Source organism: Finegoldia dalianensis (assembly GCF_046255015.1).
Taxonomy (GTDB): Bacteria; Bacillota; Clostridia; order Tissierellales; family Peptoniphilaceae; genus Finegoldia; species Finegoldia magna.
On record NZ_JBDLBQ010000002.1, the window covers coordinates 172579 to 267521 of the forward strand.

89 protein-coding genes and 1 pseudogene (1 of these 90 running past the window's edge) are annotated in these 94943 nt (G+C 34.7%); 51 read left to right on the forward strand and 39 right to left on the reverse strand.

The features are described 5' to 3' along the window. Window positions 1-18, reverse strand: partial view of a UxaA family hydrolase gene (locus ABDJ34_RS03330; protein ID WP_094207851.1) — the start only. 279 nt of this gene lie to the left of the window's left edge; 18 of the gene's 297 nt are visible here — the first part of the coding sequence; it begins with the start codon at window positions 16-18; its stop codon lies off the left edge, out of view. Then, complete coding sequence (locus tag ABDJ34_RS03335; RefSeq protein ID WP_412701361.1) at window positions 11-910, reverse strand: dihydrodipicolinate synthase family protein; 900 nt, start codon at window positions 908-910, stop codon at window positions 11-13. Before ABDJ34_RS03335 ends, ABDJ34_RS03330 begins: the two co-directional genes overlap by 8 nt. Window positions 911-1099: 189 nt before the next feature. On the opposite strand from ABDJ34_RS03335, the gene ABDJ34_RS03340 reads away from it, so the two are divergent. The 3 genes from ABDJ34_RS03340 to mnmH all read left to right on the forward strand — a co-directional run bounded on the left by ABDJ34_RS03340 (window position 1100) and on the right by mnmH (window position 4203). After that, window positions 1100-1840, forward strand: coding sequence for an IclR family transcriptional regulator (locus ABDJ34_RS03340; RefSeq protein ID WP_412701362.1), 741 nt, complete (start codon window positions 1100-1102; stop codon window positions 1838-1840). Between the two features lie 102 nt (window positions 1841-1942). Next, complete coding sequence (locus ABDJ34_RS03345) at window positions 1943-2674, forward strand: TraX family protein (protein ID WP_412701363.1); 732 nt, start codon at window positions 1943-1945, stop codon at window positions 2672-2674. Window positions 2675-3183: 509 nt separating this feature from the next. Continuing rightward, window positions 3184-4203: a tRNA 2-selenouridine(34) synthase MnmH gene (gene mnmH, locus ABDJ34_RS03350; RefSeq protein ID WP_412701364.1), complete on the forward strand. Its 1020-nt coding sequence runs from the start codon at window positions 3184-3186 to the stop codon at window positions 4201-4203. A gap of 64 nt (window positions 4204-4267) precedes the next feature. Here mnmH and ABDJ34_RS03355 read toward each other — a convergent pair whose 3' ends face one another. The 18 genes from ABDJ34_RS03355 to rpmH form a co-directional block, all read right to left on the reverse strand. Next, the gene (locus tag ABDJ34_RS03355; RefSeq protein WP_412701365.1) at window positions 4268-5176 is read right to left on the reverse strand and encodes a putative ABC transporter permease; all 909 of its coding nucleotides are present in this window, start codon (window positions 5174-5176) and stop codon (window positions 4268-4270) included. A 33-nt stretch (window positions 5177-5209) separates the two neighbouring features. After that, a complete protein-coding gene (locus ABDJ34_RS03360; RefSeq protein ID WP_316057233.1) occupies window positions 5210-5566 on the reverse strand; it encodes a hypothetical protein in 357 nt (118 codons plus the stop codon). Window position 5567: 1 nt separating this feature from the next. Then, a complete protein-coding gene (gene pta, locus ABDJ34_RS03365; RefSeq protein WP_412701366.1) occupies window positions 5568-6539 on the reverse strand; it encodes a phosphate acetyltransferase in 972 nt (323 codons plus the stop codon). A gap of 24 nt (window positions 6540-6563) precedes the next feature. Next, window positions 6564-7052, reverse strand: coding sequence for a DUF4446 family protein (locus tag ABDJ34_RS03370; RefSeq protein ID WP_094204537.1), 489 nt, complete (start codon window positions 7050-7052; stop codon window positions 6564-6566). Then, entirely contained in the window at window positions 7039-8196 is a 1158-nt protein-coding gene (locus tag ABDJ34_RS03375) for an aminotransferase class V-fold PLP-dependent enzyme (protein WP_412701367.1), read from the reverse strand. Before ABDJ34_RS03375 ends, ABDJ34_RS03370 begins: the two co-directional genes overlap by 14 nt. After that, window positions 8196-8822 carry a cyclodeaminase/cyclohydrolase family protein gene (locus ABDJ34_RS03380; RefSeq protein WP_316447785.1) on the reverse strand — a complete coding sequence of 209 codons (627 nt, stop codon included), beginning with the start codon at window positions 8820-8822 and terminating at the stop codon, window positions 8196-8198. The genes ABDJ34_RS03375 and ABDJ34_RS03380 overlap by 1 nt, the downstream gene beginning before the upstream one ends. A gap of 5 nt (window positions 8823-8827) precedes the next feature. Further along, on the reverse strand, window positions 8828-9637 hold the full coding sequence (locus ABDJ34_RS03385; RefSeq protein ID WP_412701368.1) for a ParB/RepB/Spo0J family partition protein: 810 nt from the start codon (window positions 9635-9637) through the stop codon (window positions 8828-8830). Then, the gene (locus tag ABDJ34_RS03390; protein ID WP_094206567.1) at window positions 9637-10383 is read right to left on the reverse strand and encodes a ParA family protein; all 747 of its coding nucleotides are present in this window, start codon (window positions 10381-10383) and stop codon (window positions 9637-9639) included. The genes ABDJ34_RS03385 and ABDJ34_RS03390 overlap by 1 nt, the downstream gene beginning before the upstream one ends. 52 nt (window positions 10384-10435) lie before the next feature. Beyond that, window positions 10436-11668, reverse strand: a complete 1233-nt coding sequence (locus ABDJ34_RS03395) for a competence/damage-inducible protein A (protein WP_412701369.1) — start codon at window positions 11666-11668, stop codon at window positions 10436-10438. 916 nt (window positions 11669-12584) lie between these two features. Then, window positions 12585-13277 (reverse strand): 16S rRNA (guanine(527)-N(7))-methyltransferase RsmG, encoded by a 693-nt coding sequence (gene rsmG, locus ABDJ34_RS03400; protein WP_412701370.1) that lies wholly within the window; start codon window positions 13275-13277, stop codon window positions 12585-12587. Then, window positions 13277-15160: a tRNA uridine-5-carboxymethylaminomethyl(34) synthesis enzyme MnmG gene (gene mnmG / locus ABDJ34_RS03405; RefSeq protein WP_412701371.1), complete on the reverse strand. Its 1884-nt coding sequence runs from the start codon at window positions 15158-15160 to the stop codon at window positions 13277-13279. Before mnmG ends, rsmG begins: the two co-directional genes overlap by 1 nt. 1 nt (window position 15161) lies before the next feature. Next, window positions 15162-16520, reverse strand: a complete 1359-nt coding sequence (gene mnmE / locus ABDJ34_RS03410) for a tRNA uridine-5-carboxymethylaminomethyl(34) synthesis GTPase MnmE (RefSeq protein WP_412701372.1) — start codon at window positions 16518-16520, stop codon at window positions 15162-15164. A gap of 112 nt (window positions 16521-16632) precedes the next feature. Beyond that, a complete protein-coding gene (locus ABDJ34_RS03415) occupies window positions 16633-18171 on the reverse strand; it encodes an ATP-binding cassette domain-containing protein (RefSeq protein WP_412701373.1) in 1539 nt (512 codons plus the stop codon). 259 nt (window positions 18172-18430) lie between these two features. Continuing rightward, on the reverse strand, window positions 18431-19360 hold the full coding sequence (gene jag, locus ABDJ34_RS03420; protein ID WP_412701374.1) for an RNA-binding cell elongation regulator Jag/EloR: 930 nt from the start codon (window positions 19358-19360) through the stop codon (window positions 18431-18433). Continuing rightward, window positions 19357-20088, reverse strand: coding sequence for a YidC/Oxa1 family membrane protein insertase (locus ABDJ34_RS03425; protein ID WP_412701375.1), 732 nt, complete (start codon window positions 20086-20088; stop codon window positions 19357-19359). The genes jag and ABDJ34_RS03425 overlap by 4 nt, the downstream gene beginning before the upstream one ends. Window positions 20089-20103: 15 nt before the next feature. Next, window positions 20104-20316, reverse strand: a complete 213-nt coding sequence (yidD, locus tag ABDJ34_RS03430) for a membrane protein insertion efficiency factor YidD (protein WP_094206476.1) — start codon at window positions 20314-20316, stop codon at window positions 20104-20106. Next, window positions 20304-20645, reverse strand: coding sequence for a ribonuclease P protein component (gene rnpA, locus ABDJ34_RS03435; protein ID WP_002835949.1), 342 nt, complete (start codon window positions 20643-20645; stop codon window positions 20304-20306). The genes yidD and rnpA overlap by 13 nt, the downstream gene beginning before the upstream one ends. A 29-nt stretch (window positions 20646-20674) precedes the next feature. After that, a complete protein-coding gene (gene rpmH / locus ABDJ34_RS03440) occupies window positions 20675-20809 on the reverse strand; it encodes a 50S ribosomal protein L34 (protein ID WP_094204583.1) in 135 nt (44 codons plus the stop codon). Between the two features lie 600 nt (window positions 20810-21409). Between rpmH and dnaA the strand changes: the two genes are divergently transcribed. The 15 genes from dnaA to ABDJ34_RS03515 all read left to right on the forward strand — a co-directional run bounded on the left by dnaA (window position 21410) and on the right by ABDJ34_RS03515 (window position 35453). Beyond that, complete coding sequence (gene dnaA / locus ABDJ34_RS03445) at window positions 21410-22855, forward strand: chromosomal replication initiator protein DnaA (protein ID WP_002835943.1); 1446 nt, start codon at window positions 21410-21412, stop codon at window positions 22853-22855. A 287-nt stretch (window positions 22856-23142) separates the two neighbouring features. Further along, a complete protein-coding gene (gene dnaN / locus ABDJ34_RS03450) occupies window positions 23143-24246 on the forward strand; it encodes a DNA polymerase III subunit beta (RefSeq protein WP_002835942.1) in 1104 nt (367 codons plus the stop codon). Further along, entirely contained in the window at window positions 24239-24445 is a 207-nt protein-coding gene (gene yaaA, locus ABDJ34_RS03455) for a S4 domain-containing protein YaaA (RefSeq protein ID WP_002835941.1), read from the forward strand. The genes dnaN and yaaA overlap by 8 nt, the downstream gene beginning before the upstream one ends. After that, a complete protein-coding gene (gene recF, locus ABDJ34_RS03460) occupies window positions 24445-25512 on the forward strand; it encodes a DNA replication/repair protein RecF (protein WP_094224020.1) in 1068 nt (355 codons plus the stop codon). Before yaaA ends, recF begins: the two co-directional genes overlap by 1 nt. Window position 25513: 1 nt before the next feature. Beyond that, window positions 25514-25756 (forward strand): DUF370 domain-containing protein, encoded by a 243-nt coding sequence (locus ABDJ34_RS03465; protein ID WP_094206578.1) that lies wholly within the window; start codon window positions 25514-25516, stop codon window positions 25754-25756. Continuing rightward, a complete protein-coding gene (gene gyrB / locus ABDJ34_RS03470; RefSeq protein WP_412701376.1) occupies window positions 25756-27672 on the forward strand; it encodes a DNA topoisomerase (ATP-hydrolyzing) subunit B in 1917 nt (638 codons plus the stop codon). Before ABDJ34_RS03465 ends, gyrB begins: the two co-directional genes overlap by 1 nt. Window positions 27673-27681: 9 nt before the next feature. Further along, a complete protein-coding gene (gyrA, locus tag ABDJ34_RS03475; protein ID WP_412701377.1) occupies window positions 27682-30102 on the forward strand; it encodes a DNA gyrase subunit A in 2421 nt (806 codons plus the stop codon). 10 nt (window positions 30103-30112) lie between these two features. Next, window positions 30113-30424 carry an STAS domain-containing protein gene (locus ABDJ34_RS03480; RefSeq protein WP_412701378.1) on the forward strand — a complete coding sequence of 104 codons (312 nt, stop codon included), beginning with the start codon at window positions 30113-30115 and terminating at the stop codon, window positions 30422-30424. Continuing rightward, the gene (locus tag ABDJ34_RS03485) at window positions 30424-30768 is read left to right on the forward strand and encodes an ATP-binding protein (protein ID WP_412701379.1); all 345 of its coding nucleotides are present in this window, start codon (window positions 30424-30426) and stop codon (window positions 30766-30768) included. Before ABDJ34_RS03480 ends, ABDJ34_RS03485 begins: the two co-directional genes overlap by 1 nt. A 4-nt stretch (window positions 30769-30772) precedes the next feature. Continuing rightward, window positions 30773-31549 carry a SigB/SigF/SigG family RNA polymerase sigma factor gene (locus tag ABDJ34_RS03490; RefSeq protein WP_412701380.1) on the forward strand — a complete coding sequence of 259 codons (777 nt, stop codon included), beginning with the start codon at window positions 30773-30775 and terminating at the stop codon, window positions 31547-31549. Then, a complete protein-coding gene (locus ABDJ34_RS03495; RefSeq protein ID WP_412701381.1) occupies window positions 31550-32161 on the forward strand; it encodes an ABC transporter ATP-binding protein in 612 nt (203 codons plus the stop codon). A gap of 1 nt (window position 32162) precedes the next feature. Further along, window positions 32163-32936: an ABC transporter permease gene (locus ABDJ34_RS03500; RefSeq protein ID WP_412701382.1), complete on the forward strand. Its 774-nt coding sequence runs from the start codon at window positions 32163-32165 to the stop codon at window positions 32934-32936. Between the two features lie 12 nt (window positions 32937-32948). Then, window positions 32949-34307, forward strand: a complete 1359-nt coding sequence (gene fumC / locus ABDJ34_RS03505) for a class II fumarate hydratase (RefSeq protein WP_412701383.1) — start codon at window positions 32949-32951, stop codon at window positions 34305-34307. A gap of 73 nt (window positions 34308-34380) precedes the next feature. After that, window positions 34381-34605, forward strand: coding sequence for an LPXTG cell wall anchor domain-containing protein (locus ABDJ34_RS03510; protein ID WP_412701384.1), 225 nt, complete (start codon window positions 34381-34383; stop codon window positions 34603-34605). Window positions 34606-35141: 536 nt separating this feature from the next. Next, window positions 35142-35453, forward strand: a complete 312-nt coding sequence (locus tag ABDJ34_RS03515; RefSeq protein WP_154273436.1) for a hypothetical protein — start codon at window positions 35142-35144, stop codon at window positions 35451-35453. A 268-nt stretch (window positions 35454-35721) separates the two neighbouring features. On the opposite strand, the gene ABDJ34_RS03520 is transcribed toward ABDJ34_RS03515, so the two are convergent. After that, on the reverse strand, window positions 35722-36366 hold the full coding sequence (locus tag ABDJ34_RS03520; protein ID WP_412701385.1) for a DUF3841 domain-containing protein: 645 nt from the start codon (window positions 36364-36366) through the stop codon (window positions 35722-35724). After that, a complete protein-coding gene (locus ABDJ34_RS03525; RefSeq protein WP_412701386.1) occupies window positions 36366-37022 on the reverse strand; it encodes a YoaK family protein in 657 nt (218 codons plus the stop codon). The genes ABDJ34_RS03520 and ABDJ34_RS03525 overlap by 1 nt, the downstream gene beginning before the upstream one ends. Window positions 37023-37141: 119 nt before the next feature. Between ABDJ34_RS03525 and ABDJ34_RS03530 the strand changes: the two genes are divergently transcribed. Continuing rightward, entirely contained in the window at window positions 37142-38248 is a 1107-nt protein-coding gene (locus ABDJ34_RS03530) for a sulfurtransferase (protein WP_412701387.1), read from the forward strand. Further along, window positions 38249-38638 (forward strand): hypothetical protein, encoded by a 390-nt coding sequence (locus tag ABDJ34_RS03535; protein WP_412701388.1) that lies wholly within the window; start codon window positions 38249-38251, stop codon window positions 38636-38638. It abuts the gene before it with no gap. A 23-nt stretch (window positions 38639-38661) separates the two neighbouring features. On the opposite strand, the gene ABDJ34_RS03540 is transcribed toward ABDJ34_RS03535, so the two are convergent. Together ABDJ34_RS03540 and ABDJ34_RS03545 are read right to left on the reverse strand one after the other, a co-directional pair. Beyond that, window positions 38662-39096 carry a DUF3139 domain-containing protein gene (locus ABDJ34_RS03540; RefSeq protein WP_225560149.1) on the reverse strand — a complete coding sequence of 145 codons (435 nt, stop codon included), beginning with the start codon at window positions 39094-39096 and terminating at the stop codon, window positions 38662-38664. Between the two features lie 9 nt (window positions 39097-39105). Further along, window positions 39106-39504, reverse strand: a complete 399-nt coding sequence (locus ABDJ34_RS03545) for a DUF3139 domain-containing protein (RefSeq protein ID WP_412701389.1) — start codon at window positions 39502-39504, stop codon at window positions 39106-39108. Between the two features lie 107 nt (window positions 39505-39611). On the opposite strand from ABDJ34_RS03545, the gene ABDJ34_RS03550 reads away from it, so the two are divergent. The 3 genes from ABDJ34_RS03550 to ABDJ34_RS03560 are packed head-to-tail and all read left to right on the forward strand — an operon-like array spanning window position 39612 to window position 40183. Beyond that, on the forward strand, window positions 39612-39797 hold the full coding sequence (locus ABDJ34_RS03550; RefSeq protein ID WP_094206588.1) for a DUF1659 domain-containing protein: 186 nt from the start codon (window positions 39612-39614) through the stop codon (window positions 39795-39797). A gap of 11 nt (window positions 39798-39808) precedes the next feature. Continuing rightward, window positions 39809-40027, forward strand: a complete 219-nt coding sequence (locus tag ABDJ34_RS03555; RefSeq protein ID WP_412701390.1) for a DUF2922 family protein — start codon at window positions 39809-39811, stop codon at window positions 40025-40027. A gap of 9 nt (window positions 40028-40036) precedes the next feature. Further along, a complete protein-coding gene (locus tag ABDJ34_RS03560) occupies window positions 40037-40183 on the forward strand; it encodes a YvrJ family protein (RefSeq protein WP_002835918.1) in 147 nt (48 codons plus the stop codon). A gap of 133 nt (window positions 40184-40316) precedes the next feature. On the opposite strand, the gene ABDJ34_RS03565 is transcribed toward ABDJ34_RS03560, so the two are convergent. Together ABDJ34_RS03565 and ABDJ34_RS03570 are read right to left on the reverse strand one after the other, a co-directional pair. Beyond that, window positions 40317-41438, reverse strand: coding sequence for a transglutaminase-like domain-containing protein (locus ABDJ34_RS03565; protein WP_412701391.1), 1122 nt, complete (start codon window positions 41436-41438; stop codon window positions 40317-40319). Between the two features lie 70 nt (window positions 41439-41508). Then, window positions 41509-42048 carry a rhodanese-like domain-containing protein gene (locus ABDJ34_RS03570; RefSeq protein ID WP_154254654.1) on the reverse strand — a complete coding sequence of 180 codons (540 nt, stop codon included), beginning with the start codon at window positions 42046-42048 and terminating at the stop codon, window positions 41509-41511. A 241-nt stretch (window positions 42049-42289) separates the two neighbouring features. Here ABDJ34_RS03570 and ABDJ34_RS03575 point away from each other — a divergent pair, with 241 nt between their 5' ends. The 3 genes from ABDJ34_RS03575 (at window position 42290) to ABDJ34_RS03585 (ending at window position 45777) form a co-directional block, all read left to right on the forward strand. Further along, window positions 42290-43879, forward strand: a complete 1590-nt coding sequence (locus tag ABDJ34_RS03575; RefSeq protein WP_412701392.1) for a potassium/proton antiporter — start codon at window positions 42290-42292, stop codon at window positions 43877-43879. A gap of 76 nt (window positions 43880-43955) precedes the next feature. Then, complete coding sequence (locus tag ABDJ34_RS03580) at window positions 43956-45137, forward strand: cation diffusion facilitator family transporter (protein WP_412701393.1); 1182 nt, start codon at window positions 43956-43958, stop codon at window positions 45135-45137. A gap of 1 nt (window position 45138) precedes the next feature. Further along, entirely contained in the window at window positions 45139-45777 is a 639-nt protein-coding gene (locus ABDJ34_RS03585) for a phosphatase PAP2 family protein (RefSeq protein ID WP_412701394.1), read from the forward strand. 33 nt (window positions 45778-45810) lie between these two features. Here the strand turns inward: ABDJ34_RS03585 and ABDJ34_RS03590 are convergent, their stop codons facing one another. Continuing rightward, window positions 45811-46068 (reverse strand): hypothetical protein, encoded by a 258-nt coding sequence (locus ABDJ34_RS03590; protein ID WP_412701395.1) that lies wholly within the window; start codon window positions 46066-46068, stop codon window positions 45811-45813. A 10-nt stretch (window positions 46069-46078) separates the two neighbouring features. Beyond that, complete coding sequence (locus ABDJ34_RS03595) at window positions 46079-46579, reverse strand: ECF transporter S component (RefSeq protein WP_412701396.1); 501 nt, start codon at window positions 46577-46579, stop codon at window positions 46079-46081. Between the two features lie 397 nt (window positions 46580-46976). On the opposite strand from ABDJ34_RS03595, the gene ABDJ34_RS03600 reads away from it, so the two are divergent. Then, the gene (locus ABDJ34_RS03600) at window positions 46977-52820 is read left to right on the forward strand and encodes a cell wall-binding repeat-containing protein (RefSeq protein ID WP_412701397.1); all 5844 of its coding nucleotides are present in this window, start codon (window positions 46977-46979) and stop codon (window positions 52818-52820) included. Between the two features lie 97 nt (window positions 52821-52917). After that, a complete protein-coding gene (locus ABDJ34_RS03605) occupies window positions 52918-54099 on the forward strand; it encodes an MSCRAMM family protein (RefSeq protein WP_412701398.1) in 1182 nt (393 codons plus the stop codon). A gap of 39 nt (window positions 54100-54138) precedes the next feature. On the opposite strand, the gene ABDJ34_RS03610 is transcribed toward ABDJ34_RS03605, so the two are convergent. Both ABDJ34_RS03610 and ABDJ34_RS03615 read right to left on the reverse strand, forming a co-directional pair. Then, complete coding sequence (locus tag ABDJ34_RS03610; RefSeq protein WP_412701399.1) at window positions 54139-54591, reverse strand: COG2426 family protein; 453 nt, start codon at window positions 54589-54591, stop codon at window positions 54139-54141. An 8-nt stretch (window positions 54592-54599) separates the two neighbouring features. Beyond that, window positions 54600-55250: an HAD family hydrolase gene (locus ABDJ34_RS03615; RefSeq protein ID WP_412701400.1), complete on the reverse strand. Its 651-nt coding sequence runs from the start codon at window positions 55248-55250 to the stop codon at window positions 54600-54602. Between the two features lie 161 nt (window positions 55251-55411). Between ABDJ34_RS03615 and ABDJ34_RS03620 the strand changes: the two genes are divergently transcribed. The 14 genes and pseudogenes from ABDJ34_RS03620 (at window position 55412) to ABDJ34_RS03685 (ending at window position 77550) form a co-directional block, all read left to right on the forward strand. After that, entirely contained in the window at window positions 55412-56644 is a 1233-nt protein-coding gene (locus ABDJ34_RS03620; RefSeq protein ID WP_412701401.1) for an aminopeptidase, read from the forward strand. After that, a complete protein-coding gene (pepF, locus tag ABDJ34_RS03625) occupies window positions 56644-58440 on the forward strand; it encodes an oligoendopeptidase F (protein WP_412701402.1) in 1797 nt (598 codons plus the stop codon). Before ABDJ34_RS03620 ends, pepF begins: the two co-directional genes overlap by 1 nt. An 89-nt stretch (window positions 58441-58529) precedes the next feature. After that, window positions 58530-59372, forward strand: a pseudogene (locus ABDJ34_RS03630) (ABC transporter ATP-binding protein); the annotation flags it as partial. Next, window positions 59365-60117: an antibiotic ABC transporter permease gene (locus ABDJ34_RS03635; protein ID WP_412701403.1), complete on the forward strand. Its 753-nt coding sequence runs from the start codon at window positions 59365-59367 to the stop codon at window positions 60115-60117. The pseudogene ABDJ34_RS03630 and the gene ABDJ34_RS03635, both read left to right, overlap by 8 nt. Next, entirely contained in the window at window positions 60107-60778 is a 672-nt protein-coding gene (locus ABDJ34_RS03640) for an antibiotic ABC transporter permease (RefSeq protein WP_412701404.1), read from the forward strand. The genes ABDJ34_RS03635 and ABDJ34_RS03640 overlap by 11 nt, the downstream gene beginning before the upstream one ends. Then, entirely contained in the window at window positions 60778-62079 is a 1302-nt protein-coding gene (locus tag ABDJ34_RS03645) for an MFS transporter (RefSeq protein ID WP_412701405.1), read from the forward strand. Before ABDJ34_RS03640 ends, ABDJ34_RS03645 begins: the two co-directional genes overlap by 1 nt. A gap of 56 nt (window positions 62080-62135) precedes the next feature. Beyond that, window positions 62136-62495: a desulfoferrodoxin family protein gene (locus tag ABDJ34_RS03650; protein WP_412701406.1), complete on the forward strand. Its 360-nt coding sequence runs from the start codon at window positions 62136-62138 to the stop codon at window positions 62493-62495. A 424-nt stretch (window positions 62496-62919) separates the two neighbouring features. Next, window positions 62920-72906: a cell wall-binding repeat-containing protein gene (locus ABDJ34_RS03655; protein ID WP_412701407.1), complete on the forward strand. Its 9987-nt coding sequence runs from the start codon at window positions 62920-62922 to the stop codon at window positions 72904-72906. Window positions 72907-73027: 121 nt separating this feature from the next. Continuing rightward, complete coding sequence (locus ABDJ34_RS03660; protein WP_412701408.1) at window positions 73028-73936, forward strand: radical SAM protein; 909 nt, start codon at window positions 73028-73030, stop codon at window positions 73934-73936. Next, the gene (locus tag ABDJ34_RS03665) at window positions 73936-74664 is read left to right on the forward strand and encodes a biotin--[acetyl-CoA-carboxylase] ligase (protein WP_412701409.1); all 729 of its coding nucleotides are present in this window, start codon (window positions 73936-73938) and stop codon (window positions 74662-74664) included. Before ABDJ34_RS03660 ends, ABDJ34_RS03665 begins: the two co-directional genes overlap by 1 nt. Before the next feature lie 56 nt (window positions 74665-74720). Continuing rightward, window positions 74721-75122, forward strand: coding sequence for an ArsR/SmtB family transcription factor (locus tag ABDJ34_RS03670; RefSeq protein ID WP_412701410.1), 402 nt, complete (start codon window positions 74721-74723; stop codon window positions 75120-75122). Window positions 75123-75165: 43 nt separating this feature from the next. Next, entirely contained in the window at window positions 75166-75381 is a 216-nt protein-coding gene (locus ABDJ34_RS03675) for a cation transporter (protein ID WP_154271779.1), read from the forward strand. Further along, a complete protein-coding gene (locus ABDJ34_RS03680; RefSeq protein ID WP_412701411.1) occupies window positions 75381-77192 on the forward strand; it encodes a heavy metal translocating P-type ATPase in 1812 nt (603 codons plus the stop codon). The genes ABDJ34_RS03675 and ABDJ34_RS03680 overlap by 1 nt, the downstream gene beginning before the upstream one ends. A gap of 46 nt (window positions 77193-77238) precedes the next feature. Continuing rightward, window positions 77239-77550 (forward strand): hypothetical protein, encoded by a 312-nt coding sequence (locus ABDJ34_RS03685; protein WP_110058627.1) that lies wholly within the window; start codon window positions 77239-77241, stop codon window positions 77548-77550. 48 nt (window positions 77551-77598) lie between these two features. Here the strand turns inward: ABDJ34_RS03685 and ABDJ34_RS03690 are convergent, their stop codons facing one another. The 3 genes from ABDJ34_RS03690 to ABDJ34_RS03700 form a co-directional block, all read right to left on the reverse strand. Beyond that, a complete protein-coding gene (locus tag ABDJ34_RS03690) occupies window positions 77599-77865 on the reverse strand; it encodes a type II toxin-antitoxin system RelE/ParE family toxin (RefSeq protein ID WP_094207915.1) in 267 nt (88 codons plus the stop codon). Continuing rightward, window positions 77865-78122, reverse strand: coding sequence for an AbrB/MazE/SpoVT family DNA-binding domain-containing protein (locus tag ABDJ34_RS03695; protein WP_094203134.1), 258 nt, complete (start codon window positions 78120-78122; stop codon window positions 77865-77867). Before ABDJ34_RS03695 ends, ABDJ34_RS03690 begins: the two co-directional genes overlap by 1 nt. A 104-nt stretch (window positions 78123-78226) precedes the next feature. Beyond that, the gene (locus ABDJ34_RS03700) at window positions 78227-78802 is read right to left on the reverse strand and encodes an ECF transporter S component (protein WP_412701412.1); all 576 of its coding nucleotides are present in this window, start codon (window positions 78800-78802) and stop codon (window positions 78227-78229) included. Window positions 78803-78982: 180 nt separating this feature from the next. Here ABDJ34_RS03700 and ABDJ34_RS03705 point away from each other — a divergent pair, with 180 nt between their 5' ends. Continuing rightward, window positions 78983-80014, forward strand: coding sequence for a PDDEXK nuclease domain-containing protein (locus ABDJ34_RS03705; protein ID WP_412701413.1), 1032 nt, complete (start codon window positions 78983-78985; stop codon window positions 80012-80014). Between the two features lie 133 nt (window positions 80015-80147). On the opposite strand, the gene thiH is transcribed toward ABDJ34_RS03705, so the two are convergent. Genes thiH through thiS form a run of 4 tightly spaced genes read right to left on the reverse strand, consistent with a single transcriptional unit; the run spans window position 80148 to window position 82859 of the window. After that, complete coding sequence (gene thiH / locus ABDJ34_RS03710) at window positions 80148-81302, reverse strand: 2-iminoacetate synthase ThiH (protein ID WP_412701414.1); 1155 nt, start codon at window positions 81300-81302, stop codon at window positions 80148-80150. A gap of 7 nt (window positions 81303-81309) precedes the next feature. Further along, complete coding sequence (locus ABDJ34_RS03715; RefSeq protein WP_002837839.1) at window positions 81310-82074, reverse strand: thiazole synthase; 765 nt, start codon at window positions 82072-82074, stop codon at window positions 81310-81312. Further along, a complete protein-coding gene (gene thiF / locus ABDJ34_RS03720; RefSeq protein ID WP_412701415.1) occupies window positions 82064-82660 on the reverse strand; it encodes a sulfur carrier protein ThiS adenylyltransferase ThiF in 597 nt (198 codons plus the stop codon). The genes ABDJ34_RS03715 and thiF overlap by 11 nt, the downstream gene beginning before the upstream one ends. Before the next feature lies 1 nt (window position 82661). Further along, a complete protein-coding gene (gene thiS, locus ABDJ34_RS03725; protein WP_412701416.1) occupies window positions 82662-82859 on the reverse strand; it encodes a sulfur carrier protein ThiS in 198 nt (65 codons plus the stop codon). A gap of 220 nt (window positions 82860-83079) precedes the next feature. On the opposite strand from thiS, the gene ABDJ34_RS03730 reads away from it, so the two are divergent. The 4 genes from ABDJ34_RS03730 (at window position 83080) to ABDJ34_RS03745 (ending at window position 86587) form a co-directional block, all read left to right on the forward strand. Next, complete coding sequence (locus tag ABDJ34_RS03730; protein WP_412701417.1) at window positions 83080-83691, forward strand: glutathione S-transferase family protein; 612 nt, start codon at window positions 83080-83082, stop codon at window positions 83689-83691. A 96-nt stretch (window positions 83692-83787) separates the two neighbouring features. Next, window positions 83788-84489, forward strand: a complete 702-nt coding sequence (locus tag ABDJ34_RS03735) for a DUF5714 domain-containing protein (RefSeq protein WP_412701418.1) — start codon at window positions 83788-83790, stop codon at window positions 84487-84489. A 16-nt stretch (window positions 84490-84505) separates the two neighbouring features. Continuing rightward, window positions 84506-86026 carry a YifB family Mg chelatase-like AAA ATPase gene (locus ABDJ34_RS03740; protein ID WP_412701419.1) on the forward strand — a complete coding sequence of 507 codons (1521 nt, stop codon included), beginning with the start codon at window positions 84506-84508 and terminating at the stop codon, window positions 86024-86026. Window positions 86027-86047: 21 nt separating this feature from the next. Further along, window positions 86048-86587 (forward strand): GNAT family N-acetyltransferase, encoded by a 540-nt coding sequence (locus tag ABDJ34_RS03745; protein WP_412701420.1) that lies wholly within the window; start codon window positions 86048-86050, stop codon window positions 86585-86587. An 88-nt stretch (window positions 86588-86675) separates the two neighbouring features. Here ABDJ34_RS03745 and ABDJ34_RS03750 read toward each other — a convergent pair whose 3' ends face one another. Then, window positions 86676-87641, reverse strand: a complete 966-nt coding sequence (locus ABDJ34_RS03750) for a 3-hydroxyacyl-CoA dehydrogenase family protein (RefSeq protein WP_412701421.1) — start codon at window positions 87639-87641, stop codon at window positions 86676-86678. Window positions 87642-87751: 110 nt separating this feature from the next. Beyond that, the gene (locus tag ABDJ34_RS03755; protein WP_412701427.1) at window positions 87752-87889 is read right to left on the reverse strand and encodes a DUF2871 family protein; all 138 of its coding nucleotides are present in this window, start codon (window positions 87887-87889) and stop codon (window positions 87752-87754) included. A 270-nt stretch (window positions 87890-88159) separates the two neighbouring features. Between ABDJ34_RS03755 and ABDJ34_RS03760 the strand changes: the two genes are divergently transcribed. The 4 genes from ABDJ34_RS03760 to ABDJ34_RS03775 all read left to right on the forward strand — a co-directional run. Further along, window positions 88160-90277, forward strand: a complete 2118-nt coding sequence (locus ABDJ34_RS03760; protein WP_412701422.1) for a type I restriction-modification system subunit M — start codon at window positions 88160-88162, stop codon at window positions 90275-90277. Then, on the forward strand, window positions 90270-91616 hold the full coding sequence (locus ABDJ34_RS03765; protein ID WP_412701423.1) for a restriction endonuclease subunit S: 1347 nt from the start codon (window positions 90270-90272) through the stop codon (window positions 91614-91616). Before ABDJ34_RS03760 ends, ABDJ34_RS03765 begins: the two co-directional genes overlap by 8 nt. Next, window positions 91600-94593 carry a type I restriction endonuclease subunit R gene (locus tag ABDJ34_RS03770; RefSeq protein ID WP_412701424.1) on the forward strand — a complete coding sequence of 998 codons (2994 nt, stop codon included), beginning with the start codon at window positions 91600-91602 and terminating at the stop codon, window positions 94591-94593. The genes ABDJ34_RS03765 and ABDJ34_RS03770 overlap by 17 nt, the downstream gene beginning before the upstream one ends. Before the next feature lie 136 nt (window positions 94594-94729). Beyond that, window positions 94730-94943, forward strand: a 214-nt coding sequence (locus ABDJ34_RS03775; RefSeq protein ID WP_242430447.1) for a GTP-binding protein, incomplete at its 3' end; no start/stop codon positions are given.

Genomic DNA, 94943 nt, shown 5'->3' on the forward strand with positions numbered 1-94943 from the left:
TAATAATGCCTTAACCATTAATCTTCTCCGAATCTTTTAAAATTTCAAAAGCCCTATCGATTTCATCTTCTGTGATTTTATCGTAAGGTAGCATACATTTCGTATTAATCTTCATACCTTCTCTTTTCAAAACATTCTTACACACATTTGAGAAGTTTGTTTGAATAGCGTAGATGTCCATCATTCTGTTGATGATTTTTTGGTATTTGTGAATTTCATCAAGATTGCCATCGTTTGCAGCCTTTACCCAGTCTGCCCACAATTTTGGTCTTATATTTGAAAATCCTGATATACAACCACTTCCACCAGCGGCAATATTTGCGCTAAATTGATTATCAAATCCAGAATAAACTCTGAAATCATCTCTTATTAATCTAGCTTTTGAAATCAACTCTTGAGTGTGCCCTGTTTCTGCTATAGTATCCTTCAATCCTACGATGTTTGGATATTTTTCGATTAATTTCAACACAACATCAATCGAAATATTGTATCCAGTTCTTGCTGGATAATTGTAAATGTAGATGTCGCCGTCGATATTTTCTGCCATATATGAGAAATATTCGTAAGCTTCTTCATCGTTCAATCCAAAATAAAATTGAGGAAGAATAACCACACCATCAGCTCCACATTTTAAAACTTCATTTGATAAATCAACAGTTTCTTGTGGTACTAATGAAGTTGTTCCAGCCAAAACTTTAATTCTTTTGTCAACTTTTTTAATAATTTCCGTAAGGAATTTTCTTTTTTGTTCAAAAGTGAATGCTGTAAATTCCCCTGCACTACCAAGTGGTAGGATTCCGTCAACTCCACCATCTATAACGTATTCAACAAGATTCAAAGTACCGTCAATATCGATATCTCCGTCATCTTGAATACTGGTTAATAGTGGAGTTATTATTTCGTATTTCATAATAAACTCCTAACTTTTTTAATTTTCAAACTTCGTATATACGAATCACGTTTGTATTTACAATTCTTTAATTACATACTAACACTTGCTTTTAAGTCTGTCAACATTTTAATTTATCAAAAATGTGGTATACTTGTTTATATTAATTTAGACCAAAATTAAAATACAAATATTAGAAAGAGTATTAAAATGCATAAACCAACACAAAGAGTTATTGATATACTTAATTTTTTAGAGACAAAACCGAAAGGTGCCACCCAAACGGAAATTTCGAATGAAACATCTATTCCAAAATCAACTCTATTTCCAATTCTTAAAACATTAGAAGAAAACAGATTTTTGATATGCGAAGATGGCTATTACAAAATAGGAATAATGATGTGGTGTATTGGGCAAAACTTCTCAAAAAGTTCAGTTATATTGGAATTAATCAAAGAAAAAATGCAGGAAATAGTGAAAGAAGTCAATGAGATTTGCCAATTAAGCATTCTGACAGGCCAGTACACAACCTACATCGAAAAAGTAAATCCAAAACAACCAGTACAGTTGATTTCTTCTGTAGGAAAGATGATCCCCGCATATGCAACATCACTTGGAAAATCTCTACTTTCCAACCTAACCTACGACGAATTGAAGAAAATCTATCCAAACGGCCTGACAGCTTTAACCGAAAATACAATTACTGATATTGATGTATTGTACAATCAAATTCAAGATATCAGAAAATACGGTTATTCTTACGAAGTAGAAGAATCTATGCGCGACATAATCTGTTTTGCAGTACCTTTGAGCCATGGTGATGAAGTGGAGTATGCCATTAGCGTCTCCATTCCAAAATATAGGGCTACAAAATCTAAAAAAGAAAAAATCATTAAATGTTTATTAAATAAAAAAGAAGAAATCAATGAAATAATCAATAAATTTGAGTAGTTCAAAGTGAAATTTGCTTTGAACTATTTTTTTAAGTGAAAATATTGCAAATTTGTTCAAATTATTGTATCATACAGTATACTCAAAATTTAAGGAGAACAAATGGATATAAATAAAAGATTTGAACACGATAAATTAAAGAAGTTTCAGATATTTAACGCGGCTCAGCTAAAATACATTGCATTCATATCGATGCTGATAGATCATGTTAATAATTCTGTTGTAACGCATTTTTTAAATGGAAAAGGAGCATTGTTGTATATCTCGAACTTTCTATCGATATTAGGAAGAATTGCATTTCCAATATTTATATTTTTCATAGTTGAAGGATTTTTCAAGACACACGACAGGGCGAAATATCTTCGAAACTTGTTGGTTTTTGCGGTGATTTCAGAAGTTCCATTCGATATTTTCACATCAAAAGTATTATTCGATCCGTATTGGAACAATATGATGTTCACGTTGGCTTTGTGCTTGGTAACTGTGTGGATAATTGATTATATTAAAGATAAGTTTAAAAACAGGATACTTTGGTATGTTTCCTCTATAATAATCGTCGCTGTTTTCGGATTCTTGGCGATGTATTTAAGCTTGGACTACGATTATCACGCGATAATTCTAGCTTACTTGTTCTACATTTTCTACGACAAGCCAGTAATTTCCGCGGGTCTTGGATATTTGTCGATTATCAAAGAAGTTTATTCCTTCTTGGGATTCGCCTTTACTGTGACATACAACGGAGAACGTGGAAAACAAAACAAATTGGTAAATTATCTATTCTATCCAGTTCATATATTGATACTTGGACTTATTAGAATGTATTTTAATTTTTAATTGAGAACTTGTGATTAGCAAGTTCTTTTTTCATGAAAATACCCTCATTACTGGTTAGTCCAATAAAGAGGGTACATTTTTTTACATCTATCAACAAATTTTAATATTCATCTTCTGATATCTACGCTCTATTCTCATATCCTATAGAGAAAAATAGAATTGATATAGCTACTAATACAATTGATAAAGGTAGCGCTTTGGCTGCTATGTATTCTGGGATATACAAACTAAATATACATATTTTTATTACATATAAAGTGATTAATGCAAAACACACTCCCAAGCACCATTTACAAATATACGCAATATTTTTCATAGTCACACATCTCCTTTTGATTAATTTAATTTTATCATAATATTTTCTATTTATCACTAGTTTTAGTTAGATTTTTGTATTATTGAACATCCTATTACCTATATAATCAGCCAAAAAATTTCCACTAATTTGTGTTTCCAACACCTTTTACAAACGCAATAAAAGGTGTATAATTATTACCTTGGAGGCCAAAATGTTCGTAGCAAATACTTATGAAGAACTTATAAATATGGAAAATATAATATTTGTCGATGTTAGAAGCGAATATGAATTTGAGAAAGAAACAATCCCCGGTGCTATCAACATGCCAATACTAAACAACGACGAAAGAGTGGAAATATCAACGATTTATGATGCAGGAGATCACGAATGTGCAAAGAAATTGGCGATAAGATATGCATCTGTAAAACTTGAAGACATTTATGTGAAGTTATTGGATTTGAGTGAAAATCGCAACGTCTGCTTGTTTTGTTACAGAGGATCAATGAGAAGTACGGTGCTTTTTAATATAATGAAATCCATGGGGCTTGACATTTACAGGCTAAAAGGAGGATACAAAGCGTATCGTAAACATATTATTGAAAACTTAGATAAGCTTATTAATTCACACGAATACGTAAATATCAAAGGCTACACTGGTGTTGGAAAGACAGAAATTCTGAATATTTTAGAAAATTCTCACAAAAACGTCCTCAACTTGGAACAACTTGCAAACCACAGAGGATCAATTCTCGGAAATGCCGGATTGAAAAATCAACCATCGCAAAAAATGTTTGAAAGTTTGTTGTTTGATAAGCTCAAAAGTTTCGACAACTCTCCTGTTTTTGTGGAATGTGAAAGTAGCAAAATAGGAAGAATTAATGTTCCCAAATCTTTGAGACAAAAATACAACGGTTCACATCATCAAGTTATGATAAATTCAAGCCTTCAAGATAGAATAGATAGAATAAAAACAGATTATTTGAAAAATCCTCATGCTTTGGAGGATATAAAAAAAGGGATAAATCATTTGTCCAAATACATTGGCAAGAATAACTCCTCCATTTTGATTGATAAACTAGAGAACGAAGACTACGATAGTGTTGTAGAAAGTTTAATTACGAAATACTACGACATCAATTACGCAGTCAAAGCAAAAGATTTTGAATTGGAAATAAATAATGAAAATAGCGAAAAGTGTGCTGAAGAAATAATGAAATTTTATGCAAAATAATTCTGTATAAATATGTGTTTTGAATGCAACAAAAGCAGATGCCGTATAAGACATCTGCTTATTTTTATTTTTTGTAAGTTATATCGTTTCTCTTTGCAACTCTTTGTATGTTTTTTTGGTGAGTTTGTAATCTTTTAAGCCTTTTATCGTAAACTTTGTCGATTCTATCGTGGATTAGTTCGACTTTTTCAGCGCTTTCAACTCTTTCATCCAACAAAGTTTTGAGCTTTTCTTTGAGGTTGGTTTCTCTTTCAATTCTGTCTTCTAATATTTTCGCGCTGTTTTCTATGAAGGATTTCTTGATTTCCACTTGTTCTATCCTGTCACGAAGTGCACTTTTAAGTCCTGACAAATCAGCTTCAAGTGTTTGTGATCCTTCCAACGCTTTGAGCTTGACATCTTTTCTGATTTCGTTCAAGTATGCTTCCATTTTTTCTTGATATTCAATTATATATCTAAATCCATAAGCTTGTTTTACTGAAATCACAACATCTACTGAAAATATAGCTATAAGAATGTAAATCACGAAGTTGTAGTTGCTGTTTTTGATTTTTTCAGTAAGTTCAAGTATGTATTTGTTGGAATAATTCATCATGAATATGGACATAACTCCGAAAAATAGTGATGATCTGAGGCATATCAGCCCTTTTATGTTCATAAATCTTTCTGTGTAATCCCAGTACCTTACTTTGAATATTTTTTCAATTAAATATCCTGTTATAAACTCCAATGCCGTTGCGATTATAAGTCCCGAGAAAAATATTACGATGTAAGAATCGTTAAATCTCTCTATTGCGTGATCCACAAAAAGCGTGATGAACACTGCTCCAAACCCATATATCGGAAGTAATGGACCGTACAAGAATCCTCTGTTTGTGAGTTTCTTTTGTCCAGCACTTACCCATATTACTTCCCAAACATATCCAAAAACTGCATAAAAGAAGAACATATATATGAAATTAATTAACTCCATTTTATCTCCTTAAAAACAAAGATAGGCTTTCACCTATCTTTGTGTTTTTGATTTATTTTTGTATATTATTGTATAAACTAGGTGTATGATTATTGCAAACGAAAATGGCATATATATTCTGCTAAACGAAAATTCTTTCAAATATTTGACAATTGCCATTATGGAAACCACTGCACTTGCAATCAAATACAATCTCAATTCCTTCAAAGATGATATGTCCTCATCTCTTCTGTCGTAAATCATTTTAGTCACGACTAATAACGATGCTACGAAAACTACTAGCATAATTCTTGTGAAATTCTTACCTGATACTGCGATTTCTACTAGAAATCCAGAGAACAACAAGAATACGACATATGTTATTAGCGTGAACAGTCTATTGTTTTTCACTTTATAATGATTGAGCAGCTGTTATTATAGCTAGCTTGTACACGTCTTCTTCGTTGCAACCACGAGACAAATCGTTAACTGGTTTTGCCATTCCTTGAAGGATTGGTCCTATTGCTTCGAATTTTCCTAATCTTTGAGCGATTTTGTATCCGATGTTACCTGCTTGTAAATCTGGGAATACGAACACATTTGCATGACCTGCTACGTTTGAACCTGGAGCTTTTTGTTTTCCTACAGATTCAACTATACTTGCATCAAATTGTAATTCTCCATCGATTGGAAGTTCTGGTGCCATTTCTTGGGCAAGTTTTGTAGCGTTGGCAACTTTTTCTGCAAATGGGTGTTTTGCAGAACCTTTTGTAGAGAATGAAAGAAATGCAACTTTTGGATCGATATCGTATAGTTTTGCAGTTTCAGCACTTACAACCCCAACTTCTGCTAATTGTTCTTCTGACAATTCGATGTTGATGGCGATGTCTGAGAATACGTATCTTTCGCCGTTTGGTCCAATCATAACCATTGCTCCTGATACAAGTTTTGTACCTGGTTTTGTCTTGATTATTTGAAGTGCTGGTTTTACAGTTTCTCCAGTTGAGTGAACTGAGCCTGATACAAGTCCGTCTACTTCGTCACAATAAAGCATCATTGTTCCGTAGTAGTTTACATCTTTAAGCATAGTTCTTGCTTGTTCTTCAGTGTTTTTGCCTTTACGTCTTTCAACAAATTTGTCTACTTTTTCATCGAAATCATCTGCTGTAAGTGGATTGATGATTTTAACCCCTTCAATGTTCAAGTTTTCTTGGTTTGCTAATTCTTTGATTTTTTCTTCATCACCTAAAATTACAGGAGTTATGATTTTTTCTTCGTTCAATCTCGCTACTGCTTTTAAAATTCTCAATTCTTCTCCTTCAGGAAATACTATCTTTAAGTTTTTGCCTGAGATTTTTGATTTTAATGATTCAAATATATCCATTTTCTTCTCCTTTATTACAATGTTCTATTTCAAAGCTTTCTTCAAAGCTTCATTTTCTTCTTCGCTTAGTTTTTCGCTACATTTAGCGTTTGTTATGATTTTGATGTAGCTTGTAGATTGTTCTCTTCCGAAAATCGATGTGATTATTAGCCCGTTGTCATTGGCATCCAACAAACATAGTGAGTATGAAAGTTTGTTAGTCAAATACTCAAATGCATCATAGTTAACAAGGCCGATTTTTTGAAGTGATATTGCTTGTAAAGTTTCCACAGATTCCAATGTTTTGGACAATTCTTCGATTCTTTTTTGATTTGCCACGATATCTGTAGAATTTTGATTCAAAATATCTTCAATGTCACCATCTTGTGCTCTGAAAAGCGCATCGTATCTTCTTTTGACTCTGTTGACTTTTTTGTTGACGATGTTGATTTTACGGAAATTTATCACGGAAACTAATACCACAAACACCATAAGAATTATCAATATTGTGTTCATAGCACTAGATAGCCCCATCTTTGTCTCCTCGATTGATTTCTTTCAACGCTTCAATCGCCTTGTCCACTTCTTCTTCAGTGTTGAAATGACCAAATGAGAACCTAACAGCACCGATGTCTTGTGTATGAATCGTCTTGTGTGTAAGTGGCGCACAGTGAATTCCAGCTCTCGTTGCGATATCGTATTTGTCATCTAGGATGTAAGCCAATTGGCTAGAGCCTATTCCTTCGACATTTACAGGCACGACAGGTCCTTGGTGTTCATCCAAACTTCCGTATAATGTGATACCTTTTTCGTCTTTCAAACCATTTATAAATCTGTCTTTAAGACTATTTTCATGATCTCTAATGTTTTTCAAACCTTCTTGTTTGATGAAATCAACGCCTGCAGAAAGTGCATAAATCGCAGGTCCGTTGATAGTTCCTGCTTCTAATCTGTCAGGATATTCGTCAGGTTGTTCCAAATCTTGTGAATGAGAGCCGGTTCCGCCTTGTTTCAAGCTTTTGACATCAATTCCTTCTTTTATATACATAGCGCCCGTTCCCATTGGACCAAATAATGATTTGTGTCCAGGAAAACACAACACATCTATAGGCATATTTTTCATATCAAAATCCAAATATCCCATAGCTTGTGCAGCATCCACAATGTATAAGATATCGTGAGCGTGCATAATTTCGCCAATCTTGCAGAAATCAACGATGGTTCCTGTCAAGTTACTCATAGCAGTTGTCACGCAAACTCTGGTCTTGTCAGTGATTGCTTCTTCAATCTTTTTGACATCCAAAATCCCACGTTCATCTGCATACACAACAGTCAAATCGATAAAACCATCTTCTTGCATTTTGTGAAGCGGTCTAAGAACTGAATTGTGTTCCAAAGATGTCGTGATAACGTGGTCTCCTTTTTTGACAAGCCCTTTGATTGCCATGTTCAAGCTATCTGTACAGTTCAATGTGAAAATCAAATTAAGAGGATTCGTTCCGCCGACAAATTCCTGGATGTTCATTCTAGAATTAAAAATCGCCCTATCCATTTTAAGTGACAATTTATGTCCACTTCTTCCCGGATTTGCGGCAAATTCTCTCATTGCTTCGTCTAGTTTTTCGTAAACTATCTCTGGTTTCGGAAAACTCGTCGCAGCATTATCGAAATAAGTCATTATACCTCACCTATTTTTTTGTATGAAACTTCTTCAATTTCTCTCAATAAAACTTCTGATTTGTCTTCTAATGCTGTGATTTCATCAGCTACTTTCTTGCTATCTCCAAGTTGTTTCATGTTGATTTTAGCGTTCAACATTACTGATTTCATACTAGAATGTAATAAATATGCACTTGCTAGAAGGTCTGTTATTGCATATTTATCGATATATTTTGCAATTTGTTTTACAAGTTCCATTGCTTCCATCATAATTCTAGCAGAAGACATTGGAGATTCTGTAGCGATGATGTATCCATCGGCTATCATTTTCTTTCTGTATGCTTTTTCTTCGTCTGTTTCCTTTGGTAATTTGTATGCTTGAAGAACAGAGTCAAAGCTTTTAGTATCTTCAACCATTTTTTCCTTTAATTCTTCAATAATTTCAGTAAGTCTGTCAACATGACTTCTAATTTCTTGTTGAGTTTTCTCGTCTAATGCTTTGAAAGATTTCTTGTCTTCAGTTAGATAGAAACTCATGTTTCCAATACCTACTCCCAAAAGTGCAGTCAACGCACTGATAGAACCCCCACCTGGAAGTTCCTTTGAGTTTACATTTTTAATAAATTCTTCTAAAGTTTGATCCATAAACATCATAGCTCTAATATCTCCATAATCCTTTCTAAATCTTCATTAGATAGATATTCTATCTCTATACTTCCGCCTTTTCTTTTTGGCTTAATTCTAACCTTTGTAGAGAATTTCTCCAAAAACCTGTTTTGCAAATCCAACAAAAACGGGTCTGTTTCCTTGGACACTTTTTCAATTTCTCTGACATTTGTCTTCTTGGATATTAGCTTATCCAATAACGCTTTTCTCTTTTTCATATCGTCAATTGCAAGTAAACTTCTAGCTTGTGATGATGTAATGTCGCCTTTTTTCAAATGTTCCAATGACAACTCATCTAAGTTAAGAAGTCTCAATGTATTTGCAATATATGACCTTGATTTGGACAATTTGTCTGCCAATTCTTTTTGAGTTAAGTTGTAGTTTTCCATCAAGTTTTTGTAAGCTACGGCCTCTTCAACTGCATTTAAATCCTCACGTTGAATGTTTTCGATAAGTGACACTTCTGCCACTTCACTATCTTCCATTTCCTTAACAATTGCAGGAATTTCAGATAATCCAGCCTCTAAGCTTGCTAGAAATCTTCTTTCTCCAGCGATTATCTCGTACTTTTCGTCCTTTTTTCGAACAATAATCGGAGATATAACGCCGTATTCTTTGATAGAATTTGCTAACTCACGTATTTTATCTTTTTCAAAATGTGTTCTTGGTTGATCTTCTCTTCTAATTATTTTTGATAATTCGATATTAACAATCGAGTCAGAACTTGTCGTTTCTATAATATTTTGTGGTATTAAAGCATCTAAGCCTCTTCCTAATCCCTTTTTCCTAACCATTATAAAAATTCCTCCGCTAGTCTCGTATAAGCAATTGATCCTTTGGAATTTTTGTCGTAAGATAACGCACTCATTCCATAGCTTGGAGCTTCTGCTAACCTTATATTACGCGGTATCATAGTCGTAAACACCTTATCCTTGAAGTATTTCTTGACTTCTTCCACCACTTCCAAACTAAGATTATTTCTACCATCAAACATACTCATAACAATACCTTCTATTTCTAAGTTTTCATTAAGTGAACTTCTCACCAAATTAATAGTATTCATAAGTTGACTTACGCCTTCAAGCGCATAAAACTCACATTGGATAGGTATAAGGACAGAATCTGCCGCCACCAATGCATTTATAGACAACGTCCCCAAAGATGGAGGGCAATCTATAAAACAAAAATCATAGCCACTCACATTAGAAAGTATGTTAGATAACACTTTTTCTTTATCATCAGTGTTTATAAGCTCCACTTCAACCCCTGACAAATCAGACGTTGCTGGGATTATATCCACGTTTTTTTCTTCAGTTTTGATAATAAAATCTTCATCAAAATCGTCATGAACCATCAAATCGTAAATGCTTTTTTGAAGCTCAAACTTATTAATTCCAAAGCCTGAAGTCGTGTTACCTTGCGGATCCAAATCCACTACAAGCACTTTTTTTTCTTTCAAACCAAGAGCTGCTGACAAATTAACGACGGTAGTAGTTTTACCCACTCCACCTTTTTGATTAAATACACATATTGTTTTCAAATTTACAGCTCCTTTCATATTTATTATAGCACAAATAAAGTTCTAATTTGTTTTAAAATGTTTCACGTGAAACATTTTCTAAAATCATTAGTCTCAACTCTGCCAAAGCACGATTTGAAACTCTGTTTCTAATTTTATTTCGTTCTCCATGAAGCTGTAATTTTAGTGTTTTTATCACATTTTTGTATCCCAAACCAACATAAACAAGCCCAGCATTTTCTCCTGATGCGTAACCTGTCGTAGATATCGCACAGTCAACTCCAAATTTTTCAAACATTCTCTCAACCATCTCAAACGCAACATTTTCACTAACAACACCGTATGTGTCTATAGTTTCAGCCTTAACCCCAAGTAAATCTACTTTAGCCTCATTAGAATACACCACCAATGACCTTTTTAAATAATCGCTAACTCCAGACACATTCACTAGTTTAGATGCAATCATACCACCTGTAATGGATTCTGATGTCATAATCGACAAATCGTATTCTTTCAACACCTTGTAGACTGATTCTTCAATTGTTTCATCATTTTCTCCAAAAATATACATGCCCAGTCTTTCTCTAAGCTCTTTTTTCTTTGCATCAATCATCTTAAGAGCAGTTTGTCTGTCACATGCTTTTGCAGTTATTCGAAGTATTCTCTTGTCCTTTTTGAAATATGGAGCAACCGTTGGATTATTTGATGATTCAATGATATCCTTGACCCTCTCGTTCATGTCCCATTCTCCAAGTATGGATATATTCAAAGTTTCAGAAATAATACAGTCCGTCGCAAATTGTTCCAATACTTGTTGCACTTGATTTTCGTAAATAGGTTTCATCTCAGCTGGTGGACCCGGTAAGAACAGAATTCTCTTGCCGTTATTTTCAATCATCGCACAATCTGCAGTCCCATTGAAGTTTTCAAAAACAATCGCATCTTCTGGAAACATACATTGTTTGATATTGCCTTGTATCGCCTTTTCGTCTTCGTTAAAATAATTTCTCAATTTAGCATAGCTTTTTTCATTAAGCACCATTTCCTTGCCAAGACAATCGCAGCAGCATTTTTTTGTAATATCATCTTCAGTCGGTCCCAAACCACCTGTAGTTATAATCAAATCATTTTGCTTTAATCCTTCTTCGATTTCCTTGAACAATCTATCATAATTATCGCCAACCACAACTCGCTTGTACACATCAAAGCCTAACTCCTTCATTTTGATAGAAAGGTAGTTAGAATTAGTGTCCAAAGTATCTCCTAGCAATAATTCGGTCCCAACGGCTATTATTTGAACTTTCATCTATCCTCCATAGTTTATTACCTATATTTTATTTTCGTCTGTTAAAACGCCTCTCAGAGCGTCGTTTTTTCTTCGATTTACAATTAAATTATATCACTAATGAAATTTTCATTAAAATGTTTCACGTGAAACATTTGTGGATTAAAAAATAGAAAAACATTCTTCTCTCTCGTAGCATTAAAAATCTTACGAGAAATATCTTTTCTCTTTTCCTCTTAAATCTATAGAAACAAAAAAGTAGAATTCATTCTTGCCTCTCCCGTAGCAATCCAAATCCCACGAGAAATATTTTTTTCTTTTCCTCATAAATCTTGGCAAACAAAAAAGCAGATTACCGCGATTAACGGAAAATATCATCTAGCGGAACAAAAAAGTAGAATACATTTTTGTTAAGAATATCATACGTAATAAATTGCTGTGATTTTATATCGAAGAACCACGTGAAAAATCCAACTGTTTGAGAGCTTCGCTCGAGTTTTGGATTTTAGTGGTTCGATATTTATAAATCACCAATTTATGGAGTCAGATATTCGTGCAAAATGTTCTTCTACTTTTAGCACTAACTATAATATTGTCCCTCTCAATTGTCAATTCGGTTTTTTTCTTATTATACTGAAGTATTTTCCTCCCTCTCTCGTAGCAATCCAAATCCCACGAAAAATATTTTTTTCTTTTCTTCATAAATCCACGCAAACAAAAAGCAGATTACCGCGATTGACGGAAAATATCATCTGGAGAAAACAACCTCAAATTCAAGCGAAGTGAATCGTTAAGAAATTGCACTGTCTGAGCGTTAGCGAGTTTGCAATTTTAGATTCACAAGATTAGAATTTGTTTGTTTTCGTAAGCTAGATATTTGAGTCAATCCGATTTTCTGCTTATCATTGTGAAGTATTTTATTTGAGAATTTTCTTTGTTATAGTGGGTTTTTCTTTGGTTTGCCGCCACCACGTGGGTATTTCTTCGGAGTTTCTTTGATTTTCTTTATTATAACCAAGCTTCTGTCCTCGTCATCTATTTTGTAATCAATAGTTTGTTCTATTTTACCACCGAGGATTTTGATTGCGTTCTCTCCTACGTCTGTTTCGTCAGATTTGCCCTTCATGGCTATCATGTATCCTCCGACTTTTACAAATGGTAAACAGAACTCAGCTAACGTGTCAAGCTTTGACACTGCACGTGATATACAATAATCGTATCGTTCTCTGTATTCGGCAGTTCTTGTGCATTCCTCTGCTCTTTCGTGGACTGCTTTGATGTCTGTAAGTTGTAGTTCATTTATAACATCCTTTAAGAAATCTACTCTTTTTCTTAAACTGTCGAGCAATGTGAACTTCAAATCAGTTCTCGCGATTTTTATTGGAATTGCCGGAAATCCTGCACCAGTTCCCACGTCAATTATCGTTTTGTTTTCCTCAAAATCGAACAAATTCAACACATACAAGGAATCCACAAAATGTTTCACGTGAAACATTTCTTCTTCAGTGATTGCAGTCAAATTCATTACTTTGTTCTTTTCCAACACCAAATCCATGTATTTTAACAGCAAATCTATTTGATTATCATCCAATTGTATTTCATAATCGTTCAATGTTTCTTTTAGTGACATTATTTCTTCCTCGTTTCCATATAAATCAATAAAACGTTGATGTCAGAAGGACTTACACCGCTAATTCTACTCGCTTGACCCAACGATTCTGGTTTGATGTCATTAAGTTTTTGTACAGCTTCATTGGAAAGTCCCATAACTTCCTTGTAATCTTCAATCATATCTAGTTTTCTGTTTTCAAGCTTTTTAAATTGCTTGATTTGGCTCATTTGTTTTGCAATGTAGCCTTCGTATTTGATATGAGTTTCCACTTGTAGTCTCAAATATCTAGGCAGTTCTGGTCTATCAACGTCAAATTCTTCTGTTTTATCGTAAGTTAATTCTGGTCTTTTGATTAAATCCAACAAAGTTATGCCTGTTTTAAGTTCTGATGACCCAAGTTTTCTAAGTTTTTCGTTAGTTTCTTCTGTTGGAGTCACCATGATTGACTTCAATCTTTCGATTTCCTCGTCAATCGTCTTCTTCTTGTGAAGCATTTTCTCGTATCTTTCATCTGTCGCAAGCCCTATCTCGTGTGCTCTTTCAGTAAGTCTCAAATCAGCGTTATCTTGTCTCAAAGTCAAACGGTACTCGCATCTGCTAGTCATCATTCTGTAAGGTTCGTTAGTTCCTTTGGTTACCAAATCATCTATCAATACGCCAATGTATGCGTCTGATCTATCCAATACGAATGGCTCTTTGCCAAGCAAATTCATAGCAGCATTGATTCCTGCTATAATTCCTTGACCGGCAGCTTCTTCATACCCACTGGATCCATTGATTTGTCCTGCAAAGAACAAATTATTGATTTCTAAATGTTCCAAAGTTCTCTTTAATATTGTAGGATCGATGCAATCATATTCGATTCCGTACGCACTTCTCATAAATCTCACGTTTTCGAAACCAATGATTGTCTTGTACATTTCTTTTTGAACTTCTTCTGGAAGAGTCGATGACACACCTTGAATATACATTTCCTTAGTGCTCAAACCTTCAGGTTCCACGAAAACTTGATGCTCATCACGGTCTGGAAATCTCACGATTTTATCTTCTATCGAAGGACAATAACGTGGACCCACACCCTTCACAATACCTGCATACATTGGAGATCTCTCCAAATTATCCTCAATAATTTGTTTTGTTTTAAGTGTAGTGTACGTCAAATAGCAATGCTCTTGCTTCTTTGAAATATCCTTGCCGTCATTCAAAAATGAAAAAGGAATAACATCGTCATCACCAGGTTGCACAGTCATCACTTCGTAGTTCAAACTGTCCCTGTGAACTCTCGCAGGAGTTCCAGTTTTAAATCTTCTAAGTTCAATTCCCAAATTTTTCAAAGAATCTGATAATTTCTTAGATGATTTCATACCGTGAGGCCCTGATTCATAAGTGTATTCACCCATCATCACAAGTCCTTTAAGATATGTCCCAGTCGCAAGAATCACAGCCCTTGTTGGGAAAATCGCTCCCTGTGCAGTAGTTACGGATTTTATTTTGTTGTCTTCAACTCCAATATCCACGACTTCCGCCTCAATCAAATCCAAGTTTTCAGTGTTTTCCAACACGCTTTTCATCTCATCGTGGTATTTTCTCTTGTCTGCTTGTACCCTAAGTGAGTGAACTGCAGGACCCTTGGAAGTGTTCAGCATTCTCGATTGAATGTAAGTCTTGTCGATAACAAGACCCATCTCGCCACCTAATGCGTCAACTTCCTTAACCAAGTGACCCTTTCCAGTGCCACCAATGTTAGGATTACATGGCAAATCAGCCACCGAATCCAAACTAATACTCATAATCGCAGTCTTTAATCCCAATCTCGCCGTAGCCAACGCAGCCTCACAACCAGCGTGACCTGCACCTACAACCACAACATCGTAGGGGTTTTCATAATATAATCTATCCATTTTATTTACCTATACAAAAATCGCTAAAAATCTTATTCAATACATCGTCATCCACAGTTTCTCCAGTGATTTCGCCCAAGATTTCCCAAGCATTTCTCAAATCAACCTCGAAACAATCGATAGGAACGCCAGCTTCCATATCGTGTAGAGAACTCTCCAAAGATTTAATAGCTTTGTTAATAATATCTCTATGTCTAATGTTAGTAATAATATTGTCGTTATTTGCTTCAATATATCCGTCATTAAACATCTCTATAATCTTGTTTTCTAAATCCTCGATACCCTCGTTGTTTTTGATTGAAGTGTGAATAACCTCGATTCCTTCCAAGTTTTCATCGAAATCAAATCCACCATCCAAATCAATCTTGTTCAACAAAACAATCGACTTTTTATCTCTAATAAGATCCAAAATCTTCCTGTCTTCGTCGTCAAACTCTCTCGAAGAATCAAAAATCGCAATAATCAAATCCGAATCTGAAATAAAAGACACAGATTTTTCAACACCGATTTTCTCCACGATATCCTCAGTATCCCTGATACCAGCAGTATCGTTAATCTTCAGACTTATCCCGTCCAAATCGATGTATTCTTCGATGACATCACGAGTAGTTCCTGGAATATCCGTAACAATAGCCCTGTTTTCCTTCAACAAAGCATTCAACAAAGAAGATTTGCCTACATTTGGCTTACCAATTATCGTAGTATTGATACCATCTCTGATAATTCTACCTCTGTTTGCACTCTCAGAAAGCTTTTTTAGTTTATCCAAAACTTCCTTACCCTCATTCAAAACAGGAGTGTTGTCCAATTCGTCCTGCATATCTTCAGTAAAATTAATCGAATACTCCACATGAGATAGCATATCCAACAATTGGTCTCTCAACTGTTTGATATTTCTGTTAACACTACCCTCCAACTGTTTCATACTCACAGAATACGCCTTGTCAGTCTTCGCCTTAATCATATCGATAATCGCCTCAGCTTGAGACAAATCAATCCTACCGTTTAAGAAAGCCCTCTTAGTGAACTCACCAGCCTCAGCAAGCCTTGCACCGTTGTTTAATAGAACTTCCAACACCTTTCTCACAGCGACAACTCCACCGTGAGTATAAATCTCCACGACATCCTCACGAGTGTATGTGTGAGGAGCCTTCATATAACAAACCAAGACCTCATCGACGATCTCATTATCGTCAACAATGTGGCCATAAGTCATTTTTCTATTTATTAATTCAGCATTATCGTTAGCCCTTTTGAACACAGAATTAAGCACATCCACACAACCCTCTCCAGTCATTCGAACAATGCCGATTCCCGCTTCACCAGTAGCAGAGCTAATAGCTGCAATACAATCGTCCATATTTAGTCTATCCTTTCATTCTTTATAGCAATATTATATTATATCATACAAAATGATTACAAATAAAATAAGAGCTTACAACTTCACTATATTGAAGTCATAAGCCCGTTATTTACCTCATATCTATAACTTTATCGTATTTTTTTAAAGTTTCGTCACCGTATTGATGAATTACTTCTATTACTGTATTTTTTGAAGAGAATATAATATCATCTATTATTTCTCTATTTTTCTTATCCAAATTAGACTTTATTTCATCTGCTAAAATTAATTTTCTGTCATGGTACATTGCTCTTGCAATTTCTACCCTTTGTCTTTCTCCTCCTGACAAGCTATCATTGGATAAAACTTTGGATTTAAGATGATTTATCTGTAACTTATCAATTATTCCATTTAATTTTTCTAAATTTATATCATTATCTCCTAAAGTAATGTTATCTTCTAAATTAAGATTAAAAACATAACTTTCTTGTGATATAAAGCTGGTAAAACTCCTAATCTCAGCGGTTGATAATTCCTGTTTATTAAACATAATACTTCCTTTAGATGCTGTTAAATTATTAAATATTAAATTCAATAACGTACTTTTACCACAACCACTTTCTCCTATAATTGCGACCTTGTCACCCTTTTCTATCTTAAAATTAAAATCTTTAATAATATCTTTATCATCATACGAAAAACTCAAATTATCAAAAGTAATTGGAAAAACTTCATCATTAAGATTTATTTTTACATTATCAATATCTTGATAAATGTAGTCGTACTTTTTTAATAGATACTTTGATGATGAACGTGTATTATTAAAATATGCAAGTTCTTGGAACTGATATCCTATATTATAACTAACTAAGTAAACACTGATGAATACGCTTGACGATATTTTACCATTAAAACTCAAATATCCTCCAAGAATAAGAGGAATCATAGAACATACTATATCAACCAAATTAATCACAATGTTGTTTTTTGTTCGTATAATTTCATATCCTTTATAAGTATCCACATCCTGCTTTAAATATTTGTGATACAAATTAATGAAAAATTCGGATACATTGTAAATTTTGATGATGCTCCTTCCATTTTTGATGTCTTGTAATTTATTCATAAAAGCATCATCAGCTTTTGATAATTCTTCAGATTTATTATCTAATCTATTACTCCCATAATTACTCATAAGAGCTGGAATGCTGTAAAATACTATAAAAAGCATTCCCAAAAGGAAATTTCTTGTTAGTGCATAAATGATGGAAACACTTGTAAAACCAATCGACGATATAATGATTACCGTTGGTTCAATGTAGTTGTTTTCAATTTGACTTGAATCCTTTTCTATACTACTGACGATATCATTATCGATATGATATTCACTTTTTAAAAAATGATTGAACACTTTTAACTTAAAAGATTCTCTAAAATCAGCTATTACATAAGAATAGTAAAGTCTCTTTCCACTATCACCTATAAGCATTATAATTCCACACAAAATCCCAAACACAAGTGCTTTCATCAAAAATACTGTGTCTTTATTCTCAAATGATTTTATAATCAATGATACTATTACAGGATTCACCAAAGCCTCTGTCCATGTGAGAACTATCGCAACAAAATATAAAATAAGATTTTTCTTCTTAACATTGTTTTTTATCATATTACCCTCTGAAATTTATATAACATTCTTAAAACTTGTACTTGACTAATAATATTTGATTATATTTAGCCTATTTTCTTCAAATAATTTTCGTTAACGATTTCAGAGATTATTTTTTTCTCTAAAATCTATTTATAAATTGTCATGATAATCACCACTTTCCTTTTCTTAGGATAAATCATAAAAAATTTGTTGTCAACTTTATTTCTTGTCATCCCACAAAAAAAGACCACATACCAAAGATATGTAGTCTTGTAATTTATTTTCTTTTAATAATAACTCTTCTATTAGGCTCATTGCCTTGAGAGAATGTATTCACTTTTTCATCGTTTTGAAGATAAGTGTGAATGATTCTTCTTTCGTATGGATTCATAGGTTCAAGCTTGATATCTCTTCCTGTTTGAACAGCCTTATCAGCTAATCTTCTAGCTAATTTTTGAAGAGATCTTTCTCTTTTTGATCTGTATTGGTTACAATCCAAAATAACTCTTATATAAGTATCACTGTTTCTATTAGTAACCAAATTTACGATATATTGAAGAGAATCTAATGTTTCTCCCCTTTTTCCTATGATAATTCCGATATCAGATTCTTCTGAACACATAATATTGAACTTAATCATATTTCCTTCAGTTCTAGATTCGATATCGCAATCAATTCCCATATCTTCAATCATTTGTTTCAAGAAATTCTTGCTTGTGATGAAAAGTTCGTCGTTTCTATCAATAGTAACATTAGATTCAGCTTCTTGTTCTTCTTCAGTTTCTTCAGATTTTACAGCTTCTTCAGCTTCTTCAGCATCTTTAACTTCTTTAGATTCTACTGGTTTTGCTGTTTCTACTGGTTCTTCTACGATTTCTTCCTTATCATCTTCTGTAGGTTCTGTTTTAACTTCTTCTACAATTTTCTTATCTTCTATAACTTTAGTATCTTCTTTTTGTTCTGTTTCAACTGAGTTAGAGTCAGAGTTTAGGATATTCTTCACGAAATCATCTGTACCCTTTTCTTTAACATCGTCTTTCAAAGACACCCTAACGACAGCGTCCTTTGCTCCAAACAAGCCCAAAAAACCTTGTTTAGCTTCATTTATAACTTCGATGTTAACTTCGTTTCTATTAGCTTGAAGCTTATCCAAAGCTTTATCGACACATTCTTCAACAGTCTTCGCACTAATTACTGTGCTTCTCATCTAACTTCCTCCGCAACATCTTTTTTGTCTTTATTTTTAATTATTAACCTTATTAAAACTTCTATAACGTTAGAAAATGCCCAATAAAGGATCAAACCTGAAGCGTATTTGCTTGAAATGAAGAACATAAATATCGGCATGAAATAAATCATTGATTTGTTCATCATTTCCATTTGATCAGGTTCATTTGACTTCTTATCCTTGTTATTAGTAGGCATACTGATCTTTGCTACTAAAAATTGAGTGAAAGCATTTATTAAAGGCAATCCAAACAATACTGGATCTGGTTTAGTCAAATCAGGTATCCAGAAGAAATTACGAGCGATCTCATTAATCTTAGACACATTATCAAACATGTACTTTCCTGGTTCTCTCATTACTCTAAATAATGCAAAAACCAAAACCATTTGTAAGATAATTGGCAAACAACCACTTAAAGGATTGAAATTATACTTCTTGTATAATTCTTGCATCTTTAATTGTTGAGTTTGTGGGTCGTTCTTGTACTTTCTTTGAATTTCCTTAATTTCCGGTTGCATCAAAGCATTTTGTTCTTGAGTTTTTTGCGTATGAATAGTTACCGGAAGAGTTATAAGCTTATAAATAAGTGTTAATAAAAGAATTGATATCGCAAAATACGATATACTTTTAGGTTCAGCCATCACATGTGAGATGTTTTCATATATGAACCTAAGAATAGTTCCAAATACATTTGCAATTATTTGCAATTCTACAACTCCTTTTTATTTTAGTGGGTCATATCCGCCTTTTGAAAATGGATTACATCTTAAAATTCGCCAAATAGTAAGCCCTAACGCCTTAAAAAACGGCTTTTTTCTGAAAGCCTCCAACGCATATTGTGAACAAGTTGGATAGTATTTGCACTTCCCATGCCCCAAATACGGCGAAATAGCTTTTTGATAAAATTTTATTAAAAAAATCATCACTTTCGACATTTTTTATTCGATGCCTTTCTACAAACGTGCAATAATGCAGATTCTAGCTGTTTGTAAGTTAAGTCTTCAGTGTTTTTCTTCGGGATAATAACCATATCCAAGCCCTTGTCAAACTCAGAGAAATTAAGCCTTACAATCTCTCTCAGTTTCCTCTTGATTCTGTTTCTTTCAACGGCATTGCCGTACTTTTTAGTAACAGAGAATCCGATTCGAGTTCCTTTTTTTGAATTGTACACTACCAAAGAGAAGTTTCTATTATAATAAGTCTTTCCCCTCTTGTAGACAACATTGTATTCCCTGTTATCTCTTAACCTTACACTTTTATCCATAATAAATTAAAGGCCACAATGAATGTGACCTAAGCTGATAATACTTTTCTACCTTTTCTTCTTCTAGCCTTTAAAACAGCTCTTCCACCTCTAGTAGCCATTCTACTTCTAAATCCGTGGTCTTTTTTTCTTTTTCTGTTATTTGGTTGATAAGTTCTTTTCATCAATCGCACCTCCTAGTATAAAATAAAGGACTTTTGCCTATAAAAACACTACTCCAATTATACTTACCAATATGTCAATTGTCAAGCTTTTTTGTTGACAATCGCGAATAAAAAGACAGTTACAAAAAATTTTACTGTAAACAAAATTTTTACATTTTAAATACCAAATCCACAAAACTCAAAAATTTGTGGATAACTTTTATCCACATTTTAATTTGAATTTAAAATATTAAACGCAATTTGGGGATAAGTTTTTTCAAAATCAAAACCATTTATTAAAAAATCCAATAAATTTGTAATAAAAGATATGATTTGCTATAATTAAAGTATCAAAAAGTATGAAAAGTACGCATTTATTAACAAATTGTGGATAAGTTGTGGATAATATGTGAATTCTTGTTTTAAAACTTCACGAATTTGCTGTATATTCTAATTTAATATCCACAATTATTTTTCTATAAATTGATGTGGATAAGTTGTGCGAATGTGAATAAATTATATATTTTTTTTGTTTAAATTGGAAAATAGCTATTTATTCAATGTGGATAACTCATCATTTTGTGGATAAACTTGTTGATAAGTAAAAAAACGAGGTGAAAAATGACCGACAAAGATGAACTCTGGTTAAAAATATCTAACACATTTAAACAGGAAATGTCAGATTTGAACTTCAACACGTGGATTGCTCCATTAAAACCTCTTTATTTAACAAATACTGAATTTATTTTGCTTTCTCCAAATAGATTTACCAAAAAAACAATCTATAACAAATACTACGACGATATCCAAAAATACTTGGATTTCATCAGTAATGTCAAGAGAAAAGTAGTCATCATAGACCGTTATGAAATGGATAATTACAAAGACGAAAATATAATTCAAAACCAAAACATAGATGGTCAACGATCCATTCTAGTAAGTGAAGAAGTATCAGAAGATGAAAAATACACTGTAGAAGACAAAAAACCTGAAACAAAACTACCAGAAGAAAAAACTGATTTGAGCCCTTATGGCAAGAATTTAATCAGCAAATACAAATTCGATACATTTGTAAAAGGAAAAAACAACGAACTAGCATTAGCCGCAGCACTTGCAGTCGCACAAAACCCAGCCACAGCATACAATCCATTGTTTATTCATGGAAAAGCAGGATTGGGTAAGACTCACTTGATGCATGCCATTGCTCATGAAATACTTAAAAATAACCCAAAAGCTAGGGTTATTTACACTACTAGTGAATCATTTACAAACGAACTTATATCTTCAATAGGAGATAAATCTACGAAAAAGAATTCACAATTTAGACAAAAATACCGAAATATAGACGTACTATTAATTGACGATATTCAATTTATAGCAGGAAAACAAGGTACGCAAGAGGAGTTTTTCCACACATTCAACGAATTGTATAACCACAACAAGCAAATCATACTTTCCAGTGATAGACCTCCAAAAGAGATAAAAACATTGGAAGAGAGGTTAGTGTCGCGTTTTGAGTGGGGATTAATGGCAGACATTCAACCACCAGATTACGAAACACGTGTGGCTATTATAAACGAGTATTTAGATAGAAATAATACATCACTTACCCCAGAAATAATCGATTATATTGCTATGAATGTCAAAAGCAATATACGTGAGTTGGAAGGGGCAGTAATGAATGTCGTAGGTCAAAAAACTCTGATAGGAGATGGCAACATTACATTAGATTTGGCAAAAAATGTTTTAAAACAACTTATCGCAGACACTCAATTAAGGCCTGTAACCATAGATTTAATCATTGAGAGTGTGTGTGATAGGTACAATGTAAGTCAAGATGATTTGCTTTCAAAAAAGAGATCCAAACAAATCGCATATCCAAGGCAAATAGCAATGTATGTGTCCAGAAAATTGTTGGATATTTCTTTGGTTAGTATTGCTTCAAGTTTTGGCAAAGATCACTCAACAGTAATGCATGGAATCAAGAAAATTGAGAATGATATCAAAAAAAGTTCAGAATTTGATGAAGAAATTGATAACCTAATCAACTACATTCAAAATTCTTAATTTATTAAACTTTATGATTGTGGATAAGTTTATTTTAGAGTTTTCTATCCACAATTTAATATTAATAACTATGTGGATAAGTTGTTGATAACTTTAAAGTGATAAACTAAAATTGTAAAAAGTTGATAATGTTGATAATCGCACAGCTTGTGCCAATTATATACACATCGTTATCAATATATAAAACACCACAAATTACAAACAAACTAGAGTTATCCACAATACAAACAGCCCTACTACTACTATTACTAACTATTATTATTATTTGTATAAACGAAAGGTAAAATATGAAATTAAAAATATCGCAAAAAGAATTACTTAAACATATCAATATTGCGCAAAAAGCGGTGTCATCTAGAACGACTATTCAGATATTAGAAGGAATTTTGTTCATCGCAGAAGAAAATTGTCTTAGACTTGTTGCTACGGATTTGGAACTTATTGTGGATACTAGAGCAAATTGTGAAATCTACGAAAAAGGTCAAATTGTAATTAACTCATCAATGATAGGAAATATCATTAGAAAGCTTCCTGACGACGATATTTATATTGAAGTGGACGATAATAATATCAACATTAAATGTTTGTCTACGGAATTCAACATTCAAGGTCAAGATTCAAACGAATTTCCATCTCTTCCTTATATAGATAAGGATGTTAAATTGACTTTGGAACAATCTGAACTTAGAGATTCCATCAGAAAAACATCATTTGCTACAAGTATGGACCAAACAAGACCAGATTTGACAGGTGTTTTGTTCAATATTATGAACGATAGGATTGAATTTGTGGCCTTAGATGGTTACAGAGTTTCACTTGATTGTATGAGTAATGTGAGTGAGTTTGAAATGAAGGCTATTGTTCCAGCGAGAGCTTTGAATGAAGTTTACAAGATTTTGGAAGAAGGGGAAATAACTCTTAACATTATTACTGGAAATATTATTTTCAAATTGGAAAACACTGATGTTTATTCTAGATTAATCGATGGTCAATATATCGACTACAATCAAGTTATGAAACAAGATTTTTCGACTGTCGTTACTATAGAAAAGAGAGCTTTGCAAATGGCGTTGGAAAGAGCGTCTTTGATGGCAAAAGAAGACAAGGCAAACTTGGTTAAGCTTGATTTTTCTGGAAATGAATTGCATATTTCATCTAATACTGATATTGGTAAGGTCGATGAGTATGTGAAGTGCGAAATCGGTGGAGAAGATTTGAAGATTGCTTTTAATGCTAAGTATTTGTTAGATGGCTTGAAGGTTATCGACGATGACGATATTACTTTGAATATGAGTGGAAGTCTAAGACCGATGGTGTTTAAGCCATTGAACGATACCAATTACACTTATCTTGTCCTTCCGGTAAAACTTGCAGGAGGTAATAATGATTAGTGTTAAAATTGAGTCTGAATTTATAAAATTGGAACAGTTTCTAAAATTCGCATCCATCGCACAAACTGGTGGCATGGCGAAAGAACTTATTAAAGAATCCATGGTTAAGGTAAATGACGAGGTTGAAACAAGACGCGGCAAGAAGCTTTATCCAGGAGATGTAGTGGAATTTGAAGGAGAGAAATACGTAGTCGAATAATGATCGTTCAAAAATTAAAATTATATAATTACAGGAATTTCTGTGAAATAGAATTGGATTTTTGTGATGGTCTGAATCTGATTGTAGGCAGAAATGCCTCGGGTAAGACTAATATTTTGGAAGCTATTAATGTAGCTTTGAAGGGAAAAAGTTTCAAAACCAACACCAATTCTCACTTGATTAAATTCGGTGAAGATGAGGCTCGTATTGTAATGGATGTCTACGATGATGGTTTTGAGGATAAGATAGATATTACTATTAAAAGTAACGAAAAGATACTAAATGTGAATGAAGCTTTTGTGAATACTATTAAAGAATACAATGAGTATTTTGAGTGTATTGTTTTTAAGCCAGATGATTTGAAGATAGTAAAAGAATCGAAATCTTTGAGAAGAAAATTCTTAGATGAGTCCATAAGTGGTGTGGATAACTATTACAGGACTGTTTTGAAACAGTACAATCAAGTGTTGGATGAGAGAAATAAGCTCATCAAAAACCACAGGTACAATTCGTATTTTAATGAACAGTTAAAGGCTTTGAATATTCAATTGGCAGACACGGGCTCATATATTATGCACAAGAGAAAAAGTTATGTCGAAAGGCTTCATCTTATCGCAAAAAACGTGTGCTCAAATTTGAGTGATGAGAATGATAAGCTGGACATGGAAAATAATTTTTCGATAGAATATGTAGAGGATATGACTAATCAGAAGAATACTTATTACAAGAGTTTGGTAGATATTTTGGATAAGGATTTGGAAAATAAGCAAACTAATTTAGGTATCCATCGTGATGATTTGGATATTTTAATCAACGACAAATCGGCTAAGTTTTTTGCATCTCAAGCTCAGGTGAGAACTGCTATTTTATCGATGAAGCTTGCACAATTGGATTTGAGTAGATTTTATAATGATAGATTGCCAATTATTTTATTAGATGATGTGTTCAGTGAACTTGACGATTACAGAATCAACTACATCATCAGATATATCAAGGATTTTCAAGCTTTTCTGACGACTTCAGAAAGAGCTCCGGAAGGGTTGTACACGATAAAAATAGGTGAATGATATGTATTTGGATATTGGCAACAACACATTAATTGATGAAAATGAGATTATAGCAGTAGTTAATGTCTCGGACAAATTCTTCAAAGATTTTGATAAAAATGATTTGGATTATACGAAAAACGTAGAATTTGTGAATGAAGATGAGGACATTACTATAAGGTCTATAGTCATAACTAATAGAGGAGTTTACAAGTCAAATATCAGTGGGAATTATTTGATGAATAACTTTATGAAAGGAATATAATGAAGAAAAATAGAGAATATACTGCAGATCAGATTACAGTATTAGAAGGATTGGAACCGGTTCGTGTAAGACCAGGGATGTACATCGGTTCTACTGATGAAAAAGGTCTACACCATTTGGTGTACGAAGTAGTCGACAACTCAATTGATGAGGCGTTGGCTGGTGTGTGTGATTTGATTAAGGTTACTATAAAAAAGGACAATTCAGTTATTGTAGAAGATGATGGTTCTGGTATTCCGGTTGAAACACACCCAAAAACAGGCAAATCAACGCTTGAAACTGTACTTACAGTGCTTCATGCGGGTGGTAAATTTTCAAACGACGCTTACCAATACTCAGGTGGTCTTCACGGGGTTGGTGTAAGCTGTGTTAATGCTTTAAGTACATATCTTATTGCCAGAGTCAAAAGAGACGGCAAAATGTACGAACAAAGATTTGAAAAAGGAAAAACTGTTACAGAACTTACTGTTATAAAAGAAAATGTCAGAGGAACTGGAACAACAATTGAATTTATGCCGGACAATACGATTTTTGAAACTTTGAATTTCGACAAAAATGTTCTTGCAAAAAGATTCAGAGAAATGGCGTTTTTGAATAAGGGCGTGAAGATAGAATTTGCTGATGAAAGAGAAGGCTACAAGGAATTGTTCCACTACGAAGGTGGTATCAAATCATTTGTAGAATACATCAACAAATCCAAAAAGCCTTTGGATCACGAAGTTATGTATATCGAAGGAGAAAAAGAAACTACTAAAGTGGAAATAGCTATGCAATACACTGAAAGCTATAACGAAACTATAGTTTCATTTACTAATAACATTAAAACAGTTGACGGTGGAACACATGTTGTAGGATTCAAATCTGCACTTACTCGTGCTCTTAACGATTATGCAAGAAATAAAAACATATTAAAAGAAAAAGACGATAACTTATCTGGTGATGATGTCAGAGAAGGTATCACTGCTGTTGTTTCAGTAAAACTTAACAACCCACAATTTGAAGGACAAACAAAAGGAAAATTGGGTAACTCCGAAGCTAGAACTGTTGTGGACAGCGTTGTGTACGAACATTTGAGTTTTTATTTTGAGGAAAATCCAAAAATCGTCAAGACAATTATACAAAAAGCATTGGCATCACAAAAAGCAAGACTTGCCGCCAGACGTGCAAGGGATTTGGTTCGTAAAAAATCGGTGCTTGACAATACTACACTTCCAGGAAAACTTGCTGACTGCCAAAGCTCAGACATCGAACACAACGAAATCTTCCTTGTCGAAGGGGATTCTGCCGGTGGTTCTGCCAAAGGTGGCAGGGACAACAAATTCCAAGCTATTTTGCCATTGAGAGGTAAAATCTTGAATGTAGAAAAAGCTCACCTTGAAAGAGTTTTAAATTCAAACGAAATCAAAGCTATGATTACTGCATTTGGAACTGGAATTGGCAAGAATTTTGACATCAGCAAACTTCGCTACGGTAAAATCGTAATAATGACAGATGCCGATGTCGATGGAGCGCACATTAGAACACTTTTACTTACATTCTTGTACAGATTTATGAAGCCATTAGTGGAAAAAGGTCACGTGTACATCGCACAACCACCACTTTACGGAATTATCAAAGGTGTTAAAGTAATGGAATATTGCTACACAGAAAAAGAATTGGAAGAAGCTTTTGAAAAATACGGCGAAAGAAGTAACATCAAAGTTCAAAGATACAAAGGTCTTGGTGAAATGAACGCAGAACAATTGTGGGATACTACAATGAATCCTGAACACAGAATCCTAATCAAAGTCGAAATCGACGGAGAAGACGAAAACGAACTCGACAACACATTCGATGTTTTGATGGGAGACAATGTTGAACCAAGAAGAGAATTTATAGAACAAAATGCTGTTTATGCACAAAACATTGACGCTTAGGAGAATAATATGACAGAAAGAAAACTCAATATAAAAGAAGCTGATTTGAAAAAAGAAATGGAAAGTGCATATTTGGATTATTCTATGAGTGTAATTGTATCACGTGCACTTCCAGATGTAAGAGACGGATTGAAACCTGTTCACAGACGTATAATTTACGGAATGCAACAACAAGGGTTGTTCCCAGATAGAAAATACTCCAAGTCTGCAAGACTTGTAGGGGAAGTAATGGGTAAGTATCACCCTCACGGTGACAACGCAATTTACGATGCAGTTGTAAGACTTGCACAAGATTTCAACATGAGATATCCACTTGTAGATGGCCAAGGTAACTTCGGTTCAATTGACGGTGACGGAGCTGCCGCACCTCGTTATACGGAGTTACGTATGGCAAAACTATCACTTGAAATGTTGCGTGACATCAACAAAGATACTGTTGATTTCCAAGACAACTATGACGGTGAAGAACAAGAACCAGTTGTACTTCCATCTAGATTTCCTAACTTAATCGTAAATGGATCCAGTGGTATCGCTGTTGGTATGGCGACAAATATGGCTCCACACAACTTAGGTGAAACTATAGATGCATTAATCGCATCAATCGACAATCCAAATATTACAATAGAAGAATTGATGAAACACATCAAGGCTCCTGATTTTCCAACAGGTGGAAACATCATGGGACTTGAAGAAGTCAAAAATGCATACACAACAGGACGTGGAAAAGTCAAACTAAGAGCAGAAGCTAGGATTGAGGAATCAAAGGGAAGATACAAAATAATCGTCACAGAAATTCCTTACCAAGTTAACAAATCCAATTTAATCAAAAAAATCGCAGACCTTGTAAAACAAAAGAAATTAGAAGGTATTAGCGATTTGAGAGATGAATCGGACAGAAAAGGTATGAGAATTGTCATCGAAACAAAAAGAGATGCCAATCCAAATATCGTGCTTAATAACTTGTACAAATACACTCAAATGCAAACTACATTCGGGATAATCAACCTTGCACTTGTAAATGGCGTTCCAAAAGTTTTGAATTTGAAACAATTGATCGACCACTATCTTGTTCACCAAGAAATTGTAGTTAGAAGAAGAACGCAATTCGATTTGAACAAGGCGAAGGCTAGAATTCACATAGTGGAAGGATTGTTGAAAGCAATCGACAATATCGATGAAATTATTCACATTATCAGAACAAGTTATGATGATGCGCTTGAAAAATTGATGCAAAGATTTGGTTTTTCAGAAATTCAAGCCCAAGCAATCTTGGATATGAGACTTAAAAGATTGCAAGGTTTGGAAAAAGAAAAACTACAAAATGAATTTGACGAATTGAGCGCATTGATTGAACAATTGACAGAAATTTTGAATAACAGACACATGTTATTGGAAATCATCAAAGACGAATTATCAGAAATTAAAACAAAATATTCAGACGATAGAAGAACTAAAATTCTAAGAGATGACGGTGATTTTGAAGATATGGAACTTCTAGAAGAAGAAGACATGTTTATTACTATCACTAACAAAGGCTACATCAAACGAATTTCCACAGATGCATACAAAGTTCAACACAGAGGTGGACGTGGTGTTAATGCAATGGGAATGAAAGATGGAGATTTCATCAAAGATATGTTCGCAACTACAACTCATCAAGATTTGTTGTTCTTCACTAATAAGGGAAAAGTTTATTCACTAAAAGCTTACGAAGTTCCAGAAGCAAGTCGTACTGCTAGAGGATCCAACATCATTAACCTAATCCAAATCGATGCCGATGAAAGTGTTACACAAGTATTGGCGTTGGATAAGGACAAAGAAGACGATCAATTTATAATATTTATCACTAAAAATGGTAAAGTGAAGAAGACTTCGTTGGATTTGTACGAAAATATTAGAAAAACTGGTATAATTGCTATCAAATTTGACGAAGGTGACGAACTTATCGATGTTAAACTTGTCGAAAAAAATGAGAATGTAATTATCGTCACTAAAAAAGGAATGAGTTTGCAATTTAATGTGGATCAATTGAGAGATTTATCCAGAAACGCTATTGGAGTAAAGGCTATAACGCTTAACAAAGACGATGAAGTTATTTCATTTGATTTGGTAAAAGACAATGAATTCTTGGCAGTTATCAGTGAAAATGGTTACGGTAAGAAGACTGAATTATCCAACTACACTACTCAAAACAGAGGTGGAAAGGGAATTAGAACTTACAAGATTGCCAAGAAAACCGGAGATGTAGCTTGTGCAAAGGCATTGAAAAACGAAGATGAGATACTTTTGATTAGCAAAAAAGCTGAGGTTATCAGAATTAAAGCCGAAGGAATATCTACACTTTCAAGATCAACATCTGGTGTATTATTGAAAAATACAGATAAGGGCGAAGATGCGATAGTAGCTGTAGCTAAGTATTTTGAAGAATAAGGAGAAAATTATGCAATTAAACTACGATATAGTCACAAAAGACGAAATAATTGTAAGAATCCAAGGTGATTTGGACATCAACACTTGCGACGAATTCAGAGATGATTTATTGGAAGAATACAAGAAAAATCAAAAAGACATCAGAATTGATGCGACAGATCTTTCATTTATAGATTCAACAGGACTTGGTGCTTTGATAAAAGTGTACAACGAGCTAAGAGATAATAACCACAAAATCTACATTGACAATATCAAAAAACATGTCAATAAAGTGTTCACGATAACAGAAATGGACAAGATTTTCGTAATAAAGGAGATATAATGGAAGAATTCAGATTAAGTTTTCAAAATGAAAAAGAAAATGTATCTCTTATAAGACTTTCATCATCTTTCATTGCGATGAAGTGTGGATTTTCAGTGGACGATATTGAAGATATCAAATTGTGCGCGAGTGAGTGCTTGAATTTACAAAGAAACAGATCCGAAATCATCGACTGTACGATGACTATTGATGATGAATCTTTAACACTAATCTTCAAATTAGACGGATTTAATCCACGTGAAAACAACGAAAAAGATAAAATATCGGAAATGATTATCCAATCTTTAATGGATGAATACGAAATCAATGGAAGTGAGATAAAAGTTATCAAGAATAGGAAATAATAATATGGCTAATAAATCAATCAAAAAAGAAGAACAGGAGAATATTAAAGAATTATTCTTGAAATTCCAAGAAACACGAGACAAGAAAACAAGGGATACTCTCGTTGAAAAAAACCTGTATATCGCTGAAATATTGGCTAAAAAATACACAGGAAGGGGAATCGAATACGATGATTTGTACCAAGTTGCATGTATTGGACTAATCCTTGCGATTGACCGTTACGATCCATCAAAAGGCTACGAATTCTCCTCCTATGCAACCCCTACAATAGTCGGAGAAATCAAGAAATATTTCAGAGACAAAGGCTGGGTCATCAGAGTTCCACGCAGAATTCAAGAACTCAACAAAAAAGTTGCCAACGCCAAGATTCACCTTGCACAAACTATGCAAAAATCTCCAACAGTTGAAGACATCGCAGATTACTTGTCGATATCCAACGAAGAAGTTTTGGAAGTGTTGGAAGGTGCGAAGGTGTACGCTCCTCAATCATTGGATCAATCGATCGATCAGTCAAGTGACGACAGGGACACTAATCTTAGCGATTTGATTGGAGAAGAAGACAAGGACATGTTGCAGTTTGAAAACAGAGACTTGATTAACAGATGCATGGAGGATTTGAACGAAGTTGAAAAGAAAATTCTTCTTGGAAGATATATCGATAAGAAAACACAAATCGTGATTGCAGAGGAATTGGATATTTCACAAATGACTGTCAGCAGAATGGAGAAGAAAATTCTCAAAAAATTCAAGGCGTCACTCAAGGAACAACTGGAATTTTAAATGGAAATTTTGAGATTTGAAAATGTTAAATTCATCAAAGAGTACGATGATTTTACTATAGATAAAAACGAAGTAGTTTTCGTTGTGGGTAAGAGTGGAAGCGGCAAATCCACTCTTCTCAAACTTATCAACAACACATTACAAATGAAATCGGGCAGAATTTTCTACAAAGATGAAAATATTTTGAATATCAAACCTGTTGAATTGAGAAGAAACATCATAATGACTTCCCAGGAAAATTTCTTGTTTGATATGACTATAAGAGAGAATTTCCATGAGTTTTACAAGCTACGCGATTTAGAAGAATTAACTGACGATGAGATCACTAAGTTTTTGAAAATCACTAATTTCGATGTCGATTTGAACCTCAATGTTGAGAAACTTTCCGGAGGAGAAAAGCAAAGGGTATTCTTGGCTATTGCTCTTAGCTTAGATCCTGAGGTTTTGTTATTGGATGAGCCGACAAGTGCGTTGGATAATAAGACTGCGTTTGATATGATGAAAAATATCGTGGATTATTGCAAACACAACGACATCACACTTGTAGTTGTGAGTCACGCTAGACAATTGGTCGACGAATTTGCAGATAAAATAATCGATTTGGGAGAATAAAATGGGAATAATTAAAATACCATGGACTAGGTTCGTTCTGATTTATTTGCTTTTGTTAGTTGTGTTATTCGTAATGAAGAAGTGTCGTATCAACAAAACAAAAATGCTAGTTGTAGCAAGTGTTCGTATGACTGTGCAACTTATAATCGCAGGTTTCATCCTAACTTATGTGATAAATGCGAACAACAATTTATTTGTAATAATTTACATATTGGTAATGGCGACATTCAGCAGTTTAAAAGTTTTCAAAGGAAATCATTTATCTGACAAATTCAAGGTGATAATTGGGCTTAGTATATTATTTTCGGGATTACTGGTAGAGTGTTTCTACGTAGGTTTTGTCATCAGAAAACCGATTTTCGATGCACAATATGCGATTCCAATATCGGGAATGCTTTTCGGAAACACAATGACGGCTGTGAATTTGGGAGTAAATTACTTAAACGAAAATCTTAAACTAAACAAAAATAAAATCACAACGCTAATTAATTTGGGAGTAAGTGCAGACACAGCACTCATTCCGATTGTGAATCAATCAGTAGAAATGGCGATACTACCTAATTTGAACAGTATGATTGCGATGGGAATTATAAGTCTTCCTGGAATGATGACAGGACAAATCCTATCCGGAGTTAGTCCAAACACTGCGATAATTTATCAGATTTCTGTGATGATAGCCATCTGCGCTAGTGTCAACATTGCAAGTTTTTTGTCGCTTTATTTGGGATACAAAAGTTTGATTAATAATAGAGAACAAATAAATTTTGAATTATAATTGGAGGAAAAAATGAGAATTGAAAAGGATTCTATCGGTGAAATCGAAGTAAGTGACGATGTTTTGTGGGGAGCACAAACTCAAAGAAGTTTCAACAATTTTAAAATTGGAACAGAAAAAATGCCACTTGAAGTCATCAAAGCGCTAACAAGATTAAAAAAAGCGTGTGCGATTTCTAATAACAAATTGGGAAAACTTACAGACGAAAAGAAGGATTTGATTGTGGGTGCATGTGATGAAATCTTGGATCACAAACATGACAGCGAATTTCCACTTGCTGTGTGGCAAACAGGATCTGGAACGCAATCCAACATGAATGTGAATGAAGTTATCGCACACATTGCTAACCTTAAATATGGAGAAAACATAATTCACCCTAACGATGATGTGAACAAATCCCAAAGCTCAAACGACACATTCCCATCTGCAATCCACATTGCACTAAAACACATGATCGATTCAGAATTGATCGAAGAGCTTGAAAACACTGAAAAAGTCTTGGAAACATTGATGGAAGAAAACAAAGATATCATCAAAATCGGACGTACACATTTGCAAGATGCAGTGCCACTAAGATTGTCACAAGAAATATCGGGATGGCTTTTCATGATTAGAAAAGGCAAACAACACATTATTGAAGCAAGTAAAGCGTTAAACGAACTTGCAATTGGAGCTACAGCCGTTGGAACAGGACTCAACGCAGTTAAAGGATTCGACCAAATGGTAGTAGATGAAATAAATGCCCAAACAAAAGGAGAATTCGTCACTGCAGAAAACAAATTCCACGCGCTTACATCAAAAGATGCAATAAGCTATACTCATGGAGCAATCACAGCCCTTGCTAATAATTTGATGAAAATTGCAAATGATGTGAGATTTTTGGCGAGTGGCCCAAGATGTGGAATCGGCGAATTATCAATTCCAGCAAATGAACCGGGCTCATCAATCATGCCTGGCAAAGTAAATCCAACACAAGCAGAAGCATTGACTATGGTTTGTGTACAAATAATGGGCAATAACACGACAATTCAAGTCGCAGCAAGCCAAGGAAATTACGAACTAAATGTGTATATGCCTGTGATTATATATAACGCGTTGCAATCAGTACGACTAATAAAAGATGCTACAAAATCTTTTACAGATAATTGTCTAAGAGGACTCAAAGCAAACAGAGAAGTCATCGATTATTATTTGAACAATTCGTTGATGCTAGTCACAGCCCTTAATACAAAAATTGGCTACGACAAAGCTAGTACAATCGCAAAATATGCACACAAAAACAACACAACACTTAAACAAGCTTCCCTTGATTTGGAAATTCTAACAGAAGAAGAATTTGACGAATACGTCGACCCTACAAAAATGTGCTAGTTAAAAAAATATTTTATATTGAAAAATAATAATATAAAATATATAATAAGTGTGAGGGTAATGGGGGGAGAATATGAAAAAGAAATTAACGATATATGTGGTAGTAGTGATGACGTTTCTGATGCATATCGGATATGACATAAGCTATGGTCAAACAGAAAATAACATAATTTTGGCAAGTACACAAACTTTGCCAAAAGCAGGCATAGACAACGAGCATATTTTAATAAGCATAGCTTGTTTAATAATAATTACTGGTGCATTTTTTGTGTTTTTTAAAAAAAGAGAAAAGAAGTAAGTTATTGATTTACTTAGATAGGAAAACTCACGCAGTTAAGCATATTGCACGAATATGCTTAGCTGTTTTTTTGTTGCTTAGGTAGGTGAATAATTGCTTTGTTAACATAGGTAAGTTTCACGCAGATTAAGCATATTGCACGAATATCTAGACTACAAAAATTTGTTATTTCTAAATCTCGAAACCCTAAAATTTGAAGCTCACTACGTTCGGAGGTCAAATTTTGGCCGGGTTTCTTCGATTTGAAACAACTTGAATTTTCTCCGTATGATATTCTTAGCAATAAGGATTAACTGCTTTTTTGTTATCTATATAGATTATTTTTGTTTATAAATTGGATTTTGAAAAAATAAAATCATTATATAAAATTCAGTTTTTAAAAGATTTAAAAGTACTACAGAACTTATATGTCTTGAGCCATATATTCCAAAAATCCTTAGAGGTGTTATATAATTGGTTCAGGAAATAGTGGATTCTTTAAAAATACTAGAGATGCTTTATAGTAGGAGCAAATCCAAAATAGAAAGGATAATTATATGAGGACGATAAGTATAGGATTAGAATGGGGATCTTACCCTATTCAAGAATTAGATGGTAATGATTATATTATTGATGATATAAGTGCAGAGGAACTAGGATTTGATGATAATTTCTGCGAAAAAGTTAAAATTTTACAGAAAATGTACAATGATTTGTTCATAAATAATGATAAAGAATTTTCTTATATCGGAAATAAAAAAACAGAAGAAATAAAACAAATTAAAGAACTTTATAATGATATTGTAGATGAATTTTTAAATAATTTAAAAGATAAATTTAATATCAAAATATCTGAATTAGATATTTAAAGATTATTATTTATTCTGAAATTAATATTTACTGAAAGACAGAGCTTGTAAAAACTTACAAGCTCTGTTGATAAAGATATTTTATTATATAATTTGTACTTGTTTTAATATAATTAAGTACAATTATATTTTTAAATTTCTACGAATTATTTTTATAGAGCATAGACTTAACTTCATTTACTTATTAAATACTTCTTAAATATTCAAGTTAATATTTTAATAATTCCTTATATAAGGAATTAATTTTGTATCAAATTGTCTAAGATTTTTACAAATAATCTATTAAATTTTCTTCTGATATATCTATTGGGTCGTCATGGTAGTATACTTTGACTATCATGTCTTCTGTGATTTCCCAGATGTTTCCTTGGACTGCGAAGATGTTCCATTCATCGATATCGAAGATTCGTTTGTAGCTTTGATATATTTTTTTGTATTCTTCGGGATAGAGGTATCTGTAATCTTCGGAGCCTATTAGAAACGGGTTAGGCATTTTGTTATCTTTTAAATATTTGTAGTATTTTTTCAAATCGTCTTCATTTAATGGTACGTAGTGGTTGTTGAGGACGTAGTCCCATTTTGCTCCATCTAGATAGACGACCTTTTCTGCGGGTACTTTGAGGCAATATGCTACGGAGTTTTCGTCTGGTTTCATGCAGTTTTTGTTACTGACTGAGCACCAAATCGGTAGTTTTACATCGTCAGGTTTTGGGACGATTTGTTCTGCTTGTTTGACAAAATAGGTGTATTTTTCTCTGAAAAACTCATAGATGTCTCCCAAATGTTCACTTGCGTATTCCAATTTGTTTATGAATCTTTTTTCTTTTTTCAATACGTCTAGTGATCTTTTGTCTTGCATTGTGTAAAGCATTACGTATCCATTTGTTTCATTTGGGTTTTTCATTTGTTTCATTATTTGTTCCTTTCTGTTTCGTGCATTATGATGAATGCGATGAGTATTATGACAGGAAGTATGAGTATTGATTTTGTTGAGTAGACAATTGATGTTAGTGTTCCGATTATACAACCTAGTATGAATATCAAGATTGCAGAATATGTCGTAAATGATGCTTTGAGTAGGTTATTATCTTTTGTGTAGAGGTAGTCGATGAATCTGTCGGTTGCTTTTTTCAAATTTCCAGTGCACATTGTCGTCATCAAATCCACTCCGTTGAATCTTCGAAACGCTTCGATTTGCATTGCACATACGAATGATATGAGAAGACATGCTAATTTGTTCAAATTTTCTGGGATAAATCCAACTAATGCGAGGATTATTCCTTCAAAAACTATTATAACTTGTCTCCAATGTACGATTTTCATGTATTTGTGCTTTTTCTCAAATATTCTAACCAGAGTTGTCCCCAAAATGAATGCGATAATCGGCATAACGTAGCGCACTATTTTGTCCAAATTCCCGTAGCAAATATTAATCGAGAGTAGTACGAGGTTTCCTGTTTGTGCGAACGCGAAAACTCCACCACGGGTTACGTAGCTATAGCTATCCAAGAATCCTCCGATTAGTGTTAGTATGAACATTATTTGTAAACTTTCAGATTTCTGTGTCATTAAATCACCTGCTTATTTGATTATATTATACCATTTTTTAATTTATAGAAAAAATCAATAAATGATTTGAGTGTGGTGTGATATAATATATATGCTAAAAATTAATTCGAGGAGGAATTATGAAAAAATTATACAAATTATTGCTATTAGTTGGTGTTGTGAGCATGGCTTTCACTTCATGTGCTAAAAACGACGACAAAGATAACACTAAACAAGAAGAAAAGTCAGAACAAAAGACTGAAAAAAAATCAGAAGAAAAACAAGAAGAAAAGAAGGAAGAAGCTTCAAAGAAAGAAGTTGACAGAGAAATCTTTGTTGATCCACAATATGTAAAGGATGTAATCGACGGAAAAAGCGATGTAAAAGATTACGTATTAGTTGAAGCAACTTGGGGAGAAGCTAAGGACAGCCCAGATTATTTAAAAGGTAACGGACACATCAAAGGAGCAATCCACGTTAACACAGATTCTGTCGAAGTTGGTCCAGTGTGGAATTTGAGAAAACCTGAAGAAATCGAAAAAGCATTGTTATCACAAGGAATTACAAAGGATAAGACAGTTATAGTTTACGGTCCAGACACTGGGGCAACAAGAGTAGCATTCACATATATGTATGCAGGTGTTGAACACGTTAAGATTTTAAACGGTGGAATTAAAGCTTGGAAAGATAAAGGATTTGAAACAGAAACTACTGAAAACAAACCAGTCGCAGCAACTGATTTTGGAACAAAAATCCCAGCTCATCCAGAATATTTGATTTCTTTGGATCAAGCAAAAGACAAACTTGAAAACGACAAGAATTTCCAATTAATTTCTATTAGAAGTGAAAAAGAATGGAAGGGAATTGAATCAGGATATTCTTACATTCCAAAAGCAGGAGAACCAAAAGGAGCATTGTGGGGAAAATCAGGAAAGGACAATTCAGATATGTCTTTCTACACAAACCCAGATGGAACTTACAAATCATTCGACGAAGTTAAGAAAATGTGGGAAGAACAAGGAATATCTACAGACAAAGAAATGTCGTTCTACTGTGGAACTGGTTGGAGAGCAACATTGCCATGGTTTATGGCGTTTGAAAACGGATTAAATCCAACAATATTTGACGGTGGTTGGAACGAATGGCAAATGCACAAGGAACTTCCAGTACAAGTTGGAGATCCAAAAGACAAGGACGTACAATTCACAACAGTTGATAAGTTGCCAAACGACAGAGCAACAAAATAAATGAAAATATTTAGAAGAATTTTATCGATAATTCAAATCATAGCATTGCTTGCGATATTTATCGTGCATTACTTCACCAAACACAAAATGGGAATGCAACGTCACGTAATGTACAAAAACATGATGTTCGAACAACAAGTCAACATGAACGTAGTAATGCCTGTGGTAATGGCAGTGTTGGTAGTAATGTTTGTGTATTTGACTTACAAAATCATCAAGCACAAAACATCCAAGCTAGAATACGTGCTGTTCGTGAATCTTTCAGTATTTGCAATATTAATGGCGGTATTTGCCAAAAATATTTTCGAATTAGATTACAACATAGCAATCATCCTATCAGCAGTGGTCGCGTTAATACAATTTATAAAAGCAACAAGCTCATCTTATTAGATGAGCTTTTGTTTTGTGGAGAATTATTTCCAAGTGTTTAGACATTTTTGATACTTAATATAATCAGCAAACGGCTTTCTTGCAAGGTAGTTGTGATTGTCTATCATGTTTTTTTCTTTTTCTAATTTTTTATCATAAGCAAAACAAAACATCTTGTTGTAGTTATTTTTTCTAGGATTCAAATAAACATTTGAGTACAAGAAATAACGATACTCATATTGTGTATTGGGATCATCTTTGAAATATATCGTAAAACATGTAGTGTTCTTACTTGCATAATTATATTGTTCTATTGATTTGATGTTGGATCTGTCGGTTCCTTGTAAAGCGAGGACTTGGTCAAGTTTTTTGTTTGCGAAATGGTTTTGAATTGGATGATCAACAACCCACCACACAACATTGTAAATCACGAAAATACAGATCACTATTTTGATAAATTTGTATAATTTATTTTTCATATTCACCTCTTAATACCATCCATCAGTGTATTTCATGTATTTTGCCTTTTTAAAATAAGTGTTACCAATTGGACTTCCTGTAGCGTATTCGTAAATAGAAACACTAATTTTGTTCGTATCTTCAAACAAATGCGTCAAATTAGACAATCTAAAACTAGTCAAATGATAACTATAATTATATTCAACCAATGGATCATCCTTAAAAATCACATCAAAATCATAATCCCCAGTTTTATAATTATAGCTTGATGAAATCTTCAAAATATTATCTTTATTAGTTCCTTGTTGTTCCATGAAAGAATACAGCCTGTGTTTTCCACAAAAATATTGAACTGGATGATTAACAGTCCATCCAACAATTAAGTAGACGATTACAATCGTAAGTAAAATTTTTAATAACCTTTTCATAAATTTCACAACCTTTCTTGTGTTAATTACATTATACCCAAATTTTTCAAATCAGAATAGTAAAATCACACCAACAAATGTATGTATAAATGAAAGGGGGAGTGAAAATGAAAAAATTAAAAATCACTTCAGTAAATGATGTAAATGGAACACAAAAGAAAAGTTCCAAAACTTTCAGTAATTTATCATCAACAGTTACTAACGAAAACTTGAAAAGTGCAGCGTATGCAATCAATTCATTAGTAGATTCTGATGAAAAACATGCGTATGTAGTAGAAGAAACAGAACTTTAGGAGGTATTTAAATGCAAGAATATTTACAAATCAAAATAGGCAATGATTCAAATGAAACAATGACCATCAATTTAACTAACTATGACCGTGCGAAAACTGAACAAGAAATCAGCACAATAATGGACAAAATCTTAGAAGCAAAAACATTCACTGGCAAAAAAGATATCTACAACAAGAAAATATCAGCAGATATCGTAACTGTAGATAAGAAACCAATGAATATACAATAAGGATAACAAATGGACGAATTCTTAAGTTTTGTCGGTAACGTCGGCTTTCCCATTTCAGTGACAGCATTTCTTCTAATCAGAGTTGAATCCAGATTAGAAGATATCAAAATCTCCATTGAAAAGCTGAACGCCATCCTCACTAACTTAAACAGATAACCTTAATTTCATATATCATTTCCTAAAATTAAACCAACAAACCGGTAAGTCTCATGTAAGATTTACCGGTTTTTTACGTTACAAACAAAAAATCGACTCATTAAGAGCCGATTTTCTTACTTAAATTTATAATTTATTTTGCTTCTTCAAATTTGATGTTGTATTCAAAATCTGCTGGATTGTAGTAATCAAGAGCTTTACCTTCTACTTCTGCGTATGGATAACCGAAGTTATTAAGTGGTTTGTCGTCTTGTTTTGGTTCAAGAGTAAGATCACGTCCTGTAGTCAATGCTACACGAAGTGAATCCATTCCACCCCAATAATAATCAGCAAGTTCTTTTGTTTTTTCATCAGATTTGTCTAGTTTTTGTTTCAAAACAGCTTTCAAAACATCGCCTGGATCTGCTTTTACCCAACCTTGACCTTGAAGGTAGAATTCAGACCAGCAGTGTTGACCTTTAGTCATATCATCAGATTCTTTTTTGCTCATTCTTACACCAAAGATTTCACGTGCAGGAACGCCAGCTGCTCTACATAAAGCTACGAAAACTGAGTGGATATCAGTACATTTACCTTGTGGCATATCCAATAATTTTTCAACTTCACCAGTACCGCAACCTTTTACAGATTCGTCACGATTCATATTAGCGATAGTCCAGTCGTAAATTGCTTTTACTTTGTCCAAATCAGTAGTCTTACCTTCAGTGATTTTGTCAGCAAGTTCTTTTACTTTACCATCAACAGGCATCATGCTGTGAGGTTGTAAGAATTCCTTAAGTTCATCTTTTTTAGCTTGATCTTCTTTTTCAGTAAGTTCTCCTCTTTTTATTTCCTTACGTTCAGCATCAAAAGATAGTGAAACCTTACGGTCAGTTGCTTCATTGTCCCATTCAACATAAAGAATCTTGTTACCTAACTTGTCAGTAGTTTGTTGTTGTTTAGCGTGAGCTTCATCCAAATCCACCTTAACGTTAGAAATCTTTTGGTATTCTGAATCTTGTGGAATTGGTAACCACAATTTTACAGATTTGCCTTTATCGTATTTTGACAAATCAACATTTGTTGTCAAAGTTCCTTTTCTTTCTGCGAAGTTTTCTTCCTTCTTTTCTTCTTTTTTGATTTCTACCTTATTAGTTTCTTCCTTTGCAGTTTCTTCCTTCTTAGTTTCAGTAGTTTCTTGTGAGTTATTCTTAGCACATGCTGATAAACTAACCACAAATACCAATAAAAGTAAAATCTTTAATGCTTTTTTCAAAAAAACATCCCCCTTTATATATTTTTACATAAAATTAGGCAATATATGAAATATTGCCCAATTAAATATCTTATTTTGCTGCAGAACCTTCGATTTTATATCCTGCATCCATCCAAGCAACAATTCCACCTGGGTGACGATATACATTTGTAAATCCAGCTTCTTTTGCGATAATTGCGCCGACATCACTTCTAGCACAACCAACAAAACCACAGTATACAACAACAGTTTTGTTCTTGTCTTCGCCCAAAGCTTTCAAGAAAGCTTCTTTTTGTTCTGGTTTTAATTCGTCTGCTTTCATAGGCAATTCTGCATTTACAGCGCCAGGAATTCTGTTTTTGTCAAAAGATTTAGCTGGCATAGTATCCACTATAACCATGTCTTTCTTTTGGTCAATCCATGAATTCAAATCTTCTGTAGATACAAGTTCATATCCACCCTTGTTGACAGCATTTACAAGTTTCATACTTGCAGTTTCAATTTTTTGTTCGTTACCGTCTTTTGCAGTTCCAGGACCTTTGTTATCAGCTCCAGGAGCAGCTTTTTGGCAACCAGTTGCCAATACTAAAATCATGGCAAACAATGTCAAAGCTTTAATGAATTTCTTCATTATGTAATCCCTCCTAAAATATTCTATATACTTATTATATCGTAAAATTTCAGAAAATTTGAGTTTTATTTATTGAAATAATTTATAAATGGGCTGTTTTCAGGGTAAATTTGTGTCATTTTCTATAAATGACATACAATTAATAGATTTTTTATACAAATAATCTATTGCCGATTATGATATACTATAGTTAATTGACATTTAGTTATTAATTTATTCATCAATTTCCCAAGGAGGATTTATGTATATTTTAATCGTGGCAGTTGTGCTTTTGTTGGCGCTTTTGGCTGTTAAATTTTCAAATAGATATGGTATTCCGTCGTTTCTATTGTTTATTATTTTAGGAATATCGTTTAATTTTTTCGGGAAAGATTTCAATAATTACAGGTTTGTGGACGAATTTTCAAGTGTTGCGCTTTTGATTATTATGTTCTACGGTGGTTTCGGTACAAATTTGAAAATGGCAAAACCAGTGACAACACAGGGAGTTATTATGGCAAGTGCAGGTGTTGTGTTAACGTCTGTTCTTACGGGAGCTTTTTGTTATTTTGTACTTAAAATCAGTTTCGTTGAATCCATGCTTTTGGGTTCTGTCGTAGGTTCCACTGATTTTGCTTCAGTGAGTTCGATTTTACGAAGCAAGAATTTGAATCTCAAATACTCCACTGCATCCATGCTTGAAATCGAAAGTGGTTCCAACGACCCGACAGCTTACACTATGACGATGATTTTTTTGTCGATTTTGATAGGGTCTAAGACTTCCGTGTTCAAACTAATTTTGCTTCAAGTTGGTGTCGGGCTGTTGATTGGTTTTTTGATGGCGAAATTGACCGAAAAATTGATTTTCAAGATAGATTTCTCACAAGATGGTCTGTTCACTGTTCTGATTATTTCCTGTGCACTTCTAACCTTTGCGATTAGCAAGAATTTGGGAGGAAATGCGTTCTTGTCAGTGTATGTACTGGGAATTATGATTGGGAATTTGGAATATTATAGAAAGAAAGAGGTTGTGTTCTTCTTCGACGGTTTTTCGGGAATAATGCAGATTGGCTTGTTCTTTTTGCTGGGACTTTTGGCAGATCCTAAAAGTATCGTGAAGGCTGTTCCTGTGGCTTTCTTGGTGATGGTTTTTATCACAATTATTGCAAGACCATTGGCAAGTATTCTGCTTTTGAAACCTTTTGGCTACAAGAAGAATCAGCTTATTGTAATTTCTGCGGCGGGTTTCAGAGGTGCAGCTGCGATTGCGTTTGCGATTATGGTTATAAATAGTAACGCAAAGTTATCTGTGGATTTGTTCCACATAATTTTCGTGATTTGTCTGTTGTCTTGTTTGATACAAGGCTCCCTTTTCCCGATTATTTGTAGGAAAACCGATATGATTGATCCTGACGATACTGTACTTAAAACTTTCAATTATTACAGTTCTAAAAGCGATGTTGGTTTTATCGAAACTAAAATAAATGAGCACAGTGAACTTGTAGGAAAAAAGGTTAGCGAGATTGGGCTTCACTTCGATATAATTGTTGCAAAAATTATAAGAGATAACAAACTTGTAGTTCCACGTGGTGATACTGTGATTTGTGCAGATGACACTGTTATAATTGGCGGCAAATCTTATTTTGACCCGACAGGTTACGGTTTGGTTGAAATCACAATTAGCGACAAAAACAACTGGAATGGCAAGAAATTAAAGGATATCGACATGATTGATTCTGAACTTGTGGTTATGATTCAATCAAAGAACGGCGAAATCATCGTTCCTTCGGGAAATGTTACGCTTAATGTTGGGGATAAGTTGATTATTCTAAAAGAAACGGTTAGATTGTAAATATTTTGTTAATTGTGAACATTTGATATAAACTCTGATATAATAATAAAATAATTACATTTTAAGGAAGGATTTTATGATAGATTTTTTGATTCAAAAATTTGTTAAAAATTACGAGGACACGCAAAGCTTCACTACGCGTAGATCATACGGGAATTTGAGCAGTGCTGTGGGATTGTTCATTAACTTATTTTTGTTTTCTACTAAATTAATAATAGGATTACTCACTAATTCCATAGCGATAATGGCTGATGCTATCAACAATTTATCGGATTGTTTCAGTATTATTCTGATGGTTCTAAGCTTTAGTATGAGCACGAAACCCGCCGATGAAAAACATCCGTACGGTCATTCAAGATTAGAGTACATCTTCTCGTCATTGATTACGATTTTGGTTATTTACATCGGGGTGAAATTGGTCGTTGCATCATTCAAGAAGATTATTCACCCGGAAATTATCACATTCAACATATATTCATTGATTGTTCTAATAGTAGCGATTGTGGCGAAGTTTTGGCTAAGCAAATTTTACTACAAAATTTCCAAGAAAATCGACTCAGATTTGTTGATGGCAACATCTGTGGATTCAAAAAGCGACTGCATATCCACATCCATAGTACTTATTTCTGTAGTAGTATTCAAATTGACAGGACTTAATATCGACGCATACATCGGACTTTTGGGTGGTGTTATCATCATCAAAAACGGATTTGAAATGATAACTGACACTGTGGACAAACTTTTGGGAACGGGTGCATCCAGAAAATTCGAACGTGAAATCACCGATTTCATCACATCATACGACGGGATTTACGGGGCACACGATTTGAGAGTTCACGATTACGGTCCAGGTCACATCTTCATAACTGTGGATGTGGAAGTGGATAGTTCCGAAGAATTCATCAAATTACACTCATTAGCTGATAGAATTGAAAGAGATTTGATAGAACAAAAAGGCGTGTACTCCACTATTCACATGGATCCGTTGGCAGTAAACAATCCGAAAGTTCAAAACTTGCACGAAATTGTCGCAAAAATCATCGACGATGTAAACGACGAATGGATATTGAACGATTTTAGGATTTGTCCTAAAAAAGAAGGCGATGAGATGATTTTCGACATAAGAGTAGATATAGATGAAAAAATGGAAGACAAGGAAATAGTCGATATTGTGAAAGGCAAAATCCTATCGCAAATCACTGACTACAAGCCAATTATAGCTATTACAAGAGGATATCAAAGAAGAAACTTTTATTAAAATGAAAAACATTAAACGAATTTACGATCAAAACCCACTCAAATTCATACTTGAAGTCTACGCAGTGTATTTGGTGTGGTTTTTTGCAATGGAAAAAATACCCAATAGAAATTATCACATAGTATATTCGAAACTAGACGACTACATTCCTTTTTATAAACCAGCGATACTTATGTACTCATCGTGGTTTTTGATGCTAGTTATACCATTTGTGTATCTATTAAAGAGAAAATCATACGATAATATGTACAACATAATTATTCCGATGTTTTCTGTGATGTTCATATCACTGATAATTTATATGATATATCCGACAGCACTTGACATCAGAGTAACTGATATCACTGGAAATGATATTTGTGCGTGGATAATAAAGGGAATTCACAAGATAGACCCACCAAATAACGTGTGTCCAAGCATTCACGTATCGACAACCGTGATAATTGACAACCAGTTTCGAAAAATATTGAAAAATAACGGAAAGCTCAAAGTATTATTCTTGTTGTGGGATGTGGGAATTTGCATAAGCACTATGCTTGTAAAACAACACAGCATTATCGATGTAGTGTGTGGAATTATTCTAGCTCATGTTATACTTTTAGTATTCAATAGAAAACAAAACACAGCTTATCACTATTAGTGACAGGCTGTGTTTTTTGGTTTGTAGAATAATTTATTTGTTTGAAACTGGGAAAACAAATGATAATATCATTAAAATCGCAAACGCGAAAATTGATATAACATTGATTATAACATGCAATAATCTGAGATTTTTGTTGGATATTTGATTTCTTAAAGCCAAATTCAAAATAGCGAACGGAATCAAACACAACAAAACAAAACCTTGTTGACCGAATCCATCAAAAAATATCAGTCCGATTAATACAATAATTTGTGCCAAATAAGAAAATGGTATTAGCAATTTCTTCATAAAATACTCTCTAGTCTTTCAATATAGATTCAGTTATTTTCAAAAATCTCTTCCAAATAAGTGCAAATATCACAAAATTCACAGCAGCTTGGACTGAGTTTGGAAGAATTGTAGCGATTGCCGTCTTGTTTCCGTAAAGAATTACAGATGTGAAGTAATATCCCACGACCATCACCAATTCGCAAATAATTCCAGCAATTAGAACGGTGGATGTTTTTTGATTGTTGATTTTCTTCAAGAACAATCCCATTACAAGTGCCATCAAACCTTTGACTACGAATGTAAATGGTGCAAACGCCGCATAACCAAGCAATAAATCCGCCAAGCTTGATCCGAATGCTGCGGCAATCATTCCTATAACTGGTCCAAATGCGACAGTGGATAATAATATAATGAAGTCTCCAAGATTAACATAACCCATCGCAGGTGACACTGGGATTTTGATTACCATCGTGAAAAACGTTGTAAGTGCAATGAAAATCGCTGTTGTTGTAATTTTTCTAGTATTCATTTAATCCTCCTCTCATATATTATAGAGTATTTGTGTGGTGGTTAATAGTAACAAATTCTGAAAAAATTATGGTAACAGATTTCATAATAAAATTTGTTAGAAAAAATATTTTTGAAAAATAATGTAACAAAAGGGCACGTTTTACACATTATTATTCAATTAAATAATAAAAAAACAATGAACAATAAATGTTATCAGTAATTTGTCGAAATAAAACAAGGAAATTTACAAAATAAATAAATCGTAACAAAAAAATGAATGAAAACGATAGAAGTATATTTATAAAATAAGAAATTCAAAAATAGATTGACATTTACTATGTAGTTAAGTAAAATTATCTTATGAGCAAAAAGCAATTATTTTGCCGTTTTTGCATATAAAAAAGTAGGAGGGAAATATGAAACCATATTCCAAAAAGTTTTTAGCTGGTGTGTTATTGTTTTCATTGGTATTGCCGAGTGCAACGACATTCGCAACTAACCAAACAGACAGTACTACATATGCTAAACTTCAAGAACAAGGCGTAAAGGCAGACCAAGAAGTCAAAGTTATCGTAGAAACTAGTGACAAGGCTGCTATCGAAAGAGAACCAAACGTAAAGAGCGCGAGATTCTCAAAAGCTGTGAAGGCATCTGATGCGGATGTTAAGAAAACTTCAGAAAACATCAAAACTAAACTTAACAAAGAAAACGTTAAAGTTGACAAAGAAGATGAATTTTCTGCAGTTATCACAGGTTTCTCAGCAAAAGTTAAAGCAAAAGACATTGACAAATTGAGAAAACAACCTGGAGTTAAAAAGGTTACAACTCAAATGAAGGCTGAAAGACCAAAAGGAGGAGCATCTCCAAACTTGGCTTCAGCTCCAGGAATGATTAAGGCTAATACTTTGTGGGATCAATACGATTTCTCAGGACAAGGAATGTTAATTAGTATTATAGATACTGGTGTCGATCCATCTCACAAAGATATGAAACTATCTCCTGATATCAAATCTAAATACGATAGCGAAGACGAAGTTAACAAAGTTATCAAAGAAAATGGACTAAAAGGTAAATGGTACAACAATAAAGTTCCTTATGGATACAACTATGCTGATGAATCAGATGAAATCAGAGATTCTGGTATCGGTGGATACCACGGAATGCACGTAGCTGGTATAGTTGCTGCAAATGGTGACACAGGAAATGAAGGAGTAAAGGGAGTAGCACCAAACGCACAATTATTAGCGATGAAGGTATTCAGCAACGATGCATTAGTATCTACAGTTTACGAAGAAGTATGGTTGAAAGCGATTGACGATTCTGTGAAACTTGGTGCAGACGTATTGAACATGAGTTTGGGAATGGGTTCAGGTTACAGTAGAGATGGAATATCTCCTACTAACGAAGCATTCAACAAAGCTAAAGCTGCCGGTGTTGTATGCGCAGTTGCCATGGGTAATGACCGTGTTACAAACTGGGGTGGAGAAGGCAAGACTAACTTAGCTATCAACCCTGACTTTGGTACTACAGGACACCCTGCAGTTGCAGATCCATCTTATGCAGTAGCATCAATGGAAAACACAAATATGAGAGGAAGAGTTGTAGAAGTAGAAGGACAACCTGAAATCTCAGCAGGTACTGCAGAAGGCGAAAACGAAAAGACAACAACAGGATTGAAAGAATATGTTGATGTTGGATTAGGAAATGAAGATGGTGATTACAAAGGAAAAAATGTAAAAGATAAAATTGTCCTTGCACAAAGAGGCGACAAATCTTTTAACGAAAAAGCTGAACTTGCGAAAAAATACGAAGCAGCTGGTATCATAATTTATAATACTGAAAAAGGCAGTCAATTATCTTTCATGTCTGGAATGGTAAATAAAGAATTCCCTTCAGTATTCATTAGCCATGAAGATGGATTAAAATTAATAAAATTACAAGAAACAAAACCAGAACAAAAAATCAACATCACTCCAGTACATTCTGTTAAGAATCCAAAAGGTGAACAAATGAGTGAGTTCTCATCTTGGGGAATCACACCTGATTTGAGATTAAAACCAGACATCGCAGGTGTTGGTGGACAAATCTACTCAACAATAAATGAAGACAAATACACTACAATGAGTGGTACATCCATGGCAACTCCACAAGTTGCAGGTGCAAGTGCATTAGTAATGCAAAGATTGTACAAAGATGGTTTCTTAAAGAGAACTGCTGATGGAAAACCAGACCCAATTCAAGAATACTTGACAGTTTTGGTAATGATGAACACAGCTACTCCTGTAAAAGACACAGAAGTAGATGAAGCTTCATTGTACACTCCAAAACAACAAGGTGCAGGACTTGTGGACCTTGAAAAAGCAGCTACAACTCACGTAACTGTAACAGCTACTGGTGGAAAAGATACAAAAGAAGACGGTAAATTAGAATTAGGCGAAGTTGGAGATCAATTCAACGCTACATTCAAATTAAAGAACTACTCCAAGGATAAGGACATCACATTTACAGCAAAATACATCTCATTAAAAGATGAAGTTAAAGATGGAAGATACACAGAACATTCATCTGTTGCAGGAGAAGATACTTTAACTAAAGTTACAGTACCAGCAGGAAAAGAAGTAGAATACACTGCAACAATACCTACAGATAATATTGACAAGAATCAATTCGCACAAGGATATGTAATGTTCAAATCTGATGACAATCCAACACTTTCAGTTCCTTACACTGGATTCAAGGGCGATTGGTCAGAACCACAATTCTTGGACAACATGCCTGATTTTAGTAAAGATGTAAACTACAAGCCAATAGAATATCCTAATGGTGGAGTAGACAAATCAGGATTTATGAGAAGACAAGAACAAGGTGGATGGAATTACTGGAACGCTTGGAATGTAGATGGCAAACCAACAGTATTCGTTAACTCAAACAAACAAGAAGGAATGAATGCAGAAGTTGCACCAGTAATAACAATCATGAGAAACGCTCTTGATGTAAAATACGACATCTTGGACAAAGATGGAAAAACATTGAGAAACTTATTCATCGACCCAATTCTTCTAAAAGTAAATGGATTGTACAAAGACAATGGCAAGTACAATTTCGAATACGTTCCTGGTGGAGCTGCTTGGGATTTCAAAGACTCAAAAGGAAATCCAGTTGAACAAGGACAATATATCTACCAAATCAAAGGTCACGTAGACTACAAGGATGCTAAGGATAAGGAACAAAAATATCAATACAATATAGTATTAGACAACGAAGCACCTAAATTAAGCTACAAATACGATAAAGATAACAGAGAAATAACTGTAACTGCAAATGATAACTTAGCAGGAGTATTCAGTGTAGGATATGAAAACTTAAAAACTGGTGAATGGCACGAACAAGAAGTTAGAAAAGATGATCAAAAGAAAAATCTTGGAATAGTAAGAGATTACGAATATACATTCAAAATAGCTGATGGATTTGATATTTCTAACATGGGAGTTTACACATGGGATAACTCAAGAAATTTTGTTGGCAAGCCAGTAGATAAAAAAGAAACTGGATTGACTCCTCAAGATATCAAAACAACAGATATGACATTGAGAGTAAATGACCCAATGCCTACAGTAGAAGATGTTAAGAAACACCTAGAAGGATTACCAGAAGGTGCAAAGGTTGAAATCAAAGAACCTGAATTCATTGAAAACACTCTTAAATCCACTGAAAAAGCTGGAGAATTTACGATTACAGCGGCAGTTACTGTAGATGGAGTTGAAACTTATTACTATATTAAAGTTAAAGTTGAAGCAATCAAACCAATTGAATTAACTGTTGGGGATGATCTTCTTAAAACAGAACAAGTAAAAGCACACCTTGATTTCTTACCAGAAGATGCAAAGGTTAGAATAATTAAGAATGTTGATACAAAAGAACCTGGTGAATTTGGATTAAAAGTAGAAGTTAAAATTGACGGTAAGAAAACTTACTACACAATTCCAGTTATCGTAAAAGATAAAGAAAAACCAGATGATAAGCCAACACAACCAGAAGAAAAACCAGAAAAACCAGTTTACACAATGCCTGTAATAACAGTAGAAAACCCAGATTACTATGCAGCATTTGGTAAATACGAAGACGAAAAAGACCCAGAATCTTACAAGAAGATTCACGTACAAGGTAATGTAACTCACATTGACCAATTAGACAAGTTAACATTAACTATCACAAAAGATGGTAAACAAGTAGAAGGAACAGAAGTTCAAGAAATCAAAGTTACCAAAGATAAAGATGGCAATTTCGTATTTGATCACGAATTAGACATCTCTGGATTGGAAGATGGATTTGTTTACGAATTGCAACTAAAAGTTACAGGACAAAACATCGAAGGACGTCCTCTTGTAGATACTATCATCAGAAGAATCAGAAAAGACTACGTTGCTCCAGAAATTGATTATGAAGTAATACAAGAAGATGAAAAAGCCCCAATGGCTAAGATTAAAGTAAAAGGTCATGAAAACATGACTTACTTGGAAATGTATCTTAACAATTCAATGCTTTCAAGAATAGACAAAACTTGGGATGCGTTCGAACTTGAAGAAGGCGTTGACGGAGAATTTGAAATAGAAGTTCCATTGGAAATCGGCGAAAACAAATTCCAAATCAAAGCATACGACGATGCAGGAAATGAAACAATCGAAGACGTTGTAATCAACAGAAAAGACCCTAACGCAGTAGATCCAGTTGATACAACAGACTTATTGAACAACTTATTAAAAGCACATTCAATAGTAGAAGTTCCTGAAAAATACGAAGTAACTGATGAACAATTAGCTGAACTAAAAGATTTGATTGAACAAGCAAGAAAAGCTATTTCTGAACAACAACCACAAGACAAGGTTGATGAAATCAACAACAAATTAAAAGAAGCTTTGGCTAATATCAAAGAAAAAGAAGCTAAGAAAGTTGATAAGAAAGAACTTATCGGTCAAAAAGAAGATGCAGAAGAATTGTTGAAGAAGAAAGATGATTATAAACTTAACGAACAACAAGAAAAAGCATTAAAAGATTTGATCAAAAAAGCTGAAGATTTAGTTAAGAAAGAAGATGCAACTCAAGAAGAAGTTGACAAATTAGCTAAAGAAATCAAAGCTGAAATAGCTAAGATAAAAGAAGCTGGCGACAAAGATCCAGACAAACCTGGCGACAAACCTGGTGACAAACCTGGCGACAAACCTGGTGACAAACCTGGCGACAAACCTGGTGACAAACCTGGCGACAAACCTGGTGACAAACCTGGCGATAAACCTGGCGATAAAGATCCAGAACAACCTGGAACAGTAACACCAACACCAAGTAACCCTGGCACAACACCAAGCGTACCTGGAACAACAACTCCAAGCACACCAGCTGAACAACAAAAAACTACAACAAGAGTTGCAGGAGCTGACAGAATTCAAACATCAGTAGAAGTATCCAAGAAATACTACAAATCTGCTGAAACAGTAATCTTAGCAAACTACGAAAAATTCGCAGACAGCTTATCAGCATCAGCATTATCAAAAGCATTAAAAGCACCTATCCTACTTGTTAAAAAAGATCAATTAGATTCAGTAGTAGCACAAGAAATCAAGAGATTAGGAGCTAAAAATGTAATCGTAATAGGTGGAGAAAAATCAGTAGATAAAGCTAAAAACAGCCTATCACAATACAACGTTAGAACAATAGCAGGAGCTAATCGTTACGAAACAAGCGCTAAGATTGCACAAGAAATAATTAAGCTAACAGGAACTAAAAAAGCTGTAATAGCAAGTGGAGAAGTATTCGCAGACGCATTAACAGTAGCGCCACTAGCTAACAAAAACAACATGCCAATACTACTTGTACAACAAAACAACATACCAAAAGCAACACAAGAAGTATTGAAACAAATGGATGAAGTATTAGTAGTGGGTGGAGAAAAGACAATCTCCAAAGAAGTAGAAAACAAACTACCAAACCCTACAAGAATAGCAGGAGCGAACCGTTACGAAACAGCAAAGAAAATCTACGAATATGGCTTCAAAGATAGAAAAGAAGTTAACATCGCAAATGGAACAACAGCAGCAGACAGCTTAGTAATAGGCTCCATAGATTGCCCAATATTATTAGCAGAAGCAAATGAAATTCCAGAAGCTACAAAACAAGCTTTCAAAGAAGCAAAATTTGAAAAAGTTAATGTATTTGGTGGAGAAAACTCAATAAGTGAATCAGTTGTAAAAGAATTGATCAAATAGAGTAGTAAAAGTCGCACGATAATATCGTGCGATTTTTTTGGCTAAAATTGGGAAAAAACGCTTCTTTTATGATATATTATTAAATAGGAGAAGTGTTATGAAAATTTTGAAAAAACTACTATTCGTTTTAGTGGTGATAGTTATGATACCTCAAATCGCCACAGCATCGGAAATAGATAAAATAGACAATATAATCAATCCAAATAGAGGACAAAATGATAGTGTCAGCAAGAAAATTATGCAAAACTTTAAAACTAACTTATCATTTGCAGTAAAACAAGCGATGGATGAGGATAATGCTATATTAAAAATCACCGTATTGGACAAAAAAAGCAAACCAATACCGAAAGTTGAGATAATAGTAACTGATCTTCAGACTGGCAAATCTCGAGAAAATCAGACAGATGAAAAAGGAGAAGCACAATTTTATAAGCTTGCACCATCAGAGCATTCCGTGAAGGTAGTGTCTGCTCCGTCGGGATATTTCTTCGATGAACAAAAAGTGTTACTTGAAAACAACACCGATAATTCCAAAACTTTGATTGCCAAGACAAGAGAGGACAAGGACAAGAAATATAAAATAACTTATAGAATAACCGATAAATACGCAATTGCCCTGAAAGAAATAGATGTCAGATTGCAATCGGATACAAAAGAATACTTGTCAAAAACCGATATGTTTGGTTATGCGTATTTTGAAGTAGAAGATCCTGGGAAATATCAGGTGTACGTGGACAAAATGAGTGAATATTTTGAAAAACATGATAATTTCAAAATCAATGACATTGAGATTAATCCAAATTCAGAAGAATCTATTTATAGTTCACAAATAGACGAACAAATCAAAAAAGAGTTTGAATCAGCACTTATAATCAACGTGAAAAAAGCCGACAAACCACAAGAAAAAGTCCTTGTTTCATTAAAAGACAGAAGAACAGATATGTATGCATTCCAGTACACAAATAAAGAAGGAAAAGTAGTATTCGACAATTTGTTTCCGGGAAACTACGTTCTTACTGTAAATAACGAAGATAGGTTGACAGAAAACGGAGTCGGAGGAGTTATTTTAAAAGAAGGGCAAGTGCGTGAGTTCGATGTAGTATTGTCACAAAGTGATTTGTCTAAGAAATCCCTTGTGGTAGAAAAGAAGGAACACGTCGATGAAAAACTACCAGAATCTGGAAATAAAGACGAAAGAATGATGATTTTATTCTCTGTGGGAATAATAGTGTTGGCGTATTTATATTTGAACAAACAAAAAAGAGAAAATAATAATTAACCTAAAAAAAGACCTTCACAGGTCTTTTTTGATTGCCAATTATTTAATTACATTCAATACTCCCATTGTTGAAAGCATCACGATAGTTCCTGCTGTTATTACTCCCAAGGTTATTGGAAGCATGCTTTTTTTAGGTGTCAATCTCAAGAATGATGCTACCAATGCGCCAGTCCAAGCACCTGTTCCAGGAAGTGGAATCGCCACCAAAATGTAGAGTCCAAGTCTTCCGTATTTGTCGATTGTTTTGCTTTTTTCTTGTGCTTTTTTATTAATCCAATCCACAAATGGTTTGAAAGTGTCGATTGTATCCAACCATTGTAGGACTTTTTGTGTCAACAAAATCAAAAATGGTATCGGTAAGATGTTGCCTATTACAGACAAGAAGAACGCTAATGCAGGGTTGATGTTATTTGCAAGTGCGTAAATCATCGACCCTCTGATTTCTAAAACAGGAAGCATGGACAATATGAACATATAAATTATTTTATTCATACAATCTCCTATTTAAACAAATCGTAGTCCAAATCATCGTAGGATTCGATGTATTGTTCCACTTTTTCATCTATTATATCATATTCATTAACAGTGGACTCGTCAGTTATTCCCACAATTTTAAATCCCATTTTGTCGACTGTATCGATGCAGTACAATGCATCTTCAAATACAATCGTGTTATCCACATTAGAGCCCAATTTTTCCATTGCATTATTCCAATATTCGTTTTCGTATTTGTGGTAACCTATGGATTTACAAGTTTGCACGAATTCGAAATAATCCAATATCCCTTGCTTTTCAAGAGCAGGAATTGCCAAGTGGTCTTCTGTGGCTGTTGCAACACACATTTTAATTCCCATTGATTTTAGTTTTTCGAGCATATCCAAAACGCCCGGTTTCAAATCAAATTCATTCATATATCCGTTTCTAATTGTGTAATATATAAAGTTCAAACCATCGTCTGTGGTTTTTTTGATGTCAAAAGTTTCGTGAATGTAGTCTATGGATGTCAAAAGCGTTTTGGTTTTGATTTTTTTGATAAAATCATCGTCTGGTGTTATTCCCAAATTTTTCATGTAATCTAAAATAACTCTGTTCCATTTGTACATGGAGTTAATCAAAGTTCCATCCATATCAAAAATTGCGTATTTAATCATAAATTCATCCTTTCATTTATATTTAGATTTTAGTATATGGGGTATGTAAAGTCAATCAAAATCCAGTGTTTTTACGTATTTTACAAATATTTTATTTTTATAAAATTGAAAAATTATTGGGAAAACCATATAATATTATTAGTGATACGAGGAGGAATAATATGGAAAATTTTGACAAAAAACTAAACAATTACGCAAGATTAATTATCGAAAAAGGAATCAATGCAAACGATAGACCACTTGTGATTCGTTGTGCAGTTGAAAGAGCTGATTTTGCAAGACTTTTGGTGAAATACGCTTACGAAAAAGGCTGCAGCGAAGTTATTATGGAATGGAATGACGATGCAATCAACAGAATGTACTACGAAAACGCATCAGAAGAAGCTTTGAAGGACTTTCCAGATTTTATCGTTGAAAAATCCAAATACTATTTTGAGAAAAAAGCAGGCGTAATATCTGTATCTTGCCAAGATCCTGAAAATTTGAAGGGTGTGGATGCTGACAGAGTTCAAATGAGATCCAAGGTTTCTGCTGAAAAAATGAAGCCAATTCAAAAATACACAATGAATGACATCAACAGCTGGTGTGTTGTCGCAGCTCCAAGTGTTGGCTGGGCGAAGAGAGTGTTCCCAGAACTTTCAGAACAAGAAGCTGTAGAAAAATTGTGGGATCAAATCTTCAAGGCGACTCGTTCTGACACAGAAGATCCTATCAAAGCGTGGGATGAACATTTGGATACAATGAACAAACACGCAGAGTTTATGAACAAGCACCAATTCGTAAAGCTTCACTACACAAATTCATTGGGAACTGATTTGACAATCGAACTTCCAAAAGGACACGTGTGGATAGCTGCACAATCCACAGATAATTACGGAAATGATTTCGTGCCAAACATTCCAACAGAAGAAGTGTTCACAGCACCTCACAAAGACAAGGTAAACGGCGTTGTGTACAGCACTAAGCCTTTGAATTACGGTGGCAACACTATCGACAAGATGAGATTTGAATTTAAAGATGGAAAAGTTGTGGATTTCGATGCAGAAATTGGCAAGGAAACTTTGAAGAATATGTTCGATACTGATGAAAATGGAAAATACTTGGGAGAAGTGGCACTTGTTCCTTATGAATCACCAATTTCCAAATCAAACGTCACATTCATTAAAACATTGTACGACGAAAACGCATCATGTCACCTTGCATTCGGTCAAGCTTATCCAACTTGTGTAGAAGGTGGAGTAGACATGAATGAAGATGAATTGAAGAAAAATGGAATCAACGATTCATTGATTCACGTGGATTTCATGGTTGGTTCTGAAGATATGAGAATCGTTGGAACTACAGCTGACGGCAAAGAAGTAGAAGTATTTAAGGAAGGAAACTGGGCAATCTAATGGATATACTAAAATATTGCAAAAGAGAAGAGGCAGACCCACAATACATGTGGGATTTGTCTGCATTATATAAAACAGAAGAAGAATTCGAAAAAGCAGTGAAGACAATTGATTTGATGGCAGATGATTTCAAGAAAAATTATGAAAACAAACTCAAATCAGCAGACATCATCAAAAACGCAATGGACGATTACAGAGATATCGTGGCTAATATCGACCGCATCGCACACTACGCATCACTTGATGTGGAAGCAGACGGCCACAATGAAAAATCCCAAAAAAGAGCCATGACTACATTCACAAAAATCGCAGACATCGAAAACAAAATGAGCTTTTTTGAAACAGAACTTGTACAAGTTGACGAACAAACACTTGAAGAAGTGAAAAACGACACCAATAACACAAGATACATCGACGATTTGTTGAAGAAAAAAGAACACATCTTATCCAAAGAAGTGGAAAATGCTATAAGCAAATTCTCACAAACATTCAGCTCATTCTACGAAATCTACAACACAACTAAAATTCACGACATCACATTCCCAGATTTCGAAGTAAATGGCAAAAAATACGAAATGACTTACAATTTGTTTGAAGGAGTTTACGACAACGACCCCGACACAGATTTGAGAAGAAAATCATACGAAGTGTTCCACAAGGAGCTTGCAAAATACAAAAACACAACAGCGATGATTTATCTATCACATTGCCAAGCAGAAAAGGCAGAAAGTGAACTAAGAGGATACGATTCAGTGATCGATTTCTTGTTAGACAGACAAAACATTTCTCGTGAATTGTACGACAGACAACTAGATGTAATCATGCAAGAACTTCCTAAACACATGAGAAAATACGCCCAAATAATCAAAAAAGAATACGATTTGGACAAAGTTACATTCATGGACTTGAAGCTAGATGTGGAAAACTCATTCTCCAAAAACATTTCAGTAGAAGATGCGAGGAATTTGGTCAAAGACGGACTATCAATCCTAGGCGAAGATTATTCCAAAATGCTAGATCGTGCATTTGACGAAAAGTGGATTGATTTCGTAAACACATTTGGAAAATCAACAGGAGCATTCTGTGCATCTCCATTCTTGGCACACCCATACGTGTTGATATCTTGGACTGGCAAACTAACAGAAGCCATCGTATTATCACACGAATTGGGACATGCAGGACAATCCTACATCTCACAAAAAACACAAAACGTGTTGGACAACGACCCATCAATGTACTTCGTGGAATCACCATCCACAACAAACGAACTCATCATGAGCAGATACTTGCTAGAAAAAGCAACAACTGACCAAGAAAGAAGATACTTGTGTGGACAAATAATCTCTAGAACCTACTTCCACAACTTCGTCACACACTTCATCGAAGGATACTACCAAAGAGAAGTGTATAAATTAATCGATAAAAAAGAAGGATTCACAGCAGATGATTTGTCCAGAATCTTCAAAGAAACACTACAAAAATTCTGGGGAGAAGACGTTGAAATCAACGAAGGATCAGAATTGACATGGATGAGACAACCTCACTACTACATGGGATTGTATCCATACACTTACTCCGCAGGACTAACAATCGGAACACAAGTATCCAAAATGATTGTAGAAGAAGGAAAACCAGCAGCAGACAGATGGCTTAAAGCATTGGCATTAGGCTCCACAGAAGATTCTGTCGGAATCGCAAAAGCTGCAGGAGTAGACATCACAACAGATAAACCACTCAAAGACACAATAGAATACATCGGCAAAGTCATCGATGACATCGAAAAATACGACAAATAATATATAATTGGCATCGGTATCGGTGTCAATTAACATAGGAGCAACAAATGTATATACAATTTAATAATATTAAAAAATCATTCGACGGAAAAACTGTACTTGACGTTGAGAATTTGCAAATAGAAAAGGGCGAAATAGTTTCAATTATCGGAAAAAATGGATCCGGTAAAAGCACACTAATTAAAATTTTGTGTGGATTGTTGTACCAAGATCAAGGAGAATGCAGTGTTGATAATATATCCAACAAAAACTCTAAAATCAGAGAACACACCAAACTTGTGCTTGAAAGTGGTGGAGGATATTACGATTATTTAACAGCCACTGAAAACATCATGTATTTTCTCGGACTAAACCACGTTAATTACAATGAAAATGAAGTGCATAATTTGATGAGCAAACTCGATTTTACAGAATTCAAAGACAAAAAAGTATCAGAATTATCCCAAGGAAATCGTCAAAAACTTTCTCTCATAGTGACACTTCTAACCAATCCCGACATAATTTGCTTAGATGAACCTACCAATGGATTGGACATCAATAGCATGAATATTCTTTTGAATTTCCTACACAAAATAGCAGTTGAAGACCAAAAGACAGTCATCTTCACAAGTCACGACCTATCATTTATGAAAAACATCAACTCCAGATTAATACTAATAAATGAAGGGAAAATCGTATTGGATAAACCATCAAAACAGTTGTTTGATTCAAAAGACTTACAAAAAGACATCATTGAAATAGAAAACACCAACAGAAATCTACTAGATAATTTGAAGAAAACGAAATACGAATTTAGCGACAATTCAATTATACTGTCAGTTTACGATGAAGATGAGAAGGAATTTCTACTGAAAAACTGTGACATCATAAGTATGAGAAAAGAATCTTTAAATGCAGAAGATGTGTACTTCAGGGTGATTTCAAATGTTTAGTAAATTGTTATTGGAATTTAACAGAGATTTCTCAGAAATAAAAAAATACAAATTCAACGTCATATTTGCAAACATCGCAGTGCTTTTGATGGCACTTTTTATCATTGATGGACTGTTTGTAAAAGAAAAAGAAATCGTGTTTTTGATGATGATATTGTGGTATTATGCTACTTATGCGATAGAATCTCCGACATTTTTGATACAAAACGAAATAACAGACAGAACACTGATATCAATTGTCCAATCAAAAACGGGGATACTATCTGTTGTTTTGTACAGAAATTTAGTGGAATATTTGATGAATACGATAAAAGTAATCGTGATATTCACACTGATATTTGTAAGCATCGACTTTGATTATTCGAAATTCAACCACATTCCTATAATAATTTTAGTGATGGTTGTGTCTGTGTTCATACTTTATCAATTGGGCACTTTCTTATCAAGCTTCACATTATTATATAAAAGACTTGGAAGTTTTGTGGCATTGGCTGAAACATATATGTTGTTTTTCGGAGATATTACATTAAAAGTCAACAACAAAGCACTTGTACTTATCAACAAAATATTGTTTCCATTTAACAACGCTCGTGAAATCTTTACACAATTACAACTGAATAATGTGAGATATGATTTGATAATACAGCTTTTGATACAGGCTTTGATATTGTCCGTTTTGGTCAAATTTTCATACGATAAAAACATTCAAAAAAGCATGAAAAGAGGTAATTTGTATGGGATATAAATACGGCGAACTAAGAAAATACATCGATGAAAACAAAAACTATAAAATCGAATATTTCTCAAAGCTAATATCGGATATTATCATGCTTGCAGGAGTTTCTTTTATGCTAAAATCAACGGATAATTGGAACAACGAATCATTCACGTATTTTTTGATATGGTATTTGTTACAAACAGTGTTATTTGAACTCGTTAAATCCATAGAATTTGAAATCAAAAGCGACGGGCTGATTAATATGATTTCATCTAGAACCAGCATTGTAATGATTTATTTCAGAAGAAGCATCGTTTGGTTAGTAAAAGCGGCGATTTTGTTTTCGATTGTAATATTTTTATCGGGAAATGGATTAAACGGGATAATACAATTCAAACCAAATCTGATTGTAGCGATAATCTTTTCATTAATTCTAATGTATGGTGTGTTCTTCTTATTCATGGCACTTACATTAATTTACGAACGTGTAGCATCATTTACAGGATTTATCACAACAGCGTTTTTGATATTTGGATACAAACTTACCATAACACAAGAAATTAGGAAAATAATTGTGGGAAATCAAGCAGATATGAAGAAAATTGTGTTGAATTTGATACTTTTATATGCTGTGGCGTATCATTTTATGAAAAAAGCAAGAACGAAACTACAGTATAGGGGATTCTAATGAACGAGAAATTTAAAAAATTTATGGTGGTATGGTTTGGGCAATTTGTGTCTATGCTTGGGTCGGGGATTTCATCATTTGGATTATCGTTATGGATTTTCATGATGACAAAAAGCGCCACGACTTTTGCGATGACATTTTTGGTTCAAATTTTACCGGGAATTATATTTGCGCCATTTGCAGGATCAATGGCAGACAGAAAACAACGAAAACATATTATAGTGTTAACCGATTCACTTGATGCAGTACTTAAAGTTATACTTATGATTTTACTTGCGACGGGAAGTATGAAAGTGTGGATGGTATATCCGTTGACTTTCTTGTCGCAAACTTTAGGAACATTCCAAAATCCTGCATTCAATGCGACGATTCCACTTTTGGTTGAGAAGAAGGACATTCCAAGAGCAAATGGTTTTATGCAACTTATCAGGGCTATTCAAAATATGCTTGCTCCATTGATTGCAGGTGCACTATTTCCATTTATAGGACTTACGGGATTATTTGCAATTGATTTTGTAACTTTCTTCGTCGCTATTTTGACGATTTTACCACAAAAAATCGAACAAGAAATCGAAGAAGTTAAGGAATCTAACTTCACTAAGACAATTGTTAGTGATTTGAAAATAGCTTTTGAAGTGTTAAAACAAAAACAGGGATTTATTCAAATAATAGTCGTATTTTCAATTTTGAATTTTGTGGCTAATATTGCAATGGTATTGGTTGGTCCGTTGGTAATGAGTAATTATGACACGAAAATTTACGGACTTGTGAATTCTGTGTCGGGAATTGCAATGGTGTTAGGTGGAGTAATTTCTGGTGCAATTCCAAGTAAGAAAAACAAAGTAAGATCGATATTTTTGAGTCTTATAAATTGCTCAATTGGATTGATAGTAATGGGGATAAATTACAGCTGGATTGTGATTGCTGTGGGATTTTTCTTATTTATGATACCGACACCTTATGCGAATGGAACCTTCGGCTCATTGATGCAATTGAAAATAGAGACAAAAATGCTTGGAAGAGTGGGCTCACTGGTAGATTGTCTAATGAAGATTATTACTCCTATAGCGATTATCTTGGCTGGTTTTTTGGCGGATAATGTGTTCAATCCACTTTTAGTAAAGGGCGGCAAATTATCTGACACTTTTATCGCAAAAATCATTGGAGTGGGAAATGGCAGAGGAATTGGGTTGTTATTTGTAATTTGTGGAACCATTTTACTTATCATTTGCGTTATGATGCTTTTGAATAAAAACATTAATCGACTTGAAGAACTAAACCCAGATGTAATTAATGATTAGTTTAGTGTAATTGGGGTATAAATACTCTGTAAGAAATTTTATAGGGGGTAATATTAATGGCTAAATTAACAGAAACAGTTCAATCTGGAGATTGGAAAGAAGAAAAACACGTTCCAGTTATTCATATTGATAAAAAAGACGACGGATTTAAAGTATGCGCAATAGTTGGTGAAGAAATCGAACACCCAAACACTTTCGAACACCACATTGCATGGATTAAAGTATTCTTCCAACCAGAAGGAGAAAAATTCCCAGTAGAAGTAGCTTCTTACCAAGCAAGTGCTCACGGTGAAGGCGAAGTATTCACTAAACCACACGCTCACGCTTATGTAAAATCTAATAAACCAGGTAAAGTATTCGCATTAAGTTATTGCAATATCCACGGTTTATGGGAAAGTGCTGAAGAAGTAAAATAGTTTGATATAATAAGAGCTCTTAGCGGAGCTCTTTTTTTCGTGGATAAAATTAGATACACACAAATTCAAAAATGTATTTTAATTCAAAAAGAGTTAGCTCTGAAATTGTATGAATTCAACAATACATTGTAATAATAAAAAGATATTTGGAGTTTGGTTTGAAAAAAATTTGATTGTAGAATAAAAAAATTATTTCCTATTTTAAAGCAAACAGACAACGATTACATACTTATGTGGGATTTGAAAATCATTGTTAAAAATCATAGCATAATTTCATTATGGTTTTTTATTTAACATTGTATTGTTGTTTAAAAATCGATGAATGGCGATACATTATATTGAAAAAACACTGATTCTGTGATATAAATATAATAAGTCTAAGTATAGATATAAATAAAAATAAAAAATTTAAGGGAGTGGTATTATGCGACATTCGATCAGAAAAGAAGTAAAACGTTTTATTTGTTTTATTATGACGATGATAATGGTGTTGACTTCAATGCCGGTGCATTTATTGGCAGCAGGAAGCGCTTACACAAATGTATCAAATGTAAATCAAAACGATGTTTTAAACAAAATTCCAGTTGATATTGCAAAACCAGAAGCAGAATCGACAGCAACAGATTTAATAAAAAATCCTGAGCAGCCAAAAATCTACACGCTTCGTACAGATTATAAGGTATACAAAAATGGTGAAAATAAGATAAATTACCAACCTTATGTGGCAAGTGTAGGAGAAAAGGCAACAGATGCTGAAAAAGCTAAGGTGAACAAGGATATTAATCTTCCTGATTTAAAGGGATATGTAAAGCCAAAAAATTCATACAATATTAATTTTCAAGATATTGTAGACAAAGCGAAAAATCCAGAACGAGATGGATTTAATTTTTTGGGAACGCAAGAATTTGTATATGGTAAAAAGCAAAGTTCTGTAAAAATAGTACACAAATTTCAAAATTTAGAAGATTTTAATAAGTATGAAGAAAATCCAAATGTTAAGTCGACACAACAAACAGGTTATACGGGTTCTGTATTGGAAGTAAACCCAATTAGAGATAGCAGAATTGAAGGGTTTGAACCTGAAGCAGATGTTCTTCCAGTTTTAGTTCCCGAAGATACGAGTAAGTTTGAAGTGGAGTTTCGTTACAATCGCAAGACTTTTAAAGTGGACTTTGATACAGATGGAGGAACTTCTATTCCTACAAGACTTGTGTATTATGAACAAACTATCCCAACAGTGAAAGAACCTACCAAAATAGGATCAAAATTTGTAGGTTGGAAACCATCTGTTGATTTAAAGGATGATTTAAAGGACGAAAAAGGGAAAATTTTTAAAGCTAACGATTTGATTAAGGATTCTTCAGGTAATCCTATTAAGGATTTGAATGCTAATCTCAAAATGGCAGCAAGTGATGTAACATTTACAGCTGTTTGGAAGGAGGAAAAAAAGGCTGACTATGTAATCCAATTTTGGACTGAAAAACCTGATTACGATGACAAGGATGACACTTTAGCTTTGCGTAATCGCTACGATTTTATCGGGGCAAGAAGAATTGACAACGCAGACACAGGTTCTACACCACAACTTACTGATTTGGATATACATGGAATCACATTCCCAGACCTAAACGGTGGACGCTTACAGAAGGCTCAAAATGATCCAAAGGAATTCGCCAGATATTATTTCTTAAATGAGAAATTGACGGAAAAGCAAAACGCATCAGAAGACAATCCTGAAGTACAAAAATCTGTTTTATCCACCGGGGAGACAGTCTACAATGTTTACTACGATCGCAGAGTCTACACCCTTTACTTTACATCCATTAATAACGAATATGACGATTATGCCTACTGGCCGATTATTACAAAAGATGGACAAGTCTTAGGTAAGGAAGGGGCTCCTTATAAAGTAGATGTTCGCTTCAACCAAAGCTTAGATAAAATATGGCCAAAGGATGAAGAAATTTCAGGTCTTCCGAAAGGTGATAGTACCAATCCTACCGGAGATGATGGCTTAATCGGTTGGATGATAAATCATAATAATAACGATAATGGGGTATCAATTTTTCGTGACACGCCGCCTTATCGCTTAAGTGCAGAAGATTTTATTGACGCTAAAGATGTAATGAGTACAGAAGACGAGAGTGGAGGAAAGGGTCATGCGGATAAAATACCTATAGGAGAAAATGAAACGAAAGATAGGGGCGAATATGAGATTTCCCTTGGAGCCAGCTACATTGACACTGCCATTGCTTACCATATTGACATTATCAAGGACGATTTTGAGGGCAAGGAACAAATCGATTATGACATGAGCTATTGGAAGAGTGACACGAATACCTACGATTATGAATTCATTTTGCCTCATCTTCAAGGATTTACGCTTAAAAAAGAGACAAGGCCGGCGCAATTGATAGGAAAGATAAAAGTTGGAGATGTAGAGAAAACTTTTGATAAGTTAAATGAAGAAAGAAATAAAAAAACGCCTTTTAGAAGCGACGACGACAAGATCGAATACATCTCTCATTTTCCTTGGAGCAAAAAATTATTTGACGGGACGAATGCCTACGATTATGCAAACTACTATCGTAACAAGTACAAGTTAAAACTAAACAACGACCCAAAGACTGTAAAAAATGACAGTGAATATGGTGCGGGCAATATTTTAGATGTGCCTTATGAAAAGCCATTAAAGGATTTGGAATTAGATACAAAGCATGTGCCTGAAAGACCAGATTGGGTACCTGATGATTGGACATTTAGGGGTTGGGCACTGGATCCCGCCGGCGACAACCTGATAAAAGACGGAAATGAAACTAAACTTCACTATGACCAAACTTTATACGCTAAGTGGACAGAACCCGACAAGCCATGGAAGATAACTGTAGACCCAAATCAAGGAAAGCTAGACGATATCAAAGCAAATGAATTGACTAATGATAAAGTTACTGTAGTTAAAGATGGAAAACCCATAGAATATCCTATAAAAGAGAAAAATGAAGCTAACAAGCAAGTTTTCACGGTTAATAATTTGCAACAATTAAAAAATCTTCAAAGCCCAACACGTAAAGGATATGATTTCTTGGGTTGGGAATGGGTCAGATACAAAGAAGACGGAACAGTTGATGACTCGTACACTAAAACTTACCATGTTCCAGAAAGATATCCATTCGGAAATGATGTCGTAAGCGATGTTTATTTGAAAGCTATTTGGGTTGAAAATAATCGCGTGGATGTTGAAGTATATCACCATTTTATAGATAAAGATGGCAAAGAAATAAAAGACGCTTACCACCCTAAAAAACAAATATTATCTGGCATCAGAGCTAACCAATACGTATCGGCCAGTGCGATTTATCAAGATGAAAATTGGATATTAATGCCTCATGAAGAACTTGAAAAAATACCAAATGAAGACATTAAAAAACAATACGAAGAATATAATAACAGAGTACAATTAAATAATACAGATTTACAAATAATTAGAGTTAAACCAAAAAAAATTCTAAAAGATGGCAAGTCTGTGGATAATCCAGAAGCAAAGGACAATGTATTCCACTTCTACTACAGACATTTCAGAACTCGTGATTACAAAGTAAATTATGTTGACGAAAGAGGAAAAGCTGAGATAGAAGCAGAGAAAGATCCAGCAAAGAAGAAGACATTAATCGAAAAATACAGCGTTATTGCTCAAGAACAAGTTCAAAGCAAAAACCGTCACTATGATGCTAGAAACTACAGACCAATTCCGGGCTGGGTTTTGGCTAGTGATCCACAACAACAACTTTTCTACGACGTAGATGAAAAGACTGGTGAGTTCAAAGGAATCAATGGAACAGGATCCGATGAGATAACATTCTACTACAAAGACGTCAGAATAATCGAAGTTCCTGGAAATGAAAAAACACCAGAAGGATATGTAAGAGTAACTTTCAAAGCTGACAAAGGTGGATCCTTTGGTAAGGATGACAATGGCAATGATATTACAGAACTTAATTACGATGTAATAAAGGGACTTAAGTCAGACCTACTCCCAGTTCCAGAAGAATTAAAAGATGGCGAAACTGTAGATGCAAGCAAGCACTACATCACACCAGATGCAGGCAGAAGATTTAAAGAATGGGATAACCAAAAGCTTCTAAATGAAAACACAATTATCGACAAAGGATACACATTTACAGCTTACTTTGAATGGTCAGATGTAAAGATTGATACCTTAGTTGTTACAGAATCTAACAAAGATCACAATAATAACTTTGCTCCATCTACTGAACAATTAAAGAAACAAGTTCACTGGTATAAGAGTGGAAAAGAAAGTGAATTGCCAACAGGTTCTGAAATTATCTTCGATAAAGACATTGATAATACAATTTACGAACAAGTTAAGGAATTAAACAAAGACGACACAATAGAACTTGTAAGAGAAATTAAAATTCCAGCAAAGATAAAATTTGCAGACAATTCTGTTCAAGATATCGAAATTCCTGTCAAAATATACAAAAATGTTTACGAAGCTTTGACATCGGGAGACATGCCAAAAGTATTGAGAGATGCAACTACACAACCTGACGGAGACTTAGTAGATGTAACAGGAAATTATGTAAAAGTTACAGTAAATCCAAGTGGAAAGCCTAACGACAAAGACAGCAAGATTTATTACGTTAATCCAAAAGCTTGGGTAGATATTCCTGAAATAAAATTAACAGATGAAGAAAAAGCAAATTTAGGATTCACAAATTGGTCAGCCGATAAAAAAGCTCAAAATGAAAATCAAGAAGAAGCAGGAATCTACGACTTTAACAAACGTCACAAGTTCACAGAGGACACAGTTATATCACCTGGATTTTCAACAGATGTTGTTGAACAAAAAGACAAAGACAAGCCAAAAGTTCCAGATAACTATGTAAAAGTTATCGTAAAAACAACAGACAAGGCTACGAATGAATTTACTAAGACATTCTGGGTTAATCCAACTAAAGAAGTTACAATTCCAGTAGATAATCCAGTTGGAAAGACTGTTGATAAAACAGAAACTGAAGTAGCTAAGGCTTATACTTTCAAAAATTGGAAATCAAATGAAGAAACTTCAAGAACTTGGGAAAGTGAAATAAAGGGACAATTTACAAAAGAAACAACTATTACAGCTGAGTATACTGATGTAAAAAATATCATTCCTTACGATCCAGAAGAGCCAATCACAAGACCTGATGGATATGTAAGAGTTAAATTTGCAGCAGAAGAGGGACTTACTTTATCAAATGTAAACTATTACTATGTGAAGAAAAATTCAGGTGTAAAACTTGGTAACCCTACAATTGTCAAACCAACTGTAACTGAAAAAACAGGCTACAAGTTTGAAAAATGGGACACAGAAGACGCATTTGAAATTACTGAAACTGATATAACAGTAACAGCAAAATCAACAAAACTTCCTACGGTTATTCCAGAAAAGGATAAAAATGGAAAACAAAATGAAAAGCCAAAAGGATACAAGGAAGTAACTTTTGTAGTTAAAACTGAAGATGAGGCTAAGGGTGCACTTGAAGGAGTTACAAAATTCTACGTTAATCCAACAGAATATGTAACAATCAACCCACCAGCTACAAAGGCTGAAACAGGTTATGAATTTGGTGCATGGGACAAAGATACAACAAGACCTACAGTTTACGCAGATGATGTAACCACAATTGAAGCAAGCTTCAACGGCTTGAAAGACATTATTCCGAAGACAAATCCAGACGGAACAGAAAACACAAAACCTGATGGATACAAGACAGTTACATTTGTAATCGAACCAGCCAAAGGCGGAAAGATTGCAGACGGTGAAGTTACAGTTTACTATGTAAATCCAGCTAAAGATGTAACAGTTCCTCAACCAAAGACACAAGCCGACACAGGATATGAATTTGACAAGTGGGATAAAGATACTACTACAGCTAAGAAGTACACTGAAGATACAACAGTTAAGGGTAACTTCAAAAAACTTGAAGACATTATTCCTTCAACTGATGAAAATGGTAAACAAAATCCAAAACCAGATGGATATGTAACAGTTACTTTTGACAAGGGTGAACATGGAAAAGAAATAACTGGTAAAACAGTTTATTATGTAAATCCAAAGGCTGATCCAGCTAAAACTTTAGGTGATAAGCTAATAGTAAAACCAACAGTAAAAGCCGATACTGGATATAAATTTACTAAGTGGGATTTTGCTGATACAAAAGAAATCAGAAGCGATATAACAGTTATTGCGCAATATGAAGAAATTGCTGATATAGTTCCAAAGACAAAAGATGACGATTCAGAAAAACCAGAAGGATATATCACAGTAAAATTTAGCGCAGAAAAAAACGGAAAACTTACAGGAACTAGCGTATATTATGTAAATCCAAATAAAGCGGTTGTATTAAAAGACAAGGCACCAAAAGTTACACCAAACACAGGATTTGACTTCGCTGGATGGGATACTCAAATTGAAAGAGCTATCCAATACAATGACGGAGATACAATCAAAGCTGAATACAACTCAAAAGGCGATGTGATTCCACAAGAAAAACAAGATGGCTCTGACAAGCCAGCAGGTTATGTAACAGTGACATTTGTTAAAGGTGACCACGGAGAATTAAGTGGCAAGACTGTTTACTATGTAAATCCTAATAAGGAAGTTACAATACCAGCACCAACTGTAAATGCAAATGTTGGTTATGAATTTAGCCAATGGGACAGTGAATTGACTCAAACATTTACTAAAGACACTACAATCACAGCACACTATGCTCCTTTAGAAAACATCATTCCAGGAGATAAAACTAAACCAGATGGATATGTAACTGTAACATTTGTAGCTGATGAAAATGGTCGTTTAACAGGAACTACAGTTTATTATGTAAATCCTAACGTAGAAGTTAATCTCACAGATAAAGCAAATGCTATTACTAAAACTCCAAATGTGGGTTACACTGCTGAAGGTGGATCTTGGATTAACAATGATAGCAAGGTAATCATCGACAAATTTAATAAAGATACGGAATTTAAATTTAATTTCGTAAAACTTGACGATGTAATACCAGCAGGAGATAAGGTAGAACAACCTAAGGGATATGTCAAAGTTGAATTCACATCTGATGACAATGGTAGTCTTGAAGGTGGAAATAAAACTTACTATGTAAACCCAACTAAGGGAATTAAAGTAGGTTCGGATAAACTTCCAATTCCACAAACAAAACCAAATGCCAACTACAAGTTTGATAAATGGTTAGAAAATATCGACCAAAACGAAGCAATCACAACAGATAAGAAATATGTAGCAACTTTCAAGATAAATAAAGTTACTATGACTTACAAGGCTGATGACAAAACTTCAGGAACTGTTCCAAAAGAATTATCTTATGATGTAGGTACAGAAATTACTTTGGCCGGTGGAAATGATCTTAAGAAAGATAATTTCGTATTAGAAGGATGGAAGATCGGCGATACGGTTTACAAACCAGGTGCAACATTCACTATTAATGAAAACACAACAGCACAAGCAGTATGGAATGCAGATACTCATACAGTTGAATTTAATACAGATGGTGGAACTCATATCCCATCACAAAAAGTAAAACACAATGAGTTAATCACAAAAGTTAACAATCCTGAAAAGCCAAACTATACTTTTATAGGATGGAAAGTTGATGGAAAAGATTTTGACCCAGCAACGGAAAAAATCACAAAAGACATTACACTTGTTGCACAATATGTAAAAGATGTAATACCACAAACTGGTACAGAAAAACCAAAAGACGTTCCAAACAACTTTGTTGAAGTGAAATTCGTTCCTACGGATAAGGCTACAAATTCTACTCCGAAAATATTCTGGGTAAATCCAGACAAGGAAGTTACAATTCCAGTACCAAATCCAACAGGAAAACAACACTTTACATTCAAAGAATGGAAGCTTGGTGAAAAGGCAGATGGAGATGTTTACACACCAACATCTAAGAAACAATTCAAACAAGCTACGACAATCACAGCAACTTATACCGAAGCCGAAAATATTATTCCTTATGATCCAACAGAACCTATCACAAGACCTGAAGGATATGTAAGAGTAACATTTGAAGCAGACGATGGTCTTACTTTATCAAATGTAAAATATTACTATGTAAAAGAAAATTCGGGCATAACTTTAGAAGAACTTGCAAAGCCAAACGCAAAAGCAAAAGTTGGATTCGAATTTAAAGCATGGGATAAAGAAGACACACTGGAAATCAAAGATAAAGACGTTGTTGTAAAAGCACAATCAACACCAATTGCTGATGTTATTGAAGAAAAACCAGGAGTAGAAAAACCAGATGGATATGTGGAAGTTAAGTTTGTGGCAGGCGACAACGGAACTGTTGAACCAAAATCATACTTTGTAAATCCAGCTAAGTATGTAAAATTGACACCACCAACAACAAAACCTAACACAGGATTTGAGTTTGGTGGATGGAGTCAAAATGCAGAAATTCCTACTCAATACACTGAAAAACTTACAACTATTACTGCAAGCTTCAACCCTGTTGATTCAGTAATTCCAAAAACTGAAGACGGTCAACAAAAACCAGATGGCTATGTGACAGTTAACTTCGTAATAAAAGGTGAAGGCGGACAAATAGCAGATGGTGAAACAGTAACATACTTCGTAAATCCAAATGAAGAAGTAACAATTCCTCAACCAAATACAAAAGCTGAAATAGGCTATGAATTTGAAGCTTGGGATATTGATACAACGACAAAGGCTAAGTATGAAACTGATACAGAAATTACAGGAAACTTCACAAATCTTGAAGATATTATTCCTTCAACTGATAAAGATGGTAATCCAAACGCACAACCTGAAGGATATGTAACAGTAACATTTGACAAGGGAGCTAACGGTAACTTAACTGGACAAACTGTATACTATGTAAATCCAAATGCTGGAAAGAAATTAGCTGACATTACTAAGCCTAAAGTAACACCAGAAACTGGATTCAAGTTTAAAGCTTGGGATACAGAAGATAGTTTCGTAATAAAAGCAGATAAAACAGTTACTGCACAATATGACAAGTTAGCTGATGTAATTCCTAAAACAAAAGATGACGATTCAGAAAAACCAGCTGGATATATTAAGGTGACATTCGACACAACAGAAAAAGGAAAGATAAAAGATTCAACTACAACAACAAAAGTTGTATTTGTAAATCCAAATGTTGCAGTCGTGTTGAAAGGATTTGCTCCAGAAGTTGTGGCAAATAAAGGATATGAGTTTGAAAGATGGGATACTTCGATTGAAAAAGCTATCCAATACAATGATGGAGATACGATCAAGGCTATCTACAAGGATGATAAAACTCCGGACAAGCCAAATCCGGACAAACCAAATCCAGACAAACCAAATCCGGACAAACCAAATCCAGACAAGCCAAATCCGGACAAACCAGATGACAAACCAAACCCAGACAAACCAGACGACAAGCCAATACCAGGAAAACCTGAAAAACACGGCAACAGATACGTTGAACGTATTGCTGGTAGGGATAGAAACCACACAGCAATCAACACTTCTAAGAGATTTTTCAAGAAATCAAAATATGTAATCATTGCCGATTCGGGAAATTATCCTGACGCATTGACTGCAACTGTTTTGGCTCACGTATTGGACGCTCCAATATTGTTGAACAACACAAGATATCTTGAAGATGACGTTGCAGAAGAAATCGTAAGATTAGGAGCTAGTGAAGTTATAATTGTCGGTGGTCACAAATCCATTTCTGAAAATGTTAAATCACAATTAGCAAAATACGATCAAAACAAAGTTCAAAGAATTTGGGGTCGTGACAGATATGTAACTTCATCAGAATTAGCATACGAAATCGAAAGATTAACTGGCAAAGTGAACAAAGCTATCATTGCATCTGGAGAAGATTTCCCTGACGCATTGGCAACAGCACCTCTTGGTTCAAAAGAAATCGCACCAATTCTATTGGTTACAAGAAATCAAATGGACAAGAAGGTAAGCAAAGCTCTTAAAGATTTGAATATTAAGAGAGTTTACGTTGCAGGTGGACAAAATTCAGTATCCAAGAAATTGGAAGCTCAATTGCCAACAGTAATCAGAAGATTTAATGGACAAGACAGATATGAAACTGCAGTACAAGTTGCAAGTTACACATATCCTGATTCTAAGGAAGTATTTGTAGCATCGGGAGAAGTATTCCCTGACGCATTGGTAATCGGACCTGTATGTGCAAGAAGAAAAGCACCAATACTTTTATCAAAATCAACACCAGTAAAAGTAACTGATGATTATATCGAAAAATCTAAGATAGAATATCTATATATTGTCGGTGGTACGAATACAATTTACGCTGAAACAGCACACAAATACGCCATAGAAGATTAAAAAAATATTTTTTGCCGGGCACTTAGTGTCCGGTTTTTTTGTTTGCTGAAATACTTTAATTTCATATTATAAACACATCTTGTGTTATAATACTTGTAAAATATCAAACAAAGGTGATTTAATGATTGACGGATTTTACGATAGATATATGTACACTCCGATGCCTGAAATGCACAACGAAATGATTCCCGTAACGGTGGGTTGTTCTTATGGCAAATGCATCTATTGTGATTTGAATATAGGCAAGAAATTCAAGGTTTTTGACATTGAAGATGTGAAGAAATATATACGAGATAGGAAAGATTTTTACGAGGACAAGAGGTTTACTCCGAAAAAGTTCACGCTATTGGAGGGAAATGCTCTGTGTTTGAAGAATGATTATTTGACAGAAATTCTAAAAGAAATCAAAAAGAACTTTCCAAATATGAAATACGTGTCGTGTTTTTCCAGAAGTGATGATATTATCAGAAAAACTGACGATGAATTGTTGGAGCTTAAAAATCTGGGACTTGATCGTATCTGCATTGGGATTGAGTCGGGGAGTGATTGGGTGCTTTCTTATCACAAAAAAGGCGTAAATTCAGCTGAACAATTGACGGCACTTCATAGGCTCGATGATTTGGGAATAAAATACTCTGTCTACATTATGCTTGGGCTTGGCGGAAAGGATCATTCACGTGAACATATAATGAAGACCGCCGAGTTTCTGAACAAAGTGAATCCGTTTGAAATTGTGGTTGTGAATTTGGTTTTGTTCAAGAATGCAAAGCTTGTGGAAAACGTGAGAAATCACGAATTCAAAAGAGTGTCCATCAGACAGCAAATCCAAGAGGAGATAATGCTTGTGGAAAATTTGAACATAAGATGTGTCTATAATGGAACTCACAAGACTAAGGCTGTGGCTGTGACATCTGTAATTCCAGACAAAAAGGATGAAATTATCGCTGTTTTAAAGCAAAGACTAGAAGATGACGACAAGGAAATGAACAAAAAAGAACGTAAAAAGTGGAATAGGTGGGATGAAGGTTAATGGATATTGAAAAAATCAAAGGACAAACTGGAATAAATAAGGTGATTTTTAAAAGAGAAGTTACATCGACTAACGACGAAATTCTGAATGAAAAGCAAGGCGATACGTTGATGGTTGCATTTTTTCAATCGAAGGGAAAGGGACGCTACGGACGAAAATTCTTCTCGCCTGAAAATGGATTGTATTTTTCATATTTGTTGAATGAAGAAATGACATTTCAACAATCGCAATTCATCACACCAATTATGGGAATTGCAGCAAGCTATGCAATTGACGAAATTTTCGGCGTGAATACGTCTATTAAATGGGTCAATGATGTTCTGCTTGACGGTAAGAAAATCTGCGGCATACTCACAGAATGCAAGGTGGATAAAAATATCTGCCACGATATTGTGGTTGGTGTTGGAATTAACGTCTACCAAACGGATTTTCCAGAAGATATCAAAGATACGGCTGGATTTATTGAAGAAAAAAAAGACTCAGACAAAAGAGAAGAGTTGGTAATAAAAATAATGCAGAATTTCCTAGAATTTTGGAGCGAGGATAGGGATAGTTTGGTTGAAAAATATCGAAACAAAGCCACATTCATCGGTAATGAAATCAAAGTACACAAAAACGGAGATTATATTTCAGCTACCGCAATGAATATCAATGACGATTTTAGCTTGAAAGTAAAATACAACGACGGAACAATTGAAGATTTAAATATAGGAGAGATTTTTTTGTAAAATCTCTTTTTTTTTATTGACAAAAATACAATAAGGTGTTATTATCAAATTAACAAATGAACAAGTATTCATATGTTCATATAAAGGATGTGATAGATATAGATAAATTCAACGATGAAAAATGTGAAGTAACGCTAATTCACGAGGATAATGTGAAAAAAGCTATCAATGAGCTTCCAGATGACGAATTGATCGCCGATTTGTCCGATATGTTCAAAATTTTTGGAGATCAGACGAGGGTGAAGATTTTGATGGCGTTGGAAAGTGGAGAGTTGTGCGTGTGCGACATTGCAGCTGTGATGGATATGAGTCAGTCTGCTATTAGTCACCAATTAAGGGTGTTGAAGCAAAGCAATATTGTGAAGACTAGACGTGAGGGAAAAGTTGTGTACTATTCCATTTCAGACGATCATGTGAAAGAAATTTTCGACATTGCGATGGTACACGTGCAAGAATAACGACAATAATTTAAAAAAATAAAAAAACAAAAAGGAGAAAGTTATGAAAAGAAGATATACATTAGAAAATTTGGGATGTGCAAATTGTGCAGCAAAAATGGAAGACGAAATCAAGGAATTGGACGGAGTAAATTCTGTCACTGTGAATTTTATCACTACAAAAATGGTGTTGGATGTAGAAGATGACAAGTTTGATTCTGTGTTGGATCAAGCCAAGGATATCATCAAATCGATTGAGCCTTACGTTGAAGTGAAATAATGAACAGAGAAATTAAATTAACGATAATTTCGGCTATTCTTTTTGCAATTGGATTTTTCATAGAACAACCTTATGTTAAGCTTGCGGTGTTCGTTGTGAGTTATCTGATTGTGGGAATTCCAGTGATAAAAGTGGCGTTTTTGAATTTGAAAAACGGTCAGTTATTTGACGAACATTTTCTGATGATGATTGCAACTGTGGGTGCATTTTTCATTGGAGAATACGCCGAAGCTGTCGCTGTTATGCTTTTTTATCAAATCGGGGAGATTTTTCAAGATAAGGCCGTTGGAAAATCTCGTGATTCAATCAAGGAATTGATGGATATTGCACCGACTTTTGCGAATTTGAAAACAGAAGATGGCTACGACAAGGTGGATCCTTACGATGTGAGTGTGGGAGATATTATCGTGATTAAACCTGGCGAGAAAGTTCCTTTGGACTGCGTGGTTACCGAAGGAAGCTCCATGGTTGATACGAAGGCGTTGACTGGAGAAAGTGTTCCTATTACTGTCGCAAAAGGCGAAGAGCTTTTGTCGGGTTACATCGTGACGGACAAGGTTTTGAATGCGAAAGTTACAAAGGATTTTGAAAACTCTGCAGTGACGAAGATTTTGGATTTGGTGGAAAATGCATCCAGCCAAAAAAGTCAACAAGAAAAATTCATCACGAAATTTGCAAGAGTGTACACTCCTGTTGTAGTATTGGTCGCAGCGGTGCTTGCGATATTGATGCCATTGATTTTGAAACAACCTTTCCAAGTGTGGTTGTATCGTGCGTTGACATTCCTTGTAATTTCGTGTCCTTGTGCACTTGTAATCAGCATTCCGTTGAGCTTTTTCTCAGGGATTGGTGCGAGCAGCAAGGCTGGGATTTTGGTTAAAGGAAGTAACTACATCGAAAAGTTAGCAGAAACTAACACCGTTGTGATGGATAAAACGGGAACATTGACACAAGGTGTGTTCAAAGTTGTAGAAGCAAAATCATTTGATATTTCAGATGAAGAAATGCTCAAATACGTTGCAAGCGCTGAGAAATCATCCAACCATCCGATAGCACAATCGATTATTGATTATTACGGGGACAAAGAATATTTGAACTTGGACTCTGCAGAAAATATCGCAGGACAAGGAATAAAAGCTGTGATAAATGGCAAACAAATCCTAGCGGGAAATGCTAAGCTTTTAAAAGATGTTGAATTTGAACCGATAAATACTACAGACACCGTTGTCTACGTTGCAATCGATGGAAAATTTAAAGGATACATCAAAATCGCCGACGAAATCAAACAAGACAGCGCCCAAGCGATAACTGATATGAAAAATGTCGGCATTGAAAAAACTTACATGCTAACTGGTGATGGCGAATCTGTAGCCAAATCAGTCGCAGAAAATCTCAAAATTGACGAATATAAATCCAAGCTACTTCCACAAGACAAGGTTGAATTTGTAAAAAAATTGATAGAAAAAGGAAGAAAAGTTGCATTCGTAGGAGACGGAATCAACGATGCGCCGGTGCTTGCACTAAGCGATGTCGGAATTTCCATGGGACAAATCGGAAGCGATGCGGCGATCGAAGCGAGTGATGTCGTAATCATGACAGACGAGCCAACGAAAATCGCACAAGCAATTAAAATTTCCAAGAAAACACTCAAAATCGCAAAACAAAACGCGTATTTTGCAATTGGAATCAAGATAATCGTACTAATATTATCAGCACTTGGACTTACAAATATGTGGGCTGCAATCTTCGCAGACGTCGGAGTTACAGTGCTTGCTATTTTAAATTCATTCAGAGCTATGCGAGTTAGTTGAGTAAAATCGAAATCTCATTTATACTAATCGTAAAGGAGATGATAAAATGAGAATAGTAGGCTATGTATTTTTGGGAATATTTGCAATAGCACTCATTTACGGGATTTATTCAATATCTAAAATATTGGCAATCGCTAAGATTAGAAAAAACGTCAACTCAGAAAAAGTGTGGCAAACTATATCGCAAAACAATCGCCAACCAGTAGCGTTGGATAGAATCTTGATGAGAAAAAACAACAGAAAATTTACCAAAAAAGAATTAGAAATGATATTAAAAAGAATATCTACTTGTAGAAAATGCATCCTTGTAGGATTATTAGCGTTGATACTTGCAATAGTGTTTATAGCGATAGGGTAATGACAAAAATATGCGTCAGAGTAAAATCTGACGCATTTTTTAATTTAATCAAAAATCAAATAAAATATCGTGATGACCAATATCCAATAAAATAATCATCTCATTATCTTCGTAATACCAAATAATTCTTATATCCATGTTCACGGAAGACTCCCACAAACCATCAGTTCCCTTGATTTTTTTAGTTCTTAATGAAGGATGTGTTGGATTATCTATAAAAAATGAAAGTTTTTTCTTAGTTTGCTTTTTTTCGATATCAGATAATTTTTTGTAGTGTTTTTTAAATGATTTCGTGTAAGTTATTTTATAGCTCATTATTTGTCCAACTCTTCAAAAAGAGAATCAATATTGTCAAAAACAGGTTGGTCGCCATTTTCAATCGAAACTTTTAGTTCTTTAACGGATTTTTTTAAATTTTCAATCACACGTTCTGGATATACAGCTACAGGGACGAAAATAATCTTGCCATCTTCTTCCATAACTTCGAATTGATCTCCTTGATTCAAATCAAGAGAATTTACAATATCTTTTGGAATTGTCACTTGCGACTTTGCTTTAAGTTCAACTAACATATTATCACCTCTCAAGTTAGAATTTCCTACTTTCTAACTTAATTGTAATATCTTTTATTTAAACTGTCAATAAAAATAGCGTCAGAGTAAATCTGACGCATTTTTTAATCCAATAAATGTGAGCGTTTCAACACTGGACGTACTGACATGTACAAAATATTTGCAACGATAACAGTCACAACAGCATTGAAGAATGTTACACCGGCGCTGATTTTCGCCAACGCAGATGCTATTTGTTGTGGTTGACCCAAGACATATAATTTATAAAAATAACCTACAAATGGATCAGCGAACACGTTGAACAACATCCCTGCACATGAAGCGATAACAGCCCACTTCAAAATGTATTTGTTGTCGTTAGATTCGTTGATTTTCTTGGATTTGTGAGCGATTGCTCCTACAATCAAACCAATACACAACTTCAACACGAAAGTCTTCGGAGCGACCATTATATACACAGGATCCATGATATCTGCGATAGTCATCCCGATTGCGCCAGCAAGTCCACCGTAAAGCCCGCCGAGTAAAAGCGCAGCCAAAACCAAGAACACATTACCAAAATGGATTGATGTGAAATCTCCACCTGGAACAGGAACCTTGATTTGCAAATAAGTGAACGTGATGAAACACAATGCAGCAAGTACTGCACATTGAACGAGCTTGTGAGTTTTTCTGTCCAAATAAACCCCTCCTCAAAATATTTATAATTAAAGTTTATGGTTAATGTGATAGATTGTCAATTGTTTTCTGATATAAATTAATAAACAAATCCGAAGATTTCTTTAGTCACCAATGTCAATTTAAGATTTAACTATTTATGATATAATTATAGCAATTAAGAGGTCAAAGAGGTGCTTTGTATGAATAACGAAAACAATATAGATAGAGTTCATGATGATGTTTTTAATAGCATAAAAATATTGATGGAGAAGGCAAGAAATGAAGTTGCAAGAGAAGTCAATAATATTTTGGTACAAACTTACTGGGAGATTGGACGTATCATTGTAGAAGATGAGCAAGGTCATTCAGAAAGGGCCGAGTATGGTAAAGAGCTTATAAATGACTTATCTAGACAACTTACAAAGGAATATGGCAGAGGATTTTCAAGGTCTAATTTACAGAATATGAGAAACCTGTATTTATCCTATCCAATTTGCCAGACACTGTCTGGCAAATTGACATGGTCCCATTATTGTGAACTCTTATCCATCAGCGATGAGAAAAAAAGAAGTTTTTATGAAAAAGAAAGTATCAACGCAAATTGGTCAGTAAGAGAACTTAAAAGACAAATTAAAACATCGCTTTTTGAAAGATTGCTCTTATCATCAGGAGAAGAGAACAAAGAAAAAATCCTAGACCTAGCCTTAAAGGGCAATGAAATAAATAAGGCGGCAGACCTTGTAAAAGATCCTTATGTTTTTGAATTTTTAGGATTGCCAGAAGAAAAACCAATGATGGAAAGTGGTTTGGAAAAAGCACTTATAGATCATATTGAAAAGTTTTTGCTAGAACTTGGCAAGGGTTTTATGTATGTAGGCAGTCAGCAAAGGGTAACCCTAGGCAACACTCATTATTATGTGGACATGGTATTTTACAATAAGATTTTAAGGTCTTATGTCTTAATCGAACTAAAAAAAAGCAATCTCATGCCAGAAGCAGTAGGTCAAATCAATATGTATCTCAATTATTATAAATCAGAAGTTAATGATGAGATGGACAATGAGCCGATAGGAATAATATTGTGTACAGATAAGGACGGGGTACAAGCAGAATACGCATTAGGAAACTTATCAAATAAAATATTCGCATCAAAATACACCTTGTATATCCCAGACAGGGAAGAGCTTGAAGAACAAGTTGAAAAAGTAATAGAAAAATACAAGGAAAAATAAAATATAAATTGGAGAAGTAGAGAAAAAATCTACTTCTTTTTTTATTGCAAGGAGGATTAGAATGGAAATAAACAAAAGATATTAATATCAAAAAATAGCCCACAAATGTGGGCTTACGATAAGTTATTAAATTCTACACATCAATGTAGTCGCTATACACAGGATACAAGTTGTACTTCTTCAAATCTTTTTCTACTTGGTCGACTGTTCTTGTGTCGTTGATCAAAAATTGTTCGTCGCCTTTATCTTTTTCATCATTACGTCTTCCTATTCCTGTGTCGACACTTGCGGAGATTTTGGTAGCTCCCATTAAGAGTGACAAGTTACGAAACTCGTTGGATTCTCTGGTTGAGATTGTGATTTGGGCGAATGGCAAGAAGATTCTGGTTGCGATTATAAATTGCATCAATTTTGTCTCAGGAACTTCTTTTATGTTCAAATCTTCTTCGTTTTTTGTTGGTCTGATTCGTGGAAATGATATGCTGATTTCTGCGTGTGGGTATTTTTTTTGCAATAAATTTGCATGCATTCCCAAACAAAAACAGTCTTCAATTCCATCGGAAAGTCCGAACAATGCCCCGAATCCTACGCCTCGAATTCCTCCCATGATTGCGCGTTCTTGTGTGTCCAATCGGTAAGGAAAGCAAGATTTGTGTCCAGTTGGGTGGTAGAATTTGTAGTTTGTGGGGTTGTATGTTTCTTGGAAAGCTGTGACGAAATCACACCCTGCTTCGTGAAGTTTCTTGTAATCTTCGACATTTGTAGGGTACACTTCAACGCTAACTACACGGAAATATTTCTTCGCCAATTTTACGGCATCACAGATATAATCCACCGAGGAGTATTTTTGCGATTCGCCTGTTAGAATCAAAACGTCTTCGATTTTTTCACGTCTCATTTGCTTCATTTCAGATTCTATTTCATCCATGGTAAGTTTCGCACGGACGATATCTGATTTCGCCCTAAATCCACAGTATTTGCAGCTGTTTTCGCAATAATTTGCGATGTAAAGAGGGCTGAACAAATACACGTTGTTTCCGAAATATTGTAGTCTTAGTTTTTGTGAGATTTCTCCCAATTCTTCTATAAAATCAATTGCAGCATCGCTTAACATATTGTAATAATCAAAATGGTCCAACGCTTCGTTGTTTTTGATTTTACCCAAAGTTCTTCTGACATCATCAGCCGTTACATTTACGGATTTTACTTCATTTAATTTTTCGGAAATTTTATCGTAAATGTCCGAATGAATGTCTTGCATATTGTTAAAATATTTGAATTCTTCCATTTGTCGCCTACTTAAAGAAATCTCTGAGTGGAGATGAAGGGTCTGCGCCTGTTTCCAAAACTCTGCCTGGTTTTGCGATGTGAGCTAGTCTTCCCGCTTTTATTGCTAGTGCGAAAGCTTCTGCCATTTTGTTGATGTCGCCGCTTGTAGCGATGGCTGTGTTCGCCATGATTGCACTTGCTCCCATTTCCATAGCTTCACACGCTTGTGATGGTTTGCCGATTCCTGCATCCACAATCACTGGCAAATCAATTTCGTTGATGATGATTTGGATGAAATCTCTCGTTGCAAGTCCCTTGTTGGATCCAATCGGAGAGCCTAATGGCATGATGCAACTTGCACCAGCTTCTTTCAAATCTCTAGCGAAGTTCAAATCTGGATACATATAAGGCATAACAACGAATCCTTCGTCAGCCAAAACTTTCGTAGCTTTCAACGTTTCGACGTTATCTGGAAGTAAGTACTTGCTGTCACGCATGATTTCTATTTTCACGAAATTGCCGCAGCCCATTTCACGCGCAAGTCTTGCAATTCTAATAGCTTCGTCTGCGTTTCTCGCTCCAGAAGTGTTCGGAATTATCGTCACATTTTCTGGGATAAAGTTCAAAATATTTTTCGTATCGTCTGTATTTGCACGTCTAAGTGCCACAGTAATCATCTCGCAGCCTGCAGATTCCACGCAAGCTTTGATAAGGTTGGGGTCGTATTTTCCAGATCCAAGAATAAATCTTGAGTCAAAAGATTTGCCACCCAAAATCAATTTATCTTCCATTATTTTCCTCCAATAACCAATTAAGTGCGATTATAGCTTGTGTGCTTGCCGCCATCATCACGTTTGGATAGTACAAGCCGATGTCGGTCTTCGTTTCAAAATCGCCACAAACTACAATGTTGTTCATTTTTTTAATTTTCATATCTAATTTTTTCACGCCGCCAATTCCAGACACCGATATTAGTTTTTTGTCAGTTCCGATAAAATGCTCCAACACCAATGACTTTGCGTATTCGTCATCCAACGCTTCCAGCACGATATCGTAGCCTTCGGTCAATTCGTCGATGCTGTTTTCTGTGATTTTGATATTTTCAACAGATATATCTGCAAATGGCAAGAACTCATCGCAAATTTCCTTGAACGCATCGACCTTGTATTTGCCGACATCTGTTGGCCTGTAAATTTGCCTGTTCAAATTGGAGTATTCGACATTGTCGTAGTCCACGATTTTGATGGTGCCAATGCCTGATTTTGCGAGCATGAAACACAAATTTGTTCCCAAACCACCACAGCCAAGGATTAGAATTTTGGATTTTCTGAAAATGTCTGTGTGGTCGGGGATTTGTCTTTTAAAAATATCCTGCATTTTAACCTCCTCCAACAAATGAAAACACCTCTATTTCGTCGTTATCAGTGACGATAAAATTATCGTAGTCGATTTTTTTGACGAGGTTTTTGTTCACTTCGCAAACCGTCAACTCCACATTGAAGTTCAAATTTTCAAGAACTTTTCTCAAAGAAGAATTTTCTTCGAATGGATATTGTACAGAATTTACAGTAATCATAATTCACCCCCCTAAAAAAATAACACGAAGGAAACCTACACCCGCGGTGGTGTACCCCTTCGTGTTAAACACTCTGTGATTATTATAGCACATTAATTTGAATTTTCAAAAATTTATCCGAGAAATTTGTCACACAAATTTTCAAATTTGCCCAATCAATTTGATTATTAAAAAAGAATAAAGGGTATACAATTTACAGCAAAACAAAAGGAGGAATGTTATGAAATTATATTACGCACCAGGCACATGCGCTGTTGCTTGTTGGATTGCTTTAGAATGGGCGGAAGCAGATTACGAGGTAGAAAAGGTACAACTTAGAACAGATGAATACAGAAAAATCAATCCGTTGGGAGCAGTTCCAGCACTAGATATTGGAGAGGGAAGGGCGAGAAGCGAATTGGCAGCCATTCTTCGCTACATTTTGAACAAATACCCTGAAAAAGATTTGGGAGCAGATGAAAGTCCTGAAGATAAGTTCCAATTCGATGAAATCATGGCTTTTATGACTGGAGATTTTCATCCAGCATTTGAAGCGTTGTTCGTACCAGCTGGCTTGACAACATCAACTGACGAAGCAGAGATTGATAAAATCAAACAAAAATCATTTGAAACTATCGACAAAATGATGACTCATTTGGACCGTTTGATTGGAGAAGGCGATCACGTTTACAAAAATAAGAAAACAGTATTAGATCCTTACGTTTATATTCTTACTCGTTGGAGTGAAATGACTCCAAAATCTTGGAAAGAATATCCAAATATCAAGAGAGTTTCGGAAGCTTTTGAAAAGGACGAAGTTGTAAAAGAAATCGTGAAAAAATCTCAAGAATAAAAATATTGTATCGGTGTAGATTTGTCTGCACCGTTTTTTTATTTAAACATATTATAGTGATATAATATAGATAATAAATTATAAGGGGTTGTAAATATGAATGATGAATGTCTGTTGTGTGGGAAACCGTTAGAATATTTGGACGAATCGGTGGAAATGGAGTGTGCAATTTGTCACAAAAAAGAATTGAGTAATGCGAGATGTGTGGATGGGCATTTTGTGTGCAACGATTGTCACACAGATGGAATGGATGTGATTTGGGGGATTTGTAAGAATTCTACATCGAAAAATCCAATCGAAATTATGGATCAAATGATGGACGAATCTTTTTGTCACATGCACGGCCCAGAACATCACATTATGGTCGGCGCGGCGCTTTTGACAGCGTTCAAAAATGCTGGCGGAGATATTAATTTGAACAAAAGTTTGAAGGAAATGAGAACTCGTGGCAAACAAGTTCCTGGTGGGACTTGTGGTTTTTGGGGAGCTTGTGGTGCTGGAATTAGCGCGGGGATTTTTATGTCAATTGTCACGGGCTCATCTCCACTTGCGAAGAAAACTTGGGGAATGGCGAACAAAATGACTTCCAAAGCGTTGGAATCTATAGGAGAAGTCGGCGGCCCTCGTTGTTGCAAGAGAGATTCATACATATCAATATTAGATGCAATACAATTTGCCAATGAAAACTTGGGAGTTGAGATGGAATCTAGTGACATTGTGTGTAAATGGTCCAAGCATAACAACCAATGTATAGGATTGCGTTGTCCATTTTTCGATAGAAATCACATTAATAATTAGGTAACAAGGAGAAAATATGTATTCGAAAGTAAAAACGTGTTGTTTGGAAGGGTTGAACGGGTATGTCGTGGAATGCGAATGCGACCTTGCGAATGGTCTGCGTTCGTTTAACATTGTAGGTCTTCCCGACACTTCTATAAAAGAATCCAAGGAAAGAGTGCGCTCTGCGATTGAAAACACTGGAATCAGATTTCCTGTGAAACGTATCACGATTAATTTGGCACCTGCAAATTTGAGAAAAGAAGGATCTCAGCTAGACCTTGCGATTGCGATGGCTATTTTGCAATCAATGGGAGTTGTGGAATATTTTTCAGAAAAATGGGCGTTCATCGGAGAACTATCATTGGACGGACGATTGAATCCAGTAAATGGGTCGTTGTGCATGGTGTTGTCACTGAAAGATTTGGGATACGAAAGAGTTTACATACCCAAACAAAACGAACAAGAATGCAGTATGGTCAAAGGAATTGAGAAGGTTTGTGTGGAAAGCTTAGATGAAATCATCAGGATTTTGAATGGCGAACAAGAAACTAAAGTTCTGGATGATATTGACATCATGCAGCAAGAAATACAATACGACGTTGATTTTTCGGATATAAAAGGACAGAAATTTCTCAAAAGAGCGATGGAAATATCAGCAGCAGGATTTCACAATTTGTTGATGATTGGGCCACCAGGAAGCGGCAAAACAATGTCTGCAATGAGGCTCAGCACGATTTTGCCTGACATGAGCTTCGATGAAATAATGGAAACCACGAAAATTTACTCCGTAGCAGGATTACTCGGAGAAAAAAACATTGTAACCACAAGACCATTTCGCTCGCCTCACCACACCGCAAGCCAAGTCAGCCTTATAGGTGGCGGCAGAGTTCCAAAGCCAGGGGAAATCAGCCTAGCTCACAATGGAGCATTGTTCTTGGACGAACTTCCAGAATTTTCCAAATCGACAATAGAAGTGTTGCGCCAACCACTCGAAACGAAAAACATAACAATAACAAGAGTCAACGCGTCCTTGTCATATCCTGCAAATTTCCTATTTGTCGCAGGAATGAATCCGTGTCCGTGCGGATACTTCGGCGATCCTAACCACGAATGCACTTGTTCACAAAATCAAATCGCAAACTATCTCAACAAAGTCAGCCGACCTATACTCGATCGAATTGACATCCATGTCGAAGTTTCGCCAGTAAAATTAGACGAACTCACAACAGATGAAAAGTGCGAAACATCAGAACAAATCAAAAAACGAGTCGAAGCAGCACGAGAAATCCAAAAACAACGCTTCGAAAAAGAAAACATCACAACAAACGCACAAATGAACACCCGACAAATCAGAAAATACTGCAAATTAAACGATGAGCTAAACTCCATCATACAGTTGGCATTCGATAAATACAAATTCTCCGCACGATCATTCGACAAAATCCTCAAAATATCACGCACAATCGCGGATTTGGACGAAAAAGAAAACATCGAAGCAAAGCATTTGATGGAAGCCATCAGATATAGAACAGTGGATCAGAAATACTGGGGGTAGACATGATGAAAAGGAGAGAAGATGAAAATACAATTAGAGAGATTTGATGATAAGCACAAGGAAAAGATATGGAGAGATGGATTTTGCGAAGAATCACCCGAGTGGAACAAGTTCAACGGACCGTATTTTGAAGATTATGTTCATTATGAAAGCTTAGAGTCATTTGAAAAATCTGGTATTTGGAAATATCTTCAACAACCCAATTGCAGAGCTATATTAGTAGACGGTGTTGTCGTTGGTATGGTATCTCAAAATTGGGTTGATGAGAAAACTAGATGGATGGAGATAGGGATTGTGATTTACGACGAAAATTACTGGAACAAATCCATAGGAACAAAAGCCCTCAAATTGTGGACAAGCGAAGTGTTCAATGATAATCCACAAATCGAACATCTAGGACTTACTACTTTTAGCGGCAATCCACGAATGATGAAGGCTGCAGAAAAAATCGGATTCATACAAGAGGCAAGAATCAGGAAAGTTCGATATTGGAACGGCACATATTACGACAGTATGAAATACGGTGTTACACGTGAAGAGTGGGAAAAATTATCTCAGTAATAAAAAATATCTTGCAAATACAATAATTTGAAAACAATTAATAACCAAAAATCTCCCGAAACACTCGGGAGATTTTCACATTATATCATTAAATTTTAAAATCTTTGTGAAGTCGTAGTATTTCAACGAGCATTCCGTCACGATATTTTGCGAGCGACTCGTGAGTGTTGCCAATCTCAGCGGGTCTGTTTTTGATTGCTTCGTGAACTCCGTCGACTGTTTTCTTCTTGATGTCGTCTGTGAATTTCGTCCATGTAGCAGCATCTTCAAGCCAAGTTTCCATCGAAGGGCCGATATGGTCGAGTAAACCTTGAAGTCCGTGTTCACCGCCGCCTAGTTCAAATATTTGTCCTGGACCCATAATTGCCCATCTAATTGCAGGGCCAAATGTCAACGCAGTTTCGCAATCTTCCATGCTAACGACTCCCTTGTCCACCAAATCCATCATTTCACGAAGCACCACGGCTTGAAGCCTATTTGCGATAAAACCTGGAACCTCATTTCTGATGACGATAGGTTTCTTGCCCAATCTAGTGAATAATTCACGAAGAGTGTTCGCAGTTTCTGGGTCGGATTTTTCTCCTTGTGAAATCTCAATCAGTGGAATCAAATGAGGTGGGTTGTAAGGGTGCGCTCCGAAAATTCTTTCGGGATGTTCGGCATCTTCTGCGATTTTAGTGACTAGTAGTCCCGATGTTGCTGAACACAAAACAGCGTCAGGCTTTGCGTATTTTTCAAAAACCTTCACGAATTTCCTCTTCACGTCGTAATTTTCTGGAATACACTCTTCCACAATATCTGCAAATTCAATCGCTTCTTGTTCGTTCGTAGTATAGCTGATTCTTGATAAAATCGTTTCCTTATCTTCCGCAACGACCTTCTTCTCAATCAATTCGTCCACGTATTTCTCGATAATCTTCTTAGTTTTCTCTTCACTTTCCAAACTTCTGTTATAACTTATAACATCCATCTTGCCCATCGCAAAAAGCAAAGTAAACGATGAACCAATCACGCCACCGCCAATTACACAGGCTTTTTCAAAATTCTTCGCCATAAAATCCTCCTTTTGTTAAATCAGATATTTGCAATAACTTTCATTACATATATACCCAAACAAAGTCCACAAAACACAAAAAGAGTAGCTCACATAAGCTACTCTTGTAATTACTTCGCTGTTTTCAAATTATATAATTTCACAAACATCCACACAATTCCAACGCCTAGAATAATGTGACCGATACCAGAAGTTCCATCGATTGCCGCACGAACAATCACATCCATTCCCTCACAAACCTTATAAATAAATTTTTCTTATCTTCACTTAAATTATAAAAAGTTTGCTTCGGCATTTAATCACTCCTCAAATAAAATGACACCTCGTCACAATTAAAAGATATGTAACACAGTGTCATAGGTCAAGAGAAATTTTCTGGGAAATGTTTCTATATGTTTCTATATGGCTTTAACGGGTTGTAAATATGTTATAATGTAATATTGAAATACATAAAGTTTTTAGTGCAAAAACTAAATAATTTACTTAATAACAACAAATTTATTAAAAGGTGATTTAAAATGAGCGAAAACATATTGTTAGAAGCAATGACAGACGATGTTTCGATAGATATAACACAGGAAGCAAACTTTATATGGTCGATAGCAAACAAACTTAGAGGAGTTTACATGCCCGACAAATACGGCGACGTAATAATTCCTATGACAGTTATAAGAAGGTTTGAATGTGTGCTTGAAAAGACAAAAGATGCTGTTGTTGAAAAATACAATGACAATAAATCATATCCAGAACGTGCTATGTATAGAATTTCTGGAAAGCCATTTTATAACACATCTCGTTTCACACTCAAAGAGTTGTGCAACGACCCAGATAATATTCAATCCAATTTTATTGAATACATTGAATCATTCTCATCAAACGTATTAGATATTTTGAATCAACTTGAAATCAAAACGCATATCAAAAAAATGAACAAAGAAAACTGCTTGTTTGCAGTTGTGAAAGAATTTTCCGAACTTGATTTGTCAGAAGAAACATTCAATTCAATAAAAATGGGATACATTTTTGAAAATTTAATAGGAAGATTTTACCAAAACGTAGATGCTGGTCAGTATTACACAGGACGTGACATCATCAAAATGATGGTATACGTAATCACAGCAGAAGGCTGCGACGATATTTACGATGAAGGAAAAGTAATTACAATAGCAGATCAAGCCGCAGGAACTTCTGGAATGCTTACTACAGCATACAACCATTTGCACAACCTTAATCCAAAAGCAGACATCAGATTGTTTGGGCAAGAAATAATGGGACAATCTTATGCGGTAGGACTTGCAGAAATGCTAATCAAAGGACAAGATGCACGAAACTTCAAACACGCCGATACATTTAAGGAAGACTTTTTTGAAGATACCAAAATGAGATTTGTGCTTGAAAATCCACCATTTGGAATGAGCTGGGGCGGCAAGGATGCCAAAGCAGGACAAGAACAAGCAGTATTGGAAAATCACAAAAGAGGTAATGACTCCAGATGGCCTGCAGGACTTCCATCAAGTGGAGATGCACAACTTTTATTCATGCAATCAGCAATCGACAAAATGGACGATGAACACGGACGAGCAGCGATAATCACCAACGGTTCACCATTGTTCAACGGCGGAGTGTCCTCTGGTGAAAGCCAAATCAGAAGATGGTTACTTGAAAATGATTTAATAGAAGCAATCATAGCCATGCCAACAGATTTATTCTACAACACGGGCATTGCAACGTATGTGTGGATATTATCCAAGAACAAAAGACAAGAAAGAATTGGCAAAATCCAACTAATTGATGCAACAGAAATTTATCACACATTAAGAAAATCACTAGGCAACAAAAGAAAAGAATTCACAGCAGAAGATCGCAAAACCATCACCAAACTATACTCTGATTTTGTAGAAAATGACAAATCCAAAATCTACGACAATGAAGAATTCATCTACAGAGAATACACAGTGATGCAACCACTTCAAAGGTCTTATGCAATAAATGATGAGAGAATCGAAAACTTGGAAACATCAGGCAAACTCAACAGTTTCTACGACAAAACAAAACATGATCAAATATTAGAAAAACAAGAAACATCAGAAAAATTAACCAAAACTGAGACAAATAACCTTAAAAAATACACAGAAAACGAAAAAACATACAACAAAATATTTGAAATACTAAAAGAAAACATAACAGACAAGAAATACATGTCAGTAGATGAATTTGAACCAGTAGTAAATGATTTATTGTCAGAATTGTCACTTAACAAAACTGTGTTCAACAATATCATCGATGGACTTTCCGAAATGGACAAAGAAGCGGACATTCAAACGGATAAAAAAGGAAATGTAATCTACGATAAAGACACCAAAGATACAGAAGTAGTAAATGTCAGAGAAAACATAGAAGATTACATGAAAAGAGAAGTTCTACCACACATTCCAGATGCGAAGTCCTTCTTTGAAGAAGATGTAACCTTGAAAAATCCTAAAATAAAAACAGGTGCAGAAATCCCATTCACAAGATATTTCTACAAATATGAAGCTCCAAGACCATCAGAAGAACTCGCCCAAGAATTCTTGGAATTAGAAAACATGGTAAATCAAAAAGTCAAGGAACTTTTTGGGGGAGAAATCAATGACTAGAAAAATGAAAGATTCTGGAATTGAATGGATAGGCGAGATACCTGAGGATTGGGGGATTAGTAAAATAAAGTATGTTAGTGATTTGAACGGTAGGATTGGATTTAGAGGATATAAACAAAGTGATTTAGTTGAGGAGGAACATGGAGCTATTACATTAGGACCTCCTAATATGGATAATGGGAAACTTAACTTATTAAATTGTAAATATTTATCTTGGGAAAAATATTATGAAAGCCCAGAAATTCAACTTAGAGTCGGAGACATATTGCTGGTTAAAACTGCGTCAGTTGGTAAAGTTGCATATGTTGATAGACTAGTAAAAGAAATGACTATAAACCCTCAACTTTTAATTATAAAAAGTAAAAATATAAATAATAAATTTTTATTTTATGTAATTTTCTCAGAGTTTTTTCAAAGCCAGGTTGAAATGAGTGTTACAGGCGGAACTGTTCCAACATTGTCCCAAGAAAAGATAAGTAATTTTGAAATTACCAATCCACCCATGACATCACAAATTAAAATTGCTAAATATTTAGACAAAATGTGTTTCGAGGTGGAAAGAATTTCAAATAAAATAAAACTAGAAATAGAGAACTTAGAAAACTACAAAAAATCAGTGATCACTGAGGCTGTAACCAGGGGTTTGGACAAGAATGTGGAGATGAAGGACTCTGGAATTGAATGGATTGGGGAAATTCCAAAACATTGGGATTTAGTTAAGATAAAATACACACAGAAAAAAGAAGAATCTAATTCGTTCATAGATGGGGATTGGATTGAATCTAATTATATTAAAGAAGATGGCATTAGATATATAACGACGGGAAACATTGGTGATGGAAAATTTATTGTACAAGGAAATGGGTTTATTAGCAGGGAAGATTTTGAATTGCTAAGGTGCAAGTATGCTTATCCAGGAGATTTGATATTCTCACGATTAAATGCTCCGTACGGAAGGTCATGTTTATTACCGGACACTTATAGTGAATATGTTATTGCTGTTGATAATGTTATATTAAGACCAGATGAATACTATAATAGAAAATTCATAAATTATCTAACACAATGCATAGGATATCAACAATCTGTTAAGGATTCTGCAAGCGGAACTACTATGCAAAGAATAAGCCGAACAAAACTTGGAAATATACCGTTGCCATTTCCTAATACAGAAGAACAAAATGATATAGTAGACTATCTCGACAAAAAAACCAAGCTTATCGACGATTCTATTGCTATAAAACAAAAACAATTAGAAACTCTAGAAGAATACAAGAAATCACTTATTTATGAGTATGTAACGGGAAAGAAGGAGGTAAAAGATGGCGAAGAAACTTAATATTTTTAATGAAAGACATGAATTTCAACAAGAGTTTGTTGAACATTTAGTAAACGAAAACAAATTTATCGAACGAACAAACAAAGATTTCGACAGGACATATGCCATGGATACTGACCTTCTTTTCGAGTTTTTGTATAATACACAAAATGATGTAATGCAGGATCTGGAGAATATATACAAGTCTGAATTGAGGGAGACTCTTGTCAATCATATTAATTCGGAGATTACTAAAAAGGGTAGTTCGTTGATTGATGTGTTGAAAAACGGGGTTGAAATTGCTAATAGAAAAATCGAGTTGATGTACACTAAGCCTGCGACTGATTTTAATCGTGATTTGAATGAAAAATACGAGAATAATATTTTTTCTGTTATGCAAGAGGTGTATGCAACAGCTGATGAGAGAGTCGACTTAGTTATATTTTTAAATGGGTTGGCGATTATTGCTATTGAATTGAAAAGCGAGTATTCTGGTCAGACGTATCACAATGCTATCAGACAGTTTCGAACAGAACGTGATCCAAAATCAAGGCTTTTCTTGTGGAAGGCTGGATGTTTCGTAATGTTTGCGATGGATACATCGGAAGTTATGATGACTACGAAGCTAGACGGCCAATCTACTTTCTTCTTACCTTTTAACAAGGGAAAGGGAGAAGGCGTGTACACTGGAGCAGGCAATCCACAATACGAGGACAAGCTTTCTGTGTCGTACATGTGGGAAGAAATTCTTACCAAGGATTCTATTATTGAACTTATCAAAAAGTTTATTTTTATTGAGAGAAAATCAGAATTTGACGAGGAGAAGAATATTACAAGAATCAAAGAAACTGTGATTTTCCCGCGATTTCACCAATTGGATTTGATTCGTAAAATATTGGAAGATGTTCATCAAAACAAGACAAGGCTCAATTATTTGGTGCAACATTCTGCTGGATCTGGCAAGACGAATTCTATTGCTTGGCTTGCTCATAGGTTGGTGTCACTTCACGATGAAGATAATAATGTGATTTACGATACTATTATTATTGTTACTGATAGGGTTGTTGTGGATAGACAATTGCAAAAAGCTGTGGTCAGCTTGGAACATGCTAATGGTTTGATTAGGATTATGGACGATAAGTGTACGTCGCATGATTTGAAATTGGCGTTGGAAGGTAATACGAAAATTGTCGCTACGACTATTCAAAAATTTCCATATATTGTGGATGAATTAAATAATTTGAAGAATAAGAATTTTGCGGTGATTATTGACGAGGCTCATTCGTCAACTTCAGGAAAAAATATGCAGGCTGTGTCGATGTCTTTGGGTTCAGATGATTGTGAATTTGAAGATGATGCAGATATGATTGAACACGAAGTTAAAAAGTCGGGCAAGCAATCCAATGTTTCGATGTTTGCTTTTACTGCAACTCCTAAGCCTACTACGCTTAGAATGTTTGGTAGGTTGAATAAGTACGGAAATTATGAAGCGTTCCATTATTATTCTATGAAGCAAGCAATAGAGGAAGGATTCATCCTTGATGTTTTGCAAAACTACACTACTTACAAGACGATGTACAGGATTAACAAGGAGATTGAAGAAGATCCAGAGCTTCAAACTTCGAAGGCAAAACGTCAGATTGCAAGATTTATCGATTTGCACGATACTAATATTACTCAAAAGGTTGAGATAATTATTGAGCATTTCAAAAATAATGTTATGAGTGAGTTGGGTGGTCAAGCGAAGGCGATGGTTGTAACTTCATCGAGAGAAGCTGCGGTAAAATACTCACACGCATTTGAAGAATACGTCAGGAAAAAAGGCTACAAGGGAATCAATGCTTTGGTTGCTTTTTCTGGAAAAGTAAATGTCGGTGATGAGGAGAAAACTTATACTGAAACTGGAATTAATAATATCAGAGAAGAGGAAGTTCCTTATGCTTTTGATTCTGATGATTATAACATTATGATTGTAGCTAACAAATATCAGACAGGATTTGATCAAAAGAAATTGAGTGCGATGTATGTGATTAAATCTTTAAGAGGTGTCAACGCTGTGCAGACTTTGTCCAGACTGAACAGGGTGTGTCCACCGTTTGATAAGAAAGTGTTCGTGCTTGATTTTACCAATGATTATTCGGATATTAAAGATGCATTTGCACCTTTTTACACGACTACTTTATTGGCGAGCGATATTTCAGCGAATAAAATTCACGATATTTTGATAAATTTGGAAGCGTATTATATTATTGATCCGCTCGATGTTGATAAGGTAAACAATCTTATTTTCAAGAAAAGAACGGGTAATATTACGATGAATGAGCAACGTTCTTTGTTGTTTTCGTTGGAAAATTCAAATAGAAGATTCAACGAACTTAAAGATGATGAAAAACGTGATTTCTTGAGTAAGATGCGTAATTTTAAAAGATTTTACGAATATTTGATTCAAGTATCGTGTTTTGAAGATGTAGAAGTTCACAAATATTATATATACATTTCGTATTTGTTGAGTATGATTAGTATTGGTGATGGTGGCGATGGTTTTGATTTGAAAGGAAAGGTCAGAGCGTCAAACTTCATTCAACAAAAAAACGAAACTCATACGAATGAAAAAATTACTCCGAAGCCAATTGTTAATTTGCCAGTGGCAGATTCGATTAGTTTGACGGAAGATAAAAAAGAAAGATTATCTGAGATTATCGAAGATATTAATGCGAAGACTGGGTCTGATTTTGATATTAGTCAGGCTACGGCAGCGGCTTTACAGGTAAGAGATATTATGTTGAAATCTGAAGAACTTAGAATGTCTGCAAAAAATAATACTCAATCTGATTTTGGTTTTTCGTATTTTTCCAATGTAGAAGATGCGCTAGTCCAAGGCTACGAAAAAAACAAGGGATTTTTCGGGTATTTGTTGGAGAATGCAGATGTGCAAAAGGAAGTTATGGGAATGTTTTTAAATGAAATATATAATAGTTTGAGAGCAGATGCCAGATAAAAATTATATAAAAATTTCTACGCCTCACTGATGATTTGTCGGTGGGGTTTTCGTTTTGTAAATTTCCCCTAAAAAATGTAATTTGTTAACGTTTGTGATATAATAAAAATAACTATAAATTTCCAGGAGGGAAGCAATGAGTAAAGCTAAATTTGAAAGAACAAAACCACATGTTAACATTGGTACAATAGGTCACGTTGACCACGGTAAAACAACATTAACTGCAGCCGTAACACTTGTATTAAACAAGAGAATGGGCTCAGGAGAATTCGTAGACTACGCTAACATCGACAAAGCACCAGAAGAAAGAGAAAGAGGAATCACAATCAACACTTCTCACGTAGAATACG

What these genes read in the sequence shown, in the direction of transcription:
- ABDJ34_RS03335 (WP_412701361.1), bottom strand. Translation starts at nt 910, where the DNA reads ATGAAATACGAAATAATAACTCCACTATTAACCAGTATTCAAGATGAC.
- ABDJ34_RS03340 (WP_412701362.1), top strand. Translation starts at nt 1,100, where the DNA reads ATGCATAAACCAACACAAAGAGTTATTGATATACTTAATTTTTTAGAG.
- ABDJ34_RS03345 (WP_412701363.1), top strand. Translation starts at nt 1,943, where the DNA reads ATGGATATAAATAAAAGATTTGAACACGATAAATTAAAGAAGTTTCAG.
- mnmH (WP_412701364.1), top strand. Translation starts at nt 3,184, where the DNA reads ATGTTCGTAGCAAATACTTATGAAGAACTTATAAATATGGAAAATATA.
- ABDJ34_RS03355 (WP_412701365.1), bottom strand. Translation starts at nt 5,176, where the DNA reads ATGGAGTTAATTAATTTCATATATATGTTCTTCTTTTATGCAGTTTTT.
- pta (WP_412701366.1), bottom strand. Translation starts at nt 6,539, where the DNA reads ATGGATATATTTGAATCATTAAAATCAAAAATCTCAGGCAAAAACTTA.
- ABDJ34_RS03370 (WP_094204537.1), bottom strand. Translation starts at nt 7,052, where the DNA reads ATGGGGCTATCTAGTGCTATGAACACAATATTGATAATTCTTATGGTG.
- ABDJ34_RS03375 (WP_412701367.1), bottom strand. Translation starts at nt 8,196, where the DNA reads ATGACTTATTTCGATAATGCTGCGACGAGTTTTCCGAAACCAGAGATA.
- ABDJ34_RS03380 (WP_316447785.1), bottom strand. Translation starts at nt 8,822, where the DNA reads ATGGATCAAACTTTAGAAGAATTTATTAAAAATGTAAACTCAAAGGAA.
- ABDJ34_RS03385 (WP_412701368.1), bottom strand. Translation starts at nt 9,637, where the DNA reads ATGGTTAGGAAAAAGGGATTAGGAAGAGGCTTAGATGCTTTAATACCA.
- ABDJ34_RS03395 (WP_412701369.1), bottom strand. Translation starts at nt 11,668, where the DNA reads ATGAAAGTTCAAATAATAGCCGTTGGGACCGAATTATTGCTAGGAGAT.
- rsmG (WP_412701370.1), bottom strand. Translation starts at nt 13,277, where the DNA reads ATGTCACTAAAAGAAACATTGAACGATTATGAAATACAATTGGATGAT.
- mnmG (WP_412701371.1), bottom strand. Translation starts at nt 15,160, where the DNA reads ATGGATAGATTATATTATGAAAACCCCTACGATGTTGTGGTTGTAGGT.
- mnmE (WP_412701372.1), bottom strand. Translation starts at nt 16,520, where the DNA reads ATGGACGATTGTATTGCAGCTATTAGCTCTGCTACTGGTGAAGCGGGA.
- ABDJ34_RS03415 (WP_412701373.1), bottom strand. Translation starts at nt 18,171, where the DNA reads ATGATAAAAAACAATGTTAAGAAGAAAAATCTTATTTTATATTTTGTT.
- jag (WP_412701374.1), bottom strand. Translation starts at nt 19,360, where the DNA reads ATGAGAAGCACAGTAATTAGTGCGAAGACTGTTGAAGAATGTGTCGAT.
- yidD (WP_094206476.1), bottom strand. Translation starts at nt 20,316, where the DNA reads ATGTCGAAAGTGATGATTTTTTTAATAAAATTTTATCAAAAAGCTATT.
- rnpA (WP_002835949.1), bottom strand. Translation starts at nt 20,645, where the DNA reads ATGGATAAAAGTGTAAGGTTAAGAGATAACAGGGAATACAATGTTGTC.
- rpmH (WP_094204583.1), bottom strand. Translation starts at nt 20,809, where the DNA reads ATGAAAAGAACTTATCAACCAAATAACAGAAAAAGAAAAAAAGACCAC.
- dnaA (WP_002835943.1), top strand. Translation starts at nt 21,410, where the DNA reads ATGACCGACAAAGATGAACTCTGGTTAAAAATATCTAACACATTTAAA.
- dnaN (WP_002835942.1), top strand. Translation starts at nt 23,143, where the DNA reads ATGAAATTAAAAATATCGCAAAAAGAATTACTTAAACATATCAATATT.
- yaaA (WP_002835941.1), top strand. Translation starts at nt 24,239, where the DNA reads ATGATTAGTGTTAAAATTGAGTCTGAATTTATAAAATTGGAACAGTTT.
- recF (WP_094224020.1), top strand. Translation starts at nt 24,445, where the DNA reads ATGATCGTTCAAAAATTAAAATTATATAATTACAGGAATTTCTGTGAA.
- ABDJ34_RS03465 (WP_094206578.1), top strand. Translation starts at nt 25,514, where the DNA reads ATGTATTTGGATATTGGCAACAACACATTAATTGATGAAAATGAGATT.
- gyrB (WP_412701376.1), top strand. Translation starts at nt 25,756, where the DNA reads ATGAAGAAAAATAGAGAATATACTGCAGATCAGATTACAGTATTAGAA.
- gyrA (WP_412701377.1), top strand. Translation starts at nt 27,682, where the DNA reads ATGACAGAAAGAAAACTCAATATAAAAGAAGCTGATTTGAAAAAAGAA.
- ABDJ34_RS03480 (WP_412701378.1), top strand. Translation starts at nt 30,113, where the DNA reads ATGCAATTAAACTACGATATAGTCACAAAAGACGAAATAATTGTAAGA.
- ABDJ34_RS03485 (WP_412701379.1), top strand. Translation starts at nt 30,424, where the DNA reads ATGGAAGAATTCAGATTAAGTTTTCAAAATGAAAAAGAAAATGTATCT.
- ABDJ34_RS03490 (WP_412701380.1), top strand. Translation starts at nt 30,773, where the DNA reads ATGGCTAATAAATCAATCAAAAAAGAAGAACAGGAGAATATTAAAGAA.
- ABDJ34_RS03495 (WP_412701381.1), top strand. Translation starts at nt 31,550, where the DNA reads ATGGAAATTTTGAGATTTGAAAATGTTAAATTCATCAAAGAGTACGAT.
- ABDJ34_RS03500 (WP_412701382.1), top strand. Translation starts at nt 32,163, where the DNA reads ATGGGAATAATTAAAATACCATGGACTAGGTTCGTTCTGATTTATTTG.
- fumC (WP_412701383.1), top strand. Translation starts at nt 32,949, where the DNA reads ATGAGAATTGAAAAGGATTCTATCGGTGAAATCGAAGTAAGTGACGAT.
- ABDJ34_RS03510 (WP_412701384.1), top strand. Translation starts at nt 34,381, where the DNA reads ATGAAAAAGAAATTAACGATATATGTGGTAGTAGTGATGACGTTTCTG.
- ABDJ34_RS03515 (WP_154273436.1), top strand. Translation starts at nt 35,142, where the DNA reads ATGAGGACGATAAGTATAGGATTAGAATGGGGATCTTACCCTATTCAA.
- ABDJ34_RS03520 (WP_412701385.1), bottom strand. Translation starts at nt 36,366, where the DNA reads ATGAAACAAATGAAAAACCCAAATGAAACAAATGGATACGTAATGCTT.
- ABDJ34_RS03525 (WP_412701386.1), bottom strand. Translation starts at nt 37,022, where the DNA reads ATGACACAGAAATCTGAAAGTTTACAAATAATGTTCATACTAACACTA.
- ABDJ34_RS03530 (WP_412701387.1), top strand. Translation starts at nt 37,142, where the DNA reads ATGAAAAAATTATACAAATTATTGCTATTAGTTGGTGTTGTGAGCATG.
- ABDJ34_RS03535 (WP_412701388.1), top strand. Translation starts at nt 38,249, where the DNA reads ATGAAAATATTTAGAAGAATTTTATCGATAATTCAAATCATAGCATTG.
- ABDJ34_RS03540 (WP_225560149.1), bottom strand. Translation starts at nt 39,096, where the DNA reads ATGAAAAATAAATTATACAAATTTATCAAAATAGTGATCTGTATTTTC.
- ABDJ34_RS03545 (WP_412701389.1), bottom strand. Translation starts at nt 39,504, where the DNA reads ATGAAAAGGTTATTAAAAATTTTACTTACGATTGTAATCGTCTACTTA.
- ABDJ34_RS03550 (WP_094206588.1), top strand. Translation starts at nt 39,612, where the DNA reads ATGAAAAAATTAAAAATCACTTCAGTAAATGATGTAAATGGAACACAA.
- ABDJ34_RS03555 (WP_412701390.1), top strand. Translation starts at nt 39,809, where the DNA reads ATGCAAGAATATTTACAAATCAAAATAGGCAATGATTCAAATGAAACA.
- ABDJ34_RS03560 (WP_002835918.1), top strand. Translation starts at nt 40,037, where the DNA reads ATGGACGAATTCTTAAGTTTTGTCGGTAACGTCGGCTTTCCCATTTCA.
- ABDJ34_RS03570 (WP_154254654.1), bottom strand. Translation starts at nt 42,048, where the DNA reads ATGAAGAAATTCATTAAAGCTTTGACATTGTTTGCCATGATTTTAGTA.
- ABDJ34_RS03575 (WP_412701392.1), top strand. Translation starts at nt 42,290, where the DNA reads ATGTATATTTTAATCGTGGCAGTTGTGCTTTTGTTGGCGCTTTTGGCT.
- ABDJ34_RS03580 (WP_412701393.1), top strand. Translation starts at nt 43,956, where the DNA reads ATGATAGATTTTTTGATTCAAAAATTTGTTAAAAATTACGAGGACACG.
- ABDJ34_RS03585 (WP_412701394.1), top strand. Translation starts at nt 45,139, where the DNA reads ATGAAAAACATTAAACGAATTTACGATCAAAACCCACTCAAATTCATA.
- ABDJ34_RS03590 (WP_412701395.1), bottom strand. Translation starts at nt 46,068, where the DNA reads ATGAAGAAATTGCTAATACCATTTTCTTATTTGGCACAAATTATTGTA.
- ABDJ34_RS03595 (WP_412701396.1), bottom strand. Translation starts at nt 46,579, where the DNA reads ATGAATACTAGAAAAATTACAACAACAGCGATTTTCATTGCACTTACA.
- ABDJ34_RS03600 (WP_412701397.1), top strand. Translation starts at nt 46,977, where the DNA reads ATGAAACCATATTCCAAAAAGTTTTTAGCTGGTGTGTTATTGTTTTCA.
- ABDJ34_RS03605 (WP_412701398.1), top strand. Translation starts at nt 52,918, where the DNA reads ATGAAAATTTTGAAAAAACTACTATTCGTTTTAGTGGTGATAGTTATG.
- ABDJ34_RS03610 (WP_412701399.1), bottom strand. Translation starts at nt 54,591, where the DNA reads ATGAATAAAATAATTTATATGTTCATATTGTCCATGCTTCCTGTTTTA.
- ABDJ34_RS03615 (WP_412701400.1), bottom strand. Translation starts at nt 55,250, where the DNA reads ATGATTAAATACGCAATTTTTGATATGGATGGAACTTTGATTAACTCC.
- ABDJ34_RS03620 (WP_412701401.1), top strand. Translation starts at nt 55,412, where the DNA reads ATGGAAAATTTTGACAAAAAACTAAACAATTACGCAAGATTAATTATC.
- pepF (WP_412701402.1), top strand. Translation starts at nt 56,644, where the DNA reads ATGGATATACTAAAATATTGCAAAAGAGAAGAGGCAGACCCACAATAC.
- ABDJ34_RS03635 (WP_412701403.1), top strand. Translation starts at nt 59,365, where the DNA reads ATGTTTAGTAAATTGTTATTGGAATTTAACAGAGATTTCTCAGAAATA.
- ABDJ34_RS03640 (WP_412701404.1), top strand. Translation starts at nt 60,107, where the DNA reads ATGGGATATAAATACGGCGAACTAAGAAAATACATCGATGAAAACAAA.
- ABDJ34_RS03645 (WP_412701405.1), top strand. Translation starts at nt 60,778, where the DNA reads ATGAACGAGAAATTTAAAAAATTTATGGTGGTATGGTTTGGGCAATTT.
- ABDJ34_RS03650 (WP_412701406.1), top strand. Translation starts at nt 62,136, where the DNA reads ATGGCTAAATTAACAGAAACAGTTCAATCTGGAGATTGGAAAGAAGAA.
- ABDJ34_RS03655 (WP_412701407.1), top strand. Translation starts at nt 62,920, where the DNA reads ATGCGACATTCGATCAGAAAAGAAGTAAAACGTTTTATTTGTTTTATT.
- ABDJ34_RS03660 (WP_412701408.1), top strand. Translation starts at nt 73,028, where the DNA reads ATGATTGACGGATTTTACGATAGATATATGTACACTCCGATGCCTGAA.
- ABDJ34_RS03665 (WP_412701409.1), top strand. Translation starts at nt 73,936, where the DNA reads ATGGATATTGAAAAAATCAAAGGACAAACTGGAATAAATAAGGTGATT.
- ABDJ34_RS03670 (WP_412701410.1), top strand. Translation starts at nt 74,721, where the DNA reads ATGAACAAGTATTCATATGTTCATATAAAGGATGTGATAGATATAGAT.
- ABDJ34_RS03675 (WP_154271779.1), top strand. Translation starts at nt 75,166, where the DNA reads ATGAAAAGAAGATATACATTAGAAAATTTGGGATGTGCAAATTGTGCA.
- ABDJ34_RS03680 (WP_412701411.1), top strand. Translation starts at nt 75,381, where the DNA reads ATGAACAGAGAAATTAAATTAACGATAATTTCGGCTATTCTTTTTGCA.
- ABDJ34_RS03685 (WP_110058627.1), top strand. Translation starts at nt 77,239, where the DNA reads ATGAGAATAGTAGGCTATGTATTTTTGGGAATATTTGCAATAGCACTC.
- ABDJ34_RS03690 (WP_094207915.1), bottom strand. Translation starts at nt 77,865, where the DNA reads ATGAGCTATAAAATAACTTACACGAAATCATTTAAAAAACACTACAAA.
- ABDJ34_RS03695 (WP_094203134.1), bottom strand. Translation starts at nt 78,122, where the DNA reads ATGTTAGTTGAACTTAAAGCAAAGTCGCAAGTGACAATTCCAAAAGAT.
- ABDJ34_RS03705 (WP_412701413.1), top strand. Translation starts at nt 78,983, where the DNA reads ATGAATAACGAAAACAATATAGATAGAGTTCATGATGATGTTTTTAAT.
- thiH (WP_412701414.1), bottom strand. Translation starts at nt 81,302, where the DNA reads ATGGAAGAATTCAAATATTTTAACAATATGCAAGACATTCATTCGGAC.
- ABDJ34_RS03715 (WP_002837839.1), bottom strand. Translation starts at nt 82,074, where the DNA reads ATGGAAGATAAATTGATTTTGGGTGGCAAATCTTTTGACTCAAGATTT.
- thiF (WP_412701415.1), bottom strand. Translation starts at nt 82,660, where the DNA reads ATGCAGGATATTTTTAAAAGACAAATCCCCGACCACACAGACATTTTC.
- thiS (WP_412701416.1), bottom strand. Translation starts at nt 82,859, where the DNA reads ATGATTACTGTAAATTCTGTACAATATCCATTCGAAGAAAATTCTTCT.
- ABDJ34_RS03730 (WP_412701417.1), top strand. Translation starts at nt 83,080, where the DNA reads ATGAAATTATATTACGCACCAGGCACATGCGCTGTTGCTTGTTGGATT.
- ABDJ34_RS03735 (WP_412701418.1), top strand. Translation starts at nt 83,788, where the DNA reads ATGAATGATGAATGTCTGTTGTGTGGGAAACCGTTAGAATATTTGGAC.
- ABDJ34_RS03740 (WP_412701419.1), top strand. Translation starts at nt 84,506, where the DNA reads ATGTATTCGAAAGTAAAAACGTGTTGTTTGGAAGGGTTGAACGGGTAT.
- ABDJ34_RS03745 (WP_412701420.1), top strand. Translation starts at nt 86,048, where the DNA reads ATGAAAATACAATTAGAGAGATTTGATGATAAGCACAAGGAAAAGATA.
- ABDJ34_RS03750 (WP_412701421.1), bottom strand. Translation starts at nt 87,641, where the DNA reads ATGGCGAAGAATTTTGAAAAAGCCTGTGTAATTGGCGGTGGCGTGATT.
- ABDJ34_RS03760 (WP_412701422.1), top strand. Translation starts at nt 88,160, where the DNA reads ATGAGCGAAAACATATTGTTAGAAGCAATGACAGACGATGTTTCGATA.
- ABDJ34_RS03765 (WP_412701423.1), top strand. Translation starts at nt 90,270, where the DNA reads ATGACTAGAAAAATGAAAGATTCTGGAATTGAATGGATAGGCGAGATA.
- ABDJ34_RS03770 (WP_412701424.1), top strand. Translation starts at nt 91,600, where the DNA reads ATGGCGAAGAAACTTAATATTTTTAATGAAAGACATGAATTTCAACAA.